Raw genomic sequence first — 103976 nt, 5'->3', positions numbered from 1 at the left:
ACGTGATTTCTTCATGGTAGAGATTCTCCTGTGAGAGTCTCTACTTCTCAGCGCGCTGGAATTGCGGGGGGATTACCATGAGCGGAAAGTTTTGGCGTTCCGTGAATGCTTCAAACGGAAATTCGATGTTGAATATCTCCGTGAGTCGAACGAGATCGTTGATGCTATTCAGGAAGGAAAAGATCTCTGTTTCGCCGCGATAGCAGTCCTTCAGTTGAAAACCACGCCGGATTCGTGTCGCCAACTTGGATAGATCCTTGTCACTCTCGATGGTGATGCTCCGGATCGCTGATATTTTTTTGAGCGCTGTACTAAGTTTTCCAACGAGTCGCTGTATGGGATGAGTATTGGTGAAATGCAGGACCGGCTTTTGGCACCCATCCTTATGGCGGACCAAGGTGGGTATGGAGGTCATGGGGCGGTTGCGATTGGGAAGAATTTCCCGCCCGACGATGGCATTGATGCAGGTGGATTTGCCTGCTTTCATGGTGCCTACTACGGTCAATACAACATCGAGTGATTCGAGGCGCTGCACATGCTCCGTCAGCTTGGCAATTCGTTGCTTCACAAGCCGGGAGTTGATGGAGCGTTTTGACTGCACGGTTGCTTTTCTCTTTTGTGGGACAGTTTTCTTCATGCGTGGAACTTCGGCGAATTGGTGAGTGCGCGGTGCATTAGGTTTCAGTGTGAATGTGGAGCATTCATCGAAAAGGCTTGAAGTATTTGTCGATTAATGTTGCAAGGCGATCCGCTGATGTACCAGGCGTCTGGGTGTCCAACAGGTCGCTGCTACACCGAGGACATTGTTCGAAGTAGTCTTCGTTAGGTTTCAGGACGTCGGATGTCCCTGTGGATAGGTACTCCCAACCACACACGCTACATGTCCAACGTCTTGGGCCAATGGGTAAGACCATGGTGTCTCCTTCTTTTCCGTATGCATTCTCTGGCTAGCGGGACTCGCTCTCCCATGGGTATTCGTCGAGACTGAAGAAATTTCGCACTATGAAAGCGTTTGAAGCCTGTTTCGTGCTGTATTTTTTTTCTGATTCTCGCTTAGGAAATGGCTGATGTTCATGACTGGTTGCTAAATTTTTCTGAAGAGCTAATTTTTTTAAATTCGGACACCAGTTGTCCAATTCACCTATTACGATCCCCTTCATCGATCCGAAAACAGAAAAAACTCCCAACTGATGTCAATATCTTCAATGGATACAATAGCTTACAGACTTAGTGAGATTCTTCGCCGCCTGAATGCAGGAGAGGCACTTGTGATCAAACGCTTGGCGGATGAATTCAATGTCAATGAACGTACTGTTCGCAGAGATCTGAACCAGCGACTCAGCTTTCTGGACTTGGAGAAGAAAGGGAATCGCTATACGTTAGCTCGACACAAGTTGGGCATGTACAGTCAACATGATGTGCAGCGCATTGCTAGTCTTGCGGGTTTGCAAGGCATGTCGCCTCGTATGTCGACAGAGTTTGTTAGCGATTTGCTGGATGACAGTCTTCGTGGCACTTTGCTGTTGCATGAGGTGCGCGGAGAGCAAATAGCGCACAAAGCAATAGACGTTGAACAACTGGATGCAGCGATTAAAGCCCACCAAGTTGTCGAGTTTGTTTACCGAAAAACAGATGGTTCAGAAAAGCTGGTAACCGTCAATCCATACAAGATTGTGATCAGTGATGGTTCATGGTACTTACAGGCTACAGATGCAGGTAAGGTGAAGTCGTATGCGGTTGCGAGGATCGATCGTCTATTGATAAGCGATAAGCAGTTCACGCCTGATGAAACTGTACACACCTATCTCATGCGTGAAGACACGATCTGGCTGAATCAAGAAAAGACTAAGGTTGTGCTCAAGGTGGCTCCACCAGCTGCTTCTTATTTTGAGAGACGCCAACTTATTGGTAGTCAAAAAATTGAAATGACGCTTGAGGATGGCGAGATTCTGGTGTCTGGATTGATTGCACATCCCAACCAAATTTTTCCGGTGGTGCGCTATTGGATACCACACGTTCGAGTGATCAGCCCAGAAGGGCTGCAGGCGGAGTTGGAGACGCAGCTCAAGGCTTATTTAGGTTAGCGCAGTTAGCCTGCTAATCTATCTGTTATTTAGCTGGCCGCTGGATCTTATTCGTTGCTTTGTCTGCAAGGAGGTCGGAGTAGCCGCCAGACGTCAACATCCAAAGCTTGGGCCAGCCGTTCCATGTTTGATAGTGAAACATTCCAACGAGAGCGCTCCACTGCAGACACGTAGGTCCTGTCGAGATCGCTCTCCATTGCCAGCCGCTCTTGCGACCAGCCTTTTTCTACGCGCTTGAGACGTACCCAATAGGCCAGGACATCGCGCAGGTTGTCCGGGTCGGGCAGTTGAGTGGGAGCTTGAGGTTTGGCAGACACTCGCTAAGAATGCAGTTCTGATACATTTGCATCTACGGAGTTTGCTTCACATATTAAAGTTTGACTCGTATCAATTGCGTCTGTCGTTCAAGTATCCAGCTGAGCTCGAACGGGCGGTACAAGCCAGGTGGCGGGCTAGAGAAGTGCTTGTCCAAGCTGGCCGATCCAGCGTTGTCATTGATGTGACTTTGCTGCGCTGACATGGTCAACAGATGGGACATCAGTGCGTTTTCATTTGATGAGTTTGCTTCTCTAATGAGGCTTTGAATGGGTGAGGAAATGTGCTCCTCGCTGTTTTCTGAACGAAGGCATTGGCTACTAGGAAGGGCTGTCTGTGGAAGATAAATTCAACATCGTTTTGAGCGGAAAGAGTCCAACGGCGGATAGAGAGCAGGTGGCGCAAAAGCTGGCTGCTCTTTTCAAATGCTCTGCAGAGCAAACGATGTCTTTGCTGGCGCAGCAGTCTGTGGTGGTCAAACGTAATGTTCTGGCAGCAGTGGCTGAGAAGTACAAGCGGGCCATTGATGGAACAGGTGCTCAATGTGTGATTCAGCCTGTGTTTCAAGAGGCTGCACTTGAATTTGATGTGCCACCAGCATGCAAGCTAATTGCCGACATGTCTGCGCATAACGGGCCTGCAGCGCCTGCAGCACCCGCTGTGGTTCGGCCGGTATCTGCTCCTATTCCATCTGCTCCAGCGGCACAAGTTGCCTCCGTGTCAGGCGCTCTCACACACCAAGAGGCCGTTGAAATCTTTGTAGGCAAGAACTACGACTACTTCGAGCGCAAGTGGCTGCAAGCGTCGCAGCACAAGCACAAGCATGCATGGAGTTGGGCCGCATTTCTCGCGGGGTTTGGCTGGATGGCTTATCGCAAGATGTACTGGTACTACGGCGCTTTTGTTGTGTTTGTGCTGGTGCAGATTCTGGCTGAGGCCTTTCTTGGACTGCCTCCAGCAGTGTCCAACGGCGCCAACATCGGTGTCGGAATTGCTTTTGGCATGAAGGGCAACGTTTGGTACCAAGCCTTTGTCGATAAAAAAGTGAGCCAGATTCTGGCAATTCATACGCCAGACCAGGCTCGCCTGGAGCTTGCACGACAAGGCGGCACCAACATCGGTATTGCAATCGGGCTGGTTGTTGCAGCGTTGGTTCTGCTGGGCTGCATTGTTTTGTTGCTTGAAGGTTGATCGTGGTGACTGGCGGCTGCTTTTTTGCCTATCGAGTCGCCTCACACAAAACCTTGTTCCTGGGCTTTTGCTATTGCGCACCGCTGGTGCACCAAGCCCTGCCGGTCTCACGGCGAGTACCTCTGTGCACTTCTTCACGCGCAGAAGTCGTGAGCCTTTTCTCCAAGTTTTTATTCCTGGGACTCCCTATGAAACTCCACAAGCTTGGAGCGGCGCTTGCTGCCGCTCTCATGTTGTCTGCCTGCTCCGAAGGCATGAGCCATCGCATGTCAGAACTTGCTGATCGTGCAAAAGCAAAGTTGGGTATTGGCAGCAAGCCGCAGAAGGCTGCAGATGTGCCAGACCCTCAAGACCCGTTAGCCAAGTTGCTCTCCAACGAAACCATTGGGCTGAATCTGGCCTTTTTGGAAAAGCAGATTGGCCCGGCCATGCGTTCGGACAACCAGCTGCACCTGTTCAAAGTCCAAGGCTGCGAGGTAGGGCTCAGGACAGATGCTGAGAATAGAGTGATTCGTGCAGTGCAGGTGGCCATCACTCCCAGCTGCGATGTCGATGTGAGTGGCCTATTGGGTCTTCAAGCGCCAATGCGGTTGAAGGACCTGACTTTCGGAGCGTTTGATGCGGCAACTCCCACTGGGCAATACGTGGCCGATTGCCTTAGGGGTTGCGGCAATGCCTATGTGCCAGGCATCTACTTGGTGGTTGAGGCAAGCCGGGCTCAGCAAAACCGAACCGTCATGCTGTCGGTGCCCATGGAGTCAGATGCAGTCCTGACAGCGGCAGAGCCATGGATAGATGCCATGGTGGCCAAAGAGGGTGAAGACTGGGTCATCTTCGATCAAGGGTTCAACTGCACTCCGCAGAAGTACCGAAGTGTAGCTGCTCAGGCGCTGGCAGCCGTCAAGCCCCAGCTTATGACGTTTGGGGATGGCTTGGAGTACCCGCAATGTGCTGGCCAAACGGCTGCAGTCGCTGCGCCATCAGCCGCACAGGCCTCTACGGCAGTGATTGCTATCCCTCAGCCGCGTGGAAGCTGCGATATGACCTACGACGAACTTCTCACATCCCTGGGCCTGGTTCCAAAAGAAACCTTGGTGCACGGTCCTGACGAGCCTGATTTCACCGGCTTCGGATGCCCTTACCGAATCACTCCAGCACCTGGAACGATGGCTGCCAAAGGATCAGCGGTGTCTTTCCGGGTTGGATGGGAGCAGCAGTAATCCCAAAGCCAATCAATCACCACGTTTAATAACGTAATTGAACAACCTGATTCCCCACTGGGAAGGATTTATTGGACCGTAAAGGAAAATCTATGAAAAAACTAAGCATCTTGCTGACTGGCTCTGTGTTTGTGCTGGCTGCATGTGGCAAAAGTCCCATTGATATCGTTAAAGACAGCTATATAGATAGAGCAAGGACTTTGACGGTCAATAACGGCTTGAGCAAGCGTCCATTGTGTCGCAATACCAAGTGGGAATCGTTTAAAGATGAGAAGGGGCGAATGCTGGTGCAGTACAGCTGCGAGATCGTTGATGGTGATGACTTCTTGAAGCCGATTCGCGATGAGGCTATACATAACTCGAACATGTACTATGAACGAGATCTCAAAAATGCCAATAAAATGTATGAGGAGCAAAAGCAGAAGATTGAAGAAGACTTTCCCAACCTGCGTGGAAGCATTGAGCATTGGCAGGGAGTGGTAGAAAAGTATCAGTCACTTCCCACCCTCAAGTTCGATGAACGAGCACGCATGGGAGCTGCTCAGAGTGAGGTGAAGCGCTACGAAGAGCTTCTCTGGCGTTCAAGAAAGGATGCCAATTCGTACCTGGAAAATGCCACTAGAGCTATACAGACTGCAAAGAAAGAAATGGCAGGCAAAGAAGCAGAGAAGAATGGTTTTAAAAACTATCCCGTGTACAAAAATGCAACAGAGCTGTTTCAGTGGGTGATTAATGCCGAGGGCTATGCGCTTCTGGCATATGGAGAGATTCAGGTTGAGGATGAATCAGGTCAGGAAAAGACTTTCATTAAGTACACCAGACCTGAGGAAGTGTTGGTGTTTGCATCCCAAGCTAAACAAGGTGAAATTGTCGAATATACTCGTGCCATGGGAATGGCTTCTTTTATTGAAAGGATAGTGAGATAGTCTTATTTGTTTATTTATTCTATTGATTTAATACCAATTCATATTAATAACATAAATACCTGCATAGCTTGGCATGAATGTTTATGGTATTTAAGGAGTGAACTTGGGGATTTGCTGGTGAAAGTGGTGTTGAATGCCACTTTCCCTTTGAAAAGTTATTTCCGTAACATTGGTGTTGATGCGGATATTTTGATGGTCGCACGCTGCTTCGGCATTGCGCCTGCCAAGTGGTGGTTTGAAAGGCTGCTTGCTTTCAAAGAGCCCGGTCTTAGGTGATGGAGCGGACTGATTGCTGCAGGTTCCTGGCAGTCGAGTCTGCAGCGATCTGTTGACCTCAGTGGTCTGGGGTGTGACGAGCATGGTGGAGTTGTATGCCTCGAAGCGGTAACAACTTTGCTCGTGTACCAGGCTGATGGATGCCTCGACTTTTGCTTTTCGTCAGGGCAACTGAGCTTGGGGTGGGGATCGAGTAGAGGGTGGGACCCTATCGTTTTTGACCAATACCGTCCAAAACAGTGCAGCTACAGCAAAGTTTTTTTGGTAGAAAGGATGGTATAAAGAAAATGAAAAATGGCCACAAGGGCCATCTTTACTAGGTGTCTGGCGGAGAGAGAGGGATTCGAACCCTCGGTAGGCTATTAACCTACACACGCTTTCCAGGCGTGCGACTTAAACCGCTCATCCATCTCTCCGGGAAGCCGCTATTCTAGCAGCGTTTTTGGGGCTCTCGGGAAAGCGCGGCGATTTATTGTGGGCTACCGCCTTGGCGGTCACTCTTGCTGGCGTTGTTTGGGTGCCTACGTGTTTGCTGCTTGTGCCTGCCCAGCATGCCGCTCCAGCTCTGTCACCACTTGGAGTACCGTTTGCAAATGCGCCTGGCGGTGGTCGGCTTGCAGGCAGCCTGGCCAGAACTGTTCGTCAAACACTTGGCGCAAGGCGGGCTCTAGCGCTACGCCGGTGGCGCGCAAGGCAATTGTGGCCTCGGCGGTGCTGTAATACTCGCCGCTCATGCCTTCTTGCACATTGCAGCCGGTGCCCATGGGGTCGGTCTGCCATAGCAGCAGGCTCAGGGTAGATACGTCCAGCAGCGGGCCGGGCAAGCGGGGCTTCATGGTGCGCAGCACCCGCAGGCGCTGCTGGGTTTGCAGCTCTCGGCTCAGTTGGGCGATATGCGCTTGGCGCAGCTCTGGCGGCACATTGGCTGCGTCAAAGCGGGCCGCAAAGGCCTGGCTTACCGCTTGCTGCGCGGGGCTGCCGTTGGCGAGCAATTGCACAATGGTTTCGGCCTCGTTCAGGTACTCGAACTCTCCGACGATTTCGGTGCCGTCAAACCAGCCGCAACCGGTTTGCGCAATATCCATCTGCACCAGGATGTGGTTGAGAAAATCTTTGTCCATGCCTGTCTCTTTGTAGCGATGGCACAGCGTAGCGCCCGATGGTGACAGGGCGTGTCAGCGCGCGTCAGTGGTGCGGGCAGGGCGCAGCACAAACAGGCCAGCGGGCAAATATGCCGCTGGCCTGATGGCTTAGCCCCGGCTTAGCTGAGGCAGGCTATTTACGCAGACAAAGACTCTGGCGTTAACTCTGCCGCTGGCATGGCGGCACGCAGCTCGGCCAAAGTGGCGTCCAGCTTGCCCATGCAGGCGAGCGATGCCTGGTTAACCGCGTTTACCAGCGCACCCAATTGCTCGGGCGGTGGTGCAGATTCGTCGGGAGAGAAAGACAGCAGCCATTCCAGCCCTTCATACGCTTGCAGCGTGTAGCGCAAACGTTCTGCGGCATCTACCGCGTTGTAGATCAGCGATGCGGCAGTGCTTGCCTGCAAAGCGGTGGGTTTGTTTGGCACAGCGTTGGGGCTGCCGTGGGAGAGAGTAGGCATGGTCTTGGCTCCTTCGGGAATCAAGCAAGGGAACCACCGTTTGTGTTTTGAAGCGCATAGGGTGGGTGAGATGTTCAAAACACGTCCGAAGCCGTGCGCCCAACCTCGCGGCGTGGGCCATCTCACCCAAAACCGGCGGAGCAGGTGCGTGCGCACCCGCCCAGAATTTGGGCATGACGAAACCCCGCTTGAAGGTGGGGGTTGCAACCTTTCGGATGTGGTGTTTTGAAGCACCGGGCCTTACGGCTTGCGAGCAGTTTAGCCCAAACCTGTGGCCGGGGCGCTGCAAATATCGTGCTGCGCAAAGCTATTTTTGGGCGAAGCCTGGGCGCTGACAGCACCTGTCAGCGGCGCAAGGCACATTGAAGTTGTTGCCGCGAAGCGAATGCCGCCAGGCCCGGTCCGTAACAGAAAGCCGGGCCGCCAGGAAGAAAGCACTGGTCAAGCAGCGTTCGCCGGCCACTTTGGTGAAAGGAAGCCACGCAAACCATGTACCCAACCCGCAAGCGCCAAATTTGCCAGTTCAGCCACGAGGGCCTGCAATACCGCATTTACCTGTTTGAGGACGGCGAGATTGCCTTCACCGTCTACGGCAATGCCGAGCGCCTAGGCCTGGTCAGCCAAGAAGATCTGCGCTGGAACTGGGATTGGGTGGCAAGCCTCCCCGTGGAGCAAGAAACCTCTCAGCTCGTCAACACCCACGCCCAACCCCTGCGCGCCCTGCGCACCATCGCCCTGCGCCTGGCGCAATACCTGCAAAAACACCGCCCCCACTTCTTCTACTACCGCGTACCCAACGACCCCCGCCAAGCCCGCATCTACAACACGCTCGCGCGCCGGCATGCCGATGTGGCGGCCTTGTATGAACGGGTTTGGGATGGGGACGGGGGGATGGCGGTTTTTAGTTTGCGGGAGGGAGGTGTTGGGGCTTCAGACCGCTGCGAACCATCTTGTTGTGTCGTGTGATCTTGTCCTTGATGCGAGCGGATGTGCGTGACTCAGGCATTGCCAAGCATCGGAGTCGCTTAACTCAGCTGTGGAGCAGGCTATCATCCATTTCGGCAACCATCTTGTTCAGAAAAGGTATGAAATGGATCAGGTCATCCAACGGTTGCGTCAGTTTCGTGACGAGCGCAATTGGCAGCAATTCCATAACCCTAAAGATTTGGCACTGGCGCTCAGCATAGAAGCCAGCGAGCTTCTGGAGGCTTTCCTGTGGAAGGCTCCAGAAGCGGCCAATCCCGAGAAGGTAAAGGAAGAATTGGCGGATGTATTGGCTTATGCGCTGCTGCTGTCCGATGCGTATAACTTTGATATCGAGAAAATTGTTCTGGAAAAAATAGAAAAAAATGCAGAAAAATATCCCGTTGATAAAGCAAAGGGAAATGCAAAAAAATACAATGAACTATGAATAATGCCAGTCTAGTAGAAGTAAATAGATATCAGTTTTCTGTGCAAGCATTGGCGGAAATGCAGAATAATGCTTTTGCTGCCGATAACTGGCCACTTGTATACATTTTAAGCGACACGGGGTCGCGTAAAGCCTATGTAGGGGAGACTGCGGATACGATCACGCGGCTGGGAACGCACCTGAAGCACAGTGAAAAACAGAAATTGTCTACCGTGCATCTTGTAAGCAGTGGACGGTTCAATAAATCTGCAACTTTGGACATTGAGTCGTCGCTGATCAAGTACATGTTTGCTGATGGCACTTTCAAGTTGTTGAATGGTAACCTGGGCTTGAGTGACCACAGCTACTACCAAAGAGACGAGCTTTATTTAAAGATATTCCGCGAAGCTTGGGATAAGTTGCGTAGCCATGGTGTTGTGAGAAAATCGATTGAGGTGATCGATAACTCCGATGTTTTTAAATACTCGCCGTACAAATCGCTATCCGCTGATCAACAGCAAGGGCTGATAGAAATAATGAGGGCGCTGGTTGATCCTCAGCTGAAAAACACCGTCGTTCAAGGTGGAGCTGGTACCGGTAAGTCTGTTTTGGCTATTTTTCTTTTCAAGCTCATTCACACCGATGTGGATGATTTGGATTTGCGTGAATTTTCCGACGAGGAAATGGAGTTACGCGAGTTGTTGAAGGAGATAAAAGAGCGCTTTCCTAAGCCTCGGATGGCCTTGGTGGTGCCAATGGGGTCATTCCGAAGTACGCTGAAGAAGGCGTTCAGGAATGTTGTCAACTTGCACCCCAATATGGTTATCAGTCCTTCAGAGCTGGCTCAGCAACGTTACGACATTGTTTTGGTGGACGAGTCGCATCGTTTGCGCAAACGAGTCAATCTGGGCTCATATTATGGTTATTTTGATAAGGCAAGTAAAAAGCTTGATCTTGACCCTTACACGTGCAGTGAAGTTGATTGGGTTGTTCGCCAGTCAGATAAAGCAGTTTTCTTTTACGATCCAAATCAGAGTATCAAACCATCGGATGCCAATGCATCTGACTTCGACAATATCAAGGCTTTGTCAGACACCAAGGTGATGACGCTGGTGTCACAGTTCCGGGTTCGTGCGGGGCGGGACTATGTGCGGTTCGTAAATGGTCTTCTGCATTTGCAACTGGGGGCGACAGAAAAATTCAACTCCAGTAAGTACGAGTTTTTGGTGTTCGATGAGCTGCCTGACATGGTTCGGGAGATAGCGCAGCGCAATGCCAGCTACGGCTTGGCGCGTTTGGTAGCTGGGTATTCATGGGAGTGGATATCTCAAAAAGACAAAGACTTATACGACATTGAAATTGGTGAAGTCCAACTTCGCTGGAATAGTACGAATACAGATTGGATCAATACGAAGAATGCCGAAAATGAGGTTGGCTGTATTCATACAACCCAAGGCTATGACTTGAACTACACTGGGGTCATTTTTGGCAACGAAATTCGTTATGACAAGGCATCAGGTCAGATTGTCATTGAAAAAGAGAATTACCACGACCGCAACGGGAAGCAGACAATCAAGGACCCGGATGCGCTCAAAAAATATATTCTGAATATTTATCAAACCATCATGCTGCGGGGCATACGAGGCACATTTGTCTATGCATGCGATGATGCCTTGCGAGCTTATTTGAAGCAGCATGTGGAGAGCTATAAATCCAATGTTGTTGCCTTCCCTGAGGTTGCTGTGCAGCTGACGCCATATGTCAACGCAGTTCCACTCTATGACTTACAAGCTGCAGCAGGTGGCTTCAGTGCGCTTCAGCATGCGGAGCACGAGAAATGGGTCGCTGTGCCCGAGAACATGCCCGTAGGGAAGGATATTTTTGCCTGCCATGTGGTTGGTGAATCCATGAACCAGATCATTCCCAATGGTGCTGTCTGCTTGTTTCGCATGAATCCAGGCGGTAGCCGAAACGGGAAAATTGTATTGGTGGAATCCGACAATGCTTTTGATGGCGACAGTGGCTCGCACTACACGGTGAAAGAGTATCAGAGCTTCAAAGTGCAGACTGAAGATGGCTTTGAGAATAAAAAAATTATTTTGAAGCCGCGTTCTAGCGATACATCGATCACTTCGATTGAGCTTGGCGCGAATGACGAAGATCAGTACCGTGTGGTGGGTGAGTTTTTGGCGGTGATTGTTTAAGAATCGTTTTTGCCACGCTTTACCAGCGAGGCAGCCCCGCAAGCTGCATAGCCAACCGTAGCTCGCTGTGTAATATTTCCAGTGCTCGATCAGCGCCACGTTGGCCGTCGGCGCAAGCGCCCCACAGTGCGGCCCGGCCTACGGCGACGGCGTTGGCGCCTTGGGTTCTGGCTTTGAGGGCGTCTACGCCGCGGCGAATGCCGGAATCCAAAATGATCGGCACTTGTGCGCCCACCGCTGCGCGCACTTGGGCGAGCGCGGTGACCGAGGCAACGGCGCCGTCGAGCTGGCGGCCGCCGTGGTTGGAGACCCAGAGCCCATCCACGCCTTCGGAGAAGGCGCGAACCGAGTCTTCCGGGTGCAGTATTCCTTTGAGCCACAGGGGGCCGCGCCAGGCTTCGCGCAGGCGCTGCAGGCCGCTCCAGGTGAAGGCAGCATCCAGGTTTTGGCCCACACGGGCGGCAATGGTAATGCCTGCAGATTCATCACCCAGTGCGCCTTGCACATTGGCAAACTGAGGTGCTCCGGCGCGCAGCATGCGCAGGCTCCAGCCCGGGTGGGTGATGCCGTCCCACACCAAGCGGGCATTGAGTTTGGGCGGTACGGAGATGCCATTGCGCAAGTCTTTTTCTCGCTTGCCGCCGGCTTGCAGGTCTACCGTTACTACCAGCGCCTGGTAGCCCAGTGTTTGGGCTTTGCGCAGCAGTTGAAGGTTGAAGTCGTGGTTTTTCAGCACATACAGCTGAAACCATTTGGGCGCATGGGTGGCTGCGGCAATGGCTTCCATGCTGGCGGTGGACATGGTCGACAAGGTGTAGATGGCGCCCACTTTGGCTGCGGCGTTGGCCAGCATGAAATCTGCACCCGGCCGCCCCAGCGCACAAGACCCCATGGGGGCGACCACAAAGGGCGTGGCGAGCGCGCTGCCGGTTAGAGTGCAACCGGTGTCTGGTGCCGATACATCGGTCAGCACACGTGGCCACAGCTCAATGGCCTGCAGGGCTTCGCGGTTGCGGCGCAGGCTGATTTCGTCCTCGGCGCCACCGTCGATAAATGCAAATACTGAGCGCGGTAATTTTTGCCGTGCGCGTTGGCGCAGGTCTTCGATGGAGATGGCCTGTTTCATGGGCTGGGGCGTTGTAGCAAGCCTGGGCCGGATGCCAGGCTGTTGCCTTGTTGGGCGAGGCGGTATGCGGCTTCGCTGAGCAGTTGGTAGATGTGGCCGGCATCGGCAGACCAGTCAGACACTGCTTGCATTTGGGTCTGCACGGTTTTTGCATCGCCTCTGGCGGCCGGGCCCGTGATGGCTTTGGGCGGGCCCAGTGCTAGTGCATTGCGCACGCTGGTTTCAAGCAGTTGGCGGTTGAGTGGTGCAATCACTTCATCTGGCAGGCCCGCGCTGCGCCAGGCTTGTTGTGCCATGTCTTGCAGCGCGATGGTGAAGTTGCTGCAGAAAACGGCGGCTGCGTGGTAGAGCACTTTGGTGCTGGCGTCCAGGCTGAAGACCTGGCCGCCAATGGCAGCCATCGCTTCGTTGAGCCAGCGTGCCGCAGTTTCGTCGCCTTCAATGCCGCATAAAGTGCCTGAGAACTGCCGCACTGCCTGCGCCGGGTTGGCAAAGTTGAGCGCTGGGTGCACAGACGCTACCGACCAACCCAGTTGCCGCAGTGCGGCCAGTTTGTCTGATGCGCAAAAGCCGCTGCAGTGGAAAGCGATGGCAGGCGGCCAGCCTGAGCGCTGCGCCAGTTCTGCCAAGGCGTTGGCGGTGTTTTCGATGGACGAATCGGGCACGCCAATCAGCCAAATGTCGCTGGCGCTTAACGCTGCAAATTCACTGAGAGCAGTGCCTTGGCCGATGAAGGAGGCTGCTTCTTCAGCATGCGCTTGTTGGCGGCAGAACACCTGGTGCGCACGCAGCCCCAGTTTTTGCACCAGCAGATGCGCCAAGGTTTGGCCCACGCGCCCTGCGCCAACCACAGAGAGCCGAGCGCCGTTGCCTGCAGGCGGGGCGGGGACGGCACTCATTTTTTGCGCCGTACGTTGGCGACGTAGTTGTCAAAAGGCAAGTCGCAATACTGTTGCCAGGCGGCTTGCATGTCTCGGAACTTGAGCCATTCGACAAAGATTTTCTTGAAGGCCGGGCTTTGCGCGGCCAGCTCGTCAAACAGCTCGTGCGTGGCTTTGTAGCTGGCATCCATGACTGATTTGGGGAACGCACGCAGCTGCGCGCCACCTTGGATGAGGCGCAACAAGGCAAGCGGGTTGGATGTGTCGTACTTGGCGGTGCACCACTGGTTGGCCTCGGCAGTGGCTGCCCGAATGGCGGCCTGGTAGGTTTTGGGCAGCGCGTTCCAGGCCTTTTGGTTGACGAAGAAGTTGAGTGTGGCGGTGCCTTCCCACCAGCCGGGGTAGTAATAGTATTTGGCTACGCGTTGCAGGCCGAGTTTTTCGTCGTCATAGGGGCCTACAAATTCGGCGGCATCGAGCACGCCTTTCTCCAGCGCCTGGTAAAGATCGCCGGTGGCCAATTGCTGCGGCACCACGCCCAGTTTGGCCAGCGCCATGCCGGCGAGCCCACCAACGCGGAACTTGAGGCCTTTGAAGTCTTCGGGCGCCTTGATTTCCTTGCGGTACCAGCCCGCCATTTGCGCGCCAGTATTGCCAATGGGGAAGTTGAGCAGTCCGTAGCCGTTGTAGAACTCGTTGAGCAGCTCCAGCCCGCCACCGGTATAGAACCAGGCGTTCTGCCCGCGGGCGTTCAAACCAAAGGGCAGGGCGGTGCCAAAGCCAAAGGCCGGGTCTTTGCCAATGAAGAAGTAGCTGGCGCTGTGGCCAGCTTCTACCGAGCCGTTTTGTACCGCATCCAGCACACCCAGTGCTGGCACCAGTTCGCCCGCAGGGTGCACGGAGATTTGGAACTTGCCGTCCGTCAACTCGGCCACCCGTTTGGCGGCCATGTCCATGGCACCGTAAATGGTGTCCAGCGTTTTGGGGTAGCTGGATGCCACCCGCCAGCGGATGGCGGGCTGCGATTGGGCGTGAACTGCAGGCGCTGCAACCACTGCAGCACCAGCAGCCAATGAGGCAGAGCTGGAAATAAAACGGCGGCGTTCCATGGTGTCTCCTTTTGGTGTCGGGCTTGCAGTTGTGCACTGTTCCCGTTTATTGGCGCAACCAGTGTAGAGGCGAGGCCGTTTTGCTCTGCCACATTTGCGACGGCGGTGTTGTGCTTTTGCATTGGGGCGGGGGCAGAGCACGCCGCCAAATGCAGCACCTTGCTTTACGGCAGGATTTTGAATTGAGCTTGCGAGTGGAGTATGGGACCGGCCCCATGCCTGACGCCTACCCGGCCTGCCGTTTCAGAAACTCTGGGATCTGAGGCGCATTGGCTAAGCCTTCTGCGTACACCCGCGCTTGCGCTGCGTCGTAGCGTTGTTGCAGCTCCAGAAAGCGCTTTACCAGCAGCGAATCACCACGCATCAACTCCAGCCCATATTGCGCCCGGAATGCCAAAAGCGCGCCCCGCACCCGCTCAAGCTCAGCAGCGGCTTCTTGCGATGTGTATGCAGCGTTCAGGCTTTGGTAGTTGATGCTCATGGCGGCCATGTTAGGTTGAAGGTGGTTGTCGGTGTGGCGTACTGACAAGTGAAGGCGGGTGCAGTGCCGTAGGTAATAGAGGCGCTTTGTGTGGTGTGTGTTGGCCACGAATATTGATGTGAGTATCTCTACTTTTTTAGTGCTCGGCGCATGCGATTGGCAATGGCGTAAACGAACGGCTACAGTCGAGCTGCAAACGCCTCAAGCCCCGATTGCAAATTTGGCGTCGTTGGCGGGCGAAGTGTAGGAGAGCAACCTATGAACAAAATCAGGCCAGGAGATCTGCCCACCCTTTGACATGGCAGAGCACCTGAAAACGGATGAGGATGTGGCGGCTTACCTATCCTTGGTGCTGGAAGAGGATGACCCCGCAGAGCTGGCGCATGCGCTTGGTGTAATTGCCCGTGCCCGTAGCCTGAACGAGATGGCGAGTGCACGCAAATCTTGATGCAATCACGGCCCAGTTGCACGCCACGGCCTGCCGCACCCGGATACATTAGGCTCAACCAAGGAGCTTATGCATGATTGATGGACTGATTTCGGGAAAGCTGCACGGCACGCCTGCAGAACGCATCAGTAAAACCGGGAAACCGTTCGCGCTTGCCAAGGTGCGGGCAGCGGCGGGCGATGGAGAGATTCTGTTTGTGAACGTGATCGCCTTTGATGACGCACCGGTGGCCGCGCTGTTGGGTTTGAGCGATGGCGACAGCGTGGCATTGGCTGGCAGCCTGACGCCTAAGGTCTGGGTAGACCGCGAAGGCCAGCACCGCCCCAGCTTGGATATGGTGGCACAACAGGTGCTGACGGCCTACCACGTGCAGCGCAAGCGCCGCGCCATGCAGCCCGCGGGCCAAGCGCCGCGTCAAGATGGGTTGGACGACGGCCAAGCGCTTGATTTTTGAGTGAGCCGTGCTATGCATCGTTAGATGCATGGTGGCAACACAGGCTGGAAACAAAAAACCCCGCTATGCAAAACATAGCGGGGTTTCTTACTGTCGTGGTGCCGGAGACATGAATCGAACACGCGACCTTCTCATTACGAACTCCAGCACTAACTGTTTCCAATTGCTGCCAATTGTTGTCTTCACTCTAGACGGCGTGATTTTAACAGCCCGCAACAATCGGGATTTATGCCGAAATTTGGCAGCAACTGTGACATAGCTGTGACGCGGAGGACGCCCCCAACTAGGCATCAATGCACATTGATGCCGGCTCTTTCGGCATGAGCAAAATTTGGCTACGGTGCTAACAATTGCAATGTTCCAAATGAGGCAAAGCATGGCTGGAAGAACCAAAAAAGTACCCAAGAACTCCAGAGAGCTCTCACCTCGTCAGTGGGCATGGGAGTTTCTACGATTCAACCCTGCGTATCGCGCGGCCTACGCCGAATGGATAAGTCTCCCTTTGTCTGTGCGAGATCTGAAGAGGGCAGCTGGGGGAATGCCCTTGTTGGCATGCCCACCGGAAACCTCTATGTCGCTATTCTTTTCTCAGCCTGAGGCATTAAACGGAGAAACCGTAGGAGATTGGATTATCCGGACTGAAGAGAGTAGGCGTGAAGGCTGGTCTGTAGGCCATGCACCCTCCGTCACTCCGCAAGCGCAGTTTGGGATCAGTAAGTGGATAGACCCTGAAATAACCCCGTTGCCTAAAGCTGATGAGAATATATTTGGTAGATTGACCGTAGATGTCTTCGCTGAATTGAATGATCGAGAACATCCACGTCAAAAGCCTCTGGCCGTTACTGTGGTTGATATTAAAAAAACTGAGGTGGTAGTGAAAATTGATGTTTTGCATCCTATAGGTTTTTTGAATGAGTCTATTCGTCAAATTGTTTTGAAGCAGAGAGAGTTGCTTCAGCGAATAGGCATTACATCCCTGGATTCATACGAAGGCGTAAAGTCGTTTAATCCCGCTGGTGTGTATGAAGCCTACGTAAAAATTCTTCAAAGAATTAAAAATGGTGAGTCAAAGCATGAAATTATCCATGTAACTCCAGAAGGAGAGCGTGTTGCTTCATATGACTCATATGCGGTCCGTACAAAAAAGCAGTACCCAGTGGCGTTGGAGCTTAGAGATGAGGGCTATAGGCACATCGCTTATTACGACGATTTCATTGGGCAGGTGAGGGGTGCGTAGGGCCGGGAAAATTTAGTAAAGCATCCTTTCCCTTGGAGACATTGGCAGTGCTGGGCATCATTGTCAAAGGTTGAGCAAATTCTCTCAACCACTACCGATGTATCTAAGGAGCTTTATGAATTCACATTTCTCACCTGGTGTAAGTGCGGGATATGAAAGTGCGTTTGCCAGATTTTTGTCGAAGAAGAGTTTTAGGAGCGTTCCGTCCAAGATCGAAAAAGAAATCTTGACGGAATTTCACGGCGGCTCTGAGGGTAAAAAGTGGCTCTCAGTTCAGCAGCTTTCTTTGAAACACCCTGTCTTTACTGAAAATTCTCTGCGTGCATTGATATTTGCATCCAAGCCTCGATTGCGTGCGCGTGGCAAGGGTGGGGATGACGTTATTCCAGGCAATGGTCTTGCTCACGCAATTCGCAAAGTAGGTCGTCGAGTCCTGATCGACGAGCTTGCTTTCATGGAGTGGGTTGACTCTCGTCCCACTGTCAAATAAATCACTGGTTTCATATCTATTTGATCCATGCTGTGCATGGACTGGAGAAGTCATGTCTGAAATTAATGGAAATACCGAAAAAAATATGTCATCAATCAATGGTTTGCAAGTCTGCTTCACACCTTCTGCAACTGCTAACAAAATGGAGCATGTGGACCTGCAGCCTTTCGCTGCAGATAAAACACTGTCGATCCACAAGTTCTTGAAGCTGTACGCAGAGCAAGCCGAATTCCGCGCGCATTTCCAGATCATCGACTTGGCACAGGTTTACATCAGCGCCGAAGCCAAAGCCGCTCTGCGCCGTTGTTACCTGACTGAAGCGTTCTTGTTGGACAAGTTCGGGGCTCACTACGCTAAAACCTTGCTCACCGTGGGCACGCGCGGCAAGCTGAAAGGAGTGACGTATTTGAATCCTGAAGCGAACGTCTACCGCCACGACACCGAAAACGGACTTGAGATCATCGTTACCGGTGTTAGTGGCGAGCGCGGAGGCAAGACTGTCCGTGAGGTCCACATCACATCCGGCCCGCGCACCACGCAGTCCGAACAGCCCTCTTCGGCTGAAGTCGCGTCGTCGCTGTAAATACCGAGAAAGACAAATTGCATGGTTGCGGCGCCGTCCAATCCCCCTGAGACCACATCGACGCAACTGTGCACTGAGCAATTAGCTAAGTAGAGCTATGGAGATGACTATCACTATTGGACAGGTGTGAACTTGATTGCTCAGAAATGAGAGTGAAAGCACGCCACAACAACACCATGATTGACTATTTCGACATAACCATAAATGGCGATGACTTTCCGGAAATTGGAAAGGCCGTCATGACACATCACCCCGGCGGAGCCAAAACCAAGTCGTTCACTGAAGTCAAAGTATGCGCTGACAAAGAGGCTCCGCACTTCTCTGCGCGCGTGGAAAACGGTGCAGAACGCATGCGGTTTTCCGGCTCGCCAGCGCTGTGGCTGCAAGGGCACAACGGTATGGGTTCCAACGACTTTACGGGGCTGGTCAAAGCTTCCGTACTGTTGGTGTTTGAGACCCTGAAAATAGCATGTCCTGCATCCGTTATGGATGCACTTAATACCGGCAACTATGCCGTCGATGAAGTGCATGTGGCAGAGCACTACGCGATGCCGCAGGGCTTGATCCCTCGGCTTTGCGACAACATCCGCCGTTATGCCGATCCAACTCTTGAAGCGATTCCTATCCGGCCTGGAATGGGAGTCCGTCTACACCCGAACTCGCGTGATCGACAGATTCTCATCTACAACAAGCACCACTACTTTTTAGATGGCCTGGTAAAGCACAAACGCAAGCTATTGGGCCGCATGCCAATGGACTTTGATCGCGTTGGAACAAACCTGTATTTCGACCATATGCTTGAGCAGTTTCTTGCGGAGGGTGCGCGAATCGAGGCCCGGCTCAAGCGCTGTCTCAAGAACAAGAACCGCCTTTTCAATCATGGCTCACTCTGGCATCCGGAGACCGCTCGCGCGCTACATCTTGAGACGGTCCAGGCAATCCCTTTGCAAGACTTGCCACCTTTGGACAAGCGGGAGCTTTTGCTACAGACTGCCAAACTGGAACATCGCACGTTGATAGCATTGTGGCTGGATGGTCGTCGCCCCATGGACTTCTGCAGAAGCCCATCCACTTACTATCGCCGCCGCCAGGAGGTACTCCAGCAGTACGGCATTGATCTGTCGATTCCGGCCCTGCGCGACGACGCTATCAACTGGGCTTCGATAACCAATCCTGCAGCCATCATGGAGCCGCCAGACTGGGCGGTGGAGAGCGGCTTTGTGTATGAGCCGAGCCGCTGGATTGGCTGGCGCGATGCCACTCAAAACGAGCGTGCATGGCTTCGTGCGTAAGGTAAGCGGCCGGCCATCCCACCTTGGCTAGGCATCGGTGTGGGATGCCGCTAGATTGGCTATCGGAGGTTCAGGATGCGCCGGGCACCGCTGAGCACTATCAGCGCAATGACTGCGCCAATCACGAGGTCAGGGTACGAGGAGCCCGTCCAAGCGACCAAAACACCAGCGACTATCACCCCCGCGTTTGCGATCACATCATTCGCAGAAAAAATGTAGCTTGCCGTCATGTGGGCGCCCCGATCCCGCTTCTTGGCGATCAGCACCAGGCAGGTGACGTTGGCGATCAATGCGACCAGCCCGATACTCATCATGAGCATGGACGCCGGCTCACTTCCCACAACTGCCCGCCGAACGACCTCCAAAAGCGCGCCAAGCGCAAGCACGACTTGCAACCAACCAGCGATGTGCGCTGCCTTCATCTTCAAGGCGGCGGCGCGGCCCACCGCATAGAGCGCCAGTCCGTAGACCGCCGCATCGGCGAACATGTCAAGCGAGTCCGCTATGAGACCTGTGGACTGGGCGATCAGGCCAACGATCAACTCAAAGACAAACATCGCACCGTTGATAGCGAGCAGCAGCTTTAAGGTCCGAGCCTCAGAGGCATTCCCCTCTGCGTCTGGGGCCGTAGACTCGTCGCTTTGCACGCTGTCCAACACTTGCGCGCCGAGGTTGAGAGGGATGAGACGGCCCAGCAGCTCTTGCGTACTTCCCCCATGCTGCACGGTGAGTACACGGTCCTTCAGATCGAAGTCCAGTGCCGCAACAGCCGACGCATCGGCCAGCGCCATCCGAATGAGATTCTCCTCCGACGGGCAATCCATCTTCGGCACGGAGAAACGCGTCTTCCACTGCCCGCCTTCGGTGCGCCTCTCGCTTGTCAGCAGAACCGCACCCAAGTTCAGGGGCGTCAGCTTCTGGGCGATCCTGGCGGGCTCGCCCGAGTGCACCACCCGGAGCTGCCGATGGGCCAGATCGAAGGTCATCGGCCCAACCCCGGTCAGACCACCCAGCGCCATGCGAATGAGGTTCTCCTCGGAGGGGCAGTCCATTCCCGGAACTGAAAATGTGCTCTCCACGGAAGCAATGGCGCTTGGGGCCTCGTCGACCGTCTGCGAATTGCAACTGCTCGAGCAGCTACTGCTTTGACATGTACTCATGTCCCGTATTAGAAACCCTCAAGTAGCTGTAGAGTCAAGCGGTAGGTAGGCAAATATGAAAATCGGTGAACTATCGTCATTGGCAGGGTGCTCCGTTCCCGCGGTGCGCTTTTATGAAGCAGAGGGCCTTCTGCAGGCGCCCCTGCGGGCCGCCAACAACTATCGGCAATATGGCCAACAGCATGTCGACAGGTTGGCCTTCATCGTTCGGTGCCGCTCGCTGGACATGTCGCACGACGATATCCGGGCTCTGCTGCAGTTGCAGGACGACCCCGCCATGTCCTGCGACGAGGTCAATGCCTTGCTAGACGATCAAATGCGCTTGGTAGAGCAGCGAATCGCCGAGTTGCAGGCGCTGCGCAAGCAACTGCGTGCCATCCGCAGTACCTGTGCGGGAGGGGTATGCGTTGGCGATTGCGGTGCACTTGAATCGCTGCGCAGCGCCACTGGGGCAAGCTGGCCAACCGTTCGCTGAGCGGAGCCTCAAATAACGACATTCAGCTCGGTGCGAACCAACGATGCGGTAGCAACTCGTGAACCAGGCTAACCCGTTGCGTCGGCAAGCGAGCCAAAACGTCCTTGAGATACGCATAGGGATCATGCCCATTGAGTCGTGCTGACTGGATGAGCGTCATGACGGCTGCTGCCCTCTGACCAGCTCGTAGGCTGCCCGCAAAGAGCCAGTTGTTGCGGCCAATGGCAATCGGCCGAATCTGGTTCTCGATCCAGTTGTTGTCCACGGGCAGCTGTCCGTCATCGACGAACCGGGTCAAAGCCTCCCAGCGCCGCAAGCTGTAGTCCAGCGCTTTGGCGCTTGCCGAGCCTTCCGGCACCTTCTGGCGTTGCAGCACCATCCACTGGTGCAAGGCATCAAGCAGCGGCTTCGTTTGTTGTTGCCGGATGGTTTGGCGCTGATCGGTCGCAATCTCCTTGACCTCACGCTCGATCTCGTAGACCCGCGCGAACTGCTGCAGCGCGACCTCGGCGATCTGGCTTTGGTTCGCCGCGTGCAAATCGAAGAACTTGCGCCGCGCGTGCGCCAGGCAGCCGACCTCGGTCACACCACTTGCGATCAAGGCCTTGTAGCCGCTGAAGTCGTCACAGGTGAGGCTGCCTCTCCAGTCGCCCAGGAAGCGCCGGGCGTGTTCGCCCGAGCGCGATTCGCAGAAGTCGTAGACGACCGCCTTGATGTTCTCGAAGGCGCCCGTGGCATAGGCCCATAGGTACGCCCGGTGCGCCTTGCCGTTGCCCGGCTTGAGCATGGACACCGGCGTCTCGTCGGCATGCAGCACGCGGCGCTGCAGCAGCTCTGTCCTCATGGCGTCAACCAGTGGCTGCAACTGCACGCCACACGAGCCCACCCATTGCGCCAGCGTGGAGCGGGGGATGGCTAGGCCGGCGCGGCCGAAGATCGCTTCCTGGCGGTACAGCGGCAGGTGGTCGGCGTACTTGGCCACCAGCACTTGCGCCAGTAGCCCAGTGGTAGGGATGCCTTTGTCGATGATGTGAGGATCGACAGGCACCTGGTGAATCGTCTCGCACTGGGCACAGGCCCACTTGCCCCGGATGTGGCGCTCCACCGTGAACACGCCGGGCGCGTAGTCCAGCTTCTCGGCCACGTCCTCGCCGATGCGCTTCATCTGGCAACCGCAGGCGCAGGTGGTGGACTCGGGCTCGTGGCGGATCTCGCGCCGCGACAGGTTGGCCGGCAGGGGTGCGCGTTTGGGGACTTGCTTGTCTTGGCGGCCTGCCACTGGCGGCGTGGCCTGCTCGATCTCATCGGCCACCGCCTGCAGGTCCTCATCCAGCGATTCATCGAGCAGGCTCTTCTGCTCGGCGCTGAAGCGCTCCGACTGTGCGGCGAACTTCATGCGCTTGAGCAGTGCGTTCTCGTGCGTGAGCTTGTCGATCTGCGCCTGCTTGAAGACCGCCTCTTGGCCCTGGCGTGCGATCACGCCGTCTCGCTCGGCCAGCTCACCCATCAACGACAGCAGGGCCGCTCGCATCTGCTGCGGCTCCAGGGTGTCAAGGTGGTCTGCGGTGATCACGGGAGAAGATGATGCGGCTAACATCACATTCGCGCATCGGTGCAAGCGCTGATTGCCTGGCCAACGACCGGAGCACTCAAAGTACAGTGATGACTCCAGCCTCGCCGACGTTCTTCCAGGGCAGGCCCAGCACGAGCGCATCGAACTGCGTTCGGCTGAGTGTGGCGGTGGTGGCGACATCGCGCGGCCAGACGAACTTGCCGCTATTCAGGCGCCGGGCCGCCAGCCAGACACCGATGCCGTCGTGCACCAGCACCTTCATGCGGTTGGCTCGTCGATTGGCGAACAGATAGGCGTGGTGTGGGCGCGCTGCGCCAAAGACAGCCACTACCCGGGCGAGCGCCGTCTCGGTGCCTGCTCGCATGTCCAGCGGCTCGGTGGAGAGCCACAGCGCATCAATGCGGATCATCGGAGCCAGTCGCGCAGCCACGCTGCACATGACGCTGCATCTTCCAGGGGCCAGTTCACGGTGACTACGCTGGCGCTGCGCCGAACATCAACGCGAATCGCACGCGACACGGGCGGCGAGCTGGTCTCGGTTGCTGGGAGCTGTTCAACTGGTGGAGGCAGATTCAGCGCAACGAACTCATTCCGGGGCGCTGGCAACAGGGAGTCTGCTTGCTCGCGCATCCAGCGATGAACGATGTTGGCGTTGATTCCGTGTGCAAGCGCTACGCCGGCCACTGACGCGCCGGAGACCTGGCATTCGGCCACGATCTGGCCTTTAAGTTCCGGGGAGTAGTAGTGCCGCTTGGGGCGCTGGGCGATCGTGTCGTTCGCCATAGTGTGCGTGATGTTCATCGTGCACACGATGCCTCGACACTGGGTCTATCTCAAGATGGGATTGCCGGACGCTTACTGCGTAAGAAGCTGGCTGGTGGTTACGGTGCTTGAAACCGCCAGCTTTTCTTGCAAAAACGCATCTGGCGACGCTACTTTTATTCGCCATACCCCGAGCTGGGGCACAACTTTGATCACGGTAGGTGCCGCTCGATAAAAGCAAGAATTTCGCTGCGCATGATTTCCGTGTACTTGTTATTGCGGCAGACCGGAAACTGGTTGTACTTGTTCAGTGCCTTGGAGCAGTCTCCGTCTACCCCTGGCTTGCCGATGCCGCCACTTGGTGAGTCCCAAGAGTGAGTCGCGCCTTCAAAGTTGGTCCATTTCTCAACGCCTTTGAACACCTTCTCAACATTGCACTGCGACAAGGGTGTTGCCGAGTCATTCGTGCCGGTAAACGCAATCACAGGCGCGACGTAGTTGCCAAGAGGTGGGGCAAACTGCTTGTCTGTGGTACCGCTGGGGGATTTCCCAAAGATCGACTCTTTGACATAGCAGTTGGGGTACAGCGATGCACCGCCCACCAGCAAGGATTTCACCTCACCGCTGAGGTTGTGATTGCTGAAGGCTCGCAGCACTGTCCAGCCGCCTTGGCTGCCACCGATCACGAAAGTCTTCTTCGGATCAGCGCCTTGGCTTTGCGTAAAACGCGCTGCTGCGATCAGATCAAGCACGCGCATGTTGGCACCGTACTCCGTCCACGCGAGCCAGTTCTCCGACTTTCCGCGCGACCAGTAGGAGTCCAAGATCAGCACGTTGGCCTTGAGTTCTTTGCGAAGCCAAACTGCCATATCCACGTTGGCCGGAGACACACCATGTCCGCCGTGAACGAGGATGACGGTAGGACGGTCAAAGACTTTTCCGAGTTGTGGCGACCAACTGGAAATCAGCTTTCCTTTTCCATCGTAGGAGGGCACATTGGCGGAGAAAAGATTCATGCCGTAAGCCGCCATGGGCCGCTCCAACTCCCAACCGTTGGGTCTTTCTGGCGCGAACTGAACAGTGATAGCAGGCTGAAACTTCTCCACAGGGATCACATCGTCGTTTGCATAGCTGCTTACCGAAGTCAAGCCGAGGGCAACCAGGGTGGCTAATCGACAAATAGCACTTTGAAATCGTTCGGTCATACGAGCTTTTTTCATTGGACACTTTTCAGAAAAGCCAGAACATCTTTGACAGCTTGCTCTCGCGCTTTTTCGTTACTTTCCACAGTGACCCAGGACGTCTGTCTGCACTTTGGTACGTAGGCATTCCATTCAGCGTTGTCCGTAAAGGACTTACCAGAATACTTGTCATGTGCCGGTCCCCAACTGCGGTCGTTGGCGCCATAGGGCATTCGCACATCCATGGAGCAGAGATTGAAGTTGCCTTCGTTGTGTTTCTTCCAGGGCATATTGAGGCGGTCGAAAACGTGCGTTGCACCTGGATAGACCTTGTAGCTCACTGGATTGCCTGCTGCGGCGTACTCCTCCGCCAACTCCATACAAGGCTTCGGCAAGGTCATGTCATCCTTCTCACCCAGCACCATGAAGATTGGCGCGGGTAGCTTGCCGTGGTGGTCCACTCGGTAGCGCATATTGCAGCCGGGATAGACCGCCACGCCACCAGCCCACTTCACATTGGCGGGAAGCACATGCTGCTGGTATGTCGGCCATGCAGCATCCAGCAAGGCTTGCCCGCCGCGCGACCAACCCATGTGGAAGATGCGACTACTGTCGATCTGCGGATGGGTTGCCAGCAACTTGAGGGCATACAGGGCATCCGTGGTGTTGGCTACGGTATTCCAAGTCAATTGCTTGGTGGGGCCGGTCACGCGGTCCTCTCCACGCGGCTTGAAGCTATCCACGACAAACACGGCATATCCAACGTTGTTCAGTGCTTTGGCCCACACATCGAAGTACAGGCTACTCACGCCCTCACTGCCGTGCGAGAAAACCACGGCAGGCACTTTGCCGTTGCTTACTTGGGGCGGCATCAACAGATCACCGTAAACCGTCACTTCAGGGCCCAAGCGACCTCGGATCAATGCCCATCGGTGATCGGGCGTAGAAGAAGTGAACTCGATGCGGCCGGTTTGACCGCCACTCAGGTCTGAAAGGGGTGCCGCTGAAACTGCACTTACACAACCAGCGACCGTGAGCGCCGCAATGGACGATCCGAACCAAACGTTTATTGTCATTCTTGACCTTGTTTTTCGTATATGTTGAAGCGACTCAGGGCAGCGACAGTCCCCGTCCATCTAAGCTCAGCCCCATCTTTTGAAGCTGCGCTGGATCGATGCGAGACATACCACCCCCCTGACAACGCAGATCAGCAATGCGCTTGCCGCTCTGCTCCACCACCACTCCCTTGCGTCCATTCTCACCGTCACCGGCATAAACGACATAGCGATAGTTGCCCTTGTCGAATGACAGGAAGTTCACAGCAGCGCCATCTTGACCGACCTGTGAGCCACGCTGGAAAGCTGAAGCCGCACCAGTTCCAGCGCTCGGATACTCCATCTCCACTGCGCCTTCCAGCGGTGCTATCCGGTATGTCAACTGCTCATTGTCACCAGCGCGGCCAGTGCACACCGAGGCGCGCTTCTTGCCGGTGGAGCACGCAAAGATCGGGGTCTCAGCAGCCGTGCATAGGTGCGGCACGGTCACAGCCGGAGCAACAGCTGTCACGTTGGCTGGCGGAGTGACCGGCGCTGCAGCGGGTGCCATATTTGCAGGCGCTGGTACAGCTGCAGCTGGCGAAGGCTGGGCGACTGGTGAAACCTCTGCTGGAGTTGGCTCCGCTGGCTTTGCCTCGGCTACTGGCGGAGCTTCACCGGCAATCTTGGCAATCTCAGCATCGCTCTTGTCGAACACCCGGAGCATCGCCAGGTCGTGGAACAGCCCCATGAATGCCAAGTGCCCCGTGAGCTTTACCAGAATCTCTTTGCTGTCTTCAGTACGCTGGACGGTGTAGGTCACATTACCCTTGACCGTGTTGCCATCCAACGCGGCGCCTTGAGGCTCATACGTGCCGCGCAAGTGGTTGAGCATCCGTTGATCGGTAGGGATGGCGTCTTGCGGCATCACCGCCGTCAGGACCGCTGAGCAGGTCTTCTTCCCTGTCGATTCGTCGCTGCGAGTAGTGGTGATGGACTCCACCGTGACTTTGGTGTTCTTGCTGGTGATCTGCACGCTGCGCTGACGCTCAGGGCTCATGCTGGCATGCTCTTTGTCAAAGCTCTGCTGATAAATCTGCTGGACCAGCGACACCGTAGCCGGATCGGCGCAGGACGGCGCTTTGTCACCGCATGCGGCCAGCAAAACCACGGACGATGCCGCCAAGGTCGCGGCAGTAGTTCTTTTGGTATTCATTTTTTCTTCCTGTTGGTTGTAAGAATTTGTGCCTCTCAAGGATCATTCTGGCATGCAATGTTCCTTATAAGACGTTTCCTTGGTAGGCACATTTCGAGAGCCTGTGGAGCATGTCACGAACTGCTCCACAGAAACAAAGCACTGCCAGCGAGACGCCTGTTCAGCGCCGCCGCAAAGTACGGCTCATACCGAATGCCATCACGTTGGCGATTGGTCAGAACCTACGAAGCTTCCGTGAAGAGCGCGGCATGACGCAGTTGGAGTTGGCAATGAGTGCCGAAGTGGAGCGCACTCGGGTGTCCAAGCTGGAGCTGGGTCTGGTGAATCCGAGTGTTTTGACGCTGGCCACCATCTGCCACGTGCTGGACATCACCCTGGCTGATCTGTTCGGCGGTATTCGGCTGGCACATCCGCCCACCACCGAGGGCGGGACACTGCGCCGCGCCAATCAAGCGGTGCTCGACAAGAAGCCAGCAGCCAAGCGCACCAAAGCATCCAAGAAAGCGGCTACCAAGTAGGCGCGGATCGGCTCGTTTCAGCCGTTCACGACCACTGTCAGTCGCAGTTTGTCCACCAATGCCGGGGCAGGCGCTGCAGCAAACCACAGTTCAGAACAGGCTGGCACCGCGCTATGGAACGAGCTGGATACCACCCTGCACTGATCCAGATGCAAGCCGCAGCCGCCGCGCAGTACAACGATGACAGTCGATGGGCGTTCTGGTGAAACCTGCTGTGCGGTAGTCTCGATGCTGTCATGGAGCATGGTTCGCAGGTCGCAGTGATGGCCGGTAGCGACATGACTCCATGTGGACCGCCCCCAACGCGCCACTACCGCGCTCAGATCGCCCCAGTCCAATGCTGGCATCGCGTCCGGCTCTGTTGCCGCCCACAGATCGTCAAGAACCCTTTCCGAGTACACGACCGAAGGAGTTGGCATGCACACCAGAGCCAGCGTCCGCAAACATTCGCGCCGGTTCAGTGTCATGACGTTCTCCGTACACGTATGGCTGCGAGCAATCGCACTGCTTCGGGTTGCCAAGACTCAGACTCATGCATCCAGATGATCATCTTCTGCTTGGGCTCTTTATGCCAACCAGGCTTGGCACGACGGCTACCGGGGCCGGCATCTGGCAAACGCAGCCGTGCGTTATGCGCGTGGAAACATGGCTCCGCTCCACCACTGTCCAGTAGCAGGATGCGCTGCGGAAAGTGGCTTTGACCGACCACCAAACCCTCCACACCTACCGCGAGAGCCCAGTGCTTGGTGCGGTGATGCTTGACCGAGGCAAATGCAATGGCGACCAGATCGCCTTGCATGAGCCATTTGACGGCGGGGGCATCTACATCGTGCTCAATGCAGTAGCGAGCGGTGAGTTCGAGTGGCAGTCCGAGGCTGTTTACTGCATCCGTCCAGTCTTTGGGATTGATGCCGGTGAAGTAGTACGAACTCAGCGCGCGCCATACATCCGCTGCTACACCATGCTTGCGCCGTGACATATCGTGCAGTGCTGACGCCTTGGCAAGTCCAAGAATCACGAGCAGCATCGCCAGCATGTGAGTCCCGCAGGATGCGTCCAAAACCGACTGCTGCATGAATACCGGCACCGGCTCTTCGCGCTTCTGTTGAACGGTGAGCGCATGGCCGGTTTGCAGCGCCGCATGGATGCGCTGAAACGTATAAGACGGCTCAGCGCGCTTGGATGAGACGGCTTTGGACATATCAATACTCATCCGGACGAAGTAGCGTAGTGACGCTGCGGTCGGCTTCAGTGATGATCCAGAGCGTTGGCAGTGACGAACGCTTGTCTCTGGGTGTCGCAGCAAGTCGTTCCGCATCGACCAGCCGATAGCAGCTCAGAATCCGCAAGCGGCGGGTGACGGCGTAGTCGTTTTCTGCGCGGTCTTCGTCGCATATGTCACCCCAGTCACATTGCACATGGCGGCGGCACAGGGCAGCAGCGCTGAAGCCGGTTTCTTGCAGCAGTTCCAAAGCGCCGGGCGTGGCAACGATTTGGCCCAGCGGAAACTTAGCGGTGTTGGAGTAGATGACGGTGGCGACGGTAGGTGCAGACGAAGACAAACTCGATGTGGATTCGGGTGTAGTGGTCATGGGAATCTCCATAGGTAGGGAACGAAACAAAACTGAAAAACAAACGGGCACGCTTAGTCCTCCGCGAACGATTGGCGGATAGAAGAGAAGCGAGAGAGATCAGCGAGGCTGCAGAACAGCAGCCGGAGAGAGACAGGGCCTCAGCGAGAGGCTGGCAACGAAACTTGCGCCAGACAGAGCGCTGTCAGCAAATCCGAGTCCGAGGCGTATGGCTGCTCGATCCAGTCCGCAAATTGGTCGGTGGCCAACAGACAGTCGCTGAGCAGTGACGGCATCGAACCATCGCTATCGATGCCATTCAGAAAGCCCCAGGTGTGCAACCGGCGCGATGCCATGGCATCTCGTACAGCGTCGATCGGCATATCGCACAACAGTGCAAGCACGTCGCAGCCGTATGTGGCGTCACGCAATGGGATGGCTGGCAAGATCGCACGGCCAAAACTCCGGATGCAGTAGGACCACAGTAGCCACTGCAACTCGAATGGCGTGAAGTTCAGCAGCCGCGCTAGTTTGTCCAGATTCGTACCGATGCATGACTCCGTTTGCGGTTGTGATGGCTCCAAGGCAGCCAGCCCACTGGCCAGTTCTACCGGGTCCGCTGGGATCGACAAATCAACGTGGTGACCGTCCGCATTGACCATCAAAAAACCCGGCAGGTCGCCATCGAAAATGGGCTGCTTTTCGTATCCGAGTTCACGCCAGCATCTGTGCTCGATAGCGCGACATTCTCGGATCAGGTCTTGGCCATCCAACAAGCGGGGCAGAGCTACCCCAATGCGATGCAGGAGGCGGCTCATGTGATGGCGGCAGAAGGCTGCATTTCCTAGGGCATAGGCTGCTCCGTTGCGACTGCACGGGTCAAGTCCGGTTGCATCCTTTTCCGCGCTGCCTGGAGTCAGGTCATTGGTCATGGGTTACTCCGGAGTGAAAGCACACCTATTGGCCCATTCGGCGGATTCCTCAAGTCAGGCTTTTGAAGTCTAAAAGTGGGCTCACAGTGGCCGTTCAAACCCGATGAGACCAGGGCATGGTCAAACGCAAAGAAGTGTGGCGGGGGTGCTCTAAAGTCGGCTGAATCAGGCGCTGTGGGGTGGTGCTCAAAGGCCCGAAATCGTCGCAAATCGGCCGAAACTGATTAAAACCACAGTAAACCGTCAAAAAAACTGTCTTTATGCAGAAAACGGCATATTTTGTCTTATTATATACCAATAAGCATATAATAATGCAACTTTTGACCGTATTTCACGCTTAAACATCTGTTTTCGGCATAAATTGGTCCATCTGTGGTCATTTGGTGGAGCCTCAGAATGCCGCCACGGCTCTATGGCTGCGCAAAGACTTCTGTAGCTGCGTCAAAAATGGAACATTTCTTCCTTTGAAAGCATTTGTTTGTTTCGATGCGCTTCGAAGTTGTCCGCAACTAGTACGCAAAAACTCATAACGTTCAATCATGTGGGCGGCTCAACCACAGCTTCGAGGAAGAACAGTACCGCCTATCGCTCAGCTACTCGCCAGCGCGATATGGTGTTGAGAACGCATAGTTGGCTCCAGGTTATCGAGCCCCGAGCATCCCAAAAAAACGGTAATAAGAAATAAACAAGATGGCAAAGACACTTGAAGCGCACGACAAACTGATCCGCGAGATTTTCGAAGGCAGCTACCAGTTCGAGATTCCGGACTACCAACGCCCCTACGCCTGGACGACCGAGCAGGCTGGCGAGTTGTTCGACGATCTGATCTCGGCCATGCAGGACGCACGCATCTCCGGCGCAACCAGCCAATACTTCCTCGGCAGCATCGTGCTGATCAAGAACGACCGGGAGCCGAAATCATCCGTCGTCGATGGCCAGCAGCGCCTGTCCACGCTGACGATGCTGTTCGCGGTGCTGCGCGAGGCCATGCCGCACGCCGCCGACGACATCACCGACTTCCTCTACAAGAAGGGCAAGGTAAGCCTCGGCGAAAAGAACGAGTACCGCATGACCGCCCGCGAGGAAGATGCCGACTACTTCCGCGCCAATATTCAGGAGCCGGGCGGCATCGCGCAATTGGTCGCCAGCACCGACAAGCTGGAAGACAGCCGTCTGCGCTACCGCGAAAACGCCACGTTGCTACTGGGTAAGGCCAAAGCGCTGCCACCCGCAGACCTGATCGCGCTGTGGCAGTTCCTCGCCAACGACTGCTCGCTGGTCGTCATCTCCACGCCCGACCTTGAAGCCGCGTACCGCATCTTCTCCGTGCTCAATAACCGGGGGCTCGACCTCGCGCCAATCGACATCCTCAAGGCGCAGGTGCTCGGCTTGATCCGCACCACGGCAGGCGACACCAAAAGCCGCGCCTATGCCAAGGAATGGAGCCGCATTGAAAACTCACTGGGCCGCGACGCCTTTGGCGACCTGTTCGCCCACATCCGCACCATCTATGCCAAGCAGAAACAGCGGGCCACGCTGGTCAAGGAATTCCAGGAGCACGTCACCGAGTACAAGGCTCCCGTCGACCTGATCGACAATGTCATCAAGCCCTACGCCGAAGTGTGGGACTTCGTGCGCGCCGCCGACTTTGAGGCCACCGAGCACGCCGAGACGATCAATGAGCACGTGTCCTGGCTCAACCGCGTGGAATTCAAAGACTGGGTGCCCCCGGCACTGGTGTACTTCAAGCGCTTCCGGCAAAAGCCCAAGCTGCTCGCAGAATTCTTCCAGTCGCTGGAACGGCTTACCTATTTCCTGCTGGTCACCAAGGTGGGCATCAATGAGCGCATCGAAACCTACGCCGCGCTCACCAAGGAAATCGAACCGGAGACCTTCAAGGGCGAGCTGGCCGAGCTCACCACGCTGGCACTGACTGACGCGCAAAAGCGCAAGTTCGTCGCGGCACTCGATGGCGACGTTTACGACGATCTGCCCAAGGCACGGATGGCGCTGGTCTTGCGCCTTGAGTCCTTGGTGCGGTCCCCGGGAGTGCAACTGCAGAACGCCGTGTCGTTGGAGCACGTGCTACCGCAAACACCACCGGATGGCTCGGACTGGCTCCAGTGGTTCCCCGACCAGAACGAACGGGGAGCCTGGACACACCGCCTGGCCAACTTGGTTCCGCTTGACCGGAACAAAAACTCTTCCGCCAGCAACTACGACTTCGCCAAGAAGAAGAATGTGTACTTCAAGGGCAAGGGCACTGCGTCACCTTTCGTTCTGACGCAGGAAGTCCGCTCGGAAGACAAATGGACACCGGCGATGCTGCTTGAAAGGCAGAAACGTCTCGTCGGCGTGCTTGAAAAGCATTGGAGCCTTGCGCTGCCACCAACCGATTCAGTCAGCACAGCGGCTGACGCCACAACAGCTACGCAAGGGCAAGTTTGATGAAACCCGTAAAACAACAAGACCAAAGCAACCTGAAGTGGGTCGCCGACTTCATCTGGAACATTGCCGATGACCGCCTGCGCGACGTGTACGTGCGCGGCAAGTACCGCGACGTGATCCTCCCCTTCACCGTACTGCGGCGGCTCGATGCCGTACTGGAATCCACCAAGCAGGCGGTGCTGGAGCGCAAGAAGTTCCTCGACACGCACAAGGTGGCCGAACAGGACGGTGCACTGCGCATGGCCGCCGGGCAGGCGTTCTACAACACCTCCGACTTCACGCTCGACAAGCTCAAGGCCAGCAGCGCGGGCCAACGTCTGCGCGACGACTTCATCGACTACCTCGATGGCTTCTCACCCAACGTCCAGGAAATCCTGACCAAGTTCAAATTCCGCGACCAGATTCAAACGCTGGTCGATGCCCACGTTCTCGGCTATCTCATCGAGGACTTCCTCGACCCCGAGGTCAACATCTCGCCCTTGCCCGTCAAGGATGCAGACGGCCGCATCAAGCTGCCTGCGCTCGACAACCACGGCATGGGCACGGTGTTCGAGGAACTGATCCGCCGCTTCAACGAAGAAAACAACGAAGAGGCGGGCGAACACTTCACCCCGCGCGACGTGGTCAACCTCATGGCCAAGTTGCTGTTCCTGCCGGTGGCCGACCAAATTCAGTCCGGAACCTACCTGCTGTACGACGGCAGTTGCGGCACCGGCGGAATGCTGACAGTGGCCGATGAGGCACTGCAGGAACTGGCCGCGAGACACGACAAAGAAGTCTCGATTCACCTGTTTGGGCAGGAGATCAACCCCGAGACCTACGCCATCTGCAAGGCTGACCTGCTGCTCAAGGGCGAAGGCGACGAGGCCGAGAACATCGTCGGCGGCGCGGACAAGTCCACGCTGTCGGCCGATCAGTTCCGCTCGCGTGAGTTCGACTTCATGATCTCCAATCCGCCTTACGGCAAGAGTTGGAAGACCGACCTCGACCGGATGGGCGGCAAGAAGGAGTTCAGCGACCCGCGATTCATCGTCAACCACGGCGGCGATGCCGAGTTCAAGCTCATCACCCGCTCCAGCGACGGGCAGCTGATGTTCCTGGTGAACAAGCTGCAGAAGATGAAGCACAACACGCCGTTGGGCAGCCGCATCGCGTTGGTGCATAACGGGTCGGCGTTGTTCACCGGTGACGCGGGCCAGGGCGAGAGCAACATTCGCCGCTGGGTGCTGGAGAACGACTGGCTCGAAGCCATCATCGCCCTGCCGCTCAACATCTTCTACAACACCGGCATCGCCACCTACATCTGGGTGCTGGCCAACAAGAAGGCCGCGCATCGCAAGGGCAAGGTGCAACTGATCGATGCCAGCCAGTGGTTCCAGCCGATGCGGCGCAACCTCGGCAAGAAGAACTGCGAGCTGGCGGAAGCGGACATTGACCGCATCCTCAAGCATTACCTTGACCAGCCGCCCGCCGATGCGGACGCAGCGAAGGCGGTGCCCGAATGCAAGTGGTTCGACAACGCCGACTTCGGCTACTGGAAGATCACCGTTGAACGCCCGCTGCGACTGAAAAGCCAGCTCAAGCGCAACGCCATCGAAAGCCTGCGCTTTGCCACCGGTGACGAGGCGCTGCGCAGCGAGATGTACGCCAAGCACGGCGACAAGTTGTACAGCGAATTCGCCAAACTCAAGCCCGAAATCGAAGCGTGGCTGAAAGGTGACGACGGCGACGAGGACGGCGACGACGAGTCGGACGACGAAGACGCCAAGCCCACCAAGAAAGCGGTGCCGGAGAAGCGGCGCAAGAAGCTGCTCGACCCGGCGACGTGGCTGCGCGACAAGATGCTGCTGGAAACAGCCAAGCTGGCACAGCAGGAACTGGGCGAAGGCGTTTTCGACGACCACAACGAGTTCCGCACGCGCTTTGACGCTGTGATGAAGACGCACGGCAAGAAGCTGGGCGCGCCCGAAAAGAAGGCCATTTGCAAGGCGGTGAGCTGGCGCGACGCGTCGGCACCGCCGGTCATTGCCAAGCGCAGCAAGATCAAGGCGGGCGACCATTTCGAACCCGGCTACGACGGGGCGTACCTGGAGACCGTGGGCAAGGATCGCTTCATGGTCGAGTACGAGGCCGACACCGACCTGCGCGACACCGAGCAGGTGCCGCTCAAGGAAGCCGGTGGTATCGAGGCCTTCTTCGTGCGCGAGGTGCTGCCCCACGCGCCGGATGCGTGGATTGCGATGGACGCCACGAAGATCGGCTACGAGATTTCGTTCGCACGCTACTTCTACAAACCGACCCCGCTGCGCACGCTGGAGCAGATTCGTGCCGACATTCTGAAATTGGAAGAACAGACCGACGGCCTGCTGCACAAGATCGTGGGAGCTGAGTGATGGCAGCGGCGAACGCTTACCCTAGCTACCGCGCGGCGCGAATGCGCTGGTTGCCACCCGTGCCAGAACATTGGAACGAGCAACGCGCCAAGACCTTCTTCCGCGAGGTGGATGAGCGCTCCAAGACCGGACAGGAAGAACTGCTCTCCGTGTCGCACCTGACCGGCGTCACGCCGCGTAGCCAGAAGAACGTGACGATGTTCAAGGCTGCGAGCTACGTCGGCTCCAAGCTGTGCCAGCCTGGCGACATCGTGATCAACACCCTCTGGGCGTGGATGGCCGCGCTTGGCGCGAGCAGGCACGTTGGCATCGTCAGCCCAGCCTACGGCGTGTACCGGCCGCACTGCGCCGACAGCTTCAACCCGGCGTATCTCGACTACCTGTTGCGTACCCGCGCTTACGTGGCCGAATACATTGGGCGCTCGACGGGCATCCGATCTTCGCGCCTGCGCTTGTATCCGAACCAGTTCCTCGACATAGCACTGCTGCAACCGCCGCGCCCCGAGCAAGACCAGATCGTCGCCTACCTGCGGGCGCAGGACGCCCATATCGCCCGGCTGATTAAGGCCAAGCGCGATCTAATCCGCCTGCTCACTGAACAGAAACTGCGCATCATCGACCACGCCGTCACGCGCGGCCTCGATGCTTCGATCGCTTTGAAGCCATCCGAAATCGAGTGGTTGGGGGATGTACCTGAGCATTGGGAACTTCACCGTTTGAAGTTCCTCGCCAGTAACACCACAAACCAGACCTCCACAAAGGCTAACGACGAAATCTATCTGGCAATGGAGCACGTCCAAAGCTGGACAGGCGTGGCGCAACCGCTCGAAGGCGAAGTCGAGTTTGCCAGCACGGTGAAGCGGTTTGTCGCTGACGATGTGCTGTTCGGGAAGCTCCGCCCGTATTTGGCAAAGGTGACACGGGCGAAATGCAATGGCGTGTGCGTGAGCGAGTTCCTTGTGCTGCGGTCGCGCAAGGAACTCGTCTTGCCTGCGTATCTTGAGCAGCTACTGCGCTGTAAGCGTGTCATTGACCTGATTAACAGCTCGACGGCGGGGGCGAAGATGCCGCGTGCCGATTGGACGTTCATCGGCAATGTGCGGCTCCCGGTTCCTAGCAAGGATGAACAGGAGGCAATCCTGTCGCACATCGAGTTCGAAACAAAGGACTTGGACGAGGCCATCGTTCGTGCCGAGGACGAAATGAAGCTGATCCGCGAGTACCGCGACCGGCAGATTGCCGATGTCGTCACGGGCCAAGTGGACGTGCGCGGCTGGGTGCCGGGGCCCGATGACGTGGTAGCCGAGGAAGACTTGGCCGCACTGGGCGGCGACGAAGAAATCGATACCGATGGGGAGGAAGACGATGGCGACGACTGACACCAGCGAGAAGGGGTTGGAAGCCCTGATCGTCCGCGACCTCTGCACCAGCGGCGGCTTTGTTCCCGGCCAGCCCACAGACTACAACCGCGACGTGGCGGTGGACGTGGTGCAGTTGCTGGCATTTCTGCAGGCCACCCAACCCACGGTGCTCACCGCGCTGGGACTGGGCAACGAGGGCATCAAGCGCACGCAGTTCCTGCACCGCGTCCAGGGCGAAATCGCCAAGCGCGGCGTGGTGGATGTGCTGCGCAAGGGCGTCAGCCACGGCCCGGCGCACGTCGATCTGTATAAGCTGCTGCCGACACCGGGTAACACCAGCGCCGCCGAGAACTTCGGCAAAAACATCTTCAGCGTCACCCGGCAACTGCGCTATAGCAATGACGAGTCGCAGCGTTCGTTGGACATGGCCATCTTCATCAACGGCCTGCCGGTGCTGACTTTCGAGTTGAAGAACTCGCTGACCAAGCAGACGGTGGCCGACGCCATCACGCAGTATCAGACCGACCGCAACCCGGACGAGTTGCTGTTCCAGATGGGGCGCTGCGTGGCGCACATGGCGGTGGACGATGCCGAGGTACGGTTTTGCCCGCACCTCACCGGCAAGAACTCGTGGTTCTTGCCGTTCAACCAGGGCTGGAACAGTGGCGCGGGCAACCCGCCCAACCCGCACGGCTTGAAGACCGACTACCTGTGGAAGCAGGTCTTGCAGAAGGACTCGCTGGCCAACATCATCGAGAACTTCACGCAGGTGGTGGAAGAGGAAGACGAAAAGGGCAAGAAGCGGCGCAAGCAGGTATTTCCGCGTTTTCACCAACTGCGTACCGTCCGTGCCTTGCTGCGCCGCGCCCGCGAGGATGGGGTCGGCAAGCGCTATCTGATCCAGCACTCGGCGGGCAGCGGCAAGAGCAACACCATCGCGTGGCTGGCCCACCAGTTGGTCGAGATCAAGACCACCGCCGATGCGATGCAGGCCCAGTTCGATTCGGTCGTCGTCATTACCGACCGCCGTGCGCTGGACACCCAGATCGCCCGCACCATCAAGAGCTACGACCACGTGGCATCGATCTTCGGCCATTCCGAGGATGCCGCCGAGCTGCGCACCTTCCTGCGCAAAGGCAAGAAGATCATCGTGACGACGGTGCAGAAGTTCCCTTTCATCCTGGATGAGCTGGGCGACCTCGGTAGCAAGAAATTCGCGCTGCTGATCGACGAAGCACATTCCAGCCAAGGGGGCAAGACCACGGCCAAGATGCACATGGCCTTGTCGGGCGCGGCGGGTGACGATGAGGATGACGACGAATCCGTCGAGGACGCCGTCAATAAGCTGATCGAGTCGCGCAAGATGCTGCCGAACGCCAGCTACTTCGCATTCACCGCCACGCCGAAAAACCGAACGCTGGAGTTGTTCGGTGAGCGCTACGTGGAAGGTGGCGAAGTGCGGTACCGCTCGCCGGAAGAGCTGACCTACACCACCAAGCAGGCGATTCAGGAGGGCTTCATCCTCGACGTGATTGCGAACTACACCACGGTAGACAGCTTCTATCACGTCGCCAAGACGGTGGAGGACGACCCGGACTTCGACAAGGTGCGAGCGCTGAAGAAAATTCGCCACTACGTCGAATCCCACGACAAGGCCATCCGCAAGAAGGCCGAGATCATGGTCGATCACTTCAACGCGCAGGTGGTGGGCAAGCAGAAGATCGGTGGCAAGGCGCGCGCAATGATCGTCTGCAACGGCATCGCACGGGCCATCGATTACTACCGCGAGGTGTCGGACTACCTCGCCACGATCAAAAGTCCGTTCAAGGCCATCGTGGCGTACTCGGGCGACTTCGAAATCGGGGGCGTCAGGAAAACCGAATCCGACCTCAACGAATTCCCGAGCAAGGACATCCCGTCCAAGCTCAAACAAGACCCGTATCGCTTCTTGATCGTCGCCAACAAGTTCGTCACCGGCTTTGACGAGCCGCTGCTGCACACGATGTACGTGGACAAGCCGTTGGCGGGCGTACTGGCGGTGCAAACGCTGTCGCGCCTGAACCGCGCCCACCCGCAGAAGCGCGACACCTTCGTGCTCGACTTTGCCGACAACGCCGAGGCGGTGAAAGTGGCTTTCCAGGACTACTACCGCGCCACGATCCAGACCGGCGAAACCGACCCTAACAAGCTACACGACCTGAAAAGCGATCTCGATGCCAAGCAGGTTTACAGCTGGCAGCAGGTTGAGGACTTGGTGGCGCTCTACGTCACCGGCGCTGATCGGGACAAACTCGACCCCATCCTCGATGCCTGCGTGGCCGAGTACATCGACAAGCTGGACGAGGACGGGCAAGTCGAGTTCAAGGGCAAAGCCAAGGCCTTCGTGCGCAGTTACGGCTTTCTAGCGGCGATCCTGACCTACGGCCACCCAGCTTGGGAAAAGCTGGCGATCTTCCTGAACTTCCTGATCCCAAAGCTCCCCGCGCCGCAGGAGGAAGACCTCTCCAAAGGCGTGCTGGAAGCCATCGACATGGACAGCTATCGGGTGGAGGCGCAGGCGTCACTGAAGATGTCGATGGACGATGCGGATGCGCTCATCGAACCACCTCCTCCCGGTGGCGGCGGTGGTGGCGGTACGCCGGAAATCGACAAGCTGTCAAACATCATCAGAGCGTTCAACGATATGTTCGGCAATATTGAGTGGAAGGACGGCGACAAGATTCGCAAGGTCATCACCGAAGAGATTCCTGCCCGGGTCGCGCAGGACAAGGCCTACCAGAACGCGCAGGCCAACTCCGACAAGCAGAACGCGAAGCTGGAACACGACAAGGCGCTGAATCGCGTGGTGCTGGAGCTGATCTCCGATCACACGGAACTGTTCAAGCAGTTCAGCGACAACCCCAGCTTCAAGCGCTGGTTGACCGATATGGTCTTTGATTCGACGTATCAGCCGGGTGCGGCGCCACCGAAGGCCCCGCCACAGCCGGGGGCGTCGGTATGAGAATGACCACGTGGGAGAGGACGCAATGACCGGGACAACCTCAATCGATCAGGCCAAGAGTTCCGCTCTTCGCAGAGAGGCTGAGCGCCTGGAAGAAGACACCCTCTATTCGAGCAAGGGGCATTTCAATGCCGAAGACACTTGGGTGCGGCGCAACTACTGGTTGGGAGTTCCGGCAACCATTCTCGGAGCAGTTGCCGGAGCGACGCTGATCAAGAGCCAACCTGAATGGGCGACAGCGTTCACCCTCCTAGCATCGTTGCTCACAGGGTTAATGACTTTTCTCAAGCCCAACGAGCGCGCGGCATTGCACCGGGCAGCCGCTGGTCAGTTCCTTTCCCTTCGGAACGAAGCACGGTTCTTCAGGGAGATCGAGTTGCTTCAGTCTGATCGACTGGACGAACTCACAGAGCGGCTGAAGGCGCTTTCGACAGCGCGCAATGAGTTGAATTTGAAAAGCCCAAGTATTCCGCGTCGAGCGTTTGTTGCTGCGCGAAAAGGAATCGAAGAAGGCGAAGCCACCCACAAAGTGGACAAGGAGGAATGACAGCATGTCGGTATTGAGTTTTCTGACGGACACGGCCAGCAGCGCGGTGCTTTCATCAAGCGAGCAGTCATCAATTGCGACATCGATCACGACGCTTCAGTCCCGAATGGCGCTGCACTTTGACAGCGGTGCTATCGCGCAGCACTTTCGATTCGGATCGTCAACGCGGGGCACGATCTTGCCTCGCTCAATGGATGAGCAGTCCGATATTGATTACATGGTGGTCTTCAGCGATGGCAGCGCCACCCCGCAGACGTACCTGAATCGATTAAAGGCTTTCGTCGAAAAGCGGTATGGCTCGTCGGAAATCTATCAGTCTAGCCCGACCATTGTTCTCGAGTTGAACCACATCAAATTCGATTTGGTGCCAGCGACGAAAACGTGGCTTGGCGAACTTCAGATTCCGAACGGGACGGGTGGCTGGATGACCACGAACCCGAACGACTTCAACGCCACTCTTGAAGCGAAAAACAAAGAGCACAAGTCACTGATCAAGCCCACCATACGTCTTTTCAAGTATTGGAACGCAACCGCCGGATTCCCGTTTCAATCATTCGAAATGGAGAAATGGGTCTGCGGCCTGAGCTTCTGGTTCCTTGCGAATCAGAAGGACTACTTCCTTGCGGTTATCGAAAACCTGAACACCAGCTCGTCGTACTCGCAGAGGGTGAACAATGAGATCACACGCGCAAAGAGCATCGTGGCCAATGTCAGGCAGTACGAAAAGGATGAGATGCCGGTAACGGCTGAGATCGAGATCAAGAAGTTGTTTAGGCTCTGAAGGGAATTTCTATGGTATTGAACCTGGCAAAGGCCGTACTTGGTTAGCGGAAGGAACGGCCTGACAAGAAGCTGAATGCACTTTAGATAAGGTAATCTCGGACGGCTACCGTTCAGCAGGGGCTAACGGCGCAACATACCGCTGCAGTTGAATCTGCATGTTCGGATCACGGCATTGGTGTGGAAAATCGCATTGCGCGCAAGGGTGGTGGTGAACTATGGGGTTGCCCAAAATTTTCGAATTGTCGAGCTGTCCGGCAGCTGCGATAGCGCGATAAATATTCCAATTGCCTGGCTGCCAATAGCCTGAGAAAATAGAGAAGAACTTCTCCGCTATGTTGAGGTGCGCAGTTAAATCGCTGGGTTTATCTGGAGACTGCACCTGCTCGATGGTCGGCACTACTTGGCCGTCTCTCGATCCCATCTTGAGCTAGTTCAGTTTTCCGCCCCCATTTTTCAGTCTTATTTTTTGTAATTGCGCGCGAAGGCTTCGTACGTAAGCACTTTCCAATGGCGCTGGTATGACTTTCAACCACTTGGATGTAGTTCTTTCTACTCCACAGCGACAGCTCCAAAATTTTAATGTGCTGGTCCTCAGTAATCACAAATATTCAAATTTACTGGTTATTGATAAGACACAGTTATCGACTGCTAGATAACCACCAAAACGGCCCCATTCGCGGGCCGTTTTTTATTGTTTTTCTAACCCTTCCATAGGACTCACCATGAAGAAAATTCGCACTCCACAGGAGGGCGCTGGCGAAGCTTTGTCTGCTCGCAGCACCACAGCATCCAACACCATGCCGCAAACGCCGCCAGAGGGCGTTTTGAGCGGTTTTTCGGCTATTGCCGAGCAGTTCATCGCAGCAAGCCAGTCAGCCGCCACCAAACGCGCATACGCCTCAGATCTGAAGCATTTTTTCGCCAACGGCGGGACTATTCCAGCCAGTCCAGCGGTTTTGGCCGAGTACCTGGCCCAGTGCGCGGAAAAATTGTCGGTAGCTACCCTGGAGCGACGGCTCACCGCGATCCACAAGGCTCACCTCGAGAAAAATCTGGAATCCCCGGCCCGAGGCGAGACCGTGAAGCGCGTGATGCAGGGCATTCGCCGGACACTGGGTACCAAGCAGCGACAAGTCCAGCCCATGGTCAAAGACGATCTGCTTGCGGCGCTGGTGATGATCGACCAGCAGAAGATGCCTATTAAGGCCGCGCGTGATCGCGCCTTGCTGCTCGTTGGTTTTGCGTCGGCCATGCGCAGGTCGGAGCTTGTGGCGGTGCAAGTGGAGCATTTGACGCACCTGCCTAATGGCGTGGAAATTTTCTTGCCGTCCAGCAAGACCGATCAAGAAGGCCAAGGGCGGACAGTTTTCATCCCCCATGCCAACGGAGAGCGTTGTCCAGTGCGAGCCCTCGCGCATTGGCTGGAAGTTTCTGAAATCAACGAGGGGTTTGTGTTTCGTGCCGTCAGCCGCCATGACCGCGTTGCGCGTCAGGGGTTGTCAGCGCAGTCGGTGGCGCTGGTGGTAAAGGCTTCGGTGGCGCGTGTTGGCGGGAACGCGAAGAAAGTCAGCGGCCATAGCTTGAGGGCTGGCTATTGCACAAGCGCAGCGGAGAAAGGTCTGCAGCCATGGCAGATACGTGAGCAAACCGGACACAAGTCTGACGTGACACTTGCCAAGTACATCCGCCCCGTAGCCAGGAGAAAAATTCCAAGTCTATTGTGAAAGGTGCTTTCTAGCTGCTGCGATTGCGCACCGAGGGCTCGGCTGCTGGGGCTGTGCCTCGTCTCAAATGATGCAGCAACGGGCGACTTGTTAGCTCTAGTAATGTGCTAGGCTAAGGGGCCTTTGCCAATTGGGGCAAAGGGTATGTCACAGGATGTCAAGCCACCCGGCCCAGCCGGACCAACTTGACAGCTGCACTTGGATGTTCAACCTCATGGTCACCTCCAGGAAACTGTACGACATTGCTAACACGCGTGGCGACGCTGTGCCTTGTGCATCGCAAGATGGTGATGAGTTATCACTCGGTTAAGCCGGGGTGGGTGCTGGAGATTGCCACGGTCTCATCTCATCCCGGTTTTGCTACTCAATGACTAGTTCTGCCTCACCAGTACCGGCTTGGTACAGAAAGCGTCGGTACGTTCACTTTGACGAGCCTATCGGCCTCGCAAAGGCAGAGAAACTGGTGACCGATCCATTGGCCGTAGCCAGGCACGCGTTCTGGCCGCTGATCCGTTTCGAGATCGAGACGGTCAAAATTCGGCAGGACAAGGTCACTGGCAAGATTTCGTCTAAGGAAAAACTGCGAGAGATCTCCTATGCTGCGCATTCCGACTCGCAGGTCTTCAGTTACTACTGCCAAGACTTGGCAGCGCGGTACGAGCAGGAAATCTCCAAGCGCGGCTTGTCCGAATCGGTGCTGGCATTCCGCTCTCTCGGCAAAAACAACATCCACTTTGCCAAACAAGCGTTCGACCGTATCAAGTCTCTCGGCAGTTGCACCGCGATCGCGTTTGACATCACGAAGTTCTTCGACACGTTATCCCATCGGCTGCTGAAGCAGCGTTGGAAAGGGCTGCTGGGAGTGACCGAACTCCCAGCAGATCATTATGCGGTGTTCAAGGCGGTTACTCAATTCGCTATTGTTGATCGCGACAAGGCGTTCAAAGCCTTAGGCGTGTCCGTTCATAACCCGCGGTGTGGCGGCCGTCGACGTCTTTGTACGCCGCAGGAATACCGAGACATCTTGCGCAACGGAAAGCTAATCCAGACGAACAATGGCGGTGTGGGAATTCCACAAGGGACAGCGATCAGCGCACTTCTCTCGAATCTTTACATGCTGGAGTTCGACAGTGCGGCGTTGACTTTCGCGCAGTCGAACGGCGGGACGTACTTGCGCTACTGCGATGACATGCTCTTCCTTATGCCGCTGGGCATGAAGGGGCCTACCGAGGCGTTCGTTATGGCAGAACTGAAGGCGCTTGAGGTCGACATCAACGCTGACAAGACTGATTCGTGCGACTTCACGCTGAGAGGGGGACAACAGATCGCGGATCACCCGCTGCAGTATCTCGGGTTCATGTATGACGGACAGCGGGTCGTTATTCGATCTGCCGCCTTTGCAAAGTTCTCAAGCCGCATGAAGCGGGGTGTGTCTCTTGCCAAGCAGACGAGGCGGAGAAAGAACAAACTCCGTACGCGACTCGGCGCGCCGGAACGCGAGCTGTATCTGCGAAAGATCTTCACCAGGTACTCTCACCTTGGCAAACGAAACTTTTTGCGTTACGGCTACAGCGCAGCCGACATCATGAAGTCTCAAGAGATCCGCAGACAGTTACGTCCCTTGTGGGCGCGGTTGCTCGACGAGATAGCTGAGTAAGGCCTGCCTAGATTGCGGGTGCCTTGGTGGATCGGACCGTCCTTGCACAACGTGAAATGGCTGGGATGCGCGAGCCATGGAAGCAGTCGTTCATCAGTGGCAAGACGTGACCGCTATTGACCGTCTGAAATCGACCCGTTGCAGACCCCCAGACATATGGAAAGCTGACGCTCAACGTGGAGTTAGCCGGCGCGGCGCGGCTTCATCGCGCAGCGTCCGTGTTGATGGATGGGTTAGAACTCTCTGGGGCACACATTTGAGAAAGACTATTTTTCAGCCAACGCAAAACCCGCGTTGCCAGATGCAACCACTGAGACAAATACAAACGGCACTGGACTAGTATTTAGAGCGCCATGCACTTGGCCAGGTTTTGCTATGGCAATATCTCCAGCCTTTAGATGAGCGACTTTGCCGCCTCCTTGGTAATACTCAGCCTCTCCAGAGATAACCGTCCAAGTATCTTGGCCGTCCGGGTGAACATGAGCGGTTATTTCTTGCCCAGGATGGGCATGCCAAACAACAACTGCTGAGTCCTTGGTTTCCAGAACCACTGAACGAATTGGTTCGCCGTCAGACGGACGAATATATTCTGTTACCGAAAATATTCTTGATTCCATTTCCATATCCACTCCAAAAATCAATTTGGCTTGAGAAGTTATTACAGAACAACTGTATCCGAGAGTTCTACGTTGCCGATAACCGGCCCGAAACGGCGGCGCAACGCGCCGCTGTTGGGGGTCCGTGTTCATCGGCGGGTTAGACCTGTGCTTGCGTAAGACGAATATCGACTTCTCGGTCGACGTATTTCCATTCCTCTGACGCACGCAGTTCGGAAAGCAGCCTGTTGAACTCAACCTCATGAATTGGCGCGTATTCGAACCAATTCAGAAAATCGAACGGTTCATTCTCTGAGAGGTCGCGGCAGTGGTGGAGCTTGCGCGCTACTGCAGGCAAATACTGAAGCCCGATTTGGACGTGCTTCGACTGTTCGAAAACGCTCCGGCGTTCGTCTTGCGTGAGCTCCCACCAAGCTGCGTTCTTCCGGATCGGTATTAGCGCACCGCACGTTGCTTCTGGGCGCGCCAGACCTTGCTGCTTCGCTACAATTTCATTCTTCTCTGCGCGCATGACATATCGTTCATTGCTGGTTATTCCACGAAGTATCCAGGGTGCATTGGTTTCAGACTGCAACTCTGAAGCGGATACGACGTTGAGCCTTTTGGCTTCAGGCAGGGGCTCGCCAACTCTCGTTTCGGCCCTGACAATCCGCCAAGGGCCAATGTCTGCGCCGACGAAAGCAAATAATCGTGTATCCATTTCAATCTTTCATGTGTGAATGTTTTAACTCTTGCAGCTTCGAAGAACCTATCTGCCGATCCCGTGATTGTGCATCATCGCCTCCGCGCAACTGCGACGACCGCCCGCAGCAATCACATTGAACTTTCGAATCGAAACTGCTGAAGCGAACCTACGCGGACGTACGGCCGCAGTCTGTGCGCTGCCGGACGGAGCGCTGCCAATTTGCGCCTACTGGCAGGCTGTGAGTGCGCGGATGGGCCAGCGACCTCCCTTCATAGAGGGAGCGAAGCAGGTCAGAGACACTATTGAACGTCCGCTACCGGGAAGATGCTTGACCGTCCGCAACTGGCCGATTGCTGCTGGTCAGCGGCGCAGTGGTGGACCAGATGGTCGTTGAGGTCGAGACCTTCTTCGATGTAGTCCGTAGCCGGGAATTGAAATCCCGCCTGCACGCGGTTCAAGACTAGCCGCAGCGGTGGCGAAAAACTGTCAAGCGTAATCGCTTCCTGAACCTGTGAGGCGATATGCGCAAGTCCCATCTCGGGACCAAGATGGGGTAGCGTTGAAAGGACGGCAGGTGGGTGGTATGACAGCCTGCTAGTAAATTCTGTTTATTTATACAGTATTTCGGATGTGTAGCAAACTCCCCGCCCGTGCCAGCCAACTTGGTGGCTTTCAAACGAGTCTTACTTTCACGTGTTCAGGGGTTTTACTGACCAGGACGAGCCCATACCAAAGAAAGCTTTGCAGCGTGGGCAAGTCTCAGCATAAACGCTGATCTTGGCGTCGCAGTTTGGGCAGATACCTTGGGGAGCTGCCGCATCTGCAATACGCCTGCGCTCGGCATCCTCTTGCCTGCGCAGAGCCTCTTCAGCTATGGGGTCTGGCCATGCGGGCGCTGTATTTAGATGAGACACCAACTCGGCAAACTGAGGCTCATCAATCTGACCCATGGCTCTGGCCGACTCAAGCACTGAAATGCGTTGTTCGCGCCACTGAGGGCTGCATGCGCGCATGCGCTGGAACACTGACGCCAGCACCACGCGCATGACGGATGGTTCCATCTTGTCGCAATGCAAGTGAAGCTCGCCAAAATTGGTGATCAAAGTGAGGAAGGTATGAATCTTGGTCTTCGTAGTCAGCCCGTTGAGAACTGCCGCGATCGCCATACCCTCTATAGCTCCTTCGACGCCGAAGCCGCCACCTACAAAACCGCCTCCACTGGTAACTGAGCCTGGCCCCGTGATGTTGAATTCGACTAACTCAAGGTAGGAAAATCGAGCGGAGCGTGTCTTGCCTTGAAGGATTACACATTTCTCGGTGAAAAGTGCATCCACTTGTTCACCTGATGAAAATGGGAATTCTGCACCTCCCAGACAAATAGTTCCTTTGAGATGTACTTCATTGAAATTCATGTGATTCTTGCTCGTACTTGAAGGAGTAAAACTGAATAGTCGCTGGAGATGCCATCAACTACATGCGTCATGGCATGGCGGTCTCTGTGAGACTTGAGAATCAGGTTCATGATCCGAGGGTCGTGGATTGGCTAGCTTTTTCTGGATCGCACATCGGGAGAGGGCTCCTTGGCGGTGCCAAACTTTTTTTCGTTCATGCTCCGGACCACATCGTCAATGTGAGATGGGGTCAAATGCGCGTAGCGCTCGCTCATCTTGACTGATTGATGGCCCAACACTTTGCTGATTGAGAGGAGGCTTGCTCCATCCATCGCAAGGTAGCTTGCCGTGGTGTGCCGCAAGTCGTGAAATCTAAACTCTTCAATGCCAGCCGATTTCAGTGCTGTGCTCCATGGCTTGCGAAGATCGACGGGCCGCTCTGCGTTTATGTAGCTCGGAAAAATCAGGCCAACGGCTTTGTTGTCTTGTCGTTCGCTCGCCGTCTTTCGGCGCCGTTCTTCGAGCATCTCTAGTGCAGGGGATGTGATCAGCACAGAGCGCGCTTTTTCGTTTTTGGTCTTGTCTGCTTCCAGATGCACCCGAGTGAGGCCCTGTTCCGGTACGGCATGAATGTCTTTCCATTCAAGACCCATGATTTCGCCCTTTCGCATGCCTGTCGTAAGCGCAAGTAGGACAACCAAGTACAGATCCGGGTTTGAGGAGCGTTTGCATGCATCAAGCAACGCTTCACGTTCAGCGTCGTTCAAGTAGCGAGTGCGTTCATTTTTGACTTTGGGACGCTGTACGTTCTTGACCGGCGAGGTTTCGCACCAGCCCCATTTACACGCCATGCTGAACGCATGCGACAGCGCCATGAGGTACCGCATAACGGTGGCCGGGGCAGGGGGCTTTCCCGTTCTTGTCTTCGATTTCTTTAGTTTGTCGATACGACGTGTCACAAGATCGGTTGTGACTTCAGACAGCGCGTAGTGGCCAAGTTCACTGATCCACCAAGCAATATGCGTTTTGTGATCTTTGCCGCTGTTGGCTTTGTCTATGAGTACGTAGTCGCGATAGCGCTCCAGCAGTTCTCGCACGGTGTATTGGCTGGCAGAGTTTTTCCGAATGGTCATGCCGGTTCGGATTTCGGTCTCCACCTGCATTGCCCACTGCTTGGCGTCAGTCTTTCGCGTGAAAGTCTTTGACTCGGGTGGGTGACCTTTGATGCGGACTTGAGCTTGGTAGCTCACGTTGCCGTTTTGGTCTTTGCGTTCACGGATAGCAGCCATGTTGTGTTTTGTGTACGGTCAGCGAAATGTGACGGCACAAAAACTGGCTAGAGAGAGATGGCACTGTTGTGCAGTGCTGCCAAATTGTGCCGTCTACTGTGACTTGAGTGTGACAGGAGACGGCACTTGGGGCAATAACGACTCGTAAGTCGTTGATTTTATTGGTGCCGGAGAGATGAATCGAACACCCGACCTTCTCATTACGAATGAGGTGATATTGGTATTCATTAGTGTAGAATTGTGTTGATGTTCTTATGTAAAACAATGGTTTATGAGGAAATCAAGCCTTCTGACTGTTGATTTTTATATGGGCGTATTCAATCAATTTGCCTACAGATTGCCTACAGATTCGGAGGTGGCGCGATGACAACCAAGAATAGGGTTCGCCTGACAGCGGGGCGGGTTGACGCGTTTGTGTGTCCGTCCGGCAAGTCGCAGGCCTTCTTGTGGGACACAGAGTCCCCGGCGCTGGCGCTGCGTGTTTCTCCAACAGGGCGCAAGACTTATGTGTTCGAGTCGCGCCTGAATGGAGTGACCTTGCGTATTCCTATTGGCACGGTGGCTGATTGGGCATTGGGTGATGCGCGTACCCGCGCCAGTCAGTTGAAGGTTCTCGTTGATAGCGGGCAAGATCCGCGAGAGTTGGAGCGCCAGCAGCAGTCGGTAAAAGAAGCCGAGCGTAGACAGGCACAAGCAAAGGCGCTGACGGTTGCCGAAGTATGGCCGCTGTACTTGGAAAATGGGAGGCCGAAGCGCAAGGACGAATGGAAGCCGCGCTACCTTGATGACCTCAAGAAAATGGCGGCCCCAGGCGGCGAGAAGAAGAAGCGTGGGCAAGGCCTGACGCGACCAGGGCCGCTGCACCCATTGTTGGCGCTGCCGCTTGCAAGCATTGATGAGGATGTGCTCAAGGCTTGGTTTGACTCGGAGGCCAAGAGCGGCAAGCACCAGGCTGCACGGGCGCTGATGATGTTTCGAGGCTTTTTACGCTGGTGTGCCTCAAGGCCAGAATACCGGGATCTGGCTGACAGAGAGGCGGGCGCTGCGCCGGCCATCTTGGAGAGTCTGCCGCCGAACACGCGCCGCACTGACAAACTTTTGCCCGAGCAAATTGCCGGGTGGTGGGCTGGCGCAGAGAGACTGACAAATCGCGTGCATTCTGTGTATCTGCGTGCGCTGGTCCTAACTGGGGCGCGTCGAGAAGAGGTTGCAGCGCTGCGTTGGCGTGACATTGATTGGCGCTGGAAGCGCATCACCATTGCCGACAAGGTGGAGCTGGCTCGGACCATTCCGCTGGCGCCGTACATGGCACATATGTTGGATAGCCTTCCCAGATCAGGCGAATATGTTTTTCATAGCGCCAGCGAGGTGGGTCATGTGAAGGATGCTCGCGCCAGCATGGCCAAGGTTCTGGCTGAGTGCGGAGTGGACCACCTGACCTTCCACGGGCTGCGCCGCACTTTCACCCAGACCGCCCGGCGCATCGTGCCTGCTGGTGTGCCTGCTCAAATATCTGGGCATAAGCCCAGTGCCGTGGCCGAGGGGTATGCCATTTTGGCGCTCGATGAGTTGCGGCCCTATATGACTCAGATTGAAGCGGAGTTTTTAAGACTGGCTGACGTGCAGTTCAGTGTGAATGATGTACCCGGCCAACTGAGGGCGGTGAAGTAGCGCCTCTGGACCCCCAAGGGCAAAAGCAGACACGTTTTGCAACCATCAATACGCGCGAGCTTGTATTTATGTGGTGGTACAGGTGGAACGGTGGAACAAACCACATAACACTATGATTTTTATGCAAAACTATGAGAGGATGGCTGTTCCACCTTGTTTTTTGTTGGTGGAACAGGTGTACCGCCATACATAGCATGCATTTATTGCTATTGTTTTTGAAGTGCAGCACCAGGAAATGCAGCATCAATCAAATGTCAGTGATAGTTGGCGCGTAGCATTTCTGTGAACGATCGATTACAATAGGCCATGCTCACCATTAAGCGCACAGCGGAATTTGATTCATGGCTATCAGGTTTGCGCGACACGATGACGCGCATCCGCTTGGCCAGGCGTCTGGATAAAGTGGCGCGCGGCCTGCTGGGTGACTGCAAGCCTGTTGGCGCTGGGGTGTATGAGCTACGTGAGGACTTTGGACCAGGCTGGCGCATGTACTACGCCCAACGTGGCGATGTGCTGGTGGTGATGCTTGGTGGCGGCGACAAATCTACCCAGCAAGCAGACATTGCAGCAGCCCAGGCCTTGGCCGCAACTCTGGAGCCCGAAGAGGGCGAGAAGAAGGAGTAATTCATGAGCAAGATCAAAATTGCAGATCTGCCAACTTTCGACATGGCGGAGTACCTGAAATCTGATGAGGACGTGGCCGCCTATCTCACGCAGGTTCTGGAAGAGGAAGACCCCGCAGAGCTGGCGCATGCCTTGGGGGTGATCGCCCGAGCTCGTGGCATGAGCGAGATTGCCAGCGCCAGCGGTCTAACCCGTGAGGCACTCTACAAAGCCCTGCGCCCTGGCAGCAAACCCCGCTTTGACACCATTTGGCGCGTGTGTACTGCACTGGGCGTGCGCTTGGTTGCGCAACCCGTTCACGCCTGATTGTTTCGTCTCAGCTAGGCCCGCTTCGAAACCGGGCTGAAAAGCCAGTCCTCCCGCTGGCCTGCTGCGACACCTATTTTGGGGGAGCGCATTCGGGAGGATGCTGTGGATTTTTCTGCTTGGAACTATGCGAAAAGCTTTCGACTGCATGAGGCAGCATGTTTGATTGCCGGCGTCATGCCGATTGCCAAGAAGTTTCCTACTAGTGAGGAGTTGCCGCCTCAGGCAAAGCCAATTCTTGTTCGGCTAATGTCTGCATACACTGAGTGGCTTCTCCAACAGCACTCGCCGCTCCGTCCGAAGGCTCTTTGTCTTGAGGGCTGTTTAGAAGTTGACGGAACAGTGCCAGAGTTTGTACTGAACGAGTTGACTGGTGCGCTTGTCAGCCGTGAAGCCTTGCACCGTTTTCTTACTGATTTTGGTGATGTGGGACATCAGCCAGGTTATGACTTTGGCCCTATTGGCGGGGTAGGGCAGGCGCGTCAAGCAGTCCTCCAGTCTCAAGGCGCACAAAGCAGCGAAGCTCAACCTGAGGCGGCAGACAGGATCAATAACACGATCGAGACCAAGGAACAAAGACAAGACCGTCGTTTGCAAGCTTGCATCGATGCGGGTTTGCCAATGAGCACTAAAGCTGCGTTGTCTCGCTTGCCCAATGGCGTGGGTGGGGTTGCGGACAAAGAAGGCGTGTCACGACAAGCGTTTTCAGCGGACGTGAAAGCTGCTTTAGAGCGTCGAGAAATTGCCAAGCGGGAGGGTGTTGTTGCTTACCGCGCATGATGCAAGTGCCTGCATTTTCCTGCATTTGCAGGATGCTTTCATTCGGCAGACGAAAATGCAAGCACCTGCATATGTGACAGCATGAATATGCATGGTAACTAATCGATATCGCTGTGACCTTGCAGCGTCATTCGATTATTGCCATGCATACATCTATCCAACATAGCTTTGCGACCAGGGGGCAGCACTTCCCCCCGCTAGAGCTGGAAACTCGTACTCACATTCCTACAGCGCAGTTCGCGTTCTATATGGGCCGTCGCCCGCAGACCGCAAGAGGGTGGGCCTGTAATGAAAGCGGCCCAATCCGCCCGATCCGCATTCATGGCCGCCTGGCCTGGCCTGTCGCAGAAATCAAGCGCCTTCTCGGTGTGGAGGGCTGCTAAATGCTCACCACTGACTTCATTGACCCCACCGAAGTGGGCGTGGTGCGCATCAGCACGCTGATGACCGCTGCTGAGCGCGCCTACATGTATGCCCAGGCCGTGAAAGCCACTGCTCAGTACCAACAGGCCTTGACCGATGCTTACGGAATCTGGCGCGAGGAAACCGGCAACCATGAGCACATTGAGCGAGGCTCAACCCAGTGGGAAACCATGATGGAGGCCACTGCACGCCAATATCGCCAGCTGCAAAACGCCAAGGCACGCGAGCGACGCGCCAAAAAAAGGCTGGTGGACTTTGTTATGGGAGGCGCAGCATGAATGCATTTACCCCTGCGATAGCAATCCCCACCATGACCAGTTTGGAGCTGACGGACTTCATCAACGATGACCGCAAGGCACGCGCGCAAGCTGTTGGCGCTGCCTTTCCGTCGCCGGGCTTTGCCAGGCTGGAGCACAAACACTTATTGGACAAGGTGCCTGATGTGCTGGGCGAAAGATCGGCCGAATTTTCGGCCAATCTACCCGATGCCTATGGTCGCCCGCGCCGCGGCTACCGTTTTGCCAAGCGCGAGGCCTGCCTGCTGGCCATGAGCTACAGCTACGCGTTGCAAGCCAAGGTATTCGACCGGATGACAGCGCTGGAAGCACGGGAAACCCTGCAGTCGCGCGCGTTAACGCCCGCCGAGATGTTCCTGCAGAACGCGCAAGCCATGGTTGAGGTGGAACGCCGGCAGATCGCTCAGGGTGAAGAGATGGCGCGCCTGTCTGAGTCTGTGGAGACGCTCATGGTGGGCTCCATGACTTTGACCGAGCGGCCGAGCAACTCGGAGTCCATCACGCACATTCGCCCGCGCATGTTGGCCAAATATCAACTGCCAGCCCGCATCGTTGATTTGGTAATGCGCCAGCTGCCGTATAGCCCAAAACCCGCTGGCATGGTGCGCAATCAGCGTGAGGAGGCCTTGGGCGCAAGCTACGCGGTGTTCTGGACCAAGGATGTGAATACCACGTTCGCACGTTTCGTTAAGGAGTGCACGCGAGTCACTGCCACGAAGGTGACGCACCCCGACATTCCTGAGCGCTTCACCTTGGCGCCGGGCGTGGAGGTGCGCCATGGCTAAACGCAAACACCACGCAAAATCCACAGCCGCCGATGCCCAGCGCGCCCGCGCACTGGAGGCGTTGCGCGCAGGTGCGAAAACCACCTACGACCTGCGCCGCCTGGGCCTTTATCAGGCGCCAGCTCGTATCTTGGAATTGCGCCGCCGTGGCTATGAAATCACGACAGAGCCTGTACAGATCGTTGATGCAGATGGTTTTATCCATGAGCGCGTGGCCCTGTACACCTTGATCAGCTCGCCAGCGAAGGAGCATAGCCATGCAGACCTGCAATAAAAAAACGCCTTGGGTCACGGGGGTGCACACCAAAGCGCTTTACGGATTTACTGCGCATTCTACTCAGGCCGGCCACTGTGCGTTTATCGTGGTTGGAGGCCGGGGTTTACTTTTTGCTGCTCCGGGTTGGGAAGAACCCGGCAATGATCCAACGAAAAATGAACCACACCAGGGTCAGAATAATGGCTGTACCTGCGGCGGCGATAGCTGCATCAAGAAACCTGCTGCTGTCAGTGGTGCATGGAGCCGCTACTCCCAATTCAGCGGCTCTATCAAGTATCCCCATTTGCTGATATCTGCGGCAAGAAAGGCGCGCGCTATCTGCCCACACGGTGCCAGTTACCCCCACCACAATCAGCAAAGAAAGAACGATATACAGCCGTTTGAGGCCTTTGATGATATTCATGCATCTAAATGTAGCATCGCCAAGTGCTATTTCTTTGTGGATGGGCGCGTATCGTTTCCCCGCGCGTCGTGCTATATTTGCGTGGCTGCGACAGTAAATCGCAGTGGGGATTGGCGTCCTCAAGTACTCTCTGCGACGCAAGCCGCAGGTTCTTCCGCAGAGTCATGCGGCTTGTTCGTTCGCGCCCCTTTTATGGCGGCTCGGGCAGGGAGCCGTAAGGCTCGCCGGTTTCCGCAGGGAGTGCCCGGTACGCCAACCTGTTCGAGCCGCCGCCCTGATTGGCGTCAGAGCGGTGGTTACATCAAACTGCACTCTCTGGAGGCCATCATGGCTCAGTCTTCCCCTGCGCAAGTTTTCGCGCCCACGCATCCCCACATCGTTCCCGGCCTGTCGCTGACTGATCCGCATTGCGCGGAAGTTCTCAACGCTCTGCCTGGCATGGCAGATCCAGCCCAGCACCAAGCGGTGACGACTGGCCGTCTGAGCGAAACCGCGCTCATCCAACTGCATGCGGACGCACACAACGCGTTGAGCATGGCGGCCTACATCCTGCGCCAGCCGCAACCTGACACTGCTGCAGCCCGCGCCAAGGCCATACAGGCCCTGCACGCACTTCGCAACCTGTCGCTGAGTCTGGAGGCGTAATCATGAAGACCAAAAACAACGCTGCCCGAGTGGCAGTGACGGCCGCTGCATGCGCGGATATTGCAACCAAGGCCAAGCCGCGGGATGTTTTTGATTGCATTGCCATGGATCTGCCCCGTGATCAATGGGAGTCTGCGATGGGCAAGAGCGAGGCCAACTCGGAGGCTGACAACGAGCAGCAACCTGTAGACATTCACGATATTTGCAGGCACAGCATGGCTTGCGGCTTTACCCGCGACCTGTCGCTAACTGAGTGGGAGGCGCGAGCGATAAACACGCGCTTGTATGGCTTGAACGCTATTTCGGCTTTGCTCATAGCGGCAGATGATGGCGAGGCTCTCAAGCTGAGCGGGTGGTTACAAGGTGGCCTGCACAACGCTCTGTTTGCGCTGGCCGAGGATGCGCAGGATGTGTTGCATCGTGCCAATGAGAAGGCCGAAAAAGCGGAGAAAGGCGGTGCAGCATGAGTACCAAAAGCAAAGTGCACTGGCTGGCTTGTCTGATGTTGGAGGCTGAAGCGCAGCCTGACGGCATGACTACTTCTCGCTACGAGCGCCTGCCAGGTCTTTACAACACCTCTGACGAGGCAATGGCCGTCGCTGAACTGGCCGCCAGCGCCCGCCCTGAAGCCATTGGCTACAGCGCAGTACGCGTGGGAGAGCGCCATGACCATTGAGCAATTCTCCCGAGCCATCGAGGCAGCAGGCATGGTGCCGCCCGATGTGATCCATGCTGATGGCTCGCTGCATCGCTTCAGCCCCAGCGGGCGCAGTAGCGATACTGCGGGGTGGTACGTAGTGCACAGTGACGGCATTCCCGCTGGGGTGTTCGGCTGCTGGCGCTCTGGACTGATGCAGACCTGGTGCGCCAAGGCTGACAACGCCATGACGCCGGCTGAACGCGAGGCCATGCGCCAGCGTGTACGGCAAGCCAAAGCCCAGCGCGACGAAGAACACCAGCAGCGCCAGCACATGGCGCAAGGTGCAGCGCATGCGCGGTGGGCAACTGCATTGGCGCGGCCGGCTGATGTGGCGCGCCACCCTTACCTGATTGCCAAGGGCGTGCAGGGCTTTGGTATTCGCGTTGAGGGTGACCCGAGCGCCGGCCTATTGCTGGTGCCCATGCGCGATGCCGCAGGCATGTTGCATAGCTTGCAGAGCATCACCCCCAGCGGCAACAAGCGCTTTTTGGCGGGCGGCCGCGTGCACGGCTGCTATCACGCCATTGGCCAGATCAGCACGGCATTGGTGATTGCCGAGGGTTTTGCCACGGCCGCCAGCATTCACGAGGCCACCGGATTGGCTGTGGCTGCAGCGTTCAACGCCAGCAATGTGCCAACGGTGGCCCGAGCGTTGCGGCAGAAGTACCCGGCCCTGCCCCTGGTGCTGGCTGCAGATGATGACTATGCCACCGAGGGCAATCCTGGGCTGACAGTGGCACGCCATGCCGCGCTGGCCGTGGCCGGCGGGGTGGCGGTGCCGCAGTTCCCTGCCCGCCGCTCCGGAGCGACCGACTTCAACGATTTGCACCAATTGGCCGGCCTGGACGCCGTGCGCGCCTGTTTTGCCGAGGTGCTGGAGGGCTTGTGCCATGAAAAGCAGTGAGAAAGAAACCACCGCTGTAGCTGCAGCTGTATGCCAGTCCGCGCAACGCCAGATGGACGCAGTCCAGACCTTGGCCGAGTTGTGGGAGCGTGTGGGCACCCATGTGCAGGTGCGCCGCAAGCCTGCAATGCCGCCCAAGACCTTAGCAAAACTTAGCATGCCCAATGCACACAACCCCATCCCCACCGAGCAGGAGCGCCCGCGCTTTGTGGTGCTGGACGAGGAGTACCGAGCCGCAGACGGCAGCAAGTACAGCCCTGGCGTCTGGCACTTTGGCATCAAGCCTGGCCGCGGCGAGGCACCGCCCACGCTCACACAGCGCCGTATCTGCGGCCCGCTGCATATTGAGGCAGTGACATTTGATGCTGCTGGCAACAACTTCGGGCGCTTGCTACGCTTCAAGGACACGCGTGGCCAGTGGCGCGAGTGGGCCATGCCCATGGAAATGCTCAAGGGCGACGGGGCAGACATGCGCGGCGTGCTTCTGGCCATGGGCGTGTATATCGACCCGAGTCCAGCGGGCCGACAGATGCTGGCCGTTTATCTGCAAAGTCAGACGCCTGCGCGGCAAATGGAGGCCGCAACGCAGACCGGGTGGGCAGGCGATGGCTTCAAGGCCTTTGCATTGCCAGACGGGGTTATTGGCCCCCAGGCGAGCAAGGTAACGTTTCAGGCTCAGGCGCTGCATGCCGACGAATACACCATGCGCGGCACACTGCCCGGCTGGCAGGCGGCCATAGCAGCGCCAGCAGCCGGCAACCCTATGATGGTGCTGGGCTTGTGCACCGCATTTGCGGGACCGGTGCTGGCGCTGGTGGGAGCGGAATCGGGCGGCGTGCACCTAGTAGGCGACAGCTCCACCGGCAAGACCACCGCATTGCAAGCTGCCTGCAGCGTGTGGGGTGGCGAGAGTTACCGCCGCAGCTGGCGCGCTACGGCCAATGGCCTGGAGAGCACTGCGGCACTGTTCAACGATGGCCTGCTGGCGCTGGACGAAATCAGCGAATGCGACCCGCGCGACGTGGGCGAGGTGGTGTACATGCTGGGGAACGGCCGCGGCAAGGCACGCGCCAGTCGCACCGGTAGCGCCCGCACGGTTGCCCGCTGGCGCAGCAGTGTGCTGTCCACTGGAGAGCGCAGTATTGCCACCAGCATGATGGAGGCTGGCCAGCGGGTGAAGGCCGGGCAAGCTGTGCGCCTGCTCGATATTCCGGTGCAGCGCACTTATGGCGCCTGGGATGTGTTGCACGGCCATGCCAGCGGCCCGGCATTTTCTGACGCCATCAAGCGCGCCAGCCGTCAGCAATACGGCACGGCCGGGCGCGCTTTCCTGGAGAAGCTGACGCGTGACACAGGCGCCCTGATTGAGTGCTTGGAGTCCATAAAGCAAGAGCTGCTGCAGGGGGCCAACGCCAGCGCCAGCAGCGGCGATGGGCAACCCGCCCGCGCTGCTGCACGCCTGGCTGTGCTGGCGCTCGCCGGAGAGCTGGCCACCGCTTATGGCGTGACGGACTGGGAGGACGGGGAAGCCACCAAGGCAGCGGCCGTGGGCTTTGGCGCCTGGCTGGCGCAGCGTGGAGACGTAGCCGGCAACATGGAACAAGAACAGGTGGCGCAAGCGGTGCGCAGCTTTATCGAGCGCCATGGAGACAGCCGTTTTTCTGACGCGGCCGGGCCGTTTGATGAAAAGCTGCAGGCGGTGCGCGACCGCGCTGGCTGGTGGAACAGCACCGCCGAAGGTATGACGTATTGGTTCACCACAGAAGGAATGCGTGATGCTCTCAAGGGCTTCGACTACCAAGGCGCCATTCGCGTTTTGCAAGCCCGTGGCGTGCTGCCACCTGCTGGCAAGGATGGCAAAACATCCCGCAAGCACCGCATTCACGGCCGCAGCGTGCGGGTGTATGAGGTGGCGGCCGATAAGCTACAAGACTGAGTAAGGAGGAGCACATGATGGAAACCCCAAAGGCAAGCGCGCTGCCCGTCATCGTCTTGCATCAGAGCAGCAGCGGCCAGGGCGTGGCAGGTGGACTACCTAAAGCACCAGCACCGCAAGTGGTGGATAAGCCCAGCAGGATGACGCAGGCTAAGCGCGCCGCCTTGGATGCGCTGGCTGTGTTGGGTGGCAACTTTTTCGAATGGGGCGCACCGCCTTATGCGTTATCGAAGGTCGCTGAGCGCCTGGGGGTGGACTTGTCCAACTTGGCCAAAACCATGCGCTTGCTGGAGCGTGATGGCTTAGTGGTGCGGGAGGTGGTCACCCGCGATTGCTGGAACGCCATCGCGCAACGCCACATGCCGCGCCGTTGCGTCTGCTACTGGCTGGCGGCCACGATGGCGCAGGACAAGGCCCGCGCGACGCAGTGGCGTGAGGGTGCTGCAGAACGCGCTCAAAGCGCCCTCGACCGTTTGTTTACACGCTAGATCCGTCGAACTTGGCTAGGCCACTTCGCCGGGTTCCTCATCTACATTGGTCAAACTGCCCAACCGGAGGGCGATGCAGTGACCCTATTCCAATTCAGCGGGCCAGCGCTTCAAACCCTTCAACACACCGTCATTGCGCACGCGGTACACCTTCAAGATTCCGGCAACATTGCGCAGAACAACATAGTGTTTTCCATCGACCGTTCGCACCTCGGAGGCATTGGAGGGTTGCAAGGGCTGCCCTTCAGTAGCGCTTCTGAAATGGGCTGCGATAGCGCGGTTGAGCAGGTTCTGATTATCCATAAGCTGAGCTCCATAAACTATGTTTGTGAAACAGAGTTTATGGCAAATTCCGATGTCATGCAATGACCCGGGTGGCGCGTCATAGCTTTAATCGAGCGCTACGGCCGAGTGTCAGAGGGTGTGCCGCGGCGGACCAGTCAATCCACCTGGACGAGTTTCAGCGCCGGTTCGTGCGACAACACAGTGCGTTCCATGAGGCATTTCACCTTGGGTTGCAGAAAGTGATTCCTGCGGCGGCCGGTGCCCACGAGCTTCAAAAAACTTCAGCTCGCACCTCATAAAACCTCATATTGCGACGCCTCTAAACCTGTCAAAACCTTACCTTGGGCCAGATAGCGTCAGCAGTCGGAGGCACCTAATTCCAGCTCACTGCGACCAATACGCGCGCCGTTGGCTCGTGCATTCGTGATTCTGGGGGCCCATAAAAAGGGAGCTTTTGGCTTGCGCAAGCAAACGCATCCTGATTGCCAACCGGTATGGGGTTTGGTCATTGGGGGTCAGGTGGCGACCATGGGCGACATGGAAAAAGAACTTCTTCGCCCATCCACCGCCGCAGCGCGCTACGACATGAGCCGTCGAACCTTCGACCGGCGCATGCGCGCTCCCGGCAGCCCGCAACCCATACGCCTGAGCCGCCGCATGGTGCTTTTCAAGCGCGCCGAACTGGACGCGTTTTTTAGCAGCATGCAGGCGCCCAGCGCTAACACCATGGAGGCTGTCAATGCTTGACCTTGAAAACCTGTCTCTACATGAGCAGCAAGCACTTGCCGATGACGAGAGATATCGCCAAAAAGGCGTTATTAACTTAGGCATGCAATCTCGCCCAAAACTTACTGATGCCGAGATTGCAGAAGAAACCCGCCTGAGTGCCGCACGCGCATTGCCCGACGAGCTATTCAGCAACGATCCTGAAATTCAACGCTTGCAAGCCAACCTGCATATCAAGGTGGCAATTGCCGAGAAGCACGCTCAGATTCGCCATTGGCTGGCAGAGCAACGTGCCCAACTTGGAGCTGCCGTTGATGATGCTGAGCGCGTGCTGATGCTCGCCATGTTGAAAGACGCTGCAGCGCAGGACGCAAGTTTTACGCAGGCCCGCGAAGCCATTGCAGCGTATGAGCAAGCTAAGTCCATGTGTGCATTTTCTGATGAGGTGCACGCCACCGTAACGGGACGCAGCTTGATGGATCGAGACGCACGAATTGCGGCCCGAGACCATGCACACCAAGCCTTGAAGGATCGGCTTTTTGAACTGAAAAAGGCGCATGTTGATGCGCTTGCCCAAGCTGGCCAGCAGAACGAAGGAGGTGTGTAATGCGCGGTTTTCAACCCAATGCCCAACGAGGCAAGGTCAACCCATTTGCCAACGGTGGCCCCGTGCGCGGGCCAGGCACTGGCACATCAGATGAGGTGCAAGACGAGGTGCCCAACGGCACTTACATCATGCCCGCCGACAGCACCCAGGCTGTCGGTGAGCAGCAATTGGCGGCGATGGGGGGCGGGCCGCGCGGCTTTGCACCGGCACAGAGTAAAGGCGTGCCTGTTCAATTGAGCAACGGCGAGTTCAAGCTGCCACCCGAGCAGGTGCATGCCATTGGTGTGCAGGCGCTCGACCAGATGAAGAACGCCACCCATACGCCCGTGGCGGCACGTGGCTTTGCGCCAGGTGCGGCCCAGGCGCAGCCGGAAGAGCCGCGCATGTTCTTCGCCGATGGCGGCGTGGTCCGCGGCCTGCCCGTGCGGCGTGGCTATTTCGACGGTGGCGCCGTGAGGGAAGACGAGCAAAAGCGCTCCAATTCTTTCGGCGATGCTGCCGCTGCCGTGGCAAGCCCTGGTGTCTCCCAGATCCCGGCGCCCGCGTCTGCTGCTCCCTCGGTATCAGCGCCAGCAAGCGCGCCCACCAGCCCCTCAAACATGTTCCCGGGCAGCCGACTGCCCGGCAATAGTGGCGCCACCAGTGCGCCGCCACCTGCGCAAGGTATGCCCGAGGCTGAGCGCGCGCGGGCCATTGCCCAAATCCCCATGGATACCTATGGGGCAGCGCCTGCACCTGGTCGGGCGCCTCTGCCTGCAACCAGCCAAGCGCCAGCACCAGCAGTCGCGCAGCCCCCGGCTGTTTCTGCCCCTGCACCTTCCCCTGTTGCTCAGCCATCACCACAGGCTAACCAGGTGATGCCGGGCGTATTCCGCAGTGGCAATAGTTATGGCGACAGCGCAACGGCAGCGGTAGCGGGCGCTCAGCCCCGAGGCTTGCCTTCGGCGCAGAACATGGCGGCCGCCGATGCGCTGGCCCAGCGCTCCGAGCAAGAATCTGTCGCCCGCATTGCCAGTGGGCAAACCGCACGCGGCTTTGCTGTTGCCCAGGCGCAGCCGCAAGCGGGTTGGTCGGGCGTGATTGGCAGCGACCCAGCAGCCGGCCGCGAGCGCAAGGAAATGATTGACCGGCTGACCACGCCACACAAGGGCTCACCCAACGGCCAGCTGACCCTGGGCCAGCTGAACGCGCTCAACAACCTGTACGACCGCGAGGCACGCACCGCGCAGGCCGAGGCCAACAACGCCACCAGCTTGCAGCAAACCCAGATGCAGGGTGATGCCAGTCGTGATGTGTCTGTGCTGCGAGAGGCCGGCGAAACCCGGCGAAGCTCTCTGCAGCAGGCGCTGGCTGATATTCGTGACCGGCGTACTGCGCAGCATCAGTCCTCCCAGAACGATATTGCCCGCCAGCGGCTGGCACTGGATGTGCAGAAGGCTGGGCAAGGCTCAATCCCTGCGGGCTACCGGGCGCGACAGGACGGCAGTGGCCTGGAGTTCATCCCAGGCGGCCCTGCAGATCCACGCAACAGCAAGGAATCTGTGCAGCAGAACAAGGACACGCAAGATGTGTTCTCGATCCTCGATCAAGCACGCCCTTTGCTGAAAACTGCAACAGGCAGCTATGCGGGCGCATTGACGGACAAGGTGGCGCAGGTTGGCGGGTGGTCCCCAAAAGGCGCCGATTCGGCTGCTCAACTCAAGGCACTGCAAGGCGCTTTGGTGTCGAAAATGCCAAAGATGTCTGGTCCACAGTCGGACAAGGACGTGCAGCTGTATCAAGAAATGGCTGGCCGGATTGGTGATCCGAATGTCCCCGCTGAGCAGCGCATGGCAGCCATGAAGACGGTCGAGGACCTGAACATGAAGTACTTGCCGGTGGCTACCGATGCTGGCGCCTACCAAGCGCTGCCAGCGGGCTCGTACTTCAAGACACCTGACGGATCAGTGCGGAGGAAGCAGTAATGGCAAACCCGTGGGATAACGACGAGATCATTCGCCCAGCGCCAAGTGCGCCAGCGGCAATCACTTCATCAACACCAGCAGCGACACCGCAGCCAAACCAAGGAATCGCAGCGCAAGCGGCGCCGCTTTGGGAGCAAGACCCCATAGTCCGCCCGGCACCAGGCGCTAACACTGCGCCTGCGCAAGCCGGCGTGCCAACTGGTGGAACTCCAGCACCAGAGTCCATGGCGCCAGCACCGCCCCAAAGCCTCGCGCAGATCGCAGCAGACTACACCAAGAGTGTGGGCCGGCAAGTGGGCCTCACTGCCCGTTACGGCATGGAGGGCTTGGGACAGGCGGCCGAGGTGGTGACCGAGCCAGTTCGCCACTGGCTGACCGATCCGCTGATGCGCGCCATGGGGGTGAATACGGAGGGTAGCAAGCCGCTGGGGCAGGCAATGACAGGGGTTGCTGACAGAGTAGGGCTGCCCAAGCCCGCCAATGAAACGGAGCGAGTGGTGGGCGATACCGCGCGTTTTATGGCCGGTGGCGCGGGCATGGCCGGGGCTGCTGGCAAGGTGGCGCAAGCAGCTGCCCCTGTGACGGCAGCGCTTCACAAGGCAAGCGGCCCCTTGCAGATGGCGTTTCAGGCCATGGCAGCCAACCCTGGTATGCAGATTGCTGGATCGGCTGGCGCTGGCATTGGCGCAGGCCTTGCGCGGGAGGCTGGAGGCGGTGAAGGGGCGCAGCTTGCGGCAGGGCTTGCAGGCGGGCTTGGTGTCAGCGGCCTGGTTCAGGCGGCACGCTCTGGCGTCCAATCGGCCAGCGTGTTGATCCCTATTCGAGCCAAGAGAGTGGAGCAACAGATTGAGCAAGCCATGGGCAACGCAGGGGTTAGCTGGCAGGAGGTGCCCGAAGGCATCCGCCAGGGAATGCGGGTCGAGGCCGAGAAAGCTTTACGCTCTGGCACCTCTCTCAATGCAGATGCGCTTGTGCGCCTGTTGGATTTCAAGCGGGTGGGCGCCACTCCAACGCGTGGCACGCTGAGTCTAGACCCTGTGCAAATCACCCGTGAGCAGAATTTGGCGCGCACTGGAGCCAATTCAAGCGACACAGGGCTGCAAGGCCTGGCGCGAGTGCAAAACGAGAACAATCGCACGCTGATTGACTCGCTCAACCGCCTGGGCGCCGCCAGTGCAGACGATGCAGTGAACACGGGTGAGCGTCTTATGGGTTCGCTGCAGCGTGGGCTAGATGCCGACAAGCTGGGCATTGACGCCTTGTATGCCCAAGCTCGTGATAGCGCCGGCCGCAGTGCTTCGCTGGACGGGCACGCGTTCACCACCCAGGCCAGCCAGCTGCTGGATGACAACCTGCTAGGCGGTGCTCTGCCGTCCAGCGTACAGACGCACCTGAACCGCATTGCCATGGGTGAGGTGCCGTTTAATGTGAACTATGCCGAGCAGCTCAAGACCGCTATCGGCAAGCTGCAACGCGCCAGCAGCGATGGCCAGCAACGCATGGCGCTGGGCATGGTTCGCCAAGCGCTGGACGATACACCGCTGATGGAGGCGGGGCGTGGCGGCGCTACAGCAGGTCGACCAGCTGCTGCAACTGCTGGCGCTGAACTTGGCGAGCAGGCTTTGGACGCATTCAACCGCGCCCGCTTGGCCAATCGCACCATGATGCAGCGTGTGGAGAGCATGCCTGGCCTGAAGGCTGTCTACGAGGGCAAAGCCACGCCCGATGACTTCGTGCAACGCTACGTGATCAGCACCAGTGCCAAGGCGCAAGATACCGGCCGCCTGGCCCAAGAGTTGCGCGCCAATGATCCGCAGTCGCTGGAGGCCGTGCGCAGCAGCATTGCCTTGCACCTCAAGCAAGCCGCAATAGGTGCAGCGGCCGACGAAACCGGGCGCTTTGGCGCCAGCGGTTACAACCGCGCCCTGCTGGCGCTGGGGGCCAAAAAGCTGTCGCAGTTCTTTGATAAGGACGAGATTGCCATGCTCAAGGCAGTGGGCAATGTGTCGCAGTACACCACAGTGCAGCCTGTTGGCTCTGCGGTGAATAACAGCAACTCGGGTGCGCTGTTGATGGGGCGGGGGTTGGACATGCTTGACCGTCTCTCTGCCAAGGTACCGCTTTTGGGCATTGGACAAACGGTTTCGGGTATCACCAAGGGCGTGCAGCAGCGCCAGGCGCAAAGCATTGCCAGCGTGTTGGCTCGCAAACCCGGGCCGGAGGCGCGCCGGCTGCCCGGTGCCACGTTTGGAACACTGATGGCAGGCACTGGGGAGAATTGATGCCCAAGGAAATCAAACCTATTACAAGCACACAGCGTATCTACGACGCCGTGTGCGAGCTCTATAACCTGGAGCAAGTGGCCACGCGCGAAACCGTGGCCGAACTCACCGGGCTCAAGCTGAGCATCGTAGATGACCGCTTGCGGGCGCTCGTTGATGACGATCAGCTCAAGCGCCTGCTGCGCGGGGTGTACGCACCCGTGGAGGTGCACCCGCCTTCGCGCGCGATGAGCAAGACGGTCCTGCCAGATGGCATTGTGAAGCTGGAGGTTGGCGACGAGGTCTTGACCCTGACGCCGCGCGAGGAGCGCACGTTGGCATTGCTTCTATCCGGCTCTGCTGTAGCTGCCATGAACATCGCCAGCGATATGCGACTGTCGGAGGCGCTCATGGAGGTGCAGCGCCGTCTTGGTGGGCGGTAGGTTCCGCGAGCAATATGCGCACGCGAGGCGCAGGCCGACAAGATGTAGGGTTTTGTTAGGTTTTTGTGCAGGGCGCGCGCAAGGAGCACAAGTTACCAAGGCCTCGGTTACCACGCCGGTTACCAAAGATGGAGCAATACGCACACGCAAAGAGAGTGGTATCCAAGGCGCTGGTATCCAGCCCGGTATCCACGAAATCCAAGATGGCTGAGCAGATCGGTTATCAGCTACTCCAGAAAACTCCAGTTCAGCTAGCCATTGCAGAGGCACGCAAGCAGCTGCAGGAGCGCACGCAGGTCACGGCTGACCGTGTGGTCATGGAGCTGGGCCTGATCGCCTTTGCTGATGCGCGCGAGCTGGCCGAGGTCAAGAGCAGCTGCTGCCGATGCTGCTGGGGTGAGGGCTTCAAGTTTCAGCGCACCGTGGGCGAATACACCCCCTCTACAAAGAACTGTGGTGGCCATCGAGCGCGGCGCCATGGCAGCCTGGCCGGTGTTCCACCTGTTCCACCAGGTGTTCCACCCTGTGGGGCACCGCAAACCCGCATGAATACTGGATGTTCCACCTGTTCCACCTGTACCACCGCAAAACCATCAATGTGTGGCTAGATGTATGAAATTTGGTCGCTTGGTGGGGGAGGGTGGAATGGACCGCCAAGAAACCTATTTGGCAGATTTGCCTACAGATTGCCTACAGGGCCGCACAAAAGAAAAACCCCACTATCGTTTTGATAGCGGGGTTTTCTTTATTTGCGTGGTGCCGGAGACATGAATCGAACACGCGACCTTCTCATTACGAATGAGCTGCTCTACCGACTGAGCTACACCGGCGTTAGAACGAAATTATAGCGTGAAATTTCGGCCTGAAAACGAAAATGGGGCAATCAGGCTTCTTGGTGGTATTTGGTGACGCGCTCGACTTCGTTTTTCGAGCCCAAGACCACGCTCACGCGCTCGTGCAGTTTGGTGGGCTGGAGGTCGAGGATGCGTTGGCGGCCGTTGGTGGCGGCGCCGCCGGCTTGCTCTACCAGCCAGCTCATGGGATTGGCTTCGTACATCAGGCGCAGCTTGCCGGGCTTGTTGGGTTCGCGCTTGTCCCAGGGGTACATGAAGATGCCGCCGCGGGTGAGGATGCGGTGCACGTCGGCCACCATGGAGGCGATCCAGCGCATGTTGAAGTCTTTGTTGCGCGGGCCTTCCACGCCGGCCAGGCATTCGTCCACATAGCGTTTCACAGGGGCGTCCCAGTGGCGCATGTTGCTCATGTTGATTGCGAATTCCTTGGTGTCTTCGGGGATGCGCACGTTTTCTTGCGTGAGCACGAAGGAGCCCATTTCGCGGTCGAGCGTGAACATGGCCACGCCGTCGCCAAAGGTGAGCACCAGCGTGGTTTGCGGGCCGTAGACGCAGTAGCCGGCGGCCACTTGCTGGGTGCCGGGTTGCAGAAAGTCTTCTTCGGTCACGCCGGGGTGGCCTTCGGGCTTTTTGAGCACGCTGAAGATGGTGCCGATGGAGACGTTGACGTCGATGTTGGACGAGCCGTCGAGCGGGTCGAACATCAGCAGGTATTCGCCTTGCGGGTAGCGGTTGGGCACCAGGTAGATGCTGTCCATTTCTTCCGAGGCCATGGCGGCCAGGTGGCCACCCCATTCGTTGGCTTCGATCAGCACTTCGTTGGCGATGATGTCCAGCTTTTTCTGCACTTCGCCTTGCACGTTTTCGCTGCCGGCGGTGCCCAGCACGTCGCCCAGCGCGCCTTTGTTGACGCTGTGGCTGATGCGCTTGCAGGCGCGGGCCACCACTTCGATCAGCAGGCGCAGTTGTGCGGGGATGAGGCCGTCAACGCGTTGCTGTTCAACAAGGTAGCGCGAGAGGCTGATTTTGCTTTTCATGGGTTTAACTCCTTAAAAACTGTTTTGAATCGGTTGGGGCTCAGAAGCGGCAGGCAGGGTGGCCGGGGCCGTCAGGGCGCTGAAGGTGTTTTGCGCGCTGTTGGCATGCGTGCCAGGTCAGCGCGCAGTTCTTTGGCGCGGGCCAGCTGTTCGCTGTGCTTCTGGGCTGTTGCATATTCTTCGTAGGCGGCCAGCCAGTGCTGGGCCTGCTGGCTTTGTTTTTGCTCGTGGGCCAAGACCATGAGCTGAAAGTAGCTGTCGTAGACGGTGGCCGAGTCGCCCGCTTTGTAGGCGATGTCCAGGCGCTGCTGCAGGTATTTGCCGGCTTGCTGAAAATCGCCCAGCTCATAGCAGTTTTGTGCCAGGTTGCTGAGCAGGCCGCGCAGGCGTTCGGGCATGCCCAGCGTTTGCAGGCGTTGTTGTGCAAAGGGCAGCAAGGTTTCGTTGGCTTGGCGTGCCTCGCGGTAGCGGCCTTGCTCGTGCAGCACGTAGCCCGCGTCTTCGTATACGCCCAGCATTTGCAGTTGCGTAGGGTAGTCGCGCGCCTGCGTTTCGTTGCCGCGCTTTTCCCAGCGCATTTCCAGCGGCAGGTTGCCCACTTGCCACAGCGGGTATTGTTTTTGGAAGGCCTGTATTTGCTCCAAGGCTTCTTCGTACTGCTGGCTGTCGGCCAACCAGCGAATGCTGGAGTAGCGCAGAAAGAAATGAGCGTAGGCCAGTTCCGGGTCGCTGGTTTGCGGGATGGTGGCGAGCGCTTTCGCCGTGGCTTTGGCTGCCGGGGCTGCCAAGTTGCGGCGGCCGTAGACGGTGGCTTGCGTGTAGTAGAACAAGAAGATTTCGCGCTTGCTGGCCCGGAGCTGCTGCAGGTAGGGCTCCAGCGTTTCCAGGTCAGCGCTCATGGCGCTGCCGCTGAAGCGGCCGCCTTCGGCAAATACCGTGGTGTACAGCGGTTGAAAACGCTTTTGAAAAGGGCTGCCCGGGCTGCTGGCCGCGTGGGCGGTGGAGCTGCTGGCTGTACCTGCGACAACTGCAGTGGCCAATATGCCAGTGCTTACGCCAGCACCAACAACGCTTGCGCCTGCGCCTGTAGCCAAGCTGGCCAAAGCAAACAGGCTTTGGCTCAGTTGGTGTTGGAGCAGGCGCTGGCCCATCTCAGTCGGCCAGTGCGCGCGTGATCACCTCGCGCACGTCGTTGCTCAGCTTGGGCTTGGCAGCTACCTTGGCGATGGCTTCGCCAGCGGCCGTGCGGTACGGTTCGGCCAGCTTTTTCCAGCGGTCCAGGGCGCGGGCCAGGCGAGCAGCAACCTGCGGGTTGAAGCTGTCGAGCGACATCACTTGCTCGGCCCAGAAGGCGTAGCCAGCACCGTCGGCGCGGTGGAAGCCGCCGGGGTTGCCGTTGCAGTAGCTGAAGATGACGCTGCGGGCGCGGTTGGGGTTTTTGATGTTGAAGTCGGGCAGCTTCATGAGCTGGCGCACGGCGGGCAGGGCGTTGCCGTCCACATCGGGCGCGCCCGCTTGCAGGGCGAACCACTTGTCCATCACCAGCTCGTCGTGCTGGAACATGGCGTGGAAGCTCTTGATGGCGGCCTCGGCCAGCGGGCTGCCGCTCACCACCAGGGCGCTCAGCGCGTTGTAGCGGTCGGTCATGTTGCCGGCGTCTTTGTAGCGCTGCAGGGTTTTGCCCGGCCACACTTTGTCGCCCGATTGGCGGGCAGCCACGCACAGCATCAACAGTGCATGGCCGGCCAGGGCGCGCTTGCCGGCGCTCTCAGCGTCCGGCACATAGGCGCCGGTGTTGCTGCATTGCTCGTAAGCCCAGGCCCAGTCGGCAGCCAGGTCGTTGGCCAGTTGGGCGCGCATGGCTTCGCGCACCTGGTGCACGATTTGCGGGTCTACGCTTTCCAGCTGTTCGGTGATGTAGGCCTCAGAAGGCAGCGTCAGCGCCAGGTCTTTGAAGGCGGCGTCCAGCTGCGGGTCGCGCAGCACGGCGCGCATGGCTTCCACGTAGGCGGGCGGCAGGATGTTGGCGTTGAGCTGGTCGCTGGCGCCGGTGCCGTTGGCACGCGCTGCCACGTTTTGCAGTGCAATGCGCAGGCCCAGGCGCTGGCTGGCTTCCCAGCGGTTGAAGGCGTCTTCGTCGTGGGCCAGCAGGTGGCGCAGGGCTTCGTCGCTGTAGTCCATTTCCAGCACCACGGGGGCGCTGAAGTTGCGCAGCAGCGAAGGCGTGGGCTCTTGCGCAACGCCTTCAAACACAATGGTTTGCTCGGGCTGTGTGAGCACCACGGTGTGGCTGGTGGCGCTGTTGGCAAAGCTGGAGAGGCCTTCTACAGCGCGGATGTTGATGGCCAGTTGGCTGCCATCGGCACCCACCAAACCGAGTGTGACGGGGATGACGAACGGCTCTTTGCTGGGCTGGCCGGTGGTGGCCGGGCAGCTTTGCGAGAGCGTCAAGGTGTAGGTTTGCGCGGCGGCATCGTAGGCACCGCTGGCGGCCACGCGGGGCGTGCCCGATTGGCTGTACCAGCGCTTGAACTGGGGCAGGTGCTGCGCCAGTGGCGAGCCGGGGTTGGCGTCGGCAATGGCTTGGGCGAAGTCGTCGCAGGTGACGGCCTGGCCGTCAAAGCGCTCAAAGTACAGCTTCATGCCCTTGGCAAAGCCTTCGCGGCCCACCAGCGATGCCTGCATGCGCACCACTTCTGCACCTTTTTCGTAGATGGTGACGGTGTAGAAGTTGTTGATCTCTTGGTAGCTGTCGGGGCGCACCGGGTGGGCCATGGGGCCGGCGTCTTCGGGGAACTGTACGGTGCGCAGCACGCGCACGTCGTCAATGCGTTTGACGGCGCGGGCCGAGGCGCTGCCGGCCATGTCCATGGAAAACTCCTGGTCGCGGAAGACAGTGAGGCCTTCTTTGAGCGAGAGCTGGAACCAGTCGCGGCAGGTGACGCGGTCGCCCGTCCAGTTGTGGAAGTATTCGTGGCCTACCACCGATTCGATGTTGGCGTAATCGGCATCGGTGGCCGTAGCCTGGCTCGCCAACACGTATTTGGTGTTGAAGATGTTCAGGCCCTTGTTTTCCATGGCGCCCATGTTGAAGTCGCTGGTGGCGACGATCATGAAGCGTTCCAGATCGAGGCTCAGGCCAAAACGGGCTTCGTCCCAAGCGATGGATGCCATGAGCGAGTTCATGGCGTGTTCGGTTTTCTCCAGATCGCCGGGGCGCACGTAGACTTGCAGCAGGTGGTCGTTGCCAGCGCGGCTTTTGATTTTTTGCTCGCGCGCCACCAGCTTGCCGGCCACCAGGGCGAACAGGTAGCTGGGCTTTTTGTGCGGGTCAACCCACTTGGCAAAGTGGCGGCCTTCGTTGCCCGTGCCTTGCAAATCGCCTTGCTCGACCAGGTTGCCGTTGGACAGCAGCACCGGGAACTGGGCCTTGTTGGCGCGCAGCGTCACGGTGTACATGGACATCACATCGGGGCGGTCCAGGAAGTAGGTGATGCGGCGGAAGCCTTCTGCCTCGCACTGCGTGAAGAACGAGCCGTTGCTGGTGTACAGGCCCATCAGCTTGGTGTTTTTCTCGGGCACGCAGGTGGTGAAGATTTCCAAATCCACCGGTTCGCTGCCTTCGGGCAGGTTTTCCAGCACCAGGTCGGAGCCGTCCATCTTGAACGAGGTGCCGGCGCCGTTGACCAGCACACGGGCCAGGTTGAGCTCGTCGCCGTTGAGGTGCAGGGGCTGGGCGGGCACGTCGGGGTTGCGGCGCACGCGCATTTTGTTCAGGACGCGGGTTTTGGCCGGGTCCAGGTCGAATGTCAGGTCGACCGTGTCAATCCACCATGCCGGTGCCTGGTAGTCGGCGCGGTACACGGTATGTGCTTGTCCTTCACGCATCATGGAGGTTCTCCAGAAATTGCTTGTTCAGCAGGGTCGAAAAATCGGGCGCCCATGCCAATACATGGGGGCCGCTCAGGTCTTGGGCGTTGTGCGTGGTGCCAATGCCTACGGCGCGCATGCCGGCGCGGCGCGCGGCTTCTATGCCGTGGGGCGCATCTTCAAACACCACGCAGGCCGCCGGCTCCACATTCAGGCGCTCGGCGGCTTTCAAAAAGATGTCCGGGTGGGGCTTGCCGGGCAAGCCCTCGTCGCCGCGTGCAATGGCTTGCGCCGGTGGTTGCATGTGCAGGTTACCCAGCACGAAGTTGACGTTGTCCTGGTCGCCAGCGGTGCCGATGGCCACTTTCAGGCCCATCTCGCGGGCCTGCGCCTGAAAGCGCTCAAAGCCGCTGACTGCGCTGAAGTTGGCGGCAAACAGCTCGCGGTAGATGCCTTCCTTCTCGGCGGTGATGCGCTCGGATTCTTCGGCGCTGACGGTGCGGCCCATCAGTGCGCAGGCGCATTCAAAGGCGTTTTTGCCCGTGGTCTGCACCATGAAGGCGGGCACGTCGAGCTGCATGCTGTGGCGACGAGCGTATTCCACCCAGGCCTGGCTGTGCCAGGGCATGGAGTCGACCATGGTTCCGTCCATGTCAAAGATCAGCGCTTCGATGGGAGGCATTGCTAGCGGTGGTTTTTGCTGGCACCCCGCACGGGGCCGGGCGCCAAGTATCTATATACAGAGTGTCAAAAGCCAGGGCAGCTTTTAGGCTGCCCTGGCGCTGACGATTACACGCCTTGCTTGAGCGAGGCTTCGATGAAGACGTCGAGATCGCCGTCCAGCACTTTTTGCGTGGCCGAGACTTCGACGTTGGTACGCAAGTCCTTGATACGGCTGTTGTCCAGCACGTAGCTGCGGATCTGGTGGCCCCAGCCCACATCGGTCTTGGTGTCTTCGAGCTTTTGCTGCTCTTCCATGCGCTTGCGCATTTCAAAGTCGTACAAACGCGAGCGCAGACGCTGCCAAGCCACATCGCGGTTGCTGTGCTGCGAACGGCCGTCTTGGCACTGCACCACGATACCGGTGGGGATGTGGGTCAGGCGCACGGCGGAGTCGGTCTTGTTGATGTGCTGGCCACCAGCGCCCGAGGCGCGGTAGGTGTCGGTACGCACATCGGAGGGGTTGATGTTGATCTCGATAGAGTCATCAATCTCCGGGTAGACGAACAGCGACGAGAAGCTGGTGTGGCGGCCGCCCGAGCTGTCGAAAGGGCTTTTGCGCACCAGGCGGTGCACACCGGTTTCGGTGCGCAGCAGGCCGTAGGCGTATTCGCCCTCGACGTGGATGGTGGCGCTCTTGATGCCGGCCACGTCGCCAGGGGTTTCTTCGTCGACCGTGGCCTTGAAGCCCTTGCGCTCAGCGTACTTGAGGTACTGGCGCAGCAGCATGCCGGCCCAGTCGCAAGCCTCGGTGCCACCGGCGCCGGCCTGGATGTCGATGTAGCAGTTGAGCGGGTCAGCCTCTTGGCTGAACATGCGGCGGAACTCCAGCTCTTCGATCAGCGGGCTGAGTTTGGCGACTTCGGCTTCGATGGTTTCGAGCCCGGCTTCATCGCCTTCTTCCTTGCTCATCTCGAACAGCTCGGCGTTGTCGGCCAGCTCGGACGTGAGCTTTTGCAGGGTGAGGACCACCGAGTCGAGCGACTTTTTTTCCTTGCCCAGTTCTTGGGCTTTTTTAGGGTCGTTCCAGACGTTGGGGTCTTCCAGCGATGCGTTTACCGTGCGCAGGCGCTCGTATTTGGCATCGTAGTCAAAGATACCTCCGAAGCTCTTGTGTCCGGTTGGACAGGTCTTCGAGGGTGTTGTCGATCTGGTTGATGCGTTCTGCTTCCATGTTCTTTGTATCCTGTTTGCTGGCAATCAAGCCCGCTATTGTCTCACGCCGCTGGCGGGGGGGCGATTGTGGTGCTTTTGCTTACAGATAATGGTTGAATGGGCAACAAATGCTGCTGTGGTACGGGTGGGGTGCTATCAATTTATTTGCCTTTCCAGGCAATAGGGGTTGAGAATTGGGGTTTGTGCTTGCAGCGACTGGCTGGCGCCCAGACTGTTTATATAGCTGGCGCTGCCGGGTTTTGTTGGCTGCGGCTGGCTGGCGCTGGTTGCGGGCGCGTTGCGGCGAGCGGTTGCTTCCCTGGCGGGGAGGTCTGCGCTTTGCGCAGATGCCGGGGAGACTGATTTTTAACTGGCGTTGCGCTGTTCTGCTTGCCGCAGTTGGCCGGGACTCGCCCCGGCAGGCGACCTCCCTTTTTGCACAGCCAAAAAGGGAGGCGAAAAATCTGCCCCACATCCAGCGTCCCCGAAAGCTTCGCGTAGCGAATCTTTCGGGGCTACCTGCGCTCGAAGCAAACACCGGCGTGCGGCGAAACTCGCTGCGAGCCAAGGCTCTCCGCTCAAGCAGCCGCCGCAAGTCAGTTCACGAAGTTTGGCTGTCCTGCGGCAGCCAAACCGCCGCCGTTTACTCCGATCGCAGGCGCTGGCTGAAAGGGGTGGAGGAACATCCTCAACAGCCAACAGCCAACAGCCAACAGCCAACAGCCAACAGCCAACAGCCTGCAAGAGTTGTGCTGGTGGATGGCCGTGCGCGTTGGCTGCGTTGCTATTCAGCGCCAAGCAAAGGTGGGTTGGTCGAAATGCGCCACACGCGTGGCTTGGCCCAGCAGGCAAAGTTCGCGGAACTGGTAGAGGAAGGCGGCGGTGGGGGCGGCCACCCAGCTGTCGCCCAAAGGCATGCGCAAAACGGGGTGGGGCGAATGGGCGTTGGCGTCCAGCAAGGGCGCATCGCTGCGCAGCAACTCGGCCAGTGCAATGCGGTGGATGCTGGCTACTTCGTCCGGGTTGGGTTGCAGCTGGCGCACCGGGCCGGCCCACACCACTACAGGCGTGATGACGAAACCTGAGCGGGTGGCGTAGTCGTCCAGGCAGCCCAATACCTGGGTGGCAGGCAGCTGCAAGCCAATTTCCTCTTGCACTTCGCGCAGCGCAGCTTCGGTGGGGCTTTCGCCGGGTTCGATGCGGCCGCCGGGTAGCGCCCATTGGCCGGCATGGTTGCGCAAATGCAGGGCGCGGCGTGTCAGCAGCAGGGCGGCTTCGTCGCTCCAGCTACTTGGTGCGGGCATGGCAGGCAAATCGGCGCCCAGGGCTTGGTCGGTCAGTACCAGGGCTACGGCAGCCCGAGCTTGCTCAGCCGCCGCCAAGCGCTGCACGGCAAAGCTTTGCAAGGCGTGTTGAATGCGGGCTTGGAGGGCGGAGGAGAGTTGCATGGCGCGGGATTGATGGTTCGCGCCATTCTAGTGAGCCTAGGCCAGGGCGGGCGCGCAATCGGGACAGCTGATGGCCCCGGTGCGGCGGTGGTAGAGCACTTCCACGCCTTTGTCTACTTCGTTGTGGCAGTGGTCGCAGAGGCTGCCTTCGGACAGCACTTCGCGGGCAAAGCCTTCGTTCGATACTTCCACGCCGCGCTCCAGCCGCGGCCAGACGGTGCTTTTGACCATGTCGGGGCGGAAGTACTCTTCAAACTGGCTCCAGCGGGCGATCTGTTCGTCACTCAGGCCGTGTTCGCGCTGGGTTTGCTCCATCAGCGCCTGGCGCAGGTCGAACAGCTCGTGGGTGATGATCATCCAGTGGTGGGCGTTGCGCGGGCGGTCGCCAAAGTAAATTTTCTTGCCCGTCATGGCTTGCCACAGGAACGAGTATTGCTTGTCTATCACGCGCTGCATGGTGACGCCGCGGAAAAACGGCGCCAGTTGCGCGTTGGCGTAGACCTTGGGGTAAAAATCTTCCAACACCGCACGCACGGTGGCGCCATTGCCCAGCTCTTGCCACAGCGCCGCATCGGTGGCGGGCATGGGCAGCTCTTGGGCGGGCGCGCCGTCAAACGGGCCGCGTACTTCAAACACCAGGCCAAACTCCGCATCGGGCCCGAACATGGCGGGCAGGGGCTCGTCAGCGCTGGCTCGCAGCTCGCCGTGCATCACCATGTCGATGGCCGGGTCGGAGGTGATCTCGATCACCGGCTCACTGCCGTTGGCCGTTACCACGCGCAGCAATTGGCCTGTACGGTAACGCAGCTTGGATTGGGGCTCGAACAGCAGCCGCACTTTGCCTTGCGCGTGGCCGCTGGTGTCGCACAGGGTGCAGATGGTCACCAGGTCTTGCGGCTGCGGCGGGCGCAGCACCATGTCGCTGCTGATCTGGCACTGGCAGGGCAGAAAGTAGCCCAGCCGTGTGAGGTGGGCGGGCAGGTGGCGCTGGGCGCGCTCTGGCAGTTTGCCGGCCGTGCACTGCAGCATGCAGGTGTGGCAAGAGCCGCCTTTGCAGGAAAAAGCCACCGGAGCGCCCACGCGCAGCAATGCATCGAGCACGGTTTCGTTGGCCTGGGCGGCAATCGACTGGCCTTCAAACTCCAGCTGGTGTGACATGGAGGGAACCCCTTTGCATGGTTGAAAGGGGGCGATAGTAGTGAGGGAATGTTACGCTGACCAGTGGGTAAGTTTTGAGTCAGCTGGTCGTTGCGCATGTCACTGATTTGCATCAATTGCATGGCAGTTTTTTGTGATCAATTTCGATTGATTTACGGGTGCGGTTTTTGCTACTTATTGATGTACTGAAAGAAGATATTGCTATCAATAAATGAGTGAGTGACTCAACACCCGAGGAAACCCTCAATCAACGCGGCCAGCGCCTGCGGCTGGTCGTGGTGCAGCATGTGGCCGGCCTCGGGCAGGTCGGCCAGGCGCACATTGCGCACCTGTTGCAGGCGCTGCAAAAACTCGGCCTGCGTGTATTTGCCTTGCCAGAAACCGGCCATCGTGTCGGGTTCGGCCTTCACCATGAGCGTGGGGCAGGCAATGGCGGCGTAGCTGGCCAGCATTTCGTCGGCGCGAAAGAGCTGCGCGCTGATCACCTTGTGCGCGTCGTCGCCCAGCACGTGCCATTGGCCGTCTGCAGCGGGCGCGGCCCAATGCTGGGCCAGCCACAGCGCTTTGTCGGCCGGCAGGCGCGGGTTGTTCTTTTGCAGGCGCGCGGCCACGGCGGCGGCGCTGGGGTAGGGCTTCATGCCAACTTGGCCGTTGCGCAGCTCGCGTATCTCGTCCAGCCAGCGCGCGGTGCGCTGCGGCGCTTGTGCAGGTTGCGTGGCGGGCATGCCAAAGCCTTCCAGGTTCACCAAACGGCGCACCCGCGCAGGCCGGGCTGCGGCATACAGCATCACCACATTGCCGCCCATGCTGTGGCCGAGCAGGTCGACCGGTGCGTCCGGGCTGATCCAGTCGATCAGGGCATCAAGATCGCCCAGGTAATCGACAAAGGGAAAGTGGTCCGGCTCGGGCTCGCGCCGGCTGGCGCCAAAGCCGCGCCAATCGGGCGCAATGATGGTGCGGCCAGCGGCAAAGTTGGGGCTGAACTGGTCCACCACAAATTGGAAAGAGGCGCCCACATCCATCCAGCCATGGCACAGCACCAGCGGCGGCTGGGCGCGGCCCGTGCCCCATTGCAGCACGTGGTAAGGGTGGTGGCGAATGCTCAGTTGCTGCTCGGCAGCCTGGCGTTGCGGCTGGTAGGCGGGGGCGGATTGCGGTGTGCTCATGGCTGGCAAGCATGCCACAGGCGCTGTGTTTGCTGCAGTTGCACAAGCCGCCGGGGTGACTGTCTTGGGCTCGTTTGCTGCGCTGCACCAAGGTCTGCGGGATTACCCGACGCAGCTTGGTGGTGATGCCGCGCATCAGAAAACATGATTGGCCGCTCTTGCCAGTGCTGCTTACATTGGGGAGGCTGAGCACTGCCTTTGCCTCACTACAACATCAGGAGACAACACCATGCAAAAGAAATACTTGGCCCTGGCCATTGCGGCCGGCATTTGGGGCGCTGCGGCGCAGGCGGGCACGGTGACCGTGCTCACTTCCTTCCCCAAGGAGCTGACCAGCGCTTACCAAAAGGCTTTCGAGGCGGCCAACCCCGGTACCAAGGTGGAGATTCTGAACAAGAACACCACCGCCTCGGTGGCCTATGTGCGCGAGCTGCCCGAAGGCCAGCGCCCCGATGTGATGTGGGCCAGCGCGCCTGATGCTTTCGAGGTGCTGGCGCGCAACAAGCTGCTGCAGACCGCGCCCGAGACGGTGAACAAGAACGCGCCAGCCAAGATCGGCAACTACCCGCTCAACGATCCGCAAGGCCTGTACTACGGCCAGGCGCTGGCCGGCTACGGCATGATGTGGAACACCCGCTACCTCAAGGCGCACAAGCTCAATGCGCCCAAAGAGTGGGTGGACCTGACCAAGCCCGAATACTTTGGCCATGTGGCGATTTCTTCGCCTTCGCGCTCGGGCACCACGCAGTTGACAGTAGAGACCATCTTGCAAGGCGAAGGCTGGGAAAAAGGCTGGAACCAGCTGCTGCGCATGATGGGCAATGCCGCCGCCGTGACCGACCGCAGCTTTGCCGTGCCCGATGGCGTGAACAACGGCCAGTACGGCATCGGCATCGTGATCGACTTTTTTGGCCTAGCCGGCAAGTACTCGGGTTTTCCGGTGGATTTTGCCTACCCGGCGATGACGGCCGTGGTGCCGGCCAATATTGCGCTGATTGCGGGCGCCAAGAACGCCGACGAGGCCAAGAAGTTCATGGCTTTCACCATGTCGGCGGCGGGCCAGCAGTTGCTGTTCGATCCCAAGATCAGCCGCCTGCCGATCTTGCCGTACGACCAGCTCAAGGCGCCGGCCGGCTACCCGGTGCCGCAAGAGGTGGCCAAGCGCGCCAAGGTGCAGTTTGATTCGAACCTGTCCGAATCGCGCTATGCGGTGGTCATCAGCCTGTTCGACCAGATGGTGACTTTCCGCCTGAAAGAGCTGCAGGCAGCCACCAAGGCCATCCAGCAGGCCGAGGCCGCGCTGGCCGCCAAGCCCAGCGCCAAGGGCAAGGAGCTGTTGGAGCAAGCCAAATCGCTGGCGTATACGCCGCTGGTGGGTGAGGCCAATGTCAAAGACGAGCAGTTTCTGGAGCTGTTCCGCAAGAGCCGCCGCGATGTGGCCGTGGCCAAGGAGCTGACCGGCATGGAGCAGATCTGGGCCAACAAGGCCAAGGCCAATTACGACAAGGCTCTGCAGCTGGCCAACGAAGCCAAGAGCGCCAAGTAACCCTCTGGACCAGCGCCTGGCAGCGGCCGCCGCGCCGCTGCGGGCGAGGAGCATTGCATGACTGCACCTACTACAGCGCAGGTGGCCACCCTGGGCCCGGCCAGCCGCAGCAGCGGGCTGGCCGGCGTGGGCTGGGGGCCTTGGCTGGCTTTCATCCTGATCGGCCTGTTTTTGCTGGCTTTTCTCATCATCCCGGTGGGGCTGGTGGTTTACACCGCCTTTGTTACCGACACCGGCAGCCTGACCCTGGGCCACTTTGGCAATTTCTTTGCCCAGACGGTGTTCCGCGAGTCGTTCATCAACAGCTTGCTGGTGTCGCTGGCGAGCGTGTTTTTTGCCAGCGTGATTGCGGTGCCACTGGCGTATTTGACGGTGCGCTTCGAGTTTCGCGGCGCGCTGCTGATCCAGACGCTGGGCGTGCTGCCGCTGATCATGCCGCCGTTTGTGGGCGCGGTGGCGCTGCAGCTGATTTTTGGCCGCAGCGGCTCGGTGAATCTGTTGCTCGACGACTGGTTCGGCTTTGGCATTCCGCTGATGGAAGGCCTGGTGGGCGTGGTGTTTGTCGAGAGCATCCACTACTTTCCGTTCATCTTGCTGAACCTGGTGGCGGCCATGCGCAACATCGATGGTGCCATGGAAGAATCCGCGCTCAACCTGGGTTCGCGCGGTTTCCGCCTGTTCCGCCGGGTGATTTTCCCGCTGGCCATGCCCGGCTATTTGGCGGGCGCAGCGCTGGTGTTTGTGAAGGTGTTTGACGATCTGGGCACGCCGCTGGTGATGGGCGTCACCAATATGCTGGCGCCGCAGGCCTATCTGCGCATTACCTCGGTGGGGCTGGACGATCCGCTGGGCTACGTCATCAGCGTGATCATGATCGTGTTCTCCATCATGGCGCTGTGGATGTCGGCCCGCATGATGAAGGGCAAAGACTACGCCACCTTGCAAAAAGGCGGCAGCTCGCTGCAAAAGCGCCGGCTCTCGCTGTGGGAGGCCGTGCTGGCCTACGGCTGGATCGTGCTGGTGTTGCTGGTGGTGCTGGCGCCGCACCTGGGCATTTTGCTGATGTCGTTCGCCAAGGTGTGGAGCTTCTCGGTGCTGCCCGACAGCTATACGCTGGAGCACTACCAGACCGTGTTCAGCGACTCGGGCAACATGATCGCCAACACCTTGCTCTACTGCCTGATGGCGGCCGGGCTGGACGTGGTCATTGGCACCGCCATCGCCTACCTGATCTTGCGCACCCAGTTGCCGGCGCGCCAGTGGCTCGATTACCTGGCCTCGGTGGCGCTGGCCATTCCCGGCCTGGTGCTGGCGATTGGCTATCTGCGCATGTTCAAGGGCGTGAACCTGCCTTTCAGCGACACGCCGGTGGTGGCCACTTGGGTGCTGATCATGCTGGCCTACGCGGTGCGCCGCCTGCCTTATGCGCTGCGCAGCTGCATGGCCGCATTGCAGCAGGTGCATGTGTCGCTGGAAGAAGCGGCGCAAAGCCTGGGTGCCAGCCGCTTTTCGGTGATCCGCCGCGTGATGGTGCCGCTGATGATGGGCGGCATGCTGGCCGGCTTTGTCACCAGCTTTATCACCGCTGCGGTGGAGCTGTCGGCCACCATCATGCTGGTGTCCAAAGAAAGCCAGGCGCCCATGAGCTACGGCATCTACCTCTACATGCAAAGCATTGCCGGGCGCGGGCCGGGCGCGGCGCTGGGCGTGCTGGCGGTGGTGGTCGTCGGCCTGGGTACGTATTTGTCGCACCGCTTTGTGGAGCGCTCGCGCGCCACCGTGCAATCCACCGCAGCCAAGACTGCAGAACACTGAGGAGCCATGGCCATGCATTTGAACCCTGTATCGCTGGAATGCCGCCACATCAGCCTGAGCTACGGCAGCAACGAAGTGCTCAAGGACGTGAACCTGAAGATCGAGCCGGGCGAGTTCTTTGCGCTGCTCGGGCCTTCGGGCTCGGGCAAATCCACCTTGCTGCGCCTGATTGCCGGCTTCAACCGTCACCAGCGCGGCGAGCTGCTGGTGGGCGGGCAAGACATCACCAGCGTGCCCCCGCATGCGCGCAACATCGGCATGGTGTTCCAGAACTACGCGCTCTGGCCGCACATGACGGTGTTTGACAACGTGGCTTTTGGCCTGGTGGAAAGGCGCGAGAGCCGCGACACCATCAAGCGCAAAGTGGGTGAGGTGCTGGAGCTGGTAGGCCTGCAAGCCTTCGCGCAACGCCGGCCCGGCCAGCTCTCGGGCGGCCAGCAGCAGCGCGTGGCCCTGGCGCGCACGGTGGTGATCGAGCCCAAGTTGCTGCTGCTGGACGAGCCGCTGTCCAACCTGGACAAGCAGCTGCGCGTGCAGATGCGCGAGGAGCTGAAAAACCTGCAGCGCAAGCTGGGGCTGACCACCATCTTCGTCACCCACGACCAGGAAGAAGCCATGACCACCGCCGACCGCATGGCCGTGCTGGACAAAGGCATCTTGCAGCAAGTGGGCTCGGCCACCGGCCTGTACGACTACCCGGCCAACCGCTTTGTGGCCGGCTTTGTCGGCACCGCCAATGTGCTGGCCGGCGAGATCAGCCAGCTCAGCGGCAACAGCCTGCAGTTCTCGGTGCCGGGGCTGGGCGTGCTGCAGCTGCCCCGGCCGGCGCAAGCGCCTGCGGCTGGGCCGGCGGCTTTGTCTTTCCGCCCGCACCAGGTGCAGATTGCAGTGCGCGACGACGCGGGCGACGCCTCGCGCGTCTGGCTCGATGGCTTGGTGGAAAGCGCCGAGTTTCTGGGCGAGTTCTCGCGCTACCGCGTGCGCGTGGGCGAGGTAGCTGTGGTGGCCGACCAGCCGCACTATGCCGGCATTGCCATGCTGCCCACGGGTACAGCGGTTCGCCTGGGCATTGAGCCCACGCAGATTCGCTATCTGGACGCTTGAAGCCGGCGCTCGCTGGGCGTTGGCCCAGGCAAACTCCCGCAGGCATTGTGTGCAAAGCCTCTAGGGAGTTCCCTAGGCCGTCGCCTGTGCGCGGTGTTGCCACGTCCACTCTGGGCTAGGCTTGCGCCATGGAGATGTACCAACTGCGCGCCTATGTGACCGCTGCCACCTTGGGCAGCGTCACGCGCACGGCCGAAACCTTGCACCTGACGCAGCCGGCTATCACCGCCCAAATCAAAGCGCTCGAAGAAGAGCTGGGCGTAGCGCTGTTCGACCGCCGGCCCGGCCGCATCAGCCTCACCAAGGCGGGCGAAGAGCTGCTGCCGCAAGCGCAGCAAGTGCTGGCTGCGGCGGCGCAGCTGCAGGGCAATGCCAAACAGTTGCAGGGCCAGGTAACCGGGCAATTGCTCATCGGCACCGTGACCGACCCGGATTCGCTACGCCTGGGCGCACTGCTACGCGGGCTGATGGCGGCTTTGCCGCTGCTGGAGATCAAAACCCGCCACGGCTGGGCGCAAGAGCTGTACGAGCAAGTGCGCACAGGCGGTGTGGATGCGGCTTTCTACATAGGCAGCCACATGCCGCGCGATCTGGCGGCCCAGCATTTGCAAACGCTGCACTACCGCATAGTCGCGCCGCAGGCCATGCAAGCGCGCATATTGCAAGCGGGTTGGCGCGATTTGGCGCAACTGCCGTGGATTGGCGCGCCAGCCGCTCACCACCTGCATGGTTTGCTGCACAACCTGTTTGCGCGCCAAGGCCTGCAGCCCAACCAGGTGATCGAAAACGACAGCGCCACCGCACCCGAGAGCCTGGTGCGTGCCGGCCTGGGCCTGGCGCTGCTGCGCGAGGAGCGCGCCTTGGCGGGTGCCGAGCAGGGTGATCTGGCCATCTGGCCGCATGTGCGCGTGGCCGCGCAGCTGGGTTTTGTCTACGCGCCAGACAAAGAGCACGACCCGGCGCTGGTAGCCACCTTGCAGCAACTGCGGCAGGTCTGGGGCTTGTAGAGGCCGAGTTTTCACCCAAAAAAAGTTCGCTCTGCCCCTGAAAATACCCCGAATAGGGGATAGGCCAGCTGCTGCGCTTGCCCTAGGATGGGCTCCCATGACCACACCACTCGCCTTTGCACTTGAAGACACCTTGCTGCCCACGCCCGTGCTGGTGGTGGAGGACGAGCCTTTGCTGCAACAGCGCCTGCGCGGCGTGCTGCAGCAACTGGGCTATGGCGACGATGCGCTGCTGTTTGCTGCCACCTTGGCACAGGCGCGTGCCTTGTTGAGCGAGCAGCCGGTGGCGCTGGCCCTGGTGGATCTGCATTTGCCCGATGGCAATGGCCGCGAGCTGATTGCCCAGCTGCGTGCCGAAGACCCGGGCCTGGGCATTCTGGTGGTGTCGGCCTGGAGCTCGGAAGAATCTATTCTGGGCGCGCTGCGTGCGGGCGCCACGGGCTATGTGCTCAAGGAGCGGGAAGATTTTGAGGTGCTGCTCTCGATCCGCAGCGTCTTGCGCGGCGGCGCGCCGATTGACCCCTTTATTGCGCGGCGCATTCTGGAGTTGGTGCCGGCAGCGGCGTCGCCCGGCAGCGCCCCGGTGGCCGAGCCGGTTGAAACCCTGACCGAGCGCGAGGTGCAGATTTTGCGCCTGGTGGCCGATGGCTTGTCTAACCGGGAAATCAGCGAGCAGCTGTTTTTGTCGCGCTACACGGTGGACACGCACATCAAGCGCATCTACCGCAAGCTGGCCGTGTCCTCACGCCTGAGCGCCGTGACCGCAGCGCGTGCGCGCGGAGTGATTGAATGAGCCCGAGAGCTCCGGCTGGGGGCAACGGCTGGCTGTATCGCTGCCTGGCGCTGGCACTGCTGGTGCTGTGGCTGCTGCCGCTGCCCGCTCGGGCCAACCATGGGCCGGAGGCCTGTGCGCCGCAAATCCTCAGCGTGCAGGCGGCGCGCGACGGCTTGGGCGTGCGGCCCGAGCATGGCTGGGTAGATATCGAACTGCCTGACACCTGGACGCAGCGCTGGCCCGATTGGGGCGGCGCAGTCTGGTACCGCATTGTCTGGCAGCGCCACTGTGTCGATGACGGCAGGCCCCTGGCACTGGGCATAGATGGCTTCAGCATGGCTGGCGAGGTGTTCAGCAACAACGATCTGTTGTGGCGCGATGCGGACCTGGTGGAGCCGCTGTCGCGTGGCTGGAACAAGCCCCGCTGGTGGCTGTTGCCCGAATCGTCGCTGCGCAGCGGCAGCAATACCTTGTGGGTACGGGTAGTCGGTGTGCGCGAACTGTCGCCCGGCCTGGGGCCGCTGCGCCTGGGGGCGGCCAGCGAAGTGCAGGCTTTGTATGAGCACAAAACCTGGCGCCAGCGCACGGCATACACGCTGACCGCAGGCATGGGGGCAGCGGTGGGTGTGTTGTTTTTGGTGGTGTGGCTGCTGCGCCGCCAGGAGCAGGCGCTGGGCTGGTACGCGCTGGTGTCGCTCAGCTGGTCGGCCTATCTGGCCACCTTGCTTGCCACTACGCCTTGGCCGTTCTCCGATTCCTTGGGCCTGTCGCGGCTGAACATCGTGTTGTTTGTGCTCTACCAGCTGGGGTTTTGCCGCTTCACATGGCGTTTCAGCGAGCAGCAATGGCCGCGCCTGGAGCGGGCTTTGTATGCGGCGGCGCTGCTGGGCATTCTGGTGGTGGCTTTGGTGCCCAGGGTCTGGGTGCCCAGCGCGCTCTTTGCTGTTTGGAGCGGCTTTGCACTCATCGGCATGGCGGTTTGTCTGCAGCTGCAGTGGCATGTTTGGAGCTCCCCATTGCAGCGCCGCGATTGGCGGCTGGCGCTGCTGGCGCTGTGCTGGTTGATGCTGTTGCTGGTAGCGGTCCATGACGTGCTGCTGATACTGCGCAACTGGCAGGCACACGATACCTGGGGCCCAGTGGCGGCACCGCTCACCACCTTGCTGCTGGCCGTATTGGTGGGTACCCGTTTTGCCGCTGGCATGCAAAAGATCGAGCGCTTCAACCATGAGCTGGAAGACCGCGTCACCGTGGCCCGCAACCAGCTGGGCTACGCGCTGGAGCGCGAGCACGGCCAGGCGCTGGCCAATGCCAAGCTGCAAGAGCGCATGGAGATCGCCCACGATCTGCACGACGGCCTGGGCGCCAGTTTGGTGCGCGGCATGGCCTTGGTCGAGCAGTCCAAAACGCCCCTGTCCAAAGAGCGCGTGCTCTCGCTGCTCAAAAGTCTGCGCGACGATCTGCGCCAGATGATCGACTACGGCTCCAGCGCCAATGCCACCGTGCCTGCCACGCCTGTGCAGTTGGTGGCTCCGCTGCGCCACCGCAGCACGCAGATGCTGGACGCGATGCGTGTGGCCTCGGTCTGGAACGTGGCCCAGCACTGGTATGGGGGCATTCGGCCCACGGCCATCCAGTGCATGGCAATCACGCGCCTGATGGAAGAAGCGCTGTCGAACGTGGTCAAACACAGCCAGGCGCGCCAGCTCAAGGTGCTGGTGGATGTGCAATGGAACGCCGAAGCGCGCCACAGCCGTTTGCTGGTGCTGGTGGAAGACGACGGCGTGGGCCTGGATGTGGAGGCGGTCATGCAGGCCGGCCAATCGGTCGGCATGCGCAGCATGGCAGCGCGGGCTGAGCGCATGGGTGCCAAGTTTGGCGTGCAATCGCAGTCGGGCCACACCGTGGTCAGTTTGGAGCTGGAGCTGCGCGAGCCGGGCTGATACCTGGCTGCTTGGCTGCGCCGGTCGCCGTGCATAGGCGGCAGGCGCAGCTCCGAATGGTTTTACACTGGCGTTTTTCACCGCTCCCGCAAAACCATTCCTATGCAAGACATCCAACTTGGCCGCAGTGATTTGAAGGTATCGCCCATCTGCCTGGGCACCATGACCTTTGGTGAACAGGTGAACGAGGCCGACGCGCAGGCCATCCTGAGCCGCTCGCTTGAGCGCGGCGTGTACTTTTGGGACACTGCCGAAATGTATGCCGTGCCCGCCCGCGCCGAAACCTTTGGCGCTACCGAAACCATCATCGGCAACTGGTTCAAGGCCAACCCCGGCAAGCGCCAACAGGTGGTGCTGGCCAGCAAGGTGGCAGGCCCCTCGCGCGGCATGCCCTGGGTGCGCGAAGGCAAGGGCATGACGGCCGCCGACATCGTGGCCTCGTGCGACGCCAGCCTGCGCCGCCTGCAAACCGATGTGATCGACCTCTACCAGATCCACTGGCCCGAGCGCCATGTGCCCGCTTTCGGCAACCTCTATTACGACCCGAAAAAAGAAACCAGCGAAACCACGATCCGCGAGCAGCTCGAAGCGCTGGCCGGCCTGGTCAAAGCCGGCAAGATCCGCCACATTGGCCTGTCCAACGAAACGCCATACGGTGTGCACGAATTTGTGCGCCTCGCCGAGCAGCACGGCCTGCCGCGGGTGGCCAGCGTGCAAAACGCCTATTGCCTCGTCAACCGCAGCTGGGAAAACGGCCTGGACGAAACCTGCGACCGCCTGGGCGTCTCGCTGCTGGCTTACTCGCCGCTGGCCTTTGGCCTGCTCACCGGCAAGTACGACCAAAGCGGCATCACCGGCCCCAACGCGCCCCAGGAATGCCGCATTGCCGGCTACGAATCGGTGCGCAAACAGCGCTGGGGCCGCCCCGAAGCCCTGGTTGCCGCCAAGCGCTACAACCAGCTCGCCCGCGACAACGGCCTCACGCCCACCGCACTGGCTCTGGCTTTCTGCTACCACAAATGGCAAGTGGGCAGCACCATCATCGGCGTGCGCACCATGGAGCAGCTCGAAGAAGACCTGAACGCCTGGGAAGTAAAGCTGTCGCCCGAAGTGCTGGCCGAAATCGACAAGATCCGCTGGGAACTGCGCGACCCGGCGCAGTAAATCCAGGCGTACCGGCATGCACGCCCCATGGCCCCGATTTGGAGCAGGGGCTGCAGCATGCTTGGCCGTACTGCTGGTTCTGCTGCTGGCCGGGCCTGCGCAGGCCGGGAAGATTGCCTTTCCGGCCGATCTGTTCTTTGCAGAAAACAGTGCGCAGCTGGAGGTCCGGTATCTGGAGCGGCTGGATGTGCAAGCCTGCAAGGCCGTGCCTTATGGTTTGGAGCTGGTCGTGGTCTCTGCCCACGCTTCCAGCAATGAGCGCGATCCGCAAGGCCTCTCTGAACGCCGGGCGGCGGCTGTCCAACAATACCTGCAGGCGTTGACCGGTAAGCCGGTGGAAGCCGAGGCCAAGGGCGCCACACAACCGGTGGCCGACCCCAAAACACCGACCGGTCAAGCCAAAAACCGGCGCGTGGAAGTGGAAATGGTGTTCCAGATTCCTGACCAGCGCCCGGGCCCCGAACGCGAGCCCTGCCGCCCGCAGTGGGTCAAGCACTTGCTGGCAAATGCAAGCACGGCGCCTGTCGTGGCCAAAGCCTGGATCCGCGACTATCGCTTGGCCGCAACTGCGCCGTTTGAGGTGGCCTTGCGCGAAAAGCGTCCCGATATCTTTGCCGCGCTGGTGCAAGACGGCGGCATTGCCTTGTCCCACCAACAACATTCACAGGTGGCCCAAGCCGCGTTGGACGCGGGCGAGCTGGACTATGCGCTGGCTTGGGTGCGCCAAAACCAGGCCAACTTGAAAGCAAAGCAGCGCAACCCCCTGCTGCTGGCAGTGTGCCAAAGCCCGGCGGCCGAGAGCGTCAAACTGAGAGCGACCCAAACGCTTTACCAGCTGGGTGCGCGCAGCTTGGACGCAGCGCCCTTGGAGTGCGCGGTGAAGCAAGGTTTGCCTGGCCTAGTGGCCTGGTATTTGCAAAATGATGGGCCGCGTTTTGTCACCCCGGAAGCTGTGGTGGCCGCTGGCCCGCATCCCCAAGTGCTGCAGCAACTGCTGGCTACTGGCGCTGATATCCGGGCGCGGTCGAGCAACGGCAGCAGCCTGTTTTTCAGCACCCGCTTGAACAGCGTGGCTGACGCTCAGCGCCTGCTGGATGCGGGTCTTGACATCAATGCGCGTCAAAAGGATGGCGATACACCAATATTGCTGGCGCTGGGCTATGCGCCATTGGAGGTATTGCAATGGATGCGTGAGCAGGGGGCGACAGTGCCGGCATTGCAGGGCTTGAACGCCGCCAGGCAGCGCCCCGAGGTGCAGATCTGGCTGCTGGCCAGCGGCGTGCAGGTTCCGCCAGAGCAATTGGCGCTTGTCTTAGGCTTGTTGCAGGAGCGCGGCGACGATGCGTTGCCCGTGTTCCAGGCTTTGCAGGCGCAAGGCGCTTTTGTCTGGGACAGTGCAGCAGGCCGACAAGCCTTGGCCCAGGCTATTAGCCGTTGGCAGGTGGCGTTGGTGCGGTTTTTTGTGAATGCTGGCGTGGGCGACGAAGCCGTACGCCTGGAGCACGACAAACAGGCGCTGACACCTTTGGAGCGCGTCGAAGCGCTGGATATTTACCGGCGCTGGCGGCCTTGCATATCTTCAGTGCCGGCCAAATGGTGTCCGCCGGAGCATGAACCCATGCTTGACACAAACTTGGCGCAGAAGAAAACACAGATACTGGAGATATTGCGCCCGACCGGGTCTGCGGCTGTGGTGCGTCACTAGGGCCACAGGCAGTGGCTGGACGGGCAGAAGAAGGCTGAATCACAGGGAGGAGAAGATGCGGACCATCTTGCATATGGGCGTGCTGGCAGCTGCTTTGGTGTTTGCGTTGCCAGCGCACAGCACCAGCTACAAAACGTCCTATAGTTTGGATATTTTCTTCCTGCCAGGCTCGGTCCGGATATCGGAGGAAGAAGATAGCAAGCTGGAAGAGTTGCGTTGCAAAGTGGGCGACAACCACATAGAGGTGCTGATTGCGGTAGGCCATGCAGCAGCTGACGAGCCGGATGCCCAGGCGCTGAGCGAGCAGCGCGCACAAGCGCTCAAAGACTGGCTAAAGCGTCACACCGACTGGCCTGTCTATAGCGAAGGCAAAGGCGCCAGCCAGCCGGTAGCAGACAACAGCCTGGCCATGGGCAGAGCAAAAAACCGCCGAGTGGAAATGGATCTGATCGGAATGCTGACGTCACCAGACGCGGGTAGCCGCGCCAGCGATTGCCAACCCGCCTGGAAACAGCAATTGCTGGCATCGGCCAGCACGGCACCGACGGTGGCCACCGCCTTGGTAGAGCATGGCTTTGTGCAGCCACTGTCGCCTTTTTTGCTGGCGCTGGAGAAAAAGCGCGACGATATTTTTGATGCGCTATGGCAGCGCTCGGCTATCCGACTGACCGGGGAAGAAGCGCAGGAACTGGCCCGCAAAGCCTGGCATGCCGGCCGCAGTGACTTCTTTTTGCAATGGGTGGCGCGAGACAAGCAGGCGGCCAGGCCATCGATTCCGGCGCATGGCGATCGGTGGCTGTCCACCATCTGTACTAGCGAGGCCAGCGCTTCGGAGCGTGTGACCGCGCTGGATGCCTTGCGCGAAGCCGGCGCCCGAGTGGGCAGTGCCGCCACGATGGAGTGTGTATTGCAGCGCCAGACGCCCGTGGAGGTGCTGGATGCCTTGTTGCGCGCTGGCGGTCAGGCCTATCTGGATGTCGATTTTCTGGTGGCCAGCGGCTCGCAGCCGGCACTGGTGGAGCGCTTACTGGCCTTAGGCATGAACCCGAGGGTGGCCGACTCGCGCGGAGCCACGCTTTTCCACACCATGCTGCTGGATTCGCCTGCCACCGTGCAGCGCTTGTTGGACTGGGGCCTGGATATCAACGCCAAGGCGGTGGTGCCCAAACGCTACGGCAGCACGGCGGACCAGCCATTGGCCCCTTTGTATTTGGCGCTGAGGCAATGCGGCTGCGGCACCGAAGTGCTGGAGTACATGTTGGCCCATGGCGCTCGCTTGTCAGAAATCGGGCCGTTTGAGCCCAGGCGTTGGAGTGTTGTTGCGCAGCGCTGGCTGGTCGAAAAGGGTATTGAAGTCACCGCAGAAGCTATCGCCAGTCTGGCCGGTGACAACAACAACCTGCCGGTGTTGGCTGCCTTGCTGGCGCGAGGCATCAACCTCAATCAGCAAAGCGGGACTGGCCAAACCCCGTTGGCTCTGGCCATGGAGCAAGGCCAGGTAGAGGTGGTGCGCTTTTTGGTCGACCAGGCTCGCGTCGATCTGGGCCCGCAGCGCAACAGCAAAGGTGATAATCTGCCATCCGCTTTGGCTCTGGCCCAGAGCCTGAGTGTTTTGGAGTATCCGATAGTGCTCGTGCACGGCTCGAGCGCCAACACGAAGTCCGAGCCCTGGGTCAGCCCCGAGCGCCAAGCCCAAAAAGAAGCCATCATTGCCATTATTGAAGCGGCCGCGCCACGGCCCTGAGCCCGATCCATTCGCCATGAGCAAAAAAAACCATATCAGCGAAACCCCCGCCACCCAGTGGTTGAAAGCGAACAAGGTGCTGTTCTCCGAACACCCGTACGACTATGTGGAGCATGGCGGCACGGAAGAATCGGCCAAGCAGCTGGGGCTGGATGAGCACATGGTCGTCAAGACCCTGGTGATGCAAGACCAGGATGCCAAGCCGCTGATCGTGTTGATGCATGGTGACTGCAAGGTCTCCACCAAAAACCTGGCGCGGCAGATCGGGGCCAAGAGCATTGAGCCCTGCAAGCCCGAGGTGGCCAACCGGCACAGCGGCTATCTGGTGGGCGGCACCTCGCCGTTTGGCACGCGCAAGGACATGCCGGTTTATGTGGAGCAAAGCATTCTGGAGCTGCCGCGCATAGCCATCAATGGCGGGCGCCGGGGCTTTCTGGTGCAGCTCGATCCGCAGGTTTGTGTGCAAGTACTAGGCGCCAAACCGGTAAACTGCGCGCTGGCAGAATAACTGCTTTCGTCCACCATAAAAATTTACGCCAGTCTGCGCAGCCGTTGCTGTGCACGCAAGGGGAGCCGTTTTGAGTATTGTCATTTCCATTCTGGTCGCCATCCTGTCGTACCTCGTCGGTTCGCTGTCGTTTGCTGTCATCGTCAGCCGCGTCATGGGCCTGAACGACCCGCGCACCTACGGCAGCAAAAACCCGGGTGCCACCAATGTGCTGCGCTCGGGCAGCAAGGCGGCTGCTATCGTCACCTTGTTGCTCGATGCCGCCAAAGGCTGGTTGCCGGTGGCACTGGTAGCCTGGTTTGGCAAGCCTTACGGGCTGGAAGAGGGCACCATGGCGCTCGCCGGCCTGGGCGCTTTTCTGGGCCATTTGTGGCCAGTGTTCTTCAAGTTTGAAGGTGGCAAGGGCGTAGCCACCGCCTTGGGCGTGCTGCTGGGCTTCAGCGGCTGGCTGGGCCTGCTGGTGCTGTTGAGCTGGGTGGTGGTGGCCGCCATCTGGCGCTATTCGTCGCTGTCTTCGCTGGTGGCTTCCATCATGGCGCCCGTGCTGTATATCTTGCTGGGCGGCGAGCTGTGGGAGTTCAACCGCTGGATTTTCCTGGCCATCATCGCCATGTCCGGCCTGCTGATTTACCGCCACAAGCTCAATATTGAGCGCCTGCTGGCGGGCAAGGAATCCAAGCTGGGGCAGAAGAAGGACAAGTAAGCGGCTCTAGGTGGGGCGCGGCTTGGGCTGCGCGGTTTCCAGACCTGGATAAGGGCGATGCCGGTTTTGCTGGCATCGCTTTTTTGTTGGTTTGGCGAACTGCGCAGCCTCAGGAGATGCCGAGAATCAAGCCCTTTTTTTCGTTCACGGCGCGCTGAAGAAAATCGATGACGGCGCTGTAATGCCAGTGCGGATCTTCCTCTTCGTCATCGGGCAATTCCCATTCGTCGTAAGCCGTAGGGGCATCGAAGGCTTGAAATGTGCCCAGCAACGTACGGACCGCGTTGGGTGGGTAATACAGAGGCGGCCCCTGGTTCCAGTCGTAGCCGTCAACCAGCACATCACCATCATTGAGCAGTTGGTAAAACGGGTTGGATGCATCACTGGCCCAGCGGTCAAGGTCGCGATAGTCCAGCTCGTCAAAGACATCCGTGGCGCATGAAAAACCTTGCTCCGTTTGCCCATCCAGTATGGGGCCGAGCAATTGCGCCTGGGAATCCACAATACGCTGATGCAGCGAGGGAAGCACTTTGACCAATACAACAATCATCGACATGACAGGCCTTTCTGAGCGGAAGGGTTCGGTAAAAAGAATGCTATCGAATATAGGATATCAATCAATATGGGCGACGCTAAGGCTGCCTGTTCGCAGCTGAAACGCTATGCTTTTTGCCGCATAGTCCCAGGCAGCCCGCCTTGAGATGGGATTGTTCAGGAGAAAAAATGCAAATCGCAGTGGTGGGACACGGCGCTATAGGCGCGGCGGTGTTGGGCATGTTGCAGAACCAGGGCCGCGTTCAGGTGGGCTGGGTGGTAGTTTCGCAGTTGCGTGAATCGGTGCTGCAAGCGGTGCGCAAAACAGCACCTGGGGCGCAAGTGGTGACAGCTTTGCCTCTGGAGGCGCGGCCTGATTGCATTGTGGAGTGCGCGGGCCACGCCGCGGTAGAGCAGCATGTGCTGCCAGCGCTTGAGCGTGGTGTGCAGGCGATTGTGACCAGCATCGGGGCGATCAGTGCGCCGGGCATGCTGGAGAAGCTGGAAGCGGCGGCTGCCCGAGGGCAGACGCAAGTGCAACTGGTCTCCGGTGCAATCGGTGGCATGGACGCTTTGGCGGCAGCCCGTTTGGGCGGTTTGGATGCGGTGGTTTACACCGGGCGCAAGCCGCCGTTGGCCTGGCTGGGCACGCCCGCTGAGCAGTGCTGTGATTTGGTTGCGCTGCAAGAGGCGGTCTGTATTTTCGAAGGCAGTGCCCGCGAGGCAGCGCAGCTTTACCCCAAGAATGCCAATGTGGCGGCCACCATTTCTTTGGCCGGGCTGGGGCTGGATCGCACGCAGGTGCGTTTGTTTGCTGACCCAAGTGTGAGCGAGAACCTGCACCAGTGGGTGGCGCAGGGCGTTTTTGGGCAGATGGAAGTGCAGATGCGGGGCCGGGCTATGGCGGGCAATGCCAAAACCTCTGCACTGACGGCTTTCAGCGTGGTGCGTGCGGTGCTGAACCGGGTGGCGCTGGTACGGATCGGGTGATGAACAGCTAAAGCCTGGTTCAAGCCGCAAATCCTAAGCCCCATAGCGCCGCAGCCCATCAATATCTTTCAGCCGTACGCTGCGGTAACCCACTTCCACAAACTGCTGTTTCTCCAGCTCCAGCAGTGCTTCGTTAAAGCGCGCCCGTGATACCTGGCAAAAATCGGCCAGCTCGCTTTGGGTGATATTGAGCAGGCCGGCGTCGGGGAAGGGAAAGTTCATGGGCGTCACCAGCGAGCCCAGGCATTGGGCGACGCGGCTGGTCACGCCCGTGCATTGCTGGGCGGTGAGCAGGCGCATGAGCTGGTGGGTGCGCTCGGCCATCAGCTCCAGCAGGAACTGGCTGAAAGCCGGTGCGGCCTGGCGCAGCGCGTGGAAGGCATTGGTCGGCAAGGTCAGCATGGTCAGCGGGTGCAGGGCGATGGCGTCGCAGTCCATGCGGGCGCCGGGGCGCAGCAGATAGGTTTCGCCAAACCAGCTGCCGGCGTAGCCGCACAAGGTGATGGAGCGGCCGTCTTCGGTAGGTACGCAGATTTTGGCGGCGCCGCGCAGCACGCCAATCCAGCCCTGGGGTGCGTCGCCGCTGTGCCACAGGTGCTGGCCAGCGCGTACGTGGCGTAGCCGCAGCTGCGGGTGCACCAGCTGCGCCGCTTGCTCGCCGCTCAGCGTATGGGCCCACATGCAGTGCTGCCACTGGGCCAGCACCTGCTCCATGGTAAGAAAAGCGGTTGGGGTTTGCATGTGTATTGAGAATTGTTCTCAAAAGAACAGACCTCGCATTCTCGCCGATTTACGCTTTGTCCCTTGTAGTTGTAAGCGTACCGACGGACCGAACATGAAAAAGCAGGGGAAGCAGATCACCATTCCAAAGGCCCAGGCGCAGTGCCGCCTTCGCCCCGTGGCCTTGGCCATGTCTTTGGCGGGCGGGGCGCTGGCCTGGCCGGCGCTGGCGCAAAGCCAGGCCCAGAGCCAGACCGAGCAGGCCAGCAGCGCTGCCGAGCCAGAGCTGGCGGTGCAGCGTGTCACTGCCAGCGCCGCGCCGGCCATTCGCAGCGAGCTGGCGCAGACCACGCAGATTATTGAAAGCCAAGAGCTGCTGCAGCAGGTGAACGGCGGCAAAAGCCTGGCCGAGGCGCTGGGCCAGCTGGTGCCGGGCGTTGATCTGGGCGGCCAGTCGCGCAGCAATTTTGGCCAGAACCTGCGGGGCCGCACCATGCTGGTGATGCTCGACGGCGTGTCGCTCAACAGCTCACGCGGTACGGCGCGGCAGCTCGATTCGATTGATCCGTTCAACATCGAGCGCATCGAGGTGCTCTCGGGTGCGAGCGCTTTGTATGGCGGCGGTGCCACTGGCGGCATCGTCAACATCATCACCAAAAAAGGCAGCTCGGCCGGGTTGCAGTTGGGCAGCGAAGTGGGCGTGACCTCGGGTTTCCAAGGCTCGCGCGACCACCAGTACCGCCTGGCGCAATCGGTGGCCGGTGGCAACGAGCGCGTGCAAGGCCGCTTGGGCATTGCGCTGCAGAACAACGGCAGTTTTTACGACGGCAAGGGCCAGCCGGTGCGCACCGATATTGCGCAGACCGATGCGCAAAACACCAAGGGCGTCGATCTGCTGGGCAACCTGCAGATCAAGCTCAGCCCCGAGCAAAGCCTGGGGCTGACCGGCCAGTACTACCGCAACAAGTTCGATGGCTCGTCCTACCTGTATGGCGGCCCCAATCTGGCCGGCATCATGGGCGGCAAGCCCGAGCTGCTGGAGCAGCGCGGCGGTTTTGTGAGCGATGTGATGCCCAAGACCGAGCGCGCCATGTTCAATGCCGATTACCACGCTGCGCGGGTGTTGGGCGGCCAAGATCTGTATGTGCAAGGCTATTGGAGGCAGGAGAAGCTGGACTTCGCGCCTTTCCCCAGCTCGGTGGTCACCGCCTCGCGCCAGAACACCGATACCTGGGGTTTGAAGGGCGCCTTGTCCAAAACCTGGGGTAACCTAAATCTGCGCTATGGCCTGGATTGGGAGCGCGAGAGCTTTGACGCGCAGGGCGCCGTGTTCGACACCGCACAGTCGCTGGCCTCGGGCGGCATGGTCAACCACCAGATCGGCAGCGTGGGCCGCTACCCCGGCTACCGCGTAGATACGGCCGCCGCCTTTGCCCAGGCCGAATGGAAGCTGGCCCCGCAGTGGACACTGAACGGCGGCCTGCGCTACCAGCGAACCAATCTCACGGTGGACGATTTTGTTGGCTACACCCAGCAGGTTTACATGCTGCTCGGCCGTGGCAAAACCGCCGATGCGATTGCCGGTGGCAAGAACAGCTACAACGTGAGCCTGTTCAACCTGGGCGCGCGCTACCAGCTGGACGCTGCGCGCAGCACCTGGCTCAATTACGCCGAAGGCTTTGAGCTGCCCGACCCAGCCAAGTACTACGGCCAGGGCAGCTATGTGGCCAATGGCACGCACTGGCAGCTGCTCTCGGGCATAGACCCGAAAAACTCGCCGCTCAAGGGCATCAAAACGCGCCAGGTGGAATGGGGCTTCAAGCAGGCCAGCGGCGCGCTGCGGGCGCAGACGGCGCTGTTCTACGCCTGGTCCGACCAGACCTTGCAGGTGAACAACGCCAACAACAACATCACCATCAACGTGGCCGACGACAAGCGCCGCAACTACGGCTGGGAAGGCGCGCTCGATTACACGGTGGCGCGCGGCTGGGATGTGGGCGGCAATGCGCTGTGGATCCGCTCCGAGAGCCAGCAAAACGGCAACTGGGCCAAGCAGAGCATCATGACGGCGAGCCCGTCCAAGCTCTCGGCCTATGTGCAGTGGAGCCCGAACCCGGTCACGCTGCGTTTGCAGGCCACGCACATGTTCACGCTCAAGGACGCCAGCGCGCTCAAGATCGACGGCTTTACCGTGGTCGATCTGATGGGCGGCGTCAAGCTGCCGGTGGGGCGGGTCAACTTTGGCGTGCAAAACCTGCTGGACAAGCAATACCTGACCACCTGGTCGCAGCGCGCCATGGCCTTGTACGGCACGGGCGCGGTGTCGCCGCAGGCCTTTGCCTTCTACGGGCGCGGCCGCACCTTTGCCGTCAACTACGCGGTGGAGTACTGAAACCATGCAAGAGCAGACTGCGCACCTGGCTGCGCAGCCGGGCGCGGCCGTACAACTGGCGCCGCGCCCTTGGCGTTTCTGGGCCGTGCTGGTGGCGCTGTATGTGGCGCAAGGTGTGCCCTCGTATTTGATGATCATGACGGTGCCGGCCGCCTTGCGCGCCGCCGGCATGCCGCTGCAGCAAGTGGGCATGCTGTCCATATTGATGCTGCCGCTGGTGCTGAAATTCCTCTGGGCGCCCTGGGTGGACCGCCTGCGCCCGCTGCGTTGGGGCCACCGGCGCGGCTGGATCGTCTGCACCCAACTGGCCACGGTAGCCTGCATTGGCGCGCTGGCCTGGGCCGGGCCGCAAGCGCCGATTGCGTTGATCGTGACAATCGGCATGTGCATGGCGCTCAGCATTGCCACGCAAGACATTGCCACCGACGGCTACGCCACGCGCCAACTGCGCAGCGAAGAGCTGGGGCGCGGCAACGCCATTCAGGCCGCATCGGTGGCGGGCGGCGTGCTGATTGGCGGCAGCTTGGCGATGTGGTTGGTGGAGCACTGGGGCTGGCTGCCTACCATGGGCTTGATGGCGCTGCTGTGCCTGCTGCCGTTGCTCAGCCTGCCTTGGATGCTGGAGCCCGAGCTGGAGGCCGATGCGGGAGTTGGCGCTGCCGAAGCCGGGGTTACGAAGCCACTTTCACCTGGCGCACAGCGCCCGAGCATTCGCCAGTTTTTTGCCCGGCCTGGCGTGGGCGCGGTGCTGGCTTTGGCCGTGGTGTACCGGCTCTCCGAAGGCATGTTGCGCTCCATGGAAAGCAGCTATCTGCTGCACAGCGGCCTGGGTTTGGGGCAGGTGGGCATCATCGCCGGCACTGGCGCGGCTGTGGCCGGGCTGGCGGGCAGTTACTTGGCGGCGCGCTGGTTGCAGCACCGCAGCCGCGCCCAGGTGTTGCTGGGCCTGAGCGCGCTGCGCGTGCTGGCGTTTGTGCTTTTTCTGCTGCATTCCTGGCACTGGCTGGGTGGCACCGCGCCGCTGGCGGCGCTGGCTGTGGGGCTGAGCGTGCAGCGCTATATGGAAATGGTGGCGCTGTACGCGCTGTTCATGGCCACCTCCAGCCGCCGCCAGCCGGGTACGGATTTCTCTATCCTGGCCTGTGCAGAGTTGCTGAGTTACATGCTCAGCTCCATCGCCGGCGGCTTTATTGCCAAGCAGTTGGGCTTTTCGGGCTTGTTCGCTGTGGGCAGCGTGCTGGCGCTGGCTTGCTGGTGGGCCACCTGGTATTTGTTGCGTCACAAGCCGATGACCGCAGTGGGCGCGGCGGAGGGCGCAGCATGAGCGCGCCAATCGCCAAGCCTTTGGATGCGCTAATCCAGTTACCGCGTGCTGCGGCCTTTGTGCAGTGGCTGGTAAGCCATTGGCGCGACGAAGGCATTGCCGTGGAGCAGCCTGCGCCGGAGCGCGTGTTGCTGAGCCTGGCCGGCGTGGGCGCGGTAGAGCTGCAGGTGACGGCGACGCGGCAGCTGGCCGTGTTGCTGCGGCCGGCCACGCCGCGCATGGGCGAGTTGATGCAGCTCTCGCTGACCGAGCACCTGGGCGAGTTTGCCGACGAAATGCGCTGGCCCGATGGCAGCTGGCACGTGGCCTGGAGCGGCCAGACGCCGCGCAGCAGCGCGCAACTGCAGGTGCTGCAAGTGCAGAGCAACCAGGCCATCACGCCTTGCATGCGCCGCTTGCGCCTGCAAGGCGAGGGCGTGCTGGCGTTGGCCGACGGCGGCCTGCATGTGCGCATGTTGCTGCCTTTGCCTGGCCAAGCGCCGGCCTGGCCCACGGTGCAAAGCGATGGCCGTTTGCAATGGCAGCCCGGCCAGCCCCGGCTGCCGCGCCGCACGTATACGATCCGCGCTATCGACCTGGAGCAGCGCTGGATCGAGGTGGATGTGCTTTTGCACCGAGATAACGAAAGCGAAGGTAATGGCATCAACGCTTCGCCCGGTTCCAGCTGGGCCGAGCAAGCGCAGCCGGGCAGCGCGGTGGGCGTGCTCAGCCCGGCCGGTGGTTTGCTGTTGAACGCTGCGCGTGTGGTGCTGGTAGCAGATGCTTGTGCGCTACCGGCAGCGGCGCGCATGCTGCAAGCTGCGTCAGCCGGCGCGTCGTTGGATGTGCTGTTGTGGGTAGCCGACGAGGCAGAGCAGGCCGCCTTGGATGTAGAGCCCACCAGCGCGCAAATCGACTGGATATGCGCAGGCAAGCCCGGTGCATCGGCCCCGGAGATTGCGCGGGTTTTGCAGTGGCTGAGCCAGCGGCCCTGGCAGGATTCCCATCCGGACACGGTACTGTGGGTGGCAGGCGGCTTGCCGCTGACACAGGCCGTGCGCCGCTGGACGGCCGAACAAGCCATACTGCGTGGCGTGCGAACCATGATTCATACCTATTGGCGCTGATGACTGCTCCCAACTCCGCTGCCACCGGCCCGCGTGCCATCCCCAAAAGCGTGTGGGCGCTGGGCTTTGTCTCGATGTTCATGGACATCTCGTCCGAGATCGTGCATGCGCTGCTGCCCATTTACATGGCCACCGTGCTGGGCGCCACGGCCTTGCAAGTGGGCTTGATTGAAGGCATTGCCGAGGCCACGGCGGCCATCACCAAGGTGTTTTCGGGCGCCATCAGCGACCGTTTTGGCAAGCGCAAATTGTTGGCGGTGATCGGCTACGGGCTGGGCGCGCTCACCAAGCCGGTGTTTCCGCTGGCCACCGGCATGGGCTGGCTGGTGGGGGCGCGCTTTGTTGACCGCGTGGGCAAGGGCATTCGCGGTGCGCCGCGTGATGCGCTGGTGGCCGATGTCACACCGCCCGAGCTGCGCGGCGCCGCCTATGGCTTGCGCCAGACGCTGGACACGATTGGCGCTTTCACCGGCCCGCTGCTGGCGATGGCGCTGATGTGGTGGACGGCGAACAACTACCAGCGCGTGTTCTGGTTTGCGGTGTTGCCAGCATTTATCGCCGTCGCCATCTTGGTGATTTTTGTGAAAGAGCCCGAGCGCGCGCCTGCAGCCGCCGCTCAGCCGCGCCGTTTTCCCCTGCAGCGTGCCGAAATGGCTCGCCTGGGCCGCGCTTATTGCTGGGTGGTAGCCGTTGGCGTGGTGATGACTTTGGCGCGCTTCAGCGAGGCTTTTCTGGTGCTGCGCGCTGTGGACGCAGGCCTGCCTGCCATGTGGGCGCCGCTGGTGCTGGTGGTGATGGGCGTGGCCTACGCGCTCTCGGCCTACCCGGCGGGCGCTCTGTCCGACCGCTTGCCGCGCCACCAGGTGCTGGCTGCAGGCATGGTGCTGCTGGTGCTGGCCGATCTGGCGCTGGCCTGGCTGCCCGGCCTGTGGGGCTTGGCGCTGGGCGCGGCGCTCTGGGGCTTGCATATGGGCTGTACCCAAGGCTTGCTCAACGCCATGGTGGCCGACACCGTGCCGGCCGATTTGCGCGGCACCGCGTTTGGCGTGTTCCACCTGGTCACCGGCGTTGCCTTGCTGCTGGCCAGCCTAATTGCTGGCGCCTTGTGGGACAGCTGGGGCTACCAGGGCACATTCATGGCCGGGGCGGTGTTTGCGGGGTTGGCGACGCTGGGGTTTGGGCTGCTGCGACAACGGGCCTGAGCCAGTATTTGTTCAAAAGGTACCCGCTCAGCAACACCGAAAGAGGCAGCCCATACAAAAGCAATAGCTTCCACCACCATTGGCTGAACCAGAGCACGATTCCCGTTAATAGCGGGCTGTTGTCAAAATATCCCTGTGCCTGCAGGCCCATCAGTTGCTGATTGGCAGAAGACATCAGGCTGTTGAGAGGGTGTGCCAGCAGCTGCCACAGCAGGTAGCCCAGCAAAACGGCAAAGCTCGTAAACAGCAGCTTGATTTTCGGGCTGGCGGGCTCACGCCGAACATAGGCGATTGCGATCCAAACGGGGCTGAGGTACCACAGCCCAAAGGCGAGCAGTTGCAGGGCGTCCAAGAGGCCCCAAGACTGGAAGAATGTGGATAGAAACTGCCAGTCCATGTTGCTCCAAGCTCTATGAGAAAGGCCAGCCGCGCCTTACCTCATCCGGTCCAAAGTCAGTTGCTGGCCAGTGCGGTTCATCTGGAAGCTGTTCAAAAAGCTGTTGCCCAGCAGCACATAGGGCATGTCGTTGGACATGATGACCGCGTCCACATTGCGCAGCTCCACGTCGGAGACGCGCACGGTGTTCAGTTTGAGGCGCCAGCCTTGGGCTACGCCGTTGGCGGTGCCCATCTGCACGCGCTCGCCCTTGCTGTAATCAATACCTAGTTTTCGTGCTTCGGCCATGCCCAGGCTCACGGTGGTGGCGCCGGTGTCCACCACAAACTGGGTGGCCTTGCCGTTGATCATGCCCGGCGTCATGAAGTGGCCGCGCGTGTCGGCCATCAGCACGATGCGGCCGGTGTTGCTCACGGGCAGGGCGCTGCCGGCCACGCTGACGGGCGATTCGCCCATGCGCACGGTAAAGGTCTTGCCGTCCATGCGGATCTGGGCTTCGCCGTCTTTCACGCTCAGCACCTGCAGCTTCTGGTAGCTGCTGCCAGCTTCCACCGCTTTGGGCGCGCCGCCGTCAATCACCAGCAGCGCTTTATTGCCCAGAATGCCGGTGAGGGCGACGCTGTGCGAGGCCGCAGCCTCGTTGTTTTGCGCCCAGACGGCCTGGCCGGCACCCAGCGTCAGAAACGCGGCCAGCAGTGCGAAGCGCACAGGGGCAAGAGCGGGGCGACGAGCAGGTTGGGGCTGATTTTTCATATGCAAACAGCGGCAGAGCCAGCGGGTAGGGGACAGAACAAAAAACTTAGGCGACAGGAGTTTGCTAACGCCTGCCGCCTAACCATAGCAAATTACGTATCACTTGGGGCTGATGAAACGCGGATTGCCTGCCGGTTTGTGTTAACTATCGTTGCTTTTGATGCATTTTGAATTATTTATCGTCCATGGGCTGCCGCAGCGGGCATCAATCGCGGAAATTGTTGAAAGACAGCGGCACGTCGGTCACGTCTTTTTTCAGCAGCGCCATGGCGGCCTGCAGATCGTCGCGCTTGGCGCCGCTCACACGCACCGCGTCGCCCTGAATGGCCGCTTGCACCTTCATCTTGCTGTCTTTGATGAGCTTCTGGATCTTCTTGGCCAGCTCTTGCTCGATGCCGTTGCGCACCTTGATGACCTGCTTGACCTTGTCGCCGCCGATCTTCTGCACATTGCCCTTGTCCAGAAAGCGCACGTCCACATTGCGCTTGGTGAGCTTGTTGCGCAGGATTTCCTCGACCTGCTGGAGCTGGAAGTCGGCGTCGCCGAACAGCGTGATCTCTTTGTCCTTGAGCTCGATCCCGGCCGAGGTGCCCTTGAAGTCGAAGCGGGTGCCAATTTCCTTGGCCGAATTCTCTACAGCGTTCTTCACCTCGACGAAATCGGCTTCGCAAACCGTGTCAAACGATGGCATAAATACTCTCCTTGCGCGCGCGGCGTAACAATAAAGGGGTCGCCACAAGTGCGACAATCTGCCGATGTTAGTCGAGAAAAATGCCCCGCTGCAGCAGTACAACACCTTTGGCATCGTGGCCCGCGCCACCAACCTGGTGCGCGTGCAGTCCGAACAGGATATCCGTGATTTTCTGGCCGGCCCGCCTCTGGGCGCGAGCCGCCAGGTGCTGGTGCTGGGGGGCGGCAGCAATATCGTCATCACCGGCGATGTCGAGCCCACCGTGTTCAAAATGGAGATCAAGGGCAAACGCCTGGTGGCCGAGACGGACAAGCACTACATCATTGAGGTAGGTGCCGGCGAAGTCTGGCACGAGGTAGTGGCCTGGAGCGTGGCCCAGGGCTACGCCGGGCTGGAGAATCTGGCGCTCATCCCCGGCACCGCCGGCGCAGCGCCAGTGCAAAACATTGGCGCCTATGGCGTAGAGCTGCAAGACCGCTTTGATTCGCTGGACGCCATCGATCTGAGCAATGGCGAGAGCTTCAGCCTCAACGCCGCGCAGTGCGCGTTTGGTTACCGCGATTCGGTCTTCAAACACGCGCCTGCCGAAACCATGCCGCTCACCATGATTGCCCGCGCCAGCGGCAGCACCACGCCGCGCGGCATGGGGCTGGCAGGCCGGGCGGTTATCACCCGCGTGCGCCTGCGCCTGGCCAAAGACTGGAAGCCCGAGCTCGGCTACCTGGATCTGACGCGCAAACAGGCCGAAAAAGGCGTGGCCGAGCCCAGCGCGCAAGACGTGCTCGATTGGGTGGTGGAGATTCGCCGTGCCAAGCTGCCGGATCCGGCGGTCATCGGCAATGCGGGCAGCTTCTTCAAAAACCCGCAGGTGAGCGAAGAGCTGTGCGAAGACATCATTGCGCGTGAGCCCAAGATCGTGCACTACCCCATGCTCGACGGCAGCGTCAAACTGGCCGCCGGCTGGATGATCGACGCCTGCGGCTGGCGCGGCAAAAGCATTGGCAAGGCCGGCGTCTACGAAAAGCAGGCCCTGGTGCTGGTGAACCTGGGCCAGGGCGACAACAGCGTGACCGGCGGCGAGGTGGTAACGCTCGCCCGCGCCATCCAGGCCAGCGTGTACGAGCGCTTTGGCATCCGCCTGGAGCCGGAGCCGGTGGTGTGGTGAGCGCATAGCGCCGGCTTGCCGCGGCCACGAAGCCTTTCACAAGCGCCTGCGGGCGCTTTGTTGTTTTTTCACTGGCGCGCAACGGCTGGCTGACACCACGGCCTCGGGTGCTTGCGGGTGCAGCGCAAGCCGGCAAATGCGCGAAGACGATGCTTGACATTGTGCTTAGCACTGGTGTGCTCAATACCATTTGCGCGAGCGCAAAGTACGCGGCAAAATGTCTTCGTGAGTTTTTGTTTATTGCGTTGCCAAATGGGATAGAGGTTCATCCATGGAGTTGATGCAGGATGTGCGGTCTTATAGCTTGCGTGAGCAGGTGCTGCAGCATGTGCGCTCCCAGATCATGTCGGGTCGGGCGCCAGCAGGAACGGTGTATTCCGTGCCCAGCCTGGCCGCTGAGCTGAAAGTCTCGACCACCACGGTGCGCGAGGCCTTATTGGTGCTGTGTGGTAACCATCTGCTAACGGCCTTGCCCAACCGGGGTTTCCGTGTGGAGGGCATGACGCAAAAAGAGCTGGACGACCTGTTCACCATGCGCGAGCTGGTAGAGCGCTTTGGCATGGAAACGCTGGCGCGCAAAGGTATCGACAAGGTCGACCATCTGCTGGCGCTGGCCGACGACGTGGCCGATGCCGTCAAGCGCCGCAGCATCTCTGACTTTATAGAGACCGACATGCTCTACCACCAGGCTTTGCTGGATGCGGTGGGCAACCCGCTGCTCACCCAGACGGCGATGAAAATGCGTGAAGACATGCGTCTGTACGGCATTGAGTCGCCCGAGGGCTGGCAGCGCCAGCTCGATTCGGCCCAAGAGCACTACGACATGATCGCGCTGGCGCAAAGCAACAGCGTAGTCGCCATGGGGCGCCTCACCAGCAAGCACATTCTTGCCTGGAAGCCGCTGTTCAAGGCGGCGCTCAACCAGCCCTGACCCCCTGCCCAACGGCCCGCAGCCCGGGCCGCCATGCCATCTGCGTGACCGGCCAAACGGCCGCTTTGCCCGACAATGCGCTGCAGCCATTTGTTGAACCCGCATAGAAGGAAGGCAGCCCGCATGAACGGCGCAAAAAGCCTGGTCAAGACGCTCTTGGCCGCTGGCATCGATACCTGTTTCGCCAACCCTGGCACGAGCGAAATGCATTTTGTCGCCGCGCTCGACCAAGTGCCCGGCATGCAATGCGTGCTGGGTTTGCAAGAGAACGTGGTCACCGGCATGGCCGACGGTTATTACCGCATGGCCCGCAAACCAGCCTGCACTCTGCTGCACTGCGGCCCGGGCCTGGCCAATGGCCTGGCCAACCTGCACAATGCGCGTCGCGCCCGCAGTGGCATCGTCAACATCATTGGCGACCAGGCCACCTACCACCGCCCGTACGATGCGCCACTGACGGCCGATACTGACGCGCTGGCGCGCAGCGTCTCGGCCTGGGTGCACACCGCTACGGCAGCACCGCAAGTAGGGCGCGACGCCGCTTTGGCAGTGCGTGCTGCGCAGACCTTCCCCGGCCAGATCGCCAGCCTTATCTTGCCTGCCGACACGAGCTGGGGCGAAGGCGGCGTGGAGGCCGCGCCTTGGCCCGTGCCCGCACCGGTGGCGCTGGACCCCCACGCTATAGAAGGCGCAGCCCGCGTATTGCGCAGCAGCCGCAATGTGCTGCTGTTGCTGGCTGGCGATGCCGCTTTTGCCGCTGGCCAGCAACTGGCCTGGCGCGTGGCGCAAGCCAGCGGCGCGGCCATCATGCTGGACTATGTTTGCGCCCATGTGCAGCGCGGGCGCGGGCGTTTGCCGATAGAGCGCGTGCCCTATGGCATGGAAGCGGCCATCAAGGCGCTGGCACGTTTTGAGCACATCATTCTGGTGGGCGCCAAGCCGCCGATCGGCTTTTTTGCCTACCCCGGCCTGCCTTCGGTGCAATACGCGCCCACCACGCAGCTGCACACGCTGGCCCGCCCCGAGCAAAGCGCCACCGAAGCCTTGCAAGCGCTGGCCGAAGCCTTGGGCGCGCCCGCCGTGGCCATGCCCGACGTGGGCCCGCGCCCCAGCGCAGCCAGCGGCGCCCCCACGCCCGAAGCGGTGGCGCAAACCGTGGCAGCGCTGATGCCGGACAACTCCATCGTCTCGGACGAATCCATCTCCTACGGCCGCGGCTTTTACCCGCACACCTTTGCGGCGCCCGAGCACGATTGGCTGCACCTGGGTGGCGGCGCCATTGGCGACGGCATGCCCGTGGCCACCGGCGCGGCGCTGGGCGCGGGCAAGGCGCGCCGCGTCATCAACCTGCAGGCCGACGGCTCGGCCATGTACAGCCTGCAATCGCTGTGGACACAAGCGCGTGAGCGCCTGCCGGTGACCACCATCTTGCTCAACAACAGCAAGTACAACATCTTGATTGGCGAGTACAAAAACGTGGGCGCCACGCCCGGCGCCACGGCCATGAGCATGCTCGACCTGGGCAACCCAGGCATCAGCTGGGTGGGCCTGGCCCAAGGCATGGGCGTGGCTGCGGCCCGCGCCACCACCATGGATGAGTGCGCAGATCTGATGCGCGCCAGCTTTTCACAGGCTGGGCCGTTTTTGATTGAGCTGATGGTGTGAGATAGGCTGGGTGAACCAGCATTGTTGAAGAACAAGGGGCTTGCGGTGGCAAGCCCCTTGTTCTTGTGCGCCCAGCATGGGTGCACTCCTGCGGGCTTGTCATTTTTGCGTCTCGAAGGGTGGTTTTCTAACTGGCGTTGGTGTGTTTTGCTTGCAGCAGCTGGCCGGGTCTCGCCCCGGCGGGCGACCTCCTTTCTTGCTGCACGGCAAGACAGGAGGCAAAGAAACGTGCCCTACATCCAGCGTCCCCCATTGCCCCGCGAAGCGGGTCAATGGCGGCAACCTGCGATCACAGCAAATAGCGGCGTGCGGCCCAACTCACTGCGCGCTAAAGCGCTCCGATCAAACAGCGGCCGCAAGTCAGAGCACGAAGTTTGGCTGTCCTGCGGCAGCCAAACCGCCACTATTTGCTGTGATCGCAGGCGCTGGCTGAAGGGGTGGGACGAGACATCCTAAACAGCCAACAGCCAACAGCCAACAGCCAACAGCCAACAGCCAACAGCCAACAGCCAACAGCCAACAGCCAACAGCC

100 protein-coding genes, 2 tRNA genes and 2 pseudogenes are annotated in these 103976 nt (G+C 59.3%); 64 read left to right on the top strand and 40 right to left on the bottom strand.

Translation table 11 applies throughout. From position 1 onward, the window contains the following. Positions 1-40: 40 nt before the first annotated feature. Positions 41-637, bottom strand: a complete 597-nt coding sequence (locus tag ACFIQF_RS19480; protein ID WP_393945296.1) for a dynamin family protein — start codon at positions 635-637, stop codon at positions 41-43. 553 nt (positions 638-1190) lie between these two features. On the opposite strand from ACFIQF_RS19480, the gene ACFIQF_RS19475 reads away from it, so the two are divergent. Continuing rightward, entirely contained in the window at positions 1191-2084 is an 894-nt protein-coding gene (locus ACFIQF_RS19475; RefSeq protein WP_393945295.1) for a helix-turn-helix transcriptional regulator, read from the top strand. A 47-nt stretch (positions 2085-2131) separates the two neighbouring features. Here ACFIQF_RS19475 and ACFIQF_RS19470 read toward each other — a convergent pair whose 3' ends face one another. After that, complete coding sequence (locus ACFIQF_RS19470; protein WP_393945294.1) at positions 2132-2401, bottom strand: helix-turn-helix domain-containing protein; 270 nt, start codon at positions 2399-2401, stop codon at positions 2132-2134. Positions 2402-2735: 334 nt separating this feature from the next. On the opposite strand from ACFIQF_RS19470, the gene ACFIQF_RS19465 reads away from it, so the two are divergent. The 4 genes from ACFIQF_RS19465 (at position 2736) to ACFIQF_RS19450 (ending at position 6012) form a co-directional block, all read left to right on the top strand. Further along, the gene (locus ACFIQF_RS19465) at positions 2736-3590 is read left to right on the top strand and encodes a DUF2628 domain-containing protein (protein ID WP_393945293.1); all 855 of its coding nucleotides are present in this window, start codon (positions 2736-2738) and stop codon (positions 3588-3590) included. Positions 3591-3739: 149 nt separating this feature from the next. Then, the gene (locus ACFIQF_RS19460; RefSeq protein ID WP_393945292.1) at positions 3740-4810 is read left to right on the top strand and encodes a hypothetical protein; all 1071 of its coding nucleotides are present in this window, start codon (positions 3740-3742) and stop codon (positions 4808-4810) included. Between the two features lie 92 nt (positions 4811-4902). Beyond that, complete coding sequence (locus ACFIQF_RS19455) at positions 4903-5736, top strand: hypothetical protein (protein ID WP_393945291.1); 834 nt, start codon at positions 4903-4905, stop codon at positions 5734-5736. Between the two features lie 6 nt (positions 5737-5742). After that, positions 5743-6012, top strand: a complete 270-nt coding sequence (locus tag ACFIQF_RS19450; protein ID WP_393945290.1) for a hypothetical protein — start codon at positions 5743-5745, stop codon at positions 6010-6012. A 325-nt stretch (positions 6013-6337) separates the two neighbouring features. Here ACFIQF_RS19450 and ACFIQF_RS19445 read toward each other — a convergent pair. The 3 genes from ACFIQF_RS19445 to ACFIQF_RS19435 form a co-directional block, all read right to left on the bottom strand. Next, positions 6338-6428 (bottom strand) — tRNA-Ser (locus ACFIQF_RS19445). A 105-nt stretch (positions 6429-6533) separates the two neighbouring features. After that, positions 6534-7133, bottom strand: a complete 600-nt coding sequence (locus ACFIQF_RS19440) for a hypothetical protein (RefSeq protein ID WP_393945289.1) — start codon at positions 7131-7133, stop codon at positions 6534-6536. Positions 7134-7291: 158 nt separating this feature from the next. After that, positions 7292-7615 carry a hypothetical protein gene (locus ACFIQF_RS19435; protein ID WP_393945288.1) on the bottom strand — a complete coding sequence of 108 codons (324 nt, stop codon included), beginning with the start codon at positions 7613-7615 and terminating at the stop codon, positions 7292-7294. 489 nt (positions 7616-8104) lie between these two features. Here ACFIQF_RS19435 and ACFIQF_RS19430 point away from each other — a divergent pair, with 489 nt between their 5' ends. The 3 genes from ACFIQF_RS19430 to ACFIQF_RS19420 all read left to right on the top strand — a co-directional run bounded on the left by ACFIQF_RS19430 (position 8105) and on the right by ACFIQF_RS19420 (position 11209). Next, positions 8105-8581 carry a hypothetical protein gene (locus tag ACFIQF_RS19430; protein WP_393945287.1) on the top strand — a complete coding sequence of 159 codons (477 nt, stop codon included), beginning with the start codon at positions 8105-8107 and terminating at the stop codon, positions 8579-8581. Positions 8582-8651: 70 nt separating this feature from the next. Continuing rightward, positions 8652-9026, top strand: coding sequence for a nucleotide pyrophosphohydrolase (locus ACFIQF_RS19425; RefSeq protein ID WP_431193949.1), 375 nt, complete (start codon positions 8652-8654; stop codon positions 9024-9026). Further along, complete coding sequence (locus tag ACFIQF_RS19420) at positions 9023-11209, top strand: DNA/RNA helicase domain-containing protein (protein ID WP_393945286.1); 2187 nt, start codon at positions 9023-9025, stop codon at positions 11207-11209. The genes ACFIQF_RS19425 and ACFIQF_RS19420 overlap by 4 nt, the downstream gene beginning before the upstream one ends. Positions 11210-11228: 19 nt before the next feature. Here the strand turns inward: ACFIQF_RS19420 and ACFIQF_RS19415 are convergent, their stop codons facing one another. From ACFIQF_RS19415 to ACFIQF_RS19400, 4 genes are all read right to left on the bottom strand, one after another. Further along, positions 11229-12335, bottom strand: coding sequence for an alpha-hydroxy acid oxidase (locus ACFIQF_RS19415; RefSeq protein ID WP_393945285.1), 1107 nt, complete (start codon positions 12333-12335; stop codon positions 11229-11231). Further along, positions 12332-13234: a Rossmann-like and DUF2520 domain-containing protein gene (locus tag ACFIQF_RS19410; RefSeq protein WP_393945284.1), complete on the bottom strand. Its 903-nt coding sequence runs from the start codon at positions 13232-13234 to the stop codon at positions 12332-12334. Before ACFIQF_RS19410 ends, ACFIQF_RS19415 begins: the two co-directional genes overlap by 4 nt. Then, positions 13231-14325 carry a TRAP transporter substrate-binding protein gene (locus tag ACFIQF_RS19405; RefSeq protein ID WP_393945283.1) on the bottom strand — a complete coding sequence of 365 codons (1095 nt, stop codon included), beginning with the start codon at positions 14323-14325 and terminating at the stop codon, positions 13231-13233. Before ACFIQF_RS19405 ends, ACFIQF_RS19410 begins: the two co-directional genes overlap by 4 nt. A gap of 226 nt (positions 14326-14551) precedes the next feature. Continuing rightward, complete coding sequence (locus tag ACFIQF_RS19400; RefSeq protein ID WP_393945282.1) at positions 14552-14914, bottom strand: hypothetical protein; 363 nt, start codon at positions 14912-14914, stop codon at positions 14552-14554. 190 nt (positions 14915-15104) lie between these two features. Between ACFIQF_RS19400 and ACFIQF_RS19395 the strand changes: the two are divergent. The 7 genes and pseudogenes from ACFIQF_RS19395 to ACFIQF_RS19365 form a co-directional block, all read left to right on the top strand. Continuing rightward, positions 15105-15236: pseudogene (locus ACFIQF_RS19395) on the top strand (helix-turn-helix domain-containing transcriptional regulator); the annotation flags it as partial. A 91-nt stretch (positions 15237-15327) separates the two neighbouring features. Continuing rightward, positions 15328-15708 (top strand): single-stranded DNA-binding protein, encoded by a 381-nt coding sequence (locus ACFIQF_RS19390; protein ID WP_393945281.1) that lies wholly within the window; start codon positions 15328-15330, stop codon positions 15706-15708. Positions 15709-16063: 355 nt separating this feature from the next. After that, positions 16064-16186: pseudogene (locus ACFIQF_RS19385) on the top strand (transcriptional regulator domain-containing protein); the annotation flags it as partial. 93 nt (positions 16187-16279) lie between these two features. Beyond that, positions 16280-16945, top strand: a complete 666-nt coding sequence (locus tag ACFIQF_RS19380) for a hypothetical protein (protein WP_393945300.1) — start codon at positions 16280-16282, stop codon at positions 16943-16945. A 115-nt stretch (positions 16946-17060) separates the two neighbouring features. After that, on the top strand, positions 17061-17435 hold the full coding sequence (locus ACFIQF_RS19375; protein WP_393945280.1) for a hypothetical protein: 375 nt from the start codon (positions 17061-17063) through the stop codon (positions 17433-17435). 52 nt (positions 17436-17487) lie between these two features. Then, positions 17488-18018 (top strand): hypothetical protein, encoded by a 531-nt coding sequence (locus ACFIQF_RS19370; protein ID WP_393945279.1) that lies wholly within the window; start codon positions 17488-17490, stop codon positions 18016-18018. Between the two features lie 152 nt (positions 18019-18170). Next, entirely contained in the window at positions 18171-19310 is a 1140-nt protein-coding gene (locus ACFIQF_RS19365; protein WP_393945278.1) for a phage/plasmid replication protein, II/X family, read from the top strand. Between the two features lie 59 nt (positions 19311-19369). Here ACFIQF_RS19365 and ACFIQF_RS19360 read toward each other — a convergent pair whose 3' ends face one another. Continuing rightward, positions 19370-20470, bottom strand: coding sequence for a cation efflux transmembrane domain-containing protein (locus ACFIQF_RS19360; protein WP_077446928.1), 1101 nt, complete (start codon positions 20468-20470; stop codon positions 19370-19372). A gap of 55 nt (positions 20471-20525) precedes the next feature. Between ACFIQF_RS19360 and cadR the strand changes: the two genes are divergently transcribed. Further along, a complete protein-coding gene (gene cadR, locus ACFIQF_RS19355) occupies positions 20526-20945 on the top strand; it encodes a Cd(II)/Pb(II)-responsive transcriptional regulator (protein WP_010791743.1) in 420 nt (139 codons plus the stop codon). 22 nt (positions 20946-20967) lie between these two features. Here the strand turns inward: cadR and tnpC are convergent, their stop codons facing one another. The 6 genes from tnpC to ACFIQF_RS19325 all read right to left on the bottom strand — a co-directional run bounded on the left by tnpC (position 20968) and on the right by ACFIQF_RS19325 (position 26711). Beyond that, entirely contained in the window at positions 20968-22518 is a 1551-nt protein-coding gene (tnpC, locus tag ACFIQF_RS19350; RefSeq protein WP_031757192.1) for an IS66 family transposase, read from the bottom strand. Positions 22519-22594: 76 nt separating this feature from the next. Then, positions 22595-22948 (bottom strand): IS66 family insertion sequence element accessory protein TnpB, encoded by a 354-nt coding sequence (tnpB, locus tag ACFIQF_RS19345; RefSeq protein WP_393945277.1) that lies wholly within the window; start codon positions 22946-22948, stop codon positions 22595-22597. Beyond that, a complete protein-coding gene (gene tnpA / locus ACFIQF_RS19340; RefSeq protein ID WP_006217728.1) occupies positions 22924-23319 on the bottom strand; it encodes an IS66-like element accessory protein TnpA in 396 nt (131 codons plus the stop codon). The genes tnpB and tnpA overlap by 25 nt, the downstream gene beginning before the upstream one ends. A gap of 173 nt (positions 23320-23492) precedes the next feature. After that, positions 23493-24485, bottom strand: a complete 993-nt coding sequence (locus ACFIQF_RS19335) for a dienelactone hydrolase family protein (RefSeq protein WP_393945276.1) — start codon at positions 24483-24485, stop codon at positions 23493-23495. A gap of 11 nt (positions 24486-24496) precedes the next feature. Further along, positions 24497-25537 carry a dienelactone hydrolase family protein gene (locus tag ACFIQF_RS19330; protein WP_393945275.1) on the bottom strand — a complete coding sequence of 347 codons (1041 nt, stop codon included), beginning with the start codon at positions 25535-25537 and terminating at the stop codon, positions 24497-24499. A gap of 34 nt (positions 25538-25571) precedes the next feature. Next, positions 25572-26711 (bottom strand): hypothetical protein, encoded by a 1140-nt coding sequence (locus ACFIQF_RS19325; protein ID WP_393945274.1) that lies wholly within the window; start codon positions 26709-26711, stop codon positions 25572-25574. Between the two features lie 110 nt (positions 26712-26821). Here ACFIQF_RS19325 and ACFIQF_RS19320 point away from each other — a divergent pair, with 110 nt between their 5' ends. Then, the gene (locus tag ACFIQF_RS19320) at positions 26822-27229 is read left to right on the top strand and encodes a helix-turn-helix domain-containing protein (RefSeq protein WP_393945273.1); all 408 of its coding nucleotides are present in this window, start codon (positions 26822-26824) and stop codon (positions 27227-27229) included. 17 nt (positions 27230-27246) lie between these two features. Here ACFIQF_RS19320 and ACFIQF_RS19315 read toward each other — a convergent pair whose 3' ends face one another. From ACFIQF_RS19315 to ACFIQF_RS24620, 4 genes are all read right to left on the bottom strand, one after another. Then, positions 27247-27696, bottom strand: a complete 450-nt coding sequence (locus ACFIQF_RS19315; RefSeq protein WP_393945272.1) for a hypothetical protein — start codon at positions 27694-27696, stop codon at positions 27247-27249. Further along, positions 27693-28430 (bottom strand): hypothetical protein, encoded by a 738-nt coding sequence (locus tag ACFIQF_RS19310; RefSeq protein WP_393945271.1) that lies wholly within the window; start codon positions 28428-28430, stop codon positions 27693-27695. The genes ACFIQF_RS19315 and ACFIQF_RS19310 overlap by 4 nt, the downstream gene beginning before the upstream one ends. A gap of 1 nt (position 28431) precedes the next feature. Continuing rightward, positions 28432-28821: a type I restriction endonuclease subunit M gene (locus ACFIQF_RS19305; protein WP_393945270.1), complete on the bottom strand. Its 390-nt coding sequence runs from the start codon at positions 28819-28821 to the stop codon at positions 28432-28434. 140 nt (positions 28822-28961) lie between these two features. After that, positions 28962-29732 carry a hypothetical protein gene (locus tag ACFIQF_RS24620; protein ID WP_431193948.1) on the bottom strand — a complete coding sequence of 257 codons (771 nt, stop codon included), beginning with the start codon at positions 29730-29732 and terminating at the stop codon, positions 28962-28964. Between the two features lie 690 nt (positions 29733-30422). On the opposite strand from ACFIQF_RS24620, the gene ACFIQF_RS19295 reads away from it, so the two are divergent. The 8 genes from ACFIQF_RS19295 to drt2 all read left to right on the top strand — a co-directional run bounded on the left by ACFIQF_RS19295 (position 30423) and on the right by drt2 (position 43646). Next, entirely contained in the window at positions 30423-32180 is a 1758-nt protein-coding gene (locus ACFIQF_RS19295; RefSeq protein ID WP_393945269.1) for a DUF262 domain-containing protein, read from the top strand. Then, complete coding sequence (locus tag ACFIQF_RS19290; RefSeq protein ID WP_393945268.1) at positions 32180-34573, top strand: type I restriction-modification system subunit M; 2394 nt, start codon at positions 32180-32182, stop codon at positions 34571-34573. Before ACFIQF_RS19295 ends, ACFIQF_RS19290 begins: the two co-directional genes overlap by 1 nt. Then, positions 34573-35952 carry a restriction endonuclease subunit S gene (locus ACFIQF_RS19285; RefSeq protein WP_393945267.1) on the top strand — a complete coding sequence of 460 codons (1380 nt, stop codon included), beginning with the start codon at positions 34573-34575 and terminating at the stop codon, positions 35950-35952. The genes ACFIQF_RS19290 and ACFIQF_RS19285 overlap by 1 nt, the downstream gene beginning before the upstream one ends. Beyond that, positions 35939-38935: a type I restriction endonuclease subunit R gene (locus tag ACFIQF_RS19280; protein ID WP_393945266.1), complete on the top strand. Its 2997-nt coding sequence runs from the start codon at positions 35939-35941 to the stop codon at positions 38933-38935. The genes ACFIQF_RS19285 and ACFIQF_RS19280 overlap by 14 nt, the downstream gene beginning before the upstream one ends. A gap of 25 nt (positions 38936-38960) precedes the next feature. Then, positions 38961-39482: an SLATT domain-containing protein gene (locus tag ACFIQF_RS19275; RefSeq protein ID WP_393945265.1), complete on the top strand. Its 522-nt coding sequence runs from the start codon at positions 38961-38963 to the stop codon at positions 39480-39482. A 4-nt stretch (positions 39483-39486) separates the two neighbouring features. After that, positions 39487-40263, top strand: coding sequence for an SMODS domain-containing nucleotidyltransferase (locus ACFIQF_RS19270; RefSeq protein ID WP_393945264.1), 777 nt, complete (start codon positions 39487-39489; stop codon positions 40261-40263). A gap of 724 nt (positions 40264-40987) precedes the next feature. Next, the gene (locus ACFIQF_RS19265) at positions 40988-41989 is read left to right on the top strand and encodes a site-specific integrase (protein ID WP_393945263.1); all 1002 of its coding nucleotides are present in this window, start codon (positions 40988-40990) and stop codon (positions 41987-41989) included. Positions 41990-42356: 367 nt separating this feature from the next. Then, positions 42357-43646 (top strand): antiviral reverse transcriptase Drt2, encoded by a 1290-nt coding sequence (drt2, locus tag ACFIQF_RS19260; RefSeq protein WP_393945262.1) that lies wholly within the window; start codon positions 42357-42359, stop codon positions 43644-43646. Between the two features lie 266 nt (positions 43647-43912). Here drt2 and ACFIQF_RS19255 read toward each other — a convergent pair whose 3' ends face one another. The 4 genes from ACFIQF_RS19255 to ACFIQF_RS19240 all read right to left on the bottom strand — a co-directional run bounded on the left by ACFIQF_RS19255 (position 43913) and on the right by ACFIQF_RS19240 (position 47628). After that, the gene (locus ACFIQF_RS19255; protein ID WP_012435589.1) at positions 43913-44269 is read right to left on the bottom strand and encodes a cupin domain-containing protein; all 357 of its coding nucleotides are present in this window, start codon (positions 44267-44269) and stop codon (positions 43913-43915) included. Between the two features lie 133 nt (positions 44270-44402). Further along, positions 44403-44963, bottom strand: coding sequence for a chlorite dismutase family protein (locus tag ACFIQF_RS19250; RefSeq protein ID WP_011514928.1), 561 nt, complete (start codon positions 44961-44963; stop codon positions 44403-44405). Between the two features lie 674 nt (positions 44964-45637). Beyond that, positions 45638-46360 carry a hypothetical protein gene (locus tag ACFIQF_RS19245; RefSeq protein ID WP_393945261.1) on the bottom strand — a complete coding sequence of 241 codons (723 nt, stop codon included), beginning with the start codon at positions 46358-46360 and terminating at the stop codon, positions 45638-45640. A gap of 131 nt (positions 46361-46491) precedes the next feature. Further along, positions 46492-47628, bottom strand: coding sequence for a tyrosine-type recombinase/integrase (locus ACFIQF_RS19240; RefSeq protein ID WP_393945260.1), 1137 nt, complete (start codon positions 47626-47628; stop codon positions 46492-46494). A 363-nt stretch (positions 47629-47991) separates the two neighbouring features. Here ACFIQF_RS19240 and ACFIQF_RS19235 point away from each other — a divergent pair, with 363 nt between their 5' ends. The 7 genes from ACFIQF_RS19235 (at position 47992) to ACFIQF_RS19205 (ending at position 52787) form a co-directional block, all read left to right on the top strand. Continuing rightward, entirely contained in the window at positions 47992-49299 is a 1308-nt protein-coding gene (locus ACFIQF_RS19235; RefSeq protein ID WP_393945259.1) for a tyrosine-type recombinase/integrase, read from the top strand. Between the two features lie 306 nt (positions 49300-49605). Next, entirely contained in the window at positions 49606-49923 is a 318-nt protein-coding gene (locus ACFIQF_RS19230) for a type II toxin-antitoxin system RelE/ParE family toxin (protein ID WP_393945258.1), read from the top strand. A 3-nt stretch (positions 49924-49926) separates the two neighbouring features. Then, positions 49927-50229 (top strand): addiction module antidote protein, encoded by a 303-nt coding sequence (locus tag ACFIQF_RS19225; protein WP_393945257.1) that lies wholly within the window; start codon positions 49927-49929, stop codon positions 50227-50229. 105 nt (positions 50230-50334) lie between these two features. After that, entirely contained in the window at positions 50335-51009 is a 675-nt protein-coding gene (locus tag ACFIQF_RS19220; RefSeq protein ID WP_393945256.1) for a hypothetical protein, read from the top strand. 383 nt (positions 51010-51392) lie between these two features. Then, positions 51393-51710 (top strand): hypothetical protein, encoded by a 318-nt coding sequence (locus ACFIQF_RS19215; RefSeq protein ID WP_393945255.1) that lies wholly within the window; start codon positions 51393-51395, stop codon positions 51708-51710. Then, positions 51707-52513 carry a hypothetical protein gene (locus ACFIQF_RS19210; RefSeq protein ID WP_393945254.1) on the top strand — a complete coding sequence of 269 codons (807 nt, stop codon included), beginning with the start codon at positions 51707-51709 and terminating at the stop codon, positions 52511-52513. Before ACFIQF_RS19215 ends, ACFIQF_RS19210 begins: the two co-directional genes overlap by 4 nt. Beyond that, positions 52506-52787, top strand: coding sequence for a helix-turn-helix domain-containing protein (locus ACFIQF_RS19205; protein ID WP_393945253.1), 282 nt, complete (start codon positions 52506-52508; stop codon positions 52785-52787). Before ACFIQF_RS19210 ends, ACFIQF_RS19205 begins: the two co-directional genes overlap by 8 nt. A gap of 106 nt (positions 52788-52893) precedes the next feature. Here ACFIQF_RS19205 and ACFIQF_RS19200 read toward each other — a convergent pair whose 3' ends face one another. Beyond that, positions 52894-53193, bottom strand: coding sequence for a hypothetical protein (locus ACFIQF_RS19200; RefSeq protein ID WP_393945252.1), 300 nt, complete (start codon positions 53191-53193; stop codon positions 52894-52896). 327 nt (positions 53194-53520) lie between these two features. Between ACFIQF_RS19200 and ACFIQF_RS19195 the strand changes: the two genes are divergently transcribed. Genes ACFIQF_RS19195 through ACFIQF_RS19170 form a run of 6 tightly spaced genes read left to right on the top strand, consistent with a single transcriptional unit; the run spans position 53521 to position 57866 of the window. Continuing rightward, the gene (locus ACFIQF_RS19195) at positions 53521-53838 is read left to right on the top strand and encodes a hypothetical protein (protein ID WP_393945251.1); all 318 of its coding nucleotides are present in this window, start codon (positions 53521-53523) and stop codon (positions 53836-53838) included. Positions 53839-53840: 2 nt separating this feature from the next. Next, positions 53841-54305, top strand: a complete 465-nt coding sequence (locus tag ACFIQF_RS19190) for a hypothetical protein (protein ID WP_393945250.1) — start codon at positions 53841-53843, stop codon at positions 54303-54305. Further along, positions 54302-54514 carry a hypothetical protein gene (locus ACFIQF_RS19185; protein ID WP_393945249.1) on the top strand — a complete coding sequence of 71 codons (213 nt, stop codon included), beginning with the start codon at positions 54302-54304 and terminating at the stop codon, positions 54512-54514. The genes ACFIQF_RS19190 and ACFIQF_RS19185 overlap by 4 nt, the downstream gene beginning before the upstream one ends. Then, entirely contained in the window at positions 54504-55442 is a 939-nt protein-coding gene (locus tag ACFIQF_RS19180; protein ID WP_393945248.1) for a toprim domain-containing protein, read from the top strand. Before ACFIQF_RS19185 ends, ACFIQF_RS19180 begins: the two co-directional genes overlap by 11 nt. Before the next feature lie 52 nt (positions 55443-55494). Continuing rightward, the gene (locus ACFIQF_RS19175; RefSeq protein ID WP_393945247.1) at positions 55495-57378 is read left to right on the top strand and encodes a DUF927 domain-containing protein; all 1884 of its coding nucleotides are present in this window, start codon (positions 55495-55497) and stop codon (positions 57376-57378) included. 14 nt (positions 57379-57392) lie between these two features. Continuing rightward, positions 57393-57866 (top strand): hypothetical protein, encoded by a 474-nt coding sequence (locus ACFIQF_RS19170; RefSeq protein ID WP_393945246.1) that lies wholly within the window; start codon positions 57393-57395, stop codon positions 57864-57866. Positions 57867-57950: 84 nt separating this feature from the next. On the opposite strand, the gene ACFIQF_RS19165 is transcribed toward ACFIQF_RS19170, so the two are convergent. Further along, complete coding sequence (locus ACFIQF_RS19165; protein WP_393945245.1) at positions 57951-58169, bottom strand: hypothetical protein; 219 nt, start codon at positions 58167-58169, stop codon at positions 57951-57953. A gap of 510 nt (positions 58170-58679) precedes the next feature. Here ACFIQF_RS19165 and ACFIQF_RS19160 point away from each other — a divergent pair. The 7 genes from ACFIQF_RS19160 (at position 58680) to ACFIQF_RS19130 (ending at position 64923) form a co-directional block, all read left to right on the top strand. After that, positions 58680-58898 carry a helix-turn-helix transcriptional regulator gene (locus ACFIQF_RS19160; RefSeq protein WP_393945244.1) on the top strand — a complete coding sequence of 73 codons (219 nt, stop codon included), beginning with the start codon at positions 58680-58682 and terminating at the stop codon, positions 58896-58898. Then, the gene (locus ACFIQF_RS19155; protein WP_393945243.1) at positions 58891-59484 is read left to right on the top strand and encodes a hypothetical protein; all 594 of its coding nucleotides are present in this window, start codon (positions 58891-58893) and stop codon (positions 59482-59484) included. The genes ACFIQF_RS19160 and ACFIQF_RS19155 overlap by 8 nt, the downstream gene beginning before the upstream one ends. Beyond that, positions 59484-61448, top strand: a complete 1965-nt coding sequence (locus ACFIQF_RS19150) for a hypothetical protein (protein ID WP_393945242.1) — start codon at positions 59484-59486, stop codon at positions 61446-61448. The genes ACFIQF_RS19155 and ACFIQF_RS19150 overlap by 1 nt, the downstream gene beginning before the upstream one ends. Before the next feature lie 224 nt (positions 61449-61672). Beyond that, positions 61673-63730 (top strand): hypothetical protein, encoded by a 2058-nt coding sequence (locus ACFIQF_RS19145; RefSeq protein WP_393945241.1) that lies wholly within the window; start codon positions 61673-61675, stop codon positions 63728-63730. Beyond that, a complete protein-coding gene (locus ACFIQF_RS19140; RefSeq protein ID WP_393945240.1) occupies positions 63730-64152 on the top strand; it encodes a hypothetical protein in 423 nt (140 codons plus the stop codon). The genes ACFIQF_RS19145 and ACFIQF_RS19140 overlap by 1 nt, the downstream gene beginning before the upstream one ends. Before the next feature lie 203 nt (positions 64153-64355). Next, positions 64356-64760: a terminase small subunit gene (locus tag ACFIQF_RS19135; protein WP_393945239.1), complete on the top strand. Its 405-nt coding sequence runs from the start codon at positions 64356-64358 to the stop codon at positions 64758-64760. A 37-nt stretch (positions 64761-64797) separates the two neighbouring features. Further along, positions 64798-64923 (top strand): hypothetical protein, encoded by a 126-nt coding sequence (locus ACFIQF_RS19130; protein ID WP_393945238.1) that lies wholly within the window; start codon positions 64798-64800, stop codon positions 64921-64923. Here ACFIQF_RS19130 and ACFIQF_RS19125 read toward each other — a convergent pair. The 9 genes from ACFIQF_RS19125 to ACFIQF_RS19085 all read right to left on the bottom strand — a co-directional run bounded on the left by ACFIQF_RS19125 (position 64907) and on the right by ACFIQF_RS19085 (position 75560). Then, a tRNA-Thr gene (locus ACFIQF_RS19125) sits at positions 64907-64982 on the bottom strand. The genes ACFIQF_RS19130 and ACFIQF_RS19125 overlap by 17 nt on opposite strands. 53 nt (positions 64983-65035) lie before the next feature. Continuing rightward, the gene (locus ACFIQF_RS19120) at positions 65036-66043 is read right to left on the bottom strand and encodes a class 1 fructose-bisphosphatase (RefSeq protein WP_393945237.1); all 1008 of its coding nucleotides are present in this window, start codon (positions 66041-66043) and stop codon (positions 65036-65038) included. Positions 66044-66114: 71 nt separating this feature from the next. Further along, on the bottom strand, positions 66115-67083 hold the full coding sequence (locus tag ACFIQF_RS19115; protein WP_393945236.1) for a tetratricopeptide repeat protein: 969 nt from the start codon (positions 67081-67083) through the stop codon (positions 66115-66117). 112 nt (positions 67084-67195) lie between these two features. Beyond that, positions 67196-69934: an aminopeptidase N gene (gene pepN, locus ACFIQF_RS19110; RefSeq protein WP_393945235.1), complete on the bottom strand. Its 2739-nt coding sequence runs from the start codon at positions 69932-69934 to the stop codon at positions 67196-67198. Beyond that, entirely contained in the window at positions 69924-70595 is a 672-nt protein-coding gene (locus ACFIQF_RS19105) for an HAD family hydrolase (protein ID WP_393945234.1), read from the bottom strand. The genes pepN and ACFIQF_RS19105 overlap by 11 nt, the downstream gene beginning before the upstream one ends. Positions 70596-70702: 107 nt before the next feature. Next, a protein-coding gene (gene prfB, locus ACFIQF_RS19100) for a peptide chain release factor 2 (protein WP_393945233.1) occupies positions 70703-71807 on the bottom strand; the annotation gives its coding sequence in 2 pieces (ribosomal slippage) (positions 70703-71725 and positions 71727-71807; 1104 coding nt in all). A gap of 769 nt (positions 71808-72576) precedes the next feature. After that, positions 72577-73236, bottom strand: coding sequence for an NUDIX hydrolase (locus ACFIQF_RS19095; RefSeq protein ID WP_393945232.1), 660 nt, complete (start codon positions 73234-73236; stop codon positions 72577-72579). 36 nt (positions 73237-73272) lie between these two features. Continuing rightward, a complete protein-coding gene (locus ACFIQF_RS19090) occupies positions 73273-74394 on the bottom strand; it encodes a globin domain-containing protein (RefSeq protein ID WP_393945231.1) in 1122 nt (373 codons plus the stop codon). A gap of 224 nt (positions 74395-74618) precedes the next feature. After that, positions 74619-75560, bottom strand: coding sequence for an alpha/beta fold hydrolase (locus ACFIQF_RS19085; RefSeq protein WP_393945230.1), 942 nt, complete (start codon positions 75558-75560; stop codon positions 74619-74621). A gap of 229 nt (positions 75561-75789) precedes the next feature. Between ACFIQF_RS19085 and ACFIQF_RS19080 the strand changes: the two genes are divergently transcribed. The 11 genes from ACFIQF_RS19080 (at position 75790) to plsY (ending at position 89574) form a co-directional block, all read left to right on the top strand. Further along, positions 75790-77106 carry an ABC transporter substrate-binding protein gene (locus tag ACFIQF_RS19080; RefSeq protein WP_393945229.1) on the top strand — a complete coding sequence of 439 codons (1317 nt, stop codon included), beginning with the start codon at positions 75790-75792 and terminating at the stop codon, positions 77104-77106. Between the two features lie 57 nt (positions 77107-77163). Continuing rightward, positions 77164-78921, top strand: coding sequence for an ABC transporter permease (locus ACFIQF_RS19075; RefSeq protein ID WP_393945228.1), 1758 nt, complete (start codon positions 77164-77166; stop codon positions 78919-78921). 18 nt (positions 78922-78939) lie between these two features. Then, a complete protein-coding gene (locus tag ACFIQF_RS19070) occupies positions 78940-80025 on the top strand; it encodes an ABC transporter ATP-binding protein (RefSeq protein WP_393945297.1) in 1086 nt (361 codons plus the stop codon). A gap of 128 nt (positions 80026-80153) precedes the next feature. After that, positions 80154-81032 carry a LysR family transcriptional regulator gene (locus tag ACFIQF_RS19065; protein ID WP_393945227.1) on the top strand — a complete coding sequence of 293 codons (879 nt, stop codon included), beginning with the start codon at positions 80154-80156 and terminating at the stop codon, positions 81030-81032. Positions 81033-81129: 97 nt separating this feature from the next. Further along, positions 81130-81825 (top strand): LuxR C-terminal-related transcriptional regulator, encoded by a 696-nt coding sequence (locus ACFIQF_RS19060; RefSeq protein WP_393945226.1) that lies wholly within the window; start codon positions 81130-81132, stop codon positions 81823-81825. Further along, complete coding sequence (locus tag ACFIQF_RS19055) at positions 81822-83750, top strand: sensor histidine kinase (protein WP_393945225.1); 1929 nt, start codon at positions 81822-81824, stop codon at positions 83748-83750. Before ACFIQF_RS19060 ends, ACFIQF_RS19055 begins: the two co-directional genes overlap by 4 nt. Positions 83751-83852: 102 nt before the next feature. Then, positions 83853-84914: an aldo/keto reductase gene (locus ACFIQF_RS19050; protein WP_393945224.1), complete on the top strand. Its 1062-nt coding sequence runs from the start codon at positions 83853-83855 to the stop codon at positions 84912-84914. 61 nt (positions 84915-84975) lie between these two features. Further along, positions 84976-86619 (top strand): OmpA family protein, encoded by a 1644-nt coding sequence (locus ACFIQF_RS19045; RefSeq protein WP_393945223.1) that lies wholly within the window; start codon positions 84976-84978, stop codon positions 86617-86619. 55 nt (positions 86620-86674) lie between these two features. Continuing rightward, entirely contained in the window at positions 86675-88363 is a 1689-nt protein-coding gene (locus tag ACFIQF_RS19040; protein ID WP_393945222.1) for an ankyrin repeat domain-containing protein, read from the top strand. Positions 88364-88379: 16 nt separating this feature from the next. After that, positions 88380-88871 (top strand): Cys-tRNA(Pro) deacylase, encoded by a 492-nt coding sequence (gene ybaK / locus ACFIQF_RS19035; protein ID WP_393945221.1) that lies wholly within the window; start codon positions 88380-88382, stop codon positions 88869-88871. 70 nt (positions 88872-88941) lie between these two features. Further along, on the top strand, positions 88942-89574 hold the full coding sequence (plsY, locus tag ACFIQF_RS19030; protein WP_393945220.1) for a glycerol-3-phosphate 1-O-acyltransferase PlsY: 633 nt from the start codon (positions 88942-88944) through the stop codon (positions 89572-89574). A gap of 109 nt (positions 89575-89683) precedes the next feature. Here the strand turns inward: plsY and ACFIQF_RS19025 are convergent, their stop codons facing one another. Next, the gene (locus ACFIQF_RS19025; protein WP_393945219.1) at positions 89684-90130 is read right to left on the bottom strand and encodes a hypothetical protein; all 447 of its coding nucleotides are present in this window, start codon (positions 90128-90130) and stop codon (positions 89684-89686) included. Between the two features lie 167 nt (positions 90131-90297). Here ACFIQF_RS19025 and ACFIQF_RS19020 point away from each other — a divergent pair, with 167 nt between their 5' ends. After that, positions 90298-91098, top strand: coding sequence for an aspartate dehydrogenase (locus tag ACFIQF_RS19020; RefSeq protein ID WP_393945218.1), 801 nt, complete (start codon positions 90298-90300; stop codon positions 91096-91098). A gap of 33 nt (positions 91099-91131) precedes the next feature. Here ACFIQF_RS19020 and ACFIQF_RS19015 read toward each other — a convergent pair whose 3' ends face one another. After that, on the bottom strand, positions 91132-91839 hold the full coding sequence (locus tag ACFIQF_RS19015; protein ID WP_393945217.1) for a Crp/Fnr family transcriptional regulator: 708 nt from the start codon (positions 91837-91839) through the stop codon (positions 91132-91134). A gap of 94 nt (positions 91840-91933) precedes the next feature. Between ACFIQF_RS19015 and ACFIQF_RS19010 the strand changes: the two genes are divergently transcribed. Genes ACFIQF_RS19010 through ACFIQF_RS18995 form a run of 4 tightly spaced genes read left to right on the top strand, consistent with a single transcriptional unit; the run spans position 91934 to position 97842 of the window. Further along, on the top strand, positions 91934-94210 hold the full coding sequence (locus ACFIQF_RS19010) for a TonB-dependent receptor (RefSeq protein WP_393945216.1): 2277 nt from the start codon (positions 91934-91936) through the stop codon (positions 94208-94210). A gap of 4 nt (positions 94211-94214) precedes the next feature. Continuing rightward, positions 94215-95534 carry an MFS transporter gene (locus ACFIQF_RS19005; RefSeq protein ID WP_393945215.1) on the top strand — a complete coding sequence of 440 codons (1320 nt, stop codon included), beginning with the start codon at positions 94215-94217 and terminating at the stop codon, positions 95532-95534. Then, a complete protein-coding gene (locus ACFIQF_RS19000) occupies positions 95531-96640 on the top strand; it encodes a siderophore-interacting protein (RefSeq protein WP_393945214.1) in 1110 nt (369 codons plus the stop codon). The genes ACFIQF_RS19005 and ACFIQF_RS19000 overlap by 4 nt, the downstream gene beginning before the upstream one ends. After that, entirely contained in the window at positions 96640-97842 is a 1203-nt protein-coding gene (locus ACFIQF_RS18995) for an MFS transporter (protein WP_393945213.1), read from the top strand. Before ACFIQF_RS19000 ends, ACFIQF_RS18995 begins: the two co-directional genes overlap by 1 nt. Here the strand turns inward: ACFIQF_RS18995 and ACFIQF_RS18990 are convergent. The 3 genes from ACFIQF_RS18990 to ACFIQF_RS18980 all read right to left on the bottom strand — a co-directional run bounded on the left by ACFIQF_RS18990 (position 97775) and on the right by ACFIQF_RS18980 (position 99683). Then, complete coding sequence (locus ACFIQF_RS18990) at positions 97775-98239, bottom strand: hypothetical protein (RefSeq protein WP_393945212.1); 465 nt, start codon at positions 98237-98239, stop codon at positions 97775-97777. The two genes, ACFIQF_RS18995 and ACFIQF_RS18990, sit on opposite strands and share 68 nt — an antisense overlap. Positions 98240-98275: 36 nt before the next feature. Next, positions 98276-98992, bottom strand: coding sequence for a retropepsin-like aspartic protease family protein (locus tag ACFIQF_RS18985; RefSeq protein ID WP_393945211.1), 717 nt, complete (start codon positions 98990-98992; stop codon positions 98276-98278). Between the two features lie 205 nt (positions 98993-99197). Further along, positions 99198-99683 carry a YajQ family cyclic di-GMP-binding protein gene (locus tag ACFIQF_RS18980; protein WP_393945210.1) on the bottom strand — a complete coding sequence of 162 codons (486 nt, stop codon included), beginning with the start codon at positions 99681-99683 and terminating at the stop codon, positions 99198-99200. 64 nt (positions 99684-99747) lie between these two features. Here ACFIQF_RS18980 and murB point away from each other — a divergent pair, with 64 nt between their 5' ends. The 3 genes from murB to ACFIQF_RS18965 all read left to right on the top strand — a co-directional run bounded on the left by murB (position 99748) and on the right by ACFIQF_RS18965 (position 103444). Beyond that, on the top strand, positions 99748-100848 hold the full coding sequence (gene murB, locus ACFIQF_RS18975) for a UDP-N-acetylmuramate dehydrogenase (RefSeq protein WP_393945209.1): 1101 nt from the start codon (positions 99748-99750) through the stop codon (positions 100846-100848). Between the two features lie 271 nt (positions 100849-101119). Next, positions 101120-101779 (top strand): GntR family transcriptional regulator, encoded by a 660-nt coding sequence (locus ACFIQF_RS18970; protein WP_393945208.1) that lies wholly within the window; start codon positions 101120-101122, stop codon positions 101777-101779. A gap of 123 nt (positions 101780-101902) precedes the next feature. Continuing rightward, positions 101903-103444 (top strand): acetolactate synthase large subunit, encoded by a 1542-nt coding sequence (locus ACFIQF_RS18965; RefSeq protein ID WP_393945207.1) that lies wholly within the window; start codon positions 101903-101905, stop codon positions 103442-103444. Positions 103445-103976 lie beyond the last annotated feature (532 nt).

The sequence above is a fragment of the Comamonas trifloxystrobinivorans genome, from assembly GCF_043359985.1.
GTDB lineage: Bacteria > Pseudomonadota > Gammaproteobacteria > Burkholderiales > Burkholderiaceae_C > Comamonas > Comamonas trifloxystrobinivorans.
Note: the sequence above shows the minus strand (reverse complement) of the source record. Positions and strands in the feature narration are given on the sequence as shown.

Excerpts from the sequence above, each read along its gene's own strand:
- ACFIQF_RS19015 (WP_393945217.1), bottom strand. The coding sequence starts at position 91,839 with ATGCAAACCCCAACCGCTTTTCTTACCATGGAGCAGGTGCTGGCCCAG.
- ACFIQF_RS19130 (WP_393945238.1), top strand. The coding sequence starts at position 64,798 with ATGGACCGCCAAGAAACCTATTTGGCAGATTTGCCTACAGATTGCCTA.
- ACFIQF_RS19280 (WP_393945266.1), top strand. The coding sequence starts at position 35,939 with ATGGCGACGACTGACACCAGCGAGAAGGGGTTGGAAGCCCTGATCGTC.
- ACFIQF_RS19435 (WP_393945288.1), bottom strand. The coding sequence starts at position 7,615 with ATGCCTACTCTCTCCCACGGCAGCCCCAACGCTGTGCCAAACAAACCC.
- ACFIQF_RS19390 (WP_393945281.1), top strand. The coding sequence starts at position 15,328 with ATGATTGATGGACTGATTTCGGGAAAGCTGCACGGCACGCCTGCAGAA.
- ACFIQF_RS19000 (WP_393945214.1), top strand. The coding sequence starts at position 95,531 with ATGAGCGCGCCAATCGCCAAGCCTTTGGATGCGCTAATCCAGTTACCG.
- ACFIQF_RS19250 (WP_011514928.1), bottom strand. The coding sequence starts at position 44,963 with ATGGATACACGATTATTTGCTTTCGTCGGCGCAGACATTGGCCCTTGG.
- ACFIQF_RS19375 (WP_393945280.1), top strand. The coding sequence starts at position 17,061 with ATGAATTCACATTTCTCACCTGGTGTAAGTGCGGGATATGAAAGTGCG.
- ACFIQF_RS19265 (WP_393945263.1), top strand. The coding sequence starts at position 40,988 with ATGAAGAAAATTCGCACTCCACAGGAGGGCGCTGGCGAAGCTTTGTCT.
- tnpA (WP_006217728.1), bottom strand. The coding sequence starts at position 23,319 with ATGAACATCACGCACACTATGGCGAACGACACGATCGCCCAGCGCCCC.
- ACFIQF_RS19150 (WP_393945242.1), top strand. The coding sequence starts at position 59,484 with ATGCGCGGTTTTCAACCCAATGCCCAACGAGGCAAGGTCAACCCATTT.
- ACFIQF_RS19380 (WP_393945300.1), top strand. The coding sequence starts at position 16,280 with ATGTCGCTATTCTTTTCTCAGCCTGAGGCATTAAACGGAGAAACCGTA.
- ACFIQF_RS19290 (WP_393945268.1), top strand. The coding sequence starts at position 32,180 with ATGAAACCCGTAAAACAACAAGACCAAAGCAACCTGAAGTGGGTCGCC.
- ACFIQF_RS19240 (WP_393945260.1), bottom strand. The coding sequence starts at position 47,628 with ATGGCTGCTATCCGTGAACGCAAAGACCAAAACGGCAACGTGAGCTAC.
- cadR (WP_010791743.1), top strand. The coding sequence starts at position 20,526 with ATGAAAATCGGTGAACTATCGTCATTGGCAGGGTGCTCCGTTCCCGCG.
- ACFIQF_RS19050 (WP_393945224.1), top strand. The coding sequence starts at position 83,853 with ATGCAAGACATCCAACTTGGCCGCAGTGATTTGAAGGTATCGCCCATC.
- ACFIQF_RS19305 (WP_393945270.1), bottom strand. The coding sequence starts at position 28,821 with ATGACCACTACACCCGAATCCACATCGAGTTTGTCTTCGTCTGCACCT.
- ACFIQF_RS19235 (WP_393945259.1), top strand. The coding sequence starts at position 47,992 with ATGACAACCAAGAATAGGGTTCGCCTGACAGCGGGGCGGGTTGACGCG.
- ACFIQF_RS19085 (WP_393945230.1), bottom strand. The coding sequence starts at position 75,560 with ATGAGCACACCGCAATCCGCCCCCGCCTACCAGCCGCAACGCCAGGCT.
- ACFIQF_RS19175 (WP_393945247.1), top strand. The coding sequence starts at position 55,495 with ATGGACGCAGTCCAGACCTTGGCCGAGTTGTGGGAGCGTGTGGGCACC.
- ACFIQF_RS19370 (WP_393945279.1), top strand. The coding sequence starts at position 17,488 with ATGTCTGAAATTAATGGAAATACCGAAAAAAATATGTCATCAATCAAT.
- ACFIQF_RS19475 (WP_393945295.1), top strand. The coding sequence starts at position 1,191 with ATGTCAATATCTTCAATGGATACAATAGCTTACAGACTTAGTGAGATT.
- ACFIQF_RS18970 (WP_393945208.1), top strand. The coding sequence starts at position 101,120 with ATGGAGTTGATGCAGGATGTGCGGTCTTATAGCTTGCGTGAGCAGGTG.
- ACFIQF_RS19090 (WP_393945231.1), bottom strand. The coding sequence starts at position 74,394 with ATGTCACACCAGCTGGAGTTTGAAGGCCAGTCGATTGCCGCCCAGGCC.
- ACFIQF_RS19320 (WP_393945273.1), top strand. The coding sequence starts at position 26,822 with ATGTCACGAACTGCTCCACAGAAACAAAGCACTGCCAGCGAGACGCCT.
- ACFIQF_RS19190 (WP_393945250.1), top strand. The coding sequence starts at position 53,841 with ATGAAGACCAAAAACAACGCTGCCCGAGTGGCAGTGACGGCCGCTGCA.
- ACFIQF_RS19165 (WP_393945245.1), bottom strand. The coding sequence starts at position 58,169 with ATGGATAATCAGAACCTGCTCAACCGCGCTATCGCAGCCCATTTCAGA.
- ACFIQF_RS19185 (WP_393945249.1), top strand. The coding sequence starts at position 54,302 with ATGAGTACCAAAAGCAAAGTGCACTGGCTGGCTTGTCTGATGTTGGAG.
- ACFIQF_RS19145 (WP_393945241.1), top strand. The coding sequence starts at position 61,673 with ATGGCGCCAGCACCGCCCCAAAGCCTCGCGCAGATCGCAGCAGACTAC.
- ACFIQF_RS19315 (WP_393945272.1), bottom strand. The coding sequence starts at position 27,696 with ATGACACTGAACCGGCGCGAATGTTTGCGGACGCTGGCTCTGGTGTGC.
- ACFIQF_RS19455 (WP_393945291.1), top strand. The coding sequence starts at position 4,903 with ATGAAAAAACTAAGCATCTTGCTGACTGGCTCTGTGTTTGTGCTGGCT.
- ACFIQF_RS19020 (WP_393945218.1), top strand. The coding sequence starts at position 90,298 with ATGCAAATCGCAGTGGTGGGACACGGCGCTATAGGCGCGGCGGTGTTG.
- ACFIQF_RS19195 (WP_393945251.1), top strand. The coding sequence starts at position 53,521 with ATGGCTCAGTCTTCCCCTGCGCAAGTTTTCGCGCCCACGCATCCCCAC.
- ACFIQF_RS19335 (WP_393945276.1), bottom strand. The coding sequence starts at position 24,485 with ATGACCGAACGATTTCAAAGTGCTATTTGTCGATTAGCCACCCTGGTT.
- ACFIQF_RS19040 (WP_393945222.1), top strand. The coding sequence starts at position 86,675 with ATGCGGACCATCTTGCATATGGGCGTGCTGGCAGCTGCTTTGGTGTTT.
- ACFIQF_RS19010 (WP_393945216.1), top strand. The coding sequence starts at position 91,934 with ATGAAAAAGCAGGGGAAGCAGATCACCATTCCAAAGGCCCAGGCGCAG.
- ACFIQF_RS19095 (WP_393945232.1), bottom strand. The coding sequence starts at position 73,236 with ATGCAACTCTCCTCCGCCCTCCAAGCCCGCATTCAACACGCCTTGCAA.
- ACFIQF_RS19205 (WP_393945253.1), top strand. The coding sequence starts at position 52,506 with ATGGCTAAACGCAAACACCACGCAAAATCCACAGCCGCCGATGCCCAG.
- ACFIQF_RS19310 (WP_393945271.1), bottom strand. The coding sequence starts at position 28,430 with ATGTCCAAAGCCGTCTCATCCAAGCGCGCTGAGCCGTCTTATACGTTT.
- ACFIQF_RS19055 (WP_393945225.1), top strand. The coding sequence starts at position 81,822 with ATGAGCCCGAGAGCTCCGGCTGGGGGCAACGGCTGGCTGTATCGCTGC.
- ACFIQF_RS19255 (WP_012435589.1), bottom strand. The coding sequence starts at position 44,269 with ATGGAAATGGAATCAAGAATATTTTCGGTAACAGAATATATTCGTCCG.
- ACFIQF_RS19075 (WP_393945228.1), top strand. The coding sequence starts at position 77,164 with ATGACTGCACCTACTACAGCGCAGGTGGCCACCCTGGGCCCGGCCAGC.
- ACFIQF_RS19440 (WP_393945289.1), bottom strand. The coding sequence starts at position 7,133 with ATGGACAAAGATTTTCTCAACCACATCCTGGTGCAGATGGATATTGCG.
- ACFIQF_RS19065 (WP_393945227.1), top strand. The coding sequence starts at position 80,154 with ATGGAGATGTACCAACTGCGCGCCTATGTGACCGCTGCCACCTTGGGC.
- ACFIQF_RS19155 (WP_393945243.1), top strand. The coding sequence starts at position 58,891 with ATGCTTGACCTTGAAAACCTGTCTCTACATGAGCAGCAAGCACTTGCC.
- ACFIQF_RS19135 (WP_393945239.1), top strand. The coding sequence starts at position 64,356 with ATGGCTGAGCAGATCGGTTATCAGCTACTCCAGAAAACTCCAGTTCAG.
- ACFIQF_RS19170 (WP_393945246.1), top strand. The coding sequence starts at position 57,393 with ATGATGGAAACCCCAAAGGCAAGCGCGCTGCCCGTCATCGTCTTGCAT.
- ACFIQF_RS19420 (WP_393945286.1), top strand. The coding sequence starts at position 9,023 with ATGAATAATGCCAGTCTAGTAGAAGTAAATAGATATCAGTTTTCTGTG.
- ACFIQF_RS19080 (WP_393945229.1), top strand. The coding sequence starts at position 75,790 with ATGCAAAAGAAATACTTGGCCCTGGCCATTGCGGCCGGCATTTGGGGC.
- ACFIQF_RS19005 (WP_393945215.1), top strand. The coding sequence starts at position 94,215 with ATGCAAGAGCAGACTGCGCACCTGGCTGCGCAGCCGGGCGCGGCCGTA.
- ACFIQF_RS19330 (WP_393945275.1), bottom strand. The coding sequence starts at position 25,537 with ATGACAATAAACGTTTGGTTCGGATCGTCCATTGCGGCGCTCACGGTC.
- ACFIQF_RS19415 (WP_393945285.1), bottom strand. The coding sequence starts at position 12,335 with ATGAAACAGGCCATCTCCATCGAAGACCTGCGCCAACGCGCACGGCAA.
- murB (WP_393945209.1), top strand. The coding sequence starts at position 99,748 with ATGTTAGTCGAGAAAAATGCCCCGCTGCAGCAGTACAACACCTTTGGC.
- ACFIQF_RS19140 (WP_393945240.1), top strand. The coding sequence starts at position 63,730 with ATGCCCAAGGAAATCAAACCTATTACAAGCACACAGCGTATCTACGAC.
- ACFIQF_RS19025 (WP_393945219.1), bottom strand. The coding sequence starts at position 90,130 with ATGTCGATGATTGTTGTATTGGTCAAAGTGCTTCCCTCGCTGCATCAG.
- ACFIQF_RS19230 (WP_393945258.1), top strand. The coding sequence starts at position 49,606 with ATGCTCACCATTAAGCGCACAGCGGAATTTGATTCATGGCTATCAGGT.
- ACFIQF_RS19430 (WP_393945287.1), top strand. The coding sequence starts at position 8,105 with ATGTACCCAACCCGCAAGCGCCAAATTTGCCAGTTCAGCCACGAGGGC.
- ACFIQF_RS19275 (WP_393945265.1), top strand. The coding sequence starts at position 38,961 with ATGACCGGGACAACCTCAATCGATCAGGCCAAGAGTTCCGCTCTTCGC.
- ACFIQF_RS19405 (WP_393945283.1), bottom strand. The coding sequence starts at position 14,325 with ATGGAACGCCGCCGTTTTATTTCCAGCTCTGCCTCATTGGCTGCTGGT.
- ACFIQF_RS19295 (WP_393945269.1), top strand. The coding sequence starts at position 30,423 with ATGGCAAAGACACTTGAAGCGCACGACAAACTGATCCGCGAGATTTTC.
- drt2 (WP_393945262.1), top strand. The coding sequence starts at position 42,357 with ATGACTAGTTCTGCCTCACCAGTACCGGCTTGGTACAGAAAGCGTCGG.
- ACFIQF_RS19160 (WP_393945244.1), top strand. The coding sequence starts at position 58,680 with ATGGGCGACATGGAAAAAGAACTTCTTCGCCCATCCACCGCCGCAGCG.
- ACFIQF_RS18980 (WP_393945210.1), bottom strand. The coding sequence starts at position 99,683 with ATGCCATCGTTTGACACGGTTTGCGAAGCCGATTTCGTCGAGGTGAAG.
- ACFIQF_RS19325 (WP_393945274.1), bottom strand. The coding sequence starts at position 26,711 with ATGAATACCAAAAGAACTACTGCCGCGACCTTGGCGGCATCGTCCGTG.
- ACFIQF_RS19060 (WP_393945226.1), top strand. The coding sequence starts at position 81,130 with ATGACCACACCACTCGCCTTTGCACTTGAAGACACCTTGCTGCCCACG.
- ACFIQF_RS19210 (WP_393945254.1), top strand. The coding sequence starts at position 51,707 with ATGAATGCATTTACCCCTGCGATAGCAATCCCCACCATGACCAGTTTG.
- ACFIQF_RS18965 (WP_393945207.1), top strand. The coding sequence starts at position 101,903 with ATGAACGGCGCAAAAAGCCTGGTCAAGACGCTCTTGGCCGCTGGCATC.
- pepN (WP_393945235.1), bottom strand. The coding sequence starts at position 69,934 with ATGATGCGTGAAGGACAAGCACATACCGTGTACCGCGCCGACTACCAG.
- ACFIQF_RS19200 (WP_393945252.1), bottom strand. The coding sequence starts at position 53,193 with ATGAATATCATCAAAGGCCTCAAACGGCTGTATATCGTTCTTTCTTTG.
- ACFIQF_RS19120 (WP_393945237.1), bottom strand. The coding sequence starts at position 66,043 with ATGAAAAGCAAAATCAGCCTCTCGCGCTACCTTGTTGAACAGCAACGC.
- ACFIQF_RS19480 (WP_393945296.1), bottom strand. The coding sequence starts at position 637 with ATGAAGAAAACTGTCCCACAAAAGAGAAAAGCAACCGTGCAGTCAAAA.
- ACFIQF_RS19180 (WP_393945248.1), top strand. The coding sequence starts at position 54,504 with ATGACCATTGAGCAATTCTCCCGAGCCATCGAGGCAGCAGGCATGGTG.
- ACFIQF_RS19270 (WP_393945264.1), top strand. The coding sequence starts at position 39,487 with ATGTCGGTATTGAGTTTTCTGACGGACACGGCCAGCAGCGCGGTGCTT.
- ACFIQF_RS24620 (WP_431193948.1), bottom strand. The coding sequence starts at position 29,732 with ATGACCAATGACCTGACTCCAGGCAGCGCGGAAAAGGATGCAACCGGA.
- ACFIQF_RS19360 (WP_077446928.1), bottom strand. The coding sequence starts at position 20,470 with ATGAGTACATGTCAAAGCAGTAGCTGCTCGAGCAGTTGCAATTCGCAG.
- ACFIQF_RS19215 (WP_393945255.1), top strand. The coding sequence starts at position 51,393 with ATGCTCACCACTGACTTCATTGACCCCACCGAAGTGGGCGTGGTGCGC.
- ACFIQF_RS19285 (WP_393945267.1), top strand. The coding sequence starts at position 34,573 with ATGGCAGCGGCGAACGCTTACCCTAGCTACCGCGCGGCGCGAATGCGC.
- ACFIQF_RS19225 (WP_393945257.1), top strand. The coding sequence starts at position 49,927 with ATGAGCAAGATCAAAATTGCAGATCTGCCAACTTTCGACATGGCGGAG.
- ybaK (WP_393945221.1), top strand. The coding sequence starts at position 88,380 with ATGAGCAAAAAAAACCATATCAGCGAAACCCCCGCCACCCAGTGGTTG.
- ACFIQF_RS18995 (WP_393945213.1), top strand. The coding sequence starts at position 96,640 with ATGACTGCTCCCAACTCCGCTGCCACCGGCCCGCGTGCCATCCCCAAA.
- ACFIQF_RS19410 (WP_393945284.1), bottom strand. The coding sequence starts at position 13,234 with ATGAGTGCCGTCCCCGCCCCGCCTGCAGGCAACGGCGCTCGGCTCTCT.
- ACFIQF_RS18990 (WP_393945212.1), bottom strand. The coding sequence starts at position 98,239 with ATGGACTGGCAGTTTCTATCCACATTCTTCCAGTCTTGGGGCCTCTTG.
- ACFIQF_RS18985 (WP_393945211.1), bottom strand. The coding sequence starts at position 98,992 with ATGAAAAATCAGCCCCAACCTGCTCGTCGCCCCGCTCTTGCCCCTGTG.
- ACFIQF_RS19245 (WP_393945261.1), bottom strand. The coding sequence starts at position 46,360 with ATGAATTTCAATGAAGTACATCTCAAAGGAACTATTTGTCTGGGAGGT.
- ACFIQF_RS19105 (WP_393945234.1), bottom strand. The coding sequence starts at position 70,595 with ATGCCTCCCATCGAAGCGCTGATCTTTGACATGGACGGAACCATGGTC.